Source organism: Streptomyces sp. NPDC088810 (genome assembly GCF_044750305.1).
Taxonomy (GTDB): domain Bacteria; phylum Actinomycetota; class Actinomycetes; order Streptomycetales; family Streptomycetaceae; genus Streptomyces.
Genome location: NZ_JBIVJQ010000013.1, coordinates 1 through 115,343 on the forward strand (window position 1 = coordinate 1; position 115,343 = coordinate 115,343).

Sequence of the window (115,343 nt, forward strand, 5' to 3'; positions counted from 1 at the left end):
TGATCGGCCGCAGCCATCTCCGTGAGTTCCACCGCCAGCGCGGCAACGTCGTGCGCCACTCTCAACTCCCAGGTCAGATCCATGCGTTGCGTCCGACCCCAAGCCTAGAGGAGCAAATCGGATGTAAAGATCATTCCGGAGAACGGTGACAGGCGCCTCGCCGCACCGGGATAATGGATCTACCCCCGGAGCCAGAGCCGGATTGCTGCGACGGTCACGGTGCCCTGGAAGACGTAGACACGCTTGTCGAACCTCGTGGCAACGGCCCGGAAGTTCTTGAGGGCGTTGATCGTGCGCTCGACTTCACTTCTGCGCTTGTAGATCGTTTTGTCGAAGCCGGCGGGCCGTCCGCCCTTGCTGCCGCGGCGTTGGCGGTTGGCCCGCTGGTTCTTCGGCTCGGGGATGGTGTGCTTGATCTGCCGTCTGCGCAGGTAGCGGCGGTTACGCAGGGAGGAATAGGCCTTGTCGCCGCCGAGGTGGTCCGGCCGGGTGCGGGGGCGTCCGCCGCCGGGCCGGCCGACACGGATTCGTTCCATGACGGGGATGAGCTGCGGGGCGTCGCCCCACTGGCCTGGGGTGATCAGCAGGGCCAGGGGGCGGCGCCCGCCTTCTCCGGCGAGGTGAATCTTGCAGGTGAGGCCGCCTCGCGAGCGTCCGAGCCCCTCATCGGGGCGGTGCTGTCGGGGCGTGCGTCTTTTCCCGGCACTCGCGGTAGTTTCTTGCTTGCTCCGGCGGCGTGCTGGTGGGCCCGGCAAGTGGTGGAGTCCACGCTCACCATGAACCAGTCGATGCGGCCATGGGCATCCGCGTCGGCCAGGACAGCCGCGTAGACCTTGTCGCACGTGCCATCCGCCGACCAGCGCCTGTGCCTCTCATACGCGGTCTTCCACTTGCCGAACCGCGCAGGCAGATCCCGCCACGGCACCCCAGTCCGGTTTCGGTACAGGATCCCGTTAATGATCCTGCGGTGGCTGGCCCAACGCCCACCGCGCTGCCCGGACATGGGCAGATGCGGCTTCAGCCGGGCCCATTCCTCGTTCGTGAGATCTCCCCGCCTCATGAGCATGCCAACGTGCCGGAGTGCGAGAAGTCACTTGATCCGCCGGACAGGCCCTAGTACTCCAGCCGTAGTTCGCGATCATGACGAGTCGCTGCTTATGGCCCGTAGACCAGATCCACGCCACCACTGGCCTCAATCAGCCAGGACAGCGAACCGCTGCCGAAGGGCCAGCCAGTGGTGGCCACCTGCACCCAGCCGCCCGACTCGTCGGTTCCTGCGTGCCACCACCACCAGCTGCGATCGTCTCCCATTCCTTCTTCGGTCGGGTCGAAGTAGTACAACCATCCTGAGAGCGTCCACGGTCCCTGATCGACGGCCGGTCTCTCCTCTGACGTCATCGCGCGCCATTGACGCAGCCACCCCTCCACGTCGAAGGGCTCGCCATGTTCTGGTTCCGCGGTCTCGAGTGCGCACCGCTGGATGAACCAGGCTGGCAGCAGCTGCGGCCAAAGCTCTTCTGCCGGCCAGTCAACCATCTGGGAGACGACGCACGTCAGTACCGCACGTGCGTTGTCGATGACCTGGGCCGGGTCCTGGGCAGTGAACCGGAGGCGCACCAGAAACGGCCGGGGCTCGTCGTCATCCTCGGCGCTCGGTCCAGATCGAAGGCGCCGCAGCTCGCCTGTCATGATTTCCACGGTGAGGAAGTATGCACCGGCACCGACCTCGCGACATCCCGATATCGGCCCTGCTCAGCGGACACGAAGCTCTATGGCTGGACAGTTGCATGCCGTCGGTAGTGGCAGGCTCGGGCACGGGCTTGGTGTCGGCGTCGCCAGTGTGACCAGCGCAGGCGGTGTGCGAGGTCGTGGAATGGGCTGCTCAGGGCCGCGTTCAGGTGTTGGATCTCGTTGCCGGTCAAGGCGATCAGGCCGTTGAGGGCGGGCCGTTCGCGGCGTTCGGTGGCTGCGGTGACGGCAATGAAGGCGTGGGCGAGCATTGCGAGCGTGACCCAGCGGTGCCAGGAGGTCCAGCGGCGAACCTGGTGCTCGTCCAGGCCGGTCAGGCCCTTGCTGGCCTGGAACGTCTCCTCGATCGTCCAGCGCCGTCCGGCCACCCGTACCAGTTTAGACAGTGCCACCGGCCGGGGTGAGAAGCAGCGGTAGAAGGCCGTTCGCCGGTGCGGCGGTTGCGGCGGACCAGCAGGCACCAGTGGCCGGGCCGACCGGCGGGGTCGTGGATGTCGACCTGTGCCCAGTCGTAGTACCGCTCACCCTTCGCGCCCGCTCCGGCCGACAGTCGCTGCCAGGTCCGCTTCGGGATCCGCGCGGTCAGGGTCTTCGCCTGGAACTTCTCAGCGTGCGTGGTGATCGGGTGGGTGCTGGAGACGGCCAGGACGTAGCCGGTCCGGCGGTGTTCAAGGGCGGTCCGCAGGTGCGGGTTGTCGCCGTAGACCTCGTCGCCCGCGACCCAGCGAGCGGGGGTTCCCGCGTCCAGGGCCCGCTCAACCATGCGGGCGGCGAGTTGGGGCTTGGAGGCGAAGGCCAGGTCGTCCGGGATGCCCGCGCTCCGGCAGCGGTCCGGGTCCTCGGTCCACGAGCGTGGCACGTACAGGGCTCGGTCGATGGCTGCGTGTCCGCGGGCGGCGGAGTAGACGAGATAGACGGCGACCTGGGCGTTCTCGATGCAGCCGGCAGTGCCGGTGTACTGGCGCTGGACGCCGACGGTCGCCGTGCCCTTCTTCAGGTCGCCCGTCTCGTCGACCACGAGTACCGCCTGGTCGTCGGCGAGGTGCTCGATCACGTAGGCGCGTATGTCGTCGCGGATCGCGTCGGCGTCCCATTTCGCGCGGTGCAGCAGGTGTTGCATGCCGTCCGGAGTGGCATCGCCCGCGTGCTCGGCCAGGGTCCAGCAGTTCTTCCGCGGCAGGTCCGACAGCAGCCCAAGCACCAACGCCGTTGCGCGACGTCGGGGTTCGACCCGAGCGAACCGGCCCGCCACGCGGCCCATCAGTTGGTCGAACATTGTCCGCCACCGGGCAGGCACTACGCTGTGCCCCGCGGCCACCGCCTGATCTTCGTTTGTCCACACAACTCACGATGATCAACGGTGGCCGCAGCCATCTCTACGCCAGCCCTGACCAGCAAGATCACGACCTACGGCTGGAGTATTAGGGTGGTGCGGGAGCGAGGCGGCAACGGCCCCGGTGGTGGCCGGCTGTGGTGTCTTCCGCTGGCCGAGCGGGTGCTGCTGGTGGCCGTTTACTACCGAACGAACCTCACCATGCGCCACCTCGCGCCCGCTCTTCGGCTGCTCACCTGCCACCGTCTGCCGGGTCATCCAGCGCCTGCGGCCCTTGCTTGCGCTGGAGCCGGCGCCCCGCCCGGTGGCGGGCGTCGACCGGTTATGGATCGTGGACGGCACTTTGATCCCGGTCCGTGACCGTAAGGCCGCAGCCTCCTCACGCAACTACCGGTTCTCGGCGAATGTGCAGGTCATCATCGATGCCGACACCCGCCTGATGGTGGCCTCGGCCCGGCCGGCGCCTGGGAACAAGGCAGACGCACATGTGTGGCGCGAGTCGGACCTGCCGGCCGTGGCGGCGGGCACGACGGTGATCGCGCACGGCGCCTACCTGGGCACCGGGCTGATCGTCCCGCACCGCAGACGAGCCGGACGTCCTCTCCTGCGTGGCCAGGAGGAAGACAACGCCGAACACCGGCGGGTGCGGGCCCACATCGAGCAAACTTTCGGCCGGATGAAGAACTGGAACATCCTCCGCGACTGCCGCCAGCGGGGCGACGGCCTCCACCACGCCGTCCAGGCCGTAGCCACCATGCACAACCTCGCCATGGCAGGGTGAAACAGCAGGCTAGCCATCACCCAGACATGCCCGCCACCAAGCCTTCCGCGACACCCTTTAGCTCTGGCCGCGGCCATCTGGCGCAACCACAAGACCGGCCAGCCGGTCACTCCTAGCCTGACCGCATTCGATCACCGAATGCATCGAACTTGATCGTCTAGCTGTTGTTACGGCCCTCCGGGTCCCCCCGTCTACAGGCGGACGACCGGAAGGTCTCCACTACACCGCGTGGAAGCGCTTCGTCACGTTGAGCCAACGGAGAACCTCTCGGCGCTGTCAGTGTCGGCTGTTAGCTTCATGCGGTTCGTGTCGACCCCGAGCGTCGATCACTCAAGAAGGAGGTCTACTTGACCAGGTTAGGAAGGACAGGCGTAAGCAGACGGACGGTGGTGGGAGGCTGCGCGGCGGCGCTGCTGGCCATTGCTTCCGGTACTGCGTACGCGGCGGACAACCTGCCGCCGAGGCAACCGCTGGTCCAGGATCTCCAGTCACAAGGCGAGGCCTGCGCCACCGGCGCCGACACGCCATACGTGTCGGCGCCGCCCAGGCTCAGTGCCCTGCTGTACGACCCGGAGGAGGACAACCAGCCCTCCGAGTTCAGCCCGGTGCAGGGCGAGTTCGAAGCCTGGTTGACGGACCCGGCCGGGGCGCAGCAACGCCGTACCTACACGACCACCACCTTGTCGTCGGGCTCGCGGCATTACTGGACGTTGCCGGACGACACACCCGCGAACACGGTCATCTCCTGGCATGTCCGCGCAAACGACGGCCAGGCGAAGTCCGCATGGAGCGATGACGGCGACGGCTCGGTCTGCTCGTTCGTGTACGACGACGCCAACCCTGAGAAGGCGGCGATCAGTTCTTCCGAATACCCCAGCGCCGAGGACGTGTTCTGGGTGGATGGGGTCGGCGTCTACGGGCACTTCACCGTGGACTCGCCCTCCGACGACGTGGTGTCGTACAGGTACAGCTTCCTGGGCGGCCCTTATGGCACCGTGTTCACCGAGCGGCCGGGCGCTGCCGTGACCATCCCGTACTTGCCGCTGACGTCAGGGCCCAAGCAGCTGACGGTCCGCGCGATCGACCGGTCGGGCCGCAGCAGCGGAGAGTCGCAGTACGGTTTCAATGTGAAGTCCGGGCGTCCCCCTGTCGCCCGCTGGAAGCTGGACGATCCGGTAGGCTCCCGCACGGCCTCGGCCGAGACGGGTGCCCCCGCCCGGGCCGGCACCGGAGTTACCTTCGGCGGCCCGGCCCCCGCAGGGACAGGGATCACCGCCACAGTGCGCCTCGACGGCAGCGGCCACGGCTTCCTCACCCCGGACGCCGCGGTCACCGACACCAGCCAGTCCTTCGCGGTCAGCGCATGGGCGCGCCCCGCGCAGACCGGCCGGGCCATGACCGTCGCCAGCCAGGACGCGGACGTGCGGCCCGGCTTCACCCTCGGGCTGCGCACCCCGGGCAGTAGGCCCGCCTGGTCGTTCACGATCGGGGGCGCGACGGTGTCCGGCGGCGCGCCCGAGACCGGAGAGTGGGCCCATCTGCTGGGGCTGTACGACGCCGAGACGGGTCGCGCACACCTGTACGTCAACGGTCATGAGGTCGGCAGCGCGGCCGAGGCGACTCCCGCCGGGACGTCCGGCGCGTTCCAGATCGGACGGGCGCAGGGTGCCACCGGGTACCGCGACCGGTGGCAGGGCGATATCAGTGACGTACAGGTACACGATCGGGTCGTCGTACCGGGCGAGGCGGCCGAGTTGGCGCAGCGAAAGCCGAAGTCACTTGGCCACTGGTCGCTGGAGACCGAGACGGACGGCGCGAGCCCGGAGCAGTCGGACGGCGCGCCGCTGCGGCTCGGCGCGGGAGCCTCGATCCACCGTGACTCCGGCAACGCCTGTCTCCCGGATATCGACCCCGACTGCACCTACGGGCCGCCGACCCTCGTCGGCGAGGGGCATCTGCACCTGGACGGCAAATCCGGACACGCCGCTGCCGAGGGACCCGTCGTGGACACCGGGGACAGTTTCACCCTCGGTGTCGTCGTACGCCTCGCAGACTCCGAACCGGCCCACCCGATGACCGTGCTGTCGCAGGCCGGCGAACACACGGACGCGTTCAAGGTGCGTTACGAGCCGTCCACGCACGCCTGGCAGCTGGTGCTGCCGGAGAAGGACGAGGCCGGAGCCCACGAGACGGTGGTGTCCCAGATCGTGGGCGCGGACGGTGGCGAGGGGCTGGGCCACCGTCTCGCCGTGACCTACGACGACGGAACCGACACGATCAGGCTCTATCTCGACGGTGAGACGAACGCCGAGGCGACCGCGAACCTCCCCAACGGCTGGCACAGCACCGGTGCCCTCCAGATCGGTCGGGGCAGAGTCGGTGACGGCTGGGGCGAGTACCTCCACGGTGACGTGGACGAGGTCCAGGCCTACTCCGGTGCACTGCGGGACGCGGACGTGCTGGGCCTCGGCTGGGGGACGGATCCCTGCCTGTGCTGAGCCGTCCGTGCTGAGCCTGGGCCCTCTGGCTCCCGACGGCCCGCCGAACCCTTGGTTCCGGCGGGCCGTCGGCTCGGCGGTGCCGGACGAGGCGCTGGCCTCCCGCCCGGCCGCAGCTCCTCATGACCCGCCGGATGCGTGCCCGTGTGTTGCCGTGCACCGCTTCGCCGGACGGGCGAGCGCGGCCGACGCCGATACGCCTGCCTTCGATTTCGTCGGCGCCGTCAGCGGCCGGGAACGTCTCGGACGGTGACGACCAGGAACTCGTGCTGCTCCAACTCGATGTCGCCGACGACTTCGCAGCGACAGCGCCTCGACGGCCGCCCAGGAGGCGGACCGGCTGCGCTGATCGACCAGATCCACTACATCCTGCCCAACACGAAGGTGCTGGTCGGCGATCCCGGCCCGTCAAGACGCAGGCCACTAACGGGGACTCTTCCTACCTCGCGCGGTCGAGCGCGGTCATCGCCACAGCCCGCCGCGCGGGCCAGCGGGTCCGACAGGTCCCCATCGTCTTTCCCCACGACGCCAGCTTCGTGGAGATTACGCAGGGTGCCGACGGCGTGCCCAACAACAGCGGCTACCGGGCCATCGCCGAAGCGACCCTCGCACAGCTGCCCGCGGACACCAGCCTGGGCGGCGAACTAGTGGTAGAGGAACAGGGCCGGCTCGCGTTCGAGCGGCTTCAGCAGCGCCTCGGGGCGGTCACGGGGCAGGCGCGGGGCTGGGGTGGCTGAGGCGGAGCGCCAATGGCCGGCGCACTGCGTGGTCGTCGACCTGGTGCACGCCGGCGAGGACCTGACCGGTTGGCCGTACGAGCGGTGGTACGTGGCGCTGGAGTCGCTGTTCGCCGACCACGGTCTGGAGGCACCGCTGACGCTGTGCCCGTCTACGACCGACCCAGCCGTAGCGCGAGGGTGGCTGGAGCGGACGACGGCCGGGCTGGAGGGGCTGGGCTTCAAGCGGCGGGACGAGCCGTACCGGCCGCGCGTTGAGTCCGGTCGTCGGCGCGCAGCAGGCCGCTCAGGATCCGTGCCGTGGTCTCGAGCGTTTCTTCCGGATCAGGCGAGCCAGGTTCGGTCGGCAGAGCCCTGCTGGCTGACGCTGACAAGATCCGTGCTTCAGCTTCTGGGGTCGTCACCCTGTCCGATAAGCACGTTGCATGCGGTGGGGGTGCGGGTCCCGAGCCGGGCCAGGATGTCCTGCGGTGCCTCGGCGGCCCACTCACCGATCGAGGGAACGGTCCGCGGTCCGAACCATCCCCTCCCGCCGGTCATCGATCACATGGAGTGAGCCCCTGCAGAAGGTTGATCAGGGCGCTGAGGCCGTGGGGTTCACGCCGGCTCTCAGCCGATGCGCGTTCCCGTGCCGCTGACCCGGACGCGCGGGTCACCTCTGTGCAGGGTGACCGTGAGCTCGCCGGGGCTGCCCAGGTCCTCGCCCTGGTGCAGGGTGAGCACGGCATCACCGGGGACCAGGCCGAGGTCACGGGCGTACGCCCCGAACGCGGCGGCCGCGGCGCCCGTCGCCGGGTCCTCGACAACGCCGCCGACGGGGAACGGGTTTCGGACGTGGAAGACGGTGGCCGATTCCCGCCACACCAACTGGAGCGTGGTCAGGTCCAGGCGGTGCATCAGGGCTTCGAGGCGCGCGAAGTCGTACGCGAGATCGGCCAGGCGCTCGCGCGTCGTAGCCGCGAGAACGAGATGGCGGGCGCCGGCGAACGCCACCCGGGGCGGGAAAGCCGGGTCGAGATCGGCGGCCGGCCAGCCGAGCGCGGCGAGCGCTTCCGTGAGGTCGGCGTCGGCGATCTCCTCGATGCGCGGCTCGACACTGGTGAGGGTGGCCCTGACCGTCCCGCCGTCCTCGGCCACCTCCACCGGCACGGTGCCGGCGCGCGTGGCGAACACCAGCTTCCCGGGGCCCGTCCGTTCGGCGAGCGCGACGGCGGTCGCGATGGTGGCGTGCCCGCAGAAGGGCACCTCCGCCTTGGGGCTGAAGTAGCGGATGCTGTACGCCCGCCCCTCCTGGCCGCCGAGCCCCTCCGGGGGCGCGGTCAGGAACGCGGACTCCGAGTATCCGAGGTCGGCGGCGATGGCCAGCATGTCGCTGTCGTCCAGGGCTGTGGCGTCCAGGACAACGCCGGCGGGGTTTCCGCCGTCGGGGACGCTGGAGAAGGCGGTGTATCGCAATACCTCGGGCCGGGGCGCATTCGTCGTCATGCACGCGGCAACGATGGCCGACCCGCGGGTATTTCCCGGGGACAGCCGAATCCCGGGAGTCGCCATAGCTTGTCGAACACGAGCCGTCGCTGATGCGGAGCCGGTGGCAAGCCGGTGGGTGGACGAACCGATCATCGGGCGCGCGCGGCGACGCAGCGAACGGGGCCCGGAGCGGATCGTTCAGCCAGGACGGCCGCAGGGGCACAGGTCCCCACAGGCGCCGAATTCTCGCCCCATCCGATCCGGTGGGATCGTCGCGTTCGGTACGACATGCCGGCGCTCCTCTGGCAGCCTGTCGACGAATGCATGACGAGGAGAGCGGGGGCAGGGATGGATGAGGTAGTCCTCGACGTGGCCCGGGGGATCCGGCCGTATCTTCCGGGCCTGGTCGGAGAGGACGCGCCGCGGTTGGACCTGCGGATCGTCGCACTGCTCGACCGGGCACGGGACGGTGTGGACGTCGGCGAGGCCGTCCTGGAACTGCTCGGCGAATCGCCGGCGACGCTCGCATGGGCGGCGTCCGTGCTGGAGGACGAGCGGCATCTGCCTCCGGACCTTCAGCACAGAGCCGTGCGCTCGGGGGACAAGACGGGATACTCCCCGCTGGCCAATCCGCACGGCGGCGATCCCGTGGACGCCCAGCGGTACCTCTGTCCCGAGGACGGCGCCTACGCGTGGTGGCGGGCGTCGGTAGGCCAAGAGATACCCGAGTGTCCCGATCACCCGGGAGTCAGGCTGGTGGCGAGTTGAAGGCGCACTGAGCATGGGGACGTTCTGGTCGGGGGTGGGCGGCAAACTCGCCGAGCGATGGGCCGCGGTCGCGTTGCCGGCCGTACTGTTCTGGCTGGGTGGGCTGCTCGCCTGGACACTCGCCCGAGGCGGGCCCCACGCGTGGGAGGCACCCGCACACTGGCTCGGACGGCAACCCGCCGGTGGGCAGGCGGTGGTGCTGCTCGCGCTGCTCTGCGCCGTCGGCGCTTCCGGAGTCGTCGTCGACCGGTTGACCGGGCCCGTCCTCGCACTGCTGGAGGGCTATTGGCCCGCGCCGCTGCGGCCGGTCCGCCGACGGCTGGTCCGGCGGGCGTCGGGCAGGGCGCGCGCTGCCGGGGACGAGTTCCAGGCACTCGCCGAGGCGATCCACGACGGCAGCGCGACACCCGAACAGCGCGAACGCTACGCGTCCGTCGACAAACGCCTGCGCCGCCTGCCCACCGGGCCACGCCTGCTGCCCACGCGGATCGGCAACGTCCTGCGGGCCGCGGAGACCCGCCCCATCGACAAGTACGGGCTGGACGCGGTGGTGGTCTGGCCCTGTCTGTGGCTGCTGCTCCCCGACACCGCACGGGCCGAACTGACCGCCGCTCGCAGGTCCTTGGACACCTCCGTCGGCGCCTGCGTGTGGGGACTGCTCTTCCTCTGCTTCACCCCATGGACACCGTGGGCGCTGCCCGCCGGGCTCGCCGTCGCCCTCTCGGCGGCGTTCGTATGGGTTCCGGCCAGAGCCGAGGTCTTCGCCGACCTGCTGGAGGCCTCCTTCGACCTGCACCGGGGCGCGCTGTACGCCCAGTTGCGCTGGCCACTGCCGGCGAATCCCGCCGAGGAGCGCGTCACGGGACGCAAAATCACGACGTACCTCCTGCGCGGACTCGACGGGACGAGTCCGACGTTCACCGGTACCGAGCCCCCGAACCCGCCGGCACCCTGAAGGTCAGGAGGACCCACGAGGATGACGGAGAACGACCCGGCCGACCGGCTCGCCGCCCTCGTCGGCGCCGACACCCTCGACGAGGCGGAGCAACTGATACGTCGGCACGGCGAGTTGACCGACGACGCGAGCATGGACCTGCTGCGGGAGTGGGAGGAGCGGGCGGTCGACGCCCAGGACCGGCAGACCGCCGACGTCCTCTCCTTCCACGCGCGGCTGCTGCACCGCTGCCGTGTCGTCGGCGTGGCCGAGACCTTCGGGGAAATCCGGGGACACCCCGCGGGAGTCACCGACACCTGGGAGACCGCCCTCGCCGCCACTGCCGCCTTCGAGGACGGCGGTGGCGGTACCGAACGGGCACATGCCGAGGAGGCATGGCGGCGCGTCCTGGAGCTGGTGCCGTACGAAGCCGACCGCGTCTCCCCGCAGGCACGCACGGCTGCCCTGGACGGACTGGCCCGTCTGCTGTTCTCCCGTCTGATGACGGACACCGACCCGGACGGGCCCACGCTCGACGAGGTGGTGGCGCTGTGGCGGCAGGCCGTCCGTGAGGCCGCCGATCCCGCGGAGGCCGCCGGCTACCGCACCAACCTGGGCGCGGCCCTGGCACGCCGCTACGAGCTGAACGGCGACCTCCACGATCTGGCGGAGGCGGCCGAGGCCTTCACCGCCGCCTCGCGGACCCCCTCGGCCGAGGCTCTCACCCGGGCCGGCGCGTTCACCGGGCTGGGAAACGTGCTGATCGCCCTGTTCGAGGCCAAGCAGACCTCTGCCGACGCGGACGCCGCGGTGCACGCCCTGCAACAGGCCGTGGACCTCGTTCCCGAGGACGACCCGGCGCGGGCCGAGTTCGTCAACAACCTTGGCCTCGGCCTGCTCAACCGCTACGAGGCAGCCGGCGCGTTCGAGGACCTCGACCGCGCGGTGGCGGCCCTGGAGGGCGTGGTAGGCGCGTTCGACGAGGACGCCCCACAACGGCCCGGCGCACTGGCCAACCTCGCCAACGCCCGCCTCCAGGCCTACGAGAGCGGCGCCGACGCGGCCGACCTGGAGCGCGCCGTCGACGCCGTGGAGCAGGCGCTGGCCCACCGGGAACTCACCCCCGCCGAACGGCCGGGATGTCTCAACACCTACGCGGGCTGCCTGCTCGCCCGGCACACCCGCAGCGGCGACCTCGACGACCTCGACCTGGCGGTCGACGCCGGCGAACAGGCGGTCGAGGCCACCCCTGCCACCGCACCCGAGCGGGCCATCTACCTGGACACGCTGGCCTCGGCCCGACGGGAACGCTTCCTGCGCACCGGCGACCCCACGGAGCTGCGCCGTGCCGTCGAGCACGCCGAGCAGGCGGTAGGAATGACCGGCGCCGACGCCACCGAACGAGCCCGCCGCCTGGCAACGCTCGCCGGCTGCCTCGCGACCACACACGACGGGGAACGCGTCCGGCCGGACCTGCTGGACACCATCGTGGCCCGCTCCCAGGAGGCGTTCGACCTCACCCCGGACCACTCCCCGCAGTGGTGGCTCCACGCAAGCAACCTGGCCGCCGGTCTGCTCGACCGCTACGAGACGCGCCGGGACCCGGCAGACCTCGACCGCGCATGTCACCACTACGAACAGGCGATCGCCGCGGTCCGGCCGCGCAGCCCCGAGCTGGCCGCCCTCTCGTACAACCTGGCGGTCGGCCTCCGGTTGCGCCACGACCGCGGCTCCCACGACCGGGACCTGCGCCGGGCCGTAGAGGCGCTGCGCCGCGCCGCCCGGATCGGACTCGTCCACAGCCCCCAGGCCGCACTGCTCGCCGCCTGTACCCTGGGGGACTGGACTGCCGAACGGGAGGCGTGGGACGAGGCCGCCTGCGCGTACGCCATCGGACTGAAGGCCATGCACCGGCTGGTGCGTGCGCAGACCACCCGCGCCCAGCGCGAGAGCTGGCTGCGCGTGGCACAGCGGCTTCCGGCCCGAGCGGCCTTCGCCATGGTCAGTGCCGGGCGGGCGCCCCAGGCCGCTACCTGCTTCGAACACGGCCGGGCGCTGGTCCTCTCCGAAGTCCTGGAACGCGAACGCGTCGACCTGTCCCGTCTGCGCGCCCAAGGACACGAAGACCTCGCCGACCGCTACCGGCTGGCCGCGCAACGCGTCACCGTCCTCGAACGAGCCGCTCCCGGCGACGCGCGCCACCCGTTCACCGGGCCGGCAGCACCCCGCAGACGGGACGCCCACGACGCGGCGCGGAAGGAACTGGACCAGGCGATCACCGCGATCCGTGCGACCGGTGAGTTCTCCGGCTTCCTGCGGAGTACGGACGCCCACCCTCCGGCCCGGCCCCCGGACGGCCCGGCCGTGGTCTACCTGGTGCCCGCACCGGCCGGCGGCCAGGCCATCATCATCGGCGATGATCTCCGCACGGTCCCTCTGCCGTCGCTCACGGAGGCCGCCGTCGCGTCCAGGGCCGGCGACTTCCTGGCCGCCCACGCCACGCGCTCGGCGTCGGCCGCCGTGTGGGAAACCTGCCTGGACGACGTCACGCGATGGCTCTGGGACGCGGCCATGGCACCCGTGCTGACGGCACTCGACGGGCACGGCCACGCCGTTCTCGTGGCCGCCGGCGAACTGAACCTGCTGCCGCTGCACGCCGCCTGGCGGCCCGCGTCCACGGCGAGCGGCCGCTGGTACGCCCTGGACCAGATGCTCCTCACCTACGCTCCCAACGCGCGAGCCCTCGACGTGGCCCGCCGACTCGCGGCCGAGGCCGATCCGACGAGCTTGCTGATGGTCGACGCCGTCGGATCCCGGCCGACCGCGGATCTCCCCACGATCAGCCACGAGGTGAACGCGGCCCTCGGCTGCTTCCGCCACCACCGGCGGCTGACCGGCCCCGACTGCTCCGTGCCCGACGTCCTGGCCGCGATGACGGAGCATCACGTCCTGCACTTCGCCTGCCACGGCCTCGCCCGCCTCGATCATCCGCTCGACAGTGCACTACTCCTGGCACAGGGCGAACTGACCCTGCGTGACGTGCTTGAACAACGCCTCACGTCGGTAAGGGTCGCCGTGCTGTCCGCCTGCGAAAGCGCGCTGTCGGGCACCGTCCTGCCTGACGAGGCCGTGGGACTGCCGACCGGTCTGAGCGAGGCCGGCGCAGCGGGTGTGGTCGGCAGCCTGTGGCGTGTACCCGATATCACCACCACCCTCCTCGTCTCCCGCTTCTACCAGAGCTGGCGGCAGGAGGGACTGGAGCCAGCGCAGGCGTTGCGCCGGGCCCAGATCTGGGTGCGCGACAGCACGAACGGCGACAAGGCGCAACGCTTCCCGGACATTCCCGAGGTGACCAGGCCGGGGCTGCCCGCACTGCACCGCCGCTTCTGGCAGAAGGCCCGGCCCCACACCGGCCCCGCCCACTGGGCCGCCTTCACCTACACCGGCATGTGAACGGCGGGCGCCCCGCGGCCCGGCTCACTCCCCCACGTACACGAACGCGGCCCAGCAGGACGGCGAACGGTGCGCCCGCGCCCGCTCCCACAGGGACTTGGCTCCGGCCGGCACATGGTCGCCGCTCAGTTCCCCGATACCGGGCCACATGTCGCGCTTCGCGCCGTTCGGCGTGTCGCGCACCCACTGCTGCGCCCGCCGCAGCGCTTCCGGCGGATCCAGCCCGTCCGAGCGCCACAACGCGTAGAAGCGGGCCATCAGCACCATCGTGCTCAGGTCGGAGACCGCCCACAGCGATCCGACGACACCCGCCGCACCGGCCTGGAGCAGCCCGGTGGGCAGGCTCACGACCTCGTCGGGCAGATCGACGCCGGGCACAGCGGTCTCGCAGGCCGACAGGACGGCCAGCCGGGCGTCGAGCGGGCTGCCCCTCAGCAGGTCGCGAAGGGTCAGCGGCTCGTCGCCGGCGAGCAGGAGCCCGCTGGCCAAGGGCTGGTCGACCTTGGCGAAACCATGGCAGGCGAAGTGGAGTACGGGATAGTCGCCGAGCGCGTCCCGGACGGCCGTCAAAGTGGCCCGGTCCCCGCCGAGACTGCGGGTGCGGGTGAAGTGGCCGAGGGCCTCCCGCACCTCACGGTCGGCGGCCGGCAGCGGCCGCGCGGACACCGGATGGGGGTCCCCCACCGCCAACAGCCCCTCCTGGCCGGCCGTGGCGGCCCGCTCCGCCGCAGCGACGCGGGCACGCGCGTTGGGGACGCTGGTCAGCAGCAGATCGTCGAGTGCGTACCGGCGCCCGGTCGGTGCCGACGCGTCCTCGCGCCAGGCGGCGTGCAGCGGGACCAGGCCGAGCAGGCCCGCGGGCACCAACGCCGCCCGGCCGGCGGGCGCCAGGGCCGCGACGACGGGCTCCATGACCGCGTCCCAGAGCCATCGCGTGACCTCGTCCAGACAGTTCTCCCAGGCGATGGGATCGCTCGCTCGCTCACCGTACGCCCTCAGATACGACTCCACCCGGGCGCGCAGCGACTCCTCGGTCAGCGACGGCAACCAGCGCACCCCGACGTGGTCACCGGTGACGAGCAGGGCGAATCCGGTCCGTTCCGCCGCCGCCAGGTAGACGAGCGGGGTCGTCGCGGCCGCCCGGATGTCGTCGAAGCGCGGCGGGTCGAGGAACCTCTCGTAGCCGTCGACCCGCCGGATCGCCGTGATGGCGGCCTCCAGTTCGGCTCGGGCGGCCCGCAGCGCGTCGGTGATATCGGGGTCATGAGCCGGCACGTGGTGCGCCGGGGCCGGGCCTGACCCGCCTGCCGAAGCGAGCGTCTGGCGCTCCAGTGCTGCCAGGGCCGCACTGCCACGCCGGTAGCGTTCGACGAGGTCCGCATGACCGGTGGCGCTGAGCTGTTCCAGACCGACCCGGCCACGTTCAAGCGCCTCGGAGAGGAGCAGGGCCCGGCCACGTTCGAGCGCCACCGCCGCCCCGGTCGCGTCACCGGACCTTGCCAGCGCGTGGGCGGCGGCGACCGCCAGTCCCTGCGTGTCACGCAGCCGCGACTCCTTCGTCGCGCGGGTGAGCTGCGCCCGGAACAACTGCTCCATCGCCCGCAAGCCGTAGCCGTACGCTTCCGCCGCCTCGCCCCAGGCTTCCCGCCGGGCGGCCCACCTGCCCCACGCCCCGCTGTCGGCGCGGGCGAGGTCCGGACACATGACCAGCCCGGCGGTCACAGCCCGGCGGAACAGCGCTCGCGCCTCGTCCCGGTCGGCGGCGTGGCCCACCACGTCGATCTCGTACCGGCAGGTCAGCACACGCGCCAGACTGCTGGGGAGGAACAGCCGGCCGTGCACGCTGCCCTGGTCCGCCTCGATGCCCCCGCGCAACAGTGTCGCGGCCTCGTCGAGAACGGCGGGGTCGCCCGCGCTCAGGAAGCCGTCCAGCAGCGCGTGAGCCAGGAGGTTGGTGGCGTTGGGATAGGACGCCGACGACGGTGGGACGAAGTCCAGTGCCTTGCGGGCCAGCCCGATCGCTTCCTGGAGGTCCGCACCGTCACCGGTGTGCCGATGACGGTCGAGGAGGGCGACGGCGAGACCGCCGAGAGCCACGGGGAGAGCCTCGTCGGAGGAGTCGTCGTCGAGTGCCTCCCGCCACTGCGCGATCGCCTCGTCCAGGTCGGGCAGCGCGCCGCTGCGGGTGTACAGCTGGCGCAGCGCGACACCGAGGCCCGTCAGGTGCACCCATCGGCCGGGAGCGCCGGGTGGTGAGAGGGCAAGGCCGGCGCGAGCCACTTCGACGGACCGGGCGAGATCGGCGAGGTCGCCGTCGCGGAAGTAGCGGTCGCGCATGACCATGCTGAGCGCGCTCAACGCCGCATCCCGGAAGCCCGCCCCGGGCGGGCAGAGCGCCACGGCCTGCTCGATGAGCGCGACGCTTTCGGTGAGGTCCTCAGGCCGTTGTGCCAGGTCGTAGCGGGCGTTCAGCGCGTGGCCCAACCGAAACAGGGACCGCGCGCGATCCGGGGCCGTGGCGGGGGTGAGGGCCAGGGCCTGGCGGGCGGCCTCGATGGCGTGGTCGAGATCGGCCGGCCGGCTGGCGGCCTCATAACGGCCCTGCAGCGTGGAGGACAGCTCTCCGAGCACAGCGGCGCGGGCGGGGGACGGGTCCGGCGTGTGGTCGAGCGCCTCGCGGCCACGGGCGATGGCGTCGTCCAGGTCGGCGAGGTCGCCCAGTCGTTCGTACCGAACGGACAGCGCTGCGGACAGTTTGCACAGCACCGTGAGCCGGCCGGCGGCGTCGGGCGGGGTCAGCTCCTCGGCCGACCGCAGTGCCGCCAGGCCGGCCTCCAGGTCACGCGGGTCGTCGTCGGCGAAGTACCGAGCCTGCCGGTAGTTGCTCAGCCGCAGGAGGAACGCCGGACGTAGCGGTGAGTCGGGCGGGAGGAGGGCGGTGGCCCGGTCGGCCAGTGCGATCGCCTCGTCCAGGTCTTCTCGGTCACCACTCTCCACGTGTCGCTGGTAGAGGCCCTCGGCGAGCGTGGTCAGACAGTCGGCGACAAGGGGGGACCCTGGCGACAGCACAGCCGCGGCCTGCCGGTGCGCGTCCATGGCCTGGTCGCGGGCCCGCGGATCCCGGACCCGGTCGTGGTAGCTCCACAAGGCGTTGCCGAGCAGGGCGAGGGCCTCTCCCCGCCATCCCGAGGACGCGTCGGCGGACCGTGCCGTCTCCTCGGCGTGGCGCAGCGCGAGCCGGAGGGTGTCGCCGTGGCCGGTCCGCCCGTACTCGGACAGCAGCCACGCACCGACGGCCACGCGCTCCCACCCCGGATCGCACCGCATCGCACCGTTCGGCACGTCCACCACGAAGTGCTCGCCGTGTTCACCGTGCTCGCCGTCCTTGTGGTCCCCATCGTCCTCGTCGCTGTCGTCGTTCTCGTCGTTCTGGTCCTCTTCGTCGGCCTGCGACAGACGTACCTCTCGGACGCATCGCGCCAGCCGGGGAAGATCGACCACGCTGTCGACCGGGAAGATGCCGTGCAGGTGGTTGAGCAGGCGGCGGAGGATGTCGATCGCGCGGCGCAGCTCGGCGTCCGTACCGGTCGCCAGCAGAAGGAGGGTCCGCTCCGTCTCCACCGCGATGATCCGCGGCCCCGGGTCGCCGGTGAAGATGTCGAGGGCCTGCCGGAAGGCGGCGCGCGCGTGCGAGGCGTTCTCCTCCCCGTCGCCGGGCACCCGCTCCATGTGCGCCCTCGCCACGTCGTTCATCGTGATGGCCCACAGGATCGGCCGGGCGGTCCTCGACTGCCGGGACAGGGACGCCTGGAACGCGTCGAGCGCGTCCTCGACGTTCTGGGCGCGATCACCCGTGTGGTCGTCGAGCAGGGCGTCACCGAGCATCGCCTGCAGCGAGCGCCAGACCTTCGGCGCGCTGTCCGGCGAGGCCGACTCCAGGGCACGCCGGATGCGCGCGATATGCCCGGGCGGGTCGTCGGCGGCCGTCTGCGCTTGGGACAAAGGGGCAAGAGCAGCCTGCAGTTCGGACGAGATCTCGTCGCCGCTCATCTCGGCGATCGCGGCCTCGACGCCGGTGTGGCGCGCCAGCACCAGAAGGTCGAGGTACTGGCCGTAGAGGCGCGTCCCGGCGGGATCTCCCTCCTTACTCAGCCGTTCGGCCAGGTACTCGAGAAGTTCCACACCGGTGTCACTCAGCAGTTCGGGGTGCTGGTCGAACGCGCGCCGGACGTCGTCCCAGTCTCGGGCGAACGTCAGTTTCCGTATCGCGTCGCCCAACTCGTCCCAGGCTGGATCGACCGGTTTCCCGCTGTGAGCGGCCGCGGAACCGTGGCGAAGAGGCACCAACTCAGCGTACAAGTGCCATCGCGGACCGTTCAGGGCTTTGCGTTGCTCGGCGCCTGGAGCCCGACGCTCCGGGACCGGGAGGAAGCGGAGCCAACGGCCGTGCGCGGAAATCGGTAGCGGTGCGGTGCCCGGCCGTGCCAACCGCTGGTGAGGCTGCGCAACCGATGGTCGCAGGAATGCGTGTTTTGCTATCGGTTCAGAGGCAGGGGACGTTGTGGGCTGAAGGACTGTCGGGATGGACGAGAGAGGGGCGGACGTGTCGCAAAGCTGGAAGATCACGGTCATGGTGGCCGCGGTGGCGGGCATCGTGTCGACACCGTTGCTCTGGCTGCTGGACAGCCCGGACACCGGACAACTGGTCGGCGCCTCAGTCCAGGCCGCTACCGGCATCGCCGCCCTGGCCTGGGCACTGCTGCAACGTCCGCCCGTGCCGGCCCCACCCCCGGGACCGTCGGACGTCGCGGTCGACACGGGGAATGCCGAGGGAACCGGCGGCGGTACGGCCCACACAGGTGTGCGGCGCCCCGGCGCTGCGGGAACCGGGACAGCTAAAGCCGAGCGCACCGGAAACGCCACCGCCGATGGCCCCGGAAGCAGCGCCGGCACGGGCGTGGACTACACCTGAACACGAGAGGCTCGCGATGAAGCGGCGAAAGCGCAAGCCCGCGCCCCAGGATGGTCGGGATCCCGGGATCCGGGTCGCGGACACCGGTGACGCACAGGCCACCGGCAGCGCCACAGCGGTCACCGGCTATCGAGGGCCGTCCATGGGCGGCAGCCCTCCCGCGGCAAGCCCCGTCTCGGTAACCCGGACGGGGAATGCGAACGCAGCTCCTGGCAGCGTAGCGGTGACCGGGTACGTTGCCGGGGACGTCACCGTCAAGTTCCGTGCGGCGCCGCGGACTCGGGCACCCTGGCCGCACCAGGTCGGCGTCATCCCCCGCGAGGCAGCGGCCTTCCAGGAACGGGACGAGGTCGAGCAGCTACGGGCCGCGGTGACCGGCGGCGGCACGGCGGTGCTGTGCCAGGTGCTGCGCGGCACCGGTGGGGTCGGAAAGACCCAACTCGCCGCTCACTACGCCCGGCAGGCATGGCACACGGGAGAGCTTGACGTACTGGTATGGGTCAACGCCGGCAGCCGGCCCGCGATCATCTCCACCTACGCCCAGGCCGCTGAAGAGCTACTTGCCGCCGAACCCGGTGACCCCGAGCGATCCGCACAGGCGTTCCGGAGATGGCTGGAGCCCAGTCCGCCGGGCTCCGGACCGGTCTGCCGGTGGCTGGTCGTCCTGGACGACGTCGCCGACCCCGCCGACCTGACCGGCCTCTGGCCCGCGAAGAACCCGCACGGTCGCACGGTGGTCACCACGCGCCGCCGCGACGTCGCCGTGCCCGGACAGCGGATCGATCTCGGAGTGTTCACACCCGAGGAGGCAGCCGCCTACCTGAGCGGGTTTCTCGCCGAACACGGGCGGCACGACGACCCCAGCGGGGTCCAGGCACTGGCCCAGGACCTCGGCTATCTGCCGCTGGCCCTGTCACAGGCCGCTGCCTACATCGTCGATGCCGACGTCCCCATCGACTGCCCCGGGTGCACCCACACCCACTGCACCAGCTACCGCCGCCGCCTCACCGCCCGCACCACCAAGCTCGGCAGCGTGCTGCCGGAAGCCAGCACCCTGCCGGACGACCAGACCACGACCTTAACCACCACGTGGTCGCTGTCCATCGAGCGCGCAGATTCCCTCCGCCCCGTCGGCCTGGCCCGCCCAGCACTCCAACTCGCCGCCATGCTGGACGGCAACGGCATCCCCCAGGACATTCTGGCCGGCCTGCCTGCTCGTCGCTATCTCGCCCAGTACCGCACCCAGGCCACCTCTGACCAGGGTCGCAGCAGCGACGTGTCGGACCAGGACGTCAGGGACGCTCTCCGGGCCCTGCACCGCCTCAACCTCATCGACCACTCCCCCGATGTCCCCCACCAGGCCATACGCGTCCACCAGCTCATCCAACGTGCCACTCGGGACACCCTGACCTCTCAGACGTTTGACGAGACCGCCCGTGTCGCCGCCGACGCCCTCGCCGAGGCCTGGCCGGTGACAGCCCACGCCAAACCTCTCGGACAGGTCCTGCGTGCCAACGCCGATGCGCTGACCCATCACGCTCAGGACGCGCTGTGCTCCGCTGACGAAGCCCATGCGGTGCTCCTTCAGGCCGGCAACAGCCTGGGACACGCCGGCCAGGTCACCGCGGCCGTCACCCACTTCCAGAACCTGACCCGTACCGTCCTGGGACCCGACCACCCCGACAGCCTCGCCGCCCGCAAGAACCTTGCCCACTGGCTGGGCAAGGGCGGGGATGAAACCGGCGCCGCGGCCGTCATCGAGCAACTCCTGCCCGACATGGTGCGCACGTGGGGCCCCGACGACCCCGACACCCTCGCCACCCGTGGCGACCTCGCCAGCTGGCGAGGCATCGCGGGCGACGCAGCGGGCGCCGTGGCCGCCTACGAAGAGCTCATGCCCGACCTGGTGCGGTTGCTGGGTCCCGACCATCCCCATACCCTCGCCGCCCGCGGCAACCTCGCCAGGAATCGAGGCATGGCGGGGGATGCGGTCGGCGCCGCCGCAGACTTCGCCCAACTCCTTGCCGACCGGACCCGGGTCCAGGGACCGGATCACCGGGGCACTCTGGCCACCCGGCGCGAGCTGGCCCGCTCGTTGGGGCAGGCAGAGGACGCTGCCCTTGCCGCGGAGGCCTGCGAACAGCTGACACATCTGCTGGCTGACTGCGTACGTGTGCTGGGGGCGGACCACCCCGACACCCTCGCCACCCGGAGGTACCTCGCCAACTCGCGGGGTGCGGCGGGTGATGCAGCCGGTGCCGTGGCCGCCTACGAAGAACTCATGCCCGACCTCGTTCGCGTGTTGGGGACGAACCACCCCGACACCCTCGCCACCCGTGGCGACCTCGCCGGCTGGCGAGGCCAGGCGGGTGACGCGGCGGGCGCCGTGGCCGCCTACAAGGAGCTCCTTCCCGACGTGGTTCAAGCGTTGGGAGCGGACCACCAGGGCACCCTGACCGCCCGCAACGGCCTCGCCTATCTTGCCGGTGAGGCAGGCGATGCGGCTGGTGCCGTGGCTGCCTACGACAAGCTCTTGCCCGACCTGGTACGGGTACTGGGAACCGATCACCCCACCACTCTCATTGCCCGCGGGAACCTCGCCCACTGGCGAGGCAGGGCGGGGGACGCAGCCGGCGCCGCAGCAGACTTCGCACGACTCGTCGCTGATCTGGTACGGGTGCTGGGGCGGCGCCACCCCCGCACCCGTGCCGCCCGCGACGGCGTCGCCCACTGGCGAGGCCAGGCGAAGACCGAGGTCTCTCGCCTCTTCCGGAAGGGGATCTGACCGGTGGGCCGGGTGCCGTTCCCGTTGGGCACGAGCAGCACGTCGAGCGGCGAATGATCCTCGACGGTATGGTCGGACAGTACGCGCATGCCCTTGTTGCAGCGCATGGGGCCCGGCCGTTCGGCGATCAGTACGGTGGTGTCCTGCTGTTCGTGGATCATGGCGGAGGCGGCCGGCGCAATGCCGACGTCCCTACGGGAAGGGCGCCGCAGCGTCTTTGCGGCACCGAAGCCGGAGTGGTGGGCGATGGTCTCGATGGGATCGCCGCCTTCGACTGCGGCTTCGGCGGCCGCCGGAGGGAGGCGTGCGTGCGCCTGCTTGCCGGTGGTGAACCGTGCCACCCCCGGACGGTGACCACCCTCACCGGCACCTACCGGCGCCGCTCGCGGGGAGTTTCAGTGCTCTGCCGTGAAGCCCGCCACCGCGTCGGAACCCTGTGAGGCATCAGGTGGCGTCAGGGCGTGACCGTCGGGCGCGGGGGTGTGCTCGGCGTAGAGAGAGGCCGCTTGCGTGAAGGTCGCCCCGCTGCCGTCATGGGCTTGTTCCTGGCTCCGTTCCGGTTGCGCCGCCGGTGCCGCTGCGTCCTGGTCCGGTCGCTGTTCCTGCGTACCTTGGCCGGTGTGGTGGGTGCTGGTGGCTGCGTGCTGGTCGGCGGTGCTGCTGGTGTGCATGTGGTCGGTGGTGAAGGAGGCACCTGCCGGCGGCCCGGACGCCGCCGGACTGTCGTCGATGCCTGCCGGGCCGGCGACACCGGGGAAGTGGAGGTGAAACTCCCCGCCTGTGAACGTGGCTCCGGAGAGGTCGCCGATGCCCGGGGCAATGACATCGTTGCTCTTGATGTCCTTGGTGAAGGTGCTTGTGCTCAGGTCCTGTGGAGAGGTGACCGGGAGGACGGGGTGCCAGTTGCCGGCTCTGTCGGCCCAGACACCATCGCCCAGGGTGACCTGGCCGACAGGGTCGGGTGGGGCCGCAGGAGGCGCAGGAGGAGGCGCCTCGGCGTCGCGGTGAGGGACGGACGGGATACCGGCATCGGGTCCCGGGCCTGCGTCGGGGGGACCCTGAGCGTCGGGGGTGTGATCGGCCGGTGCGGTCGCGTCGTCTTCGTCGGGTGCGCGCAGGTAGCGCAGGATGTCGGTGGCGGCCGCGTGTTCCCGGGCGTCCGCACCGAACGCAGCACCACAGCCGTTGACGTACAGATCTCCCGGGTCCATGGCTCCGAAGTGCGGTGCGACGGGAAGGCCGATCGCGTGGGCGGCGTTGTGGCCGAGCTGGAGCACTTCTTCTGCGTACCCGAGGATGGTCGCTCCGCCGGCGCCGACGCCGACACCGTGACCCGTGCCGTCGGCGGACAGCCACTCGAAGGGCCCGGCAAAGGCCAGTTCGGCGCTGGCGAAGAAATGGGCCACCTTGTCGTTCCACATCGGATTGACGGTCTCGGGGGTGAGCCGACCGCTGATCAGGTCCGCGGGGAAGGTCACCTCGTGGTCGCCGAAGGCGAAGGTGGGCAGGGCCGCGTGCCGGGCGGCGGCGTGCTCGGCCGACTCCCCCGGCAGACTGCTCAAGGTGGCCGCCTCGCGGGCACATCTGAGCGCAAGCCCCGTGTCGCCACCGGCGAGTTGCTGAGCCTGCTGCCAGTAGGAGACGAACATCGCCCGGTGCGCGTCGACCGTGGGGGTCTGTTCGGAGGGCGGCTGAGCGGCGAGGTAATCGCTCAGACGAGCGACAATCTCAGCTTTGGTCATATTTCTAGATTAGGGCGGCGGACGGCTGTAGCGTAGGTCGCGTGACGCCTGAGGGTGATTTTTTCGCACAGGCCAGGAATCTTTTTCAAGCTGGCAGGACGGCCGAGGCAACGGACCTTCTCGAACGAGCAGTCGAAACTCGTCCCAATGATCTCGCCTGCCGTTACGCGCTTGCCGTGTGCCTCAATGAGGAAAAAGCATGGAAGCGAGCCGAAACGCACCTGCGGATGGTCATCGAGGCAGAACCACACCACTACCTCGCTTCCTACGAGTTGGGGAAGGCCCTGCAGGGGCAGCGCCGTCTCGGTGAAGCCGCTCAGGCCTATCGCCGGTGTCTGCTTCATGGCGAAGCCGGCGACGCCCGGCGGCGTCTGAAGGAATGTGAGACCAGCGGGGCGCAGCCGGTCCGCGGCGACCTTGCGGTACCCGAGGATCTGGAGCGTCTCGCCGCGCTCGCCGTCCTCGACGCGGACCGGTACGTGCCGCCCCCGGCATCGTTGCCGACCCTGGCCGACGACTTGGACGAGCGCGGCAGCGCCCCCGTCGGGGACCTCGTGTGGTCGAGCCGCACGCAGTTGCGGGCCGGGGTGCCGGCCGCCGTGTTCGCCACGGCACTGGCCCTGGCCATCCCCGCCCTACTCGGCCGGAACTGGCTGTACCTGCCCTTGGGCGCGTACGCGGTGACGGCATGGGCGGCCGCGTTCCTCATCTCCCGGGCAAGCCGATTCGACTTCTACGAACGACGGCTCGACGTCGCCCAGGGAATTGTCCCCCGCTCCAAGCAAAGCATCTGGTACGCCTCGATCACACAGGTGAACTACTCCCGCGGCCTTCTCTCCTACCTGACCCACACCGCCTCGCTCGACATCCACTACATGGTCGGCTCGGACCACAAGTCGGCCACTTTGGCCGCTCTCGGAAATCCTGCACGGATCGACCGCCTCTACCGTGAACTCCAGGGGCCGGTGGTGCGTGAACGCCGCGCAATGAAGAAGATTCTCTTCTAAGGAACTCGTGTGCGACAGTTCAACCGGATCAGTCTCGGGATCGTCGCGGCCGCCGTCGCTTTTCTACTCATGCAGCGCTTCGGTCCCGGCGATTGGTCATTCCTGCCGCTGCCCGGTCCTCTGCAGCGGCCGAATCCCGTGGAGGTGAGGGCCGAAGGCGACCCCCCATGGACGGTCGAGGGCCACGGCGTCCGCTTCGAGGTCGTGTCCACCACGCGCGCCTCCAGCAACTGGATGGGCGAGACCAGAACGTCGATCAGGGTCGTCTCCTACGTGACACGCACCCGAGGCGCCGACTTCAAGGCCATGAGCTACCGCTTCAGCGACCAGGCCACCGGCACCGCGCTGGAGTCCGTCCCCTTCCAGGGTGGAGGCGACGGGGATCCGCCGCCCCACCAGCGAAGCCGGCTGGAGAGCGTGGTCTGGGACGTCTCCCCGCGCACCACCCGACTGACGATCACCCTGCACGACTTCTACTGGCCCGACGCCCGCAACCTCGTCCTGCGCGACGTACGCGTCCCCGCCTCATGACCGTCAGCCAGCGAGAAGCGGGAGCGGAAGTCGCGCACCGGCACCCGCTCCCCCGGCCTCCGGGATCCCCGGGCCACCAATCGGCCCGATCCGGACACGAACACCGAGCACCTGCCCGGCACTGCCCGCCACCCGACAGACGAACCATCCTGAGCTGGACGATGCTCTGGGGCCGCTACGACGCCGCGGGCCGCCTTCTGCACACCGGCCGCGGCACCACGCTGTCCCAGCATGTCGGCCGCGCCCTGACCGACATGCCGGCCCAGCACCCTCTACGGGCGTTCGGCGAGCAATTCCGCGAGGCAGTCGGCGAATTGGGTGAGCCGGTCCAGCCGTGGTCCGCCGCGGGCGATGCGAAAACCGTGGCGACGGCCCCAGAACGCAGCCTGGACGGCAACTGCGCCCACCGCGGTCAGCGCCGAACCCTCAGTTGCGCCTGCTTGAGGGAAGGTCTGTCTCATTTAAGGCGCCCCGAGCCGCCGAAATGAAATTGCCGAGGCGCTCGGAGACCGTGGTCACCTCGACGGCGTGACGCTCCACGAATGTGACGTTGCGATCCGGGGCACCCGAGGATTCGCGCCAGGCGAGAAGCGTCGTATGCATCGAGTGGAGCCCTAGGTGGACGCTGTGGGCGGCGTGCTCTACTGACTCGGGTCCCTCGACTGCGAGGCTGGCCCAAGCTGCCTGCACCAGCGCCAACCGATCTTGCGCTATCTGGAGCCGTCGATCACCTTCCGCCAAATCCGGAGCATCGCCAACCAGCGCTCGTGCAGCCATCTTCAGAGCGCTGCGAGACTCGTTGGCCGGGGCTAGAAAGGCGCTGTACGCGTCTCGCCGCAGTTGTCTGCGCCACTGGGAGTGCTCGACTCTGGCTTGCCCCTCCAACTGCCGCCGAGTCGAGGCACTGGAGATCGTCGACGCCACAACCGTGCCGACAACGCCTACCGTTGCACCCAGTAACGCCGCAAGTCCCTGGTCCATGCGGGGGATTATCCATCCGGACGACCACACACGGTCACCGGTAGGGCGTGTTCCATGGAGAGCTGGCGGCAGTTGCACAGGCGCGCCAACCAGTCAAGGCTGACGGGCGTTGTCGCGAAGCCAGGCCATGACCTGGTCGGCGTGCTTGTCCGGCGGGAAGACCGGGTAGAAGACGTGCTCGATCAGGTTGTCCTTGATGATCAGCGTGAGCCGCTTGTACAGCGTCAGGCCGCCAGTGGTGAATGTGGGAAGGCTTAGTGCCCGGGCCAAACCCCGTGTGGGGTCGGACAGCATCCGGAACGGCAGGCGGAGCCGCTCGGTGACCTCACGTTGGTAGTCGCTGTCCTGGCTGGACAGGCCGTACACCCGGGTCGCGCCGGCCGCGATCAGGTCCTGGTGGTGGTCGCGGAAGCCGCATGCCTCGGCGGTGCAGCCACGGGCACCGGGGATGGAGTCCCAGCCCTCGGGCAGATCGGTGCCGGGGCGGCCTGTCAGCGGGTAGATGTAGAGCACCGTGCGACCTGCACCCAGCGCCTCAAGACTGATCGTGGTGCCATCGGTGGCATGGAGTTCCAGCTGCGGCATTCTCGCACCGCGCAGGTGGGCAGCAGCGCCGTCGTCCTCGGGAACGGACAGGTCGGCAGGCAGGCTCGTGTAGTCGGTCATCGGTACGTCTCCTGTGGCCGGTGAGAAGCGGCTGTTGCGGTGAGCGGCCTCATGCAGGTGCGCCACCAGCACCGCCCGGCGGGCGGTGAGGCCCTCGATCCGGTGCGTGAGCTCAGCAATGGCGTCCCGGTACCCGGCCAGCGCAGCCGGGCAGTCGTCCGCGTGCCGTGCCCCTGGGCCAGGCATTCCAAGAACGGCCGTGTCGCCTCGACAGGGATGCCGAGGCGACACAGCGCCCGGATCTCCTGCGTGAGCCGTACGTCGTTCTCGTCGTAGTCCCGATAGCCGTTGGCCACGCCAGCTCACCTATCCGCATGCCTCTCACCTAGAAGAACGCTAAAGCTTGCCCTTGAGGGTGAGGTCAAGCGCTCTGCGGGAATGCCTGCACGCCCCGCCGGCGCACACAACCGCCGCTGGTTCAGGCTTTCTTACTGCTCTTACGAAGTCCGCACGGTCGAGGCGATGGCTGCGCTCATCGACACCATCCGGCCGTGATCGTTCTCAGCACTTATGACAGGCGGCCTCCCTACGATGTCGCCATGATGATCTCTGGACAGGGACAGCCACTGATACGTGTCCTCTACACGAGTCTCGATATGACCTGCGGGATGCGACTCGTCCGCGTCCTGTGCGTCTTTACGTGTGGGAGCCGAGCCGCCCACAGCCTGCGCCTGCTCCGCTGGTCGTCGTCTCTCACGGCACCGGAGGTTCGGGCAGCACCATGGAGTGGCTGGTACGACCGCTGCACGAGGCGGGCTTCCGGGTCGTTGCACTTGATCACCACGGCAACAACCACGTCGACGGCTACCAGCCGGAGGGCTTTCTCCATATCTGGGAACGGCCCCGGGACGTCTCCTTCGCCCTCGACGCCCTCGCCCGGGAACAGCTGCTTGGTCCGGTCGGCGTGGCGGGTTTCTCCCTCGGCGGTTACACGGCGGCGGCCCTCGCCGGGGCCCGTGTCGATCCGCAGACCCTGTGGGCTGTACTGACGGGAGCGGTCCCTCTGCCGGAGATTCCCGAGTTCCCCGGTGCGCTGGAGGCGCTGCGGAAGAAGTATCCACTGGAGGAGTCGTCACGCAGTGCTCTGGATGCTGCCGCAGCAGACCTCTCGGATCCCCGAGTGCGGGCGGTCTTCCAGGTGGCCCCCGGCGGGGGTGGTCTCGTGACCTCGGAAAGCCTGGCAAGCGTGCGGGTGCCTGTGGGCGTCCGCTGGGGTGGAGCAGACACGGTCAACCCTTACGACGTGGACATCAGGCCGTACCTGGAGCACATCCCCACGGCGACTGGCTGCTCGGTCGGCTCCCATGTCCGCCACGACGACTTCTTCGCCCCGGAACCCGCCGACCCGACTGCCCGCGTTCGCGTCGGCAGGGAGGCGGCCGCATTCTTCCAACAGCACCTGGGCTGACCCTTCGGCGGACACGGCTTCTGTTGTGTGGCGGCCTCCAGCGAGAAGTCCCCACGAGTCCCCACGAGTCCTCACGCACGGCCACCTCCGCCGTCACTCACCGGCGGTGTCCCGGGGCCCGAATCGCATAGTGCCGGTCAGGCCACAGCCGGGTCCTGGGCGCGGACGGCATCGTCATGCGTAGTGCTCTGGAGATACGGGTACGGAAGCGGCTGAGTGTGTGGAAGGCATCGCCGGGGCGGCAGGAGCGGGTGCCCCCGAAGCGATCAGCGCCCTCGCGTGTGAGCCCTGAACGCCTACCAGCGCGGTCGGCTGGGACGGACGACGCAGTGCGAGCGGCGGGCGGAGCAGGCCCCGAGCCCAGAGCGGGGCGGACACCCGCCGCCCCGGGCGCGGGCCGTCCTCCGTCCCGCTATTGCCCGCCGCCCGCGCCCGCGACCAGCCGTGAGGCGGCGTTTTCCAGCAGGGCGTCCAGGACGACCGGGTAGGCGCTGTGGAGCATGCGGGCGGCCAAGAGGCGGGCTGTCGCGGCGATGTTCGGGTAGGACTCGGCGGGCAGCCGGGCGTAGGTGGAGGTCCACATCTCCTCGTCCCTCGTCCGGGCCTCCTCCGTCAGGACGAGTGCTCCGGCGTCGAGGGCGGCGAAGGCCAGGCTCAGGTCGATGAAGGCGTGGTAAAGGCGGACGGCGGCGGGGTCCGGGAAGCCGGCCGAGCGCAGGATGCCGAGGATCATCTCGTCGACCGCGATCTCCCGCGGCCGGCCGGTGACCCGGCTCGCGGTCAGCGCAGCGGCCTGCGGGTGGGCGAGGTACGAGGCGTGGATGGCCAGCCCGAGGGACCGCAGGTCGGCCCGCCACTCCCCGGTGGCGGACCAATTGTCCCGAGCCCGTCCCATCAGCTCCTCACCGATGGCCCGGGTCAGGTCGTCCATGCCCGAGAAGTACCGGTAGAGCGTGCTGGGATCGGCGCCGAGAGCGGTGCCCAGGCGACGGGCGGTGAGGCCGGCGGTGCCGTGCTCGCGCAGCACCCGCAGCGCGGTCTCCACGATCAGCTTCTCCGACAGCACGGTGCCCTGCCGGGTCGGCCGGCGCCTGCGCCGCGCCGACTCCGGCACCACCTGCTTGGCCATGCGGACCACGCCCTCTCCACCGCCGCGACGGCGACTCTTATGCCAACACAGTTGACCTTACATTGCGCCATCCCGTTGCATCAGGGCATCCCCAGGGCCCGTGCCCTTCACAGAAAGGTGTCTGACATGCGTGTACTCCTGGTGGGCGCGGGCGGTGTCGGCACAGCCGTCACCCGGATCGCGGCCCGTCGCGGCTTCCTGACCCACATGATCGTGGCCGACTACGACCTGCACCGGGCCGAGGCGGCCGTCGCCGCGCTGAAGGAGCACGGCGACCGGTTCAGCGCCCGGCGCCTGGACGCCTCCGACGAGGAGGGAGTGCGCCGGCTGCTCACCGAGGAGCGCTGCGACGTTCTGCTCAACGCGACCGACCCCCGGTTCGTGATGCACCTGTTCCGCGCGGCACTCGCGGCGGGCACGCACTACCTGGACATGGCGATGTCCCTGTCCGCCCCGCACGCCGAACGCCCGTACGAGGAGTGCGGAGTCAAGCTCGGCGACGGCCAGTTCGAGCTGGCCGAGCAGTGGGCGGACGCCGGTCGTCTGGCCCTGGTCGGGATGGGCGTGGAACCCGGCCTGTCCGACGTCTTCGCCCGGTACGCCGCGGACGAACTCTTCGACGAGATAGCGGAGATCGGTGTGCGTGACGGAGCCGATCTGACCGTGGAGGGATACGGCTTCGCCCCCTCCTTCAGTATCTGGACCACCATCGAGGAGTGCCTGAACCCCCCGGTGGTCTACGAGAAGGACCGTGGCTGGTTCACCACCGCGCCGTTCAGCGAGCCCGAAGTCTTCGACTTCCCGGAGGGCATCGGCCGGGTCGAGTGCGTGAACGTGGAACACGAGGAGGTGCTGCTGATCCCCCGCTGGGTGGACGCCCGCCGGGTGACCTTCAAGTACGGCCTGGGCGACGACTTCATCGCCAAGCTGAAGACCCTGCACGAGTTGGGCCTCGACTCCACCGCCAAGGTGCTCGTCCAGGGCGAGGACGGGCCCGTCAGGGTGTCCCCGCGCGACGTCGTCGCCGCGTGCCTGCCCGATCCGGCCGGCCTCGGCGAGCGGATGACGGGGAAGACCTGTGCGGGCACCTGGGTGAAGGGCACGAAGGACGGCGCTCCACGCGAGGTGTACCTCTACCACGTGGTCGACAACCAGTGGTCCATGCGCGAGTACGGCTCCCAGGCAGTGGTCTGGCAGACCGCCGTCAACCCCGTCGTCGCTCTCGAACTGCTCGCCACCGGCGTCTGGACGGGCAGCGGTGTCCTCGGTCCCGAGGCCTTCCCGCCCCGCCCCTTCCTGGACCTGCTCACCGAGTACGGCTCTCCCTGGGGCCTGCGCGAGCAGGGCTGACACCTAGCAGGCACCGTGCCCCGATGACCGCGCCAGGACCACTACCGGGGCTACCGGGCCGGCCAGATGGTGGGGGCTCGGCCCGCCAGCCGGGTGACTGGTGCTGTGACCGCGTAGGTTCGCCGGGTTGGTGGTCGTGGCGATTGCATGTGCGGTGACGTCCGTTCGAGCTGGAGGCGCGGTGGCTGAGCCTGTCCGTGTGCGCAGAACGATCGACCAGGAGGGGCAGAAGCTCCAGTAGATCGTGCGCCGGGGCAGCACGGGTTCGGTGCGCTACCGGCGCGGCGATGATGCTGCTGGCCAGGCGCTGGGCGTCAACCACCGCAGCAAGGGCACGGCCAACACCCTGGACGCGCTGAAGTCGATCCGCGCAGCCTGTTCCGTCGGCGCCCCGGTCCACATCGTCCTGGACAACCTGTCCGCCCGCACAGGTCAGGACCCTCGCCGCTGGGCGAAGACAACCAAGGTCGAACTGTGTTTCACTCACCCGGACCCACGCTTCCTGGGCCAACCCGGTCGGGGCCCACTTCGGCCCGCTGCGACAGTGCACCCTGGCCAACTCCCACCAGCGCAGCATCCCCCGCCCAGACTCAGGTCCTGCACCGCTACCTGCGCCGGCGCAACGCCCACGCCCGCCATCTTGACGTCCTCGCCGCTCAACGCAGGGAGCGCGCCCGCATTCGCAGCGAGAAGGGCAGTCCGCTGGGGCGGACGCCCCCTCGCAAGCGCAGCCTGAACTCGACTTACCCTCGCCTCACCTCCGCCAGAACAGGTGGTGTGTCACGCCGCTCGGGCTGGGCACGACTTCCAGGTGGAACCGGTCGAGCAGCTCATCGGGAGACTCCCAAAGACGTAGTCCGGACCCGAGCTTCACCGGCGAGACCACCACATGCATGGTGTCGACGAGGCCGGCGTCGAGGAACTGCCGGATGGTGGTGACCCCGCCGCCGAGTCGGACGTCCTGGCCTTGCGCCGCTTCCCGCGCACGTTCGAGGACCGTGGCCGGGTCGCCGTCGACGAAGTGGAACGTGGTGTCGGAGAGCGTGAACGACGGACGTTCGTGGTGAGTCATGACGAACACCGGAGTGCGGAACGGGGGCTCCTCCCCCCACCAGCCGCGCCACTCATGGTCCTGCCAGGACCCGCGCTGGGGGCCGAACTTGTTGCGGCCCATGATCTCGGCACCGATGTTGCGTGCGAAGTCCCGCGTGAAGTAGTCGTCGAGGCCACGGCTCCCGCCGGGATCCGTGCGCATGGGCCAGCTCGCCGTGGCTCCGGCCCAGGCGAACAGCCTCTCGGGATGGTCGTGGCCGAACGGCCGCTCGAGACTCTGGTGCTCACCGGCACCGATTCCATCACTCGAGACATTGAAGTTCATGACTCTCAGCAGCTGATCCACGTCTGTCCTCGTCAGGTCCTGTCGCGTCATCGTGCGGCGAGGCGCCGCACATCATGACGTCGAACGGGACGTGGCCGGATCGACAACGGCCCACAACTCTTTTTTCCAAAGGCGCGTCAGGAAGCGGCCCACGGCGGTCTGGCCGTGGCGGACGCGGTGGCCGCCCGCGACCACTCACAAGCATCGCAAGCGTGCGTGCGGCGGCGTGTCCGATGTTCATGGGGAAGGACAGCGGCCGTGGGACGGCGGACCTTGTCTTCGCATGCACCGGTCGAGGGACTGGCCTCGATCACCGCCTGGTGGCCAGCCAGAGGGTCACCGCCGCGGTGACGGTGAGTCCGGCGTTGAGTGCGATCCGGCGGTCCTTCCTCGCCGGTCAGGTGGACGGCGATCGCGCCGGTCTGCAGGAGTACGAAGCCGATGGCCGCGGCCGGCGCCAGCGAGGGAGCGATGCCGGTGAGCGGCGGCAGGATCAGGCCGGTCGCGCCGAGTATTTCGACCGCTCCCTGCGCCCTGAGGGCAGGCAGCGGTATGCGGTCGACCCAGGTCATCATCGGTCGGAGTTGATCGCGGCTGCGGATCGCCTTCAACGTGCCTGCGCAGAAGTAGAACAGCGCGAGGATTCCCGCGACGATCCAGTAGGCGGTGTTCATCGTTTCCGTTCATGGGCCACCGGTTCATGGCGGCCCGTCGATTGCGTCGCTTGCCAGAACGCTCGTACCGGCAGCGGTGCGCAGCACGACCCAACGACAGCCCGGGCCGGTCAGAGCGGCACCACTTGGCCGTCGCCTTCAGCCACCTTGCCCTGCGCCGTACGGCGTCGACCCGTGACGGTACGCGGCTGTCGCGATCTCGATGAAGGACCGGATCAACGGGGGTCGCGCCGACGACCGCCCGGCCCCAGCCCTTGGCGTGGCGGTCGGCCGATACGGGGAGGCCCGGTCTGGGGCGACTGACGTGAGGGCGTCGACGGGAACCGGCCGACCGTGCCGGCGGGCGTCGAGACGGATCAGGGGCGGCGCGTCCGTCGCGCGGAGCGGTCAGCGCGTCGGGCTCGCTACGAGCCGCGCTCGCCCGGTCGTACGCCGCCAGCACCGCCCGGTGCTCCCTCAACACGGCGGGCGTGGTGTCCGGCCCGTTGACCTCGAACTCCAGGGCGGCCGCCTCTTCCCCGAAGGAGGTCACCGACTCCTTGACCAGGGCGGGCAGTTCCGCGGTCACCAGAACGTCCCGGTGCTCTTCCCGCTCCCCGCCAGAAGGTGCGAAGGTGCGCTTCCAGCGATTCACGGCGACGCCACAACGGGTGCAGCCCGCCGCTCCTCAGGCCGAGCAGGAAAACCACCATGCAGCCGATCGCGCCCGCATCCTCACACAGGCGTCCCGTCCGGTGCTTTCCGGTCACGGACTGCTTTTGCGACTGGTGACACCCTCCTCACCGGTACACAGGGGAGTTACTCGCGGGCTTGAGCGTTCACTGTGGAGTGCGCGTCGGCGCGATCCGTGCCCAGGCGCGCGAGCAGGCGCAGGCCGTCCTCGGCGGGGCTGCCGGGGGCCGCGGACAGCACCACCAACTCCCTGTCCGATTCATCCGGTAGCGCGAAGTTCTCCTGGTGCAGTTCGAGCAGCCCCACCAGCGGGTGCCGGTACGCCTTGCGTCCATGGGTGCGGGCGCGCACGTCCGCGCGGGCCCAGAGGCGGCGGAAGCGCTCGCTGCCCATTGACAGCTCACCGATGAGCGAGGCGAGGCGGGGGTCGTCGGGGTATTTGCCGGCGGCCAGGCGCAGGTGTCCGACCACGTCGACCGTGCATGTCTCCCAGTCGGCGTACAGGCCGCGCTCGGCCTCCTCGAGGAAGATGTGCCGGGCGATGTTCAGGCCCGGCATCGGCCGGCCGAAGAGAAGCCCGGCGAGGCGGTTCCCGGCGAGTACGTCCAGGCGGTGGTCCATGATCAGCGCGGGGGCGTCGGCGACCAGGGCGAGGACCCGCAGCAGCTCCGGCCGGACCCGCCCGCCCGGCGCCTTCGCCCGGCGGCGGCGCTGCCGGGCGAGCCGGTCCAGGTGCCCGCGTTCGGTCTCGTCGAGGCCGAGGACCCCGGCGAGCGCGTCGAGGACCTGCTCGGAGGGCTGGGTCGCGCGGCCCTGCTCCAGCCGTACGTAGTAGTCGACGCTGACTCCGGACAGGTGCGCTACCTCTTCGCGACGCAGCCCTTCGACCCGGCGGCGGCTGTCGGTGGGAATTCCGACGGCTGCCGGGTCGACCCGGGCACGCCGAGTCCGCAGGAAGCCCGCAAGATCGTCCATGCCCTCAGTATGGCCTCGGTGGTGCCTGTGAGGGTGGCCCTGCTGTTACCAGGAAGTCCCGTCCGGTGGAAGAGGCGGCCCTGAACGCCGGGCGCCGTGGCGTCCAGGATCGAAGGCATCCGATCCGAAGGAGTTCCCGTGAAAACGCTGATCGTCTACGCCCACCCGGAGCCGAAGTCGCTCAACGGCTCGCTGAAGGACCTCGCGGTGTCCACACTGGAGAGTGCGGGGCACGAGGTACGGGTGAGCGATCTGTACGCGATGGGCTGGAAGGCGGTCGTGGACGCCGCGGACTACGGCCCCGCCGCCTCAGATCCGTTGCAGGTCGCGCGGGATTCGGGCCGGGCCTTCGACACCGGGACGCTCACCCCCGACGTCCTGGTCGAGCAGGAGAAGCTGCTGTGGGCCGACACGATCGTCTTCCAGTTCCCGCTGTGGTGGTACTCGATGCCCGCGATCCTCAAGGGCTGGGTGGACCGGGTGTTCACCTTCCACTTCGCATACGGCGTCGGGGAGCACAGCGACACCAAGTACGGCGACCGCTTCGGCGAAGGTACGCTCGCGGGCAGGAAGGCGCTGCTGTCGGTGACCGTCGGCGGCCCGGAGTCGCACTACTCCGCTCGCGGGATCAACGGCCCCATCGACGACCTGCTGTTCCCGATCCATCATGGCATCCTCTACTACCCGGGCATCGAGGTGCTGCCCCCCTTCGTGCTGCACGGCACCGACCGGATGACCGACGAGGACTACGCGGACGCCGCCAAGGCCTGGGAGCAGCGCCTGCTCACCCTGGAGTCGACCGAGCCGATCCCGTTCCGGCGGCAGAACTTCGGCGACTACGAGATTCCCTCGCTGCGCCTGAAGGAGGGGCTGGAGACCGCGGGCCGCACGGGTTTCGGGCTGCACGTGCGGGGCTGACCGCCGGCGATGAACACGAGGAGCCGGGGCGCGCACCGATTCCGGTCCGAGGGCGGCAGCGACCGACGCGGCCATGCCTTCCAGTGAGCCGGTCGGGGGTCCACCAGTCGGTGGACCCCAAGTTCAACCGGTCGCTGCTGTCGGCGCCACGACCCCGGCGAAGAGCATGGATGTCATGAAGAATCTTCCCGTACGCATGGCTCGTTGGAGCGCCACCCACCCGTGGCGGGGCATCGTCGGCTGGTTCGTGTTCGTCGTCCTGTGCCTCGGTGTCGGCGTCTCGGTGGGCACCAACGCGGCGACCACCGAGGACTTCCGCATCGGAGAGGCTGGACGCGGCGAGACGATCGCCGCGGAGGGCGGGTTACAGCAGCGCCCCGTCGAGCACGTCCTGATCACCGCGAAGCCGGGCACCGGAAGGCTCGACGTCGCCGCGGCCGACTCGGCCGCCGCCGACGTCGCCGCCCGGATGGGCAAGCTGCCCGAGGTGCTCTCGGTCGCCGACCCGGTGCGCAGCGCGGGAGGTACGGCGGTGCGGGTCACCGTCACCATGAAGGGCCCGGAGCTGGAGGGCAAGAAGCACGTCGACCCGCTGATCGAGCAGACCGCGGCCGTGCAGAGAGCCAAGCCCGGGCTGCGCGTCGAGGAGACCGGGTCGCCGTCCATCAGCAAGGGCGTCGACAAGCTGCGCGGCGACGACCTCTCGCGCACCGAGGTGATCGCCCTGCCGGTCACCCTCATCACCCTGTTGCTGGTCTTCAGCTCCGTGGCGATGGCCCTCGTTCCGGTGCTGCTCGCACTGTCCTCGATCGTCGCGGCCGTCGGCCTGTCGATGGTGGCCTCGCACGTCTTCCCCGACGCGGGTGTCGGCACCAACGTCATCCTGCTCATCGGACTCGCGGTCGGCGTCGACTACACCCTCTTCTACCTCAAGCGTGAACGTGAGGAGCGGGCGCGCGCCGACGGCAGAATGACCCCGCGGGCCGTCGTCGAACTCGCCGCCGCCACATCCGGACGGGCCGTCGTCCTCTCCGGTCTCGCCGTCGCCGTCTCCAGCGCCACCCTCTACCTCGCCGACGACGTCATCTTCTCGTCCATCGCCACCGGCGCGATCGTCGTCACCCTCGTCGCCATCGTCAGCTCCCTGACCGTGCTGCCCGCCGTCCTCGCCGCACTGGGCATGCGTGCCGAGCGCCGGGCCGAGCGCCGGGCGGCCCGCGGGCTCGCGCCGAAGAAGCAGAAGCGGCACAGGACCGGCCCCGGCCGGCTGACCGCCGCCGTGCTGCGCCCCGTCGCCAAGCACCCCGTCGCCACGCTCACCGTCACCGTTGTCGGGCTGCTCGCCCTCGCCGCCCCGGTCCTCGGCCTCAAGCTCACCGACATGGGCCGCGAGACGCACTCCCGCTCCATCGTCGCCATGCAGGTCTACGACCGGCTGAACTCGGCCTATCCGGAGCTGAAGTCCATGCACCAGGTCGTCGTCCGCGCCGACGCCGACCGCTCGCCCGAGGTGACGGCCGCGCTGCGCGAACTCGCTTCCGACGTCGAGGACGACCCGCGTCTGAGCGGCACCTCCAAGCTGACCACGTCGCCCGACAAGCGGATCAGCATGCTCCAGCTACAGGTCCCGCACTACGTCAGCAGCGACGAGGCCCAGACCTCGCTCACGGACATCCGCGACACGTACGTCCCGGAGACCGTCGGCCGGGTGCGGGGTGCCGAGACCGCGGTGACCGGTGACGTCGCCCGCTACACCGACTACCCGACCCACCAGGAACAGAAGCTGCCCCTCATCATCGGGGCACTGCTCCTGGTCACCTTCGCCATGACCGTCCACGCGTTCCGCTCCGTGGTCCTCGGCCTCGTCGGCATCGTCCTCAACCTCCTTTCCGCCGCCGCCTCGCTCGGCATCCTCGTCATGGTCTTCCAGCACACCTGGGCCGAAGGCATGGTCGACTTCGACTCCACCGGGTCGATCGGCTCCCGCGTGCCGCTGTTCCTCTTCGTGATCCTGTTCGGCCTGTCGATGGACTACCAGGTCTTCGTGATCAGCCGGATCCGGGAGGCCGCCTTGCGCGGAGTCCCGACCCGCAAGGCCGTGATCGAGGGCATCGGCAGCTCGGCGGGCGTGGTGACCAGCGCCGCCGTCGTCATGGTCACGGTGTTCGCCAGCTTCGCGGCCCTGCACCTGATCGAGATGAAGCAGATCGGCTTCAGCCTCGCGGTCGCCGTCCTCCTGGACGCCTTCGTCATCCGGATGCTGGTCCTGCCGTCCCTGATGCTCCTGCTCGGCGAGGCCAACTGGTGGCCCTCCCGCGGAGTGCGCCGTGCCCGCCGTAGCACCGGACAGGCCCCCGCATCCTGGAATCGGTAGGCTGACGGGATCGACGCCGGATCCTCAACTCCCCTACGAACGAGGTGAATCAGCGTGAGTCAGTGGCAGCAGCCGGGTGACCGGCTCACCCAGGACCATGTCCTTCGCTGGAACCTGGCAGGGTGGATCCTGTTCGGTCTGCTGCCGCCGGCCGTCGCCGTGCTCGACGCGTCGCCGGCCCGGAGGTACTGGCTGCTCGGCCTGCTCGCCCTGATCGCTCTGTGCCACACGGTCGTTCTCAACCGGCCGGACCATCCCCTCCTGCGTCCTCGTCGCTACCTCGGCGTCCTGGCGCTCGTCCTGGGCGCGGCGTCCTACCTCCTGGACGGCGGGGCCGCCTTCTACGTGGTGTCCCTGCCGCAGTTCTGGCTCTTCACCCGCGTCCCGCGGGACGCGATCACGCTCAGCGGAGCCGCCGCGGCCTTCACCATGTTCGGCGGCACGCTCGGCCAGGGCTGGAGCCCTCAGTTCCTCACGGGCAACGTGGTGTTCACCGTGGTCGCCTATGCCGCCGGGGTGGGTCTGGGGCTGTGGGTGCACCGCTTCGTCGGCCGGAGCAACGAGCGGCAGGAGCGACTGACCGCGGACCTCGCCGTGGCTCAGAAGGAGTTGGCTGTCGCCTATCAGCAGCACGGAGCGGCTGAGGAGCGCGAACGGCTCGCCCGGGAGATCCACGACACCCTCGCCCAGGGCTTCGCCTCCATCGTGGTGCTCGCGGAGGCGGCCCGCGCCGCCAGTGTCACCGACCCCGTACGCTGCGCCGAGCACCTCACCTCCATCGAGCAGACCGCGCGAGAGAACCTGGCCGAGGCCCGGGTGCTCGTCGGGTCCGCCCCCGAGAGCGGTGTCGCGGCCGGCTCGCTGGCCACCACCCTGCGCAGGACCCTGGACCGATTCGTCCAGGACACCGGCCTCACCGTCACCGCAGAACTGCCCGACATGGACCTGGAGCAGCGCACCCGCGTCGCCCTGCTGCGCTGTACGCAGGAGTCCCTCGCCAACGTGCGCAAACACTCGGGCGCCTCCGCGGTCAGCGTCGTCCTCACCGGACTCGCGGGCCGTGTCGAGCTGGAGATCACCGACGACGGCTGCGGCTTCGTCGTCGAGGAGTCCCGTGGTTTCGGTCTGGACGGCATGCGCCGCCGGCTGGCCGAACTCGACGGCGAACTCGCCGTCACCAGCTCGCTCGGGGACGGCACCCGTGTCCTCGCCAGCCTTCCCACACACAGTCAGGACTGACCATGACCGACACCGCGTACGACCGGGTCCGGGTGGTCGTGGTCGACGACCACGCCGTGATGCGCGCCGGAGTCATCGCCCTGCTGGCCGACGAGCCCGCCATAGAGATCGTCGGTGAGGCGAGTGACGGCCGCGCGGGCGTCGACCTCGTCGAGCGGCTCGCCCCCGACGTGGCCCTCCTCGACCTGCGCATGCCGGTGCTCGACGGCGTGGCCGCCACCACCGAGATCGTCGCCCTGCCGACGGCCACCCGGGTGCTGATCCTCACCACGTACGACACGGACGTCGAGATCGAACGAGCCGTTGAGGCCGGCGCCGTCGGCTACCTCCTCAAGGACACCACCCGCGAGCAGCTCGCCGACGCCATCCGCTCGGCGGCGCGCGGTGAGACGGTCCTCGCGCCCAAGGTCGCGGAGCGCCTCGTGGCCCGGATGCGCCGTCCCGAGCCGGTCGTGCTCACCGCCCGCGAGCGGGACGTGCTGCATGCGGTCGCCGACGGCCTGTCCAACGCCGAGATCGGCCGTCGTCTGGTCATCGGCGAGGCCACGGTGAAGACGCACCTCCTGCGGGTCTTCGCCAAACTCGACGTCAGCGACCGCACTCGCGCCGTCGTCGTCGCCCTGGAACGCGGACTCCTCCCGCGCTCCTGAGGCCCGGGCGCACCGCAACGCGCCGATCTCCTGGAACTGGCCGTCCCCGCTCCCACGAGTCAGCCGATGACGACGCACCACGGACGCGGCGACGGCGGGGGCAACTGGTCCAGTCCGCCGCCGGGCGCCCTGCACAGGAGTGGACCGCCGAATGAGCGGCGATTGGTCTAGTCCCTTTTTGGTCCAGACCATTGACCCGACCTCTGGCGGTCGCCAATCCGGTAGTCGGCAACTCCCTGTCTCCTCAGGGACATCGGCCACCCCTTCACACACCGGGACTGACATGAGACTCGTGCGTTCCTTCCGCGCAGCCCTGGCCGCGCTCCTGCACGCCGTACTGGAACGGCGACACGAACATGCCGATCGCCGCCTCGACCTTCGGCGCCGACATCAAGACGATCCAGAGCAACGGCGGCGACGTCATCCCCTCGTTCGGGGGTTACACGGCCGACACCACCGGCACCGAGATCGCCGACAGCTGCACCGACGTGCAGCAGATCGCCGCCGCGTACGAGAAGGTCATCACCACCTACGACATCTCGCGGCTCGACATGGACATCGAGGTCGACTCGCTCGACAACACCGCAGCCATTGACCGCCGCAACAAGGCCGTCAAGCTGGTCGAGGACTGGGCCGCGGCCAACGGGCGCAAGGTGGAGATCTCCTACACCCTGCCGACCACCACGCACGGCCTCGGGGACACGGGCGAAGCGCTCCTGCGCAACGCGGTCGCCAACGGCACCCGGGTCGACGTCGTGAACCTCATGACGTTCGACTACTACGACAACCAGGCCCACGACATGGCGAAGGACACCCAGACCGCCGCCCAAGGCCTGCACGACCTGCTCGCGCAGCTGTACCCGGGCAAGAGCGCGGCCCAGTTGTGGAACACGGTCGGCGTCACCGACATGCCGGGCGTCGACGACTTCGGCAAGGCGGAGACCTTCACCCTGGCCAATGCCCGCACCGTGTACGACTGGGCGGTCGCCAAGGGCATCAACACCCTGTCCTTCTGGGCACTGCAGCGGGACAACGGTGGCTGCCCGGGCGGTGCCGCCGCGGACAACTGCTCCGGCATCCAGCAGAACACGTGGGACTTCACGCACGTCTTCGCGCCGTTCACCGGTGGCGGCCCCACCACGCCGTCGAACGACTTCTCCGTCGCGCTCAGCCCGACATCCGGCTCCGTGACGGCCGGCCAGTCCGCCACGGCCACCGTGAAGACGGCCGTGACCGCGGGCGACGCCCAGAACGTGAAACTCAGCGTCAGCGGGGCTGCGGCGGGCGTGACCGCCTCGCTCAGCCCGACGTCCGTCACCACGGGCGGCACCTCCACCCTCACCCTGGCCACCACCTCGGCCGCGGCTTCGGGCACCTACACCGTCACCGTGACCGGCGCGGGCACCTCGGGCAGCCACTCGGCCACCTACTCCCTGACCGTCACCGGCGGCTCTGGCAGCCAGTGCACCGCCGCCCCCTGGGCCAAGGACAAGGTCTACACCGGCGGCCAGCAGGTCTCGTACAAGAGTCACACCTGGAAGGCCAAGTGGTGGACGACGGGCGAGGAGCCCGGCACCACCGGCGAGTGGGGCGTCTGGCAGGACCTCGGCGCCTGCTGAACCACCGCCGGTGTCGTCGGTCTGGCGGTGGTGCGTCGCCATGAGCCGGCTGACGAGCCGTGGGCCGTGACCGAGCCGGTGCCGGCTCCGCCGTGCAAGGGCAGGACGGTGCGGGATCGCCGCCGGGTGGCCGACAGGATCCTGTGGAAGCCGTCCCAGCGCCGCCTGGCGGACCTGCCCGAGCGGTACGGCCGTGGAGGACGGTCCACGAGCGCTTCCCTGACCGCCGGAAGCGTCGCCGACTGCGCCTATTTCGAGCAGGTCACGGCCCGCATACGCATCGAGCGGTGCGGGCCCGGCCGGCTCCGGACCCGGGCCGAGGGAGCCGCCGGCTTCGCGCACCACGGCTCTCCGGCCGGTGCGCTTGCCCTCGCGTGCGCCCTGCACACCGTCCACCGTGGGCCAGTCGTGCCCGGGCCCCGTCTGCCAGCGCAGGACGGGGCCCGAAGTAGGGCAACTGCGTGGCGGGCGGCGGGCGCAGCGGTGCGCTACGGTGTGGGCCCGGCGGAGCGCTGTTCCCATCGGTCCCAGTGGAGGACGTGCTCGCGGGGGACCCTGCGGGCCGGTTTGAAGTCGGTGCCGATGGTGTAGGCCAGCGGAACGAAGGCGGCCAGCATGATGTCGTCGTACGGAACGCCGAGCACCTCGGCCAACTCCCGCTCCAGCGGTCCCTGCGCTGTCGTCCAGGTGGTGCCCAGGCCGCGCGCCCGGGCGGCCAGCATGAAGCTCCACACCGCCGGCAGGATCGAGCCCCACACCCCCGCTTGCACGGTCACCGGGGCGTGGTCGGTGCGTCCTTCCACCCCGGGGATGACGAAGGCGGGCACCCGGTGGATGTTCTCGGCCAGGTGGCGCAGGCCGTCGAAGACACGCTCGGTGGAGCCGGCGTGGTAGTTCATGCGCCACGCGTCGCGTTCGGTCAGGGGATGACCGGTGGCCAGTGGCAGGGCGCGCAGGAAGATGTCCGCCACGGCCCGCCGCTGGGCGTCTTCGGTGACGACGATGAAGTGCCAGCGCTGCCGGTTGCGGCCGGTCGGCGCCTGCGTGGCCAGGTCCACGCACTCCTCGATCAGGGAACGCGGGACCGGGCGGTCCAGGTCAAGGCGTTTCCGCACGGCGCGGGTGGTCGACAGGAGTTGGTCGGGAGTCAGGTCCAGGGTCACGGCCGCTTCCTCTGTTTCGGATGTACGGGATCGGTGGACGTCGCGGGGTGGTCGGTCAAGCGGGGCCGGTGCTTCGGCGCCTCGGGTGGGCACCGCGCAGGCGGAAGTGAGCCAGGGCGGCACCGACGAGGGAGGAGCAGCCAGCCGTCGGAAACGTGGCCTGGTAGCCATTGGTGCCGGGCGCGCTGGTGGCCATGAATGAGGCTGGCACGGCGACGTGGATGCCCGCCCCGATATGGACTGCGGAGGTGATGCAGCCCGGACGCCAGGCCCTGCTGGTCATTGGGGAGAGCACTGACGGCCGCGATGCTGGGACCGGGAAGGGACAGGCCGTCGCCCACGCCGTGCATCACCAGCGCCGGCAGCAGCGCACCGGCGTAGCCAGCATCCGCGCCGGCCCGCAGGAACAGGAGGTGTCCCCCGGCGACCTGGACCAGCATCCCCACAGCCGCGGTCCGGCCCGGCCCCACCGGCCGGTCAGCCGTCCGACGAGTTCGGCGGTCACCATGATGGTCACACCCATGGGGCGATGCCCAGACAGGTCGTCAGTGCGCCGTAGCCGCGGACCGGCAGCGCGTCCGATGGCGGGCAGGGCGACCCCCATAAGCGACAGGTCCATCGAGTTCAGGAGCACCGCGGTGCAGAGCGACACCAGGGTTGATCGCCTGCGGCCGTCGAGCTTCACCATGCCGGATCTCCATCTCTACACAGACCATCTGTGAACAGATGATTGGCGAGCATACAAATCTGATGGGTTGTTGGCAAACAATCGGAGGGCAGATGAATTTTGGTAAGGTTGACGAGTGACCGACCACCGCACACGCAAAGGAGGTGGGCATGCCGCCCAAGACCGCAAACCGCGAGGCCGGCTACTTTCCGACGCTTGCCGCGGAGCGCCTGGACATTGCGCTGTGCCGAGCCTCGACCGTCGTCGCCCGCGCCGCAGAGGCCCGGGCGCACGAGTCCGGGATCGGCGTCGGGCAGCATCTGGTGCTGAAGATGCTCGCCGAGGTCGGCCCCAGCTCGCAGCGGGTCCTGAGTGACCAACTGCGCATCGACCGCAGCGTCATGGTCGGCATCTGCGACGGTTTGGAGCAGGCGGGGCACGTACGGCGCGAACGCGACGCGGGCGATCGCCGCGCCTACGCCGTCACGATCACCGAATCAGGCCGCCGGCTCCTCGCCCGCGCCGAGGACGCGGTACCCGAGTTCCTCGACGACACCTTCACGGACCTCACCCCGGCCGAACGCGAGCAACTCTCCGCACTGCTCGCCAAACTCCTGCGGCTCCACCCCTGACGGAGCTCGACGACCCCGCCAGCCGTCGAGGGTCACCGCTACCTCGTGGACGGCGGCGGTCTGGTCGGGCATGAGGGCGGCGACGGCGGTACGGATGACGCCCCGGCTGACGTGGTGCGTGCGGGCCAGGGCGGCGATGGGCTGGCCGCCGCCCGGGTAGGCGGCGCGCACGGCGGCGGCTCTCGCGGCCGGTGTGCTGGGCTGCTTTCAGAGCCCGCGGGAACAATCCTTTCGGCATCGGCCCCTCATAGAGCGGCTCCGGTGCTCTTCGCGCCCACGGGGTGGCTCGGCGAAGCCGTAGTCGAGAAGCTCGATGCCGTCGGTCGTCCCCGCGCCACGCTCAGACGATCCGCAGCAAGCGGCCCAGCTGGAGCCGGGCCAGGCTCGGCCCAGGGGGCGGACGGCTCGCTACTTGGCGCCGACGATGACGAGTCCTGCCCAGGCCGCCGGGGTGGCGTACACGGCCGGGTGCGTGTGCCGGACGGATCGCTTGGCTTGGGTGAGGGCATCGGCGGGTCCGTGGCCGGTTCTGAGGAACTCGTAGAACCGGCGTACCAGACGACTCGTGGGTGTGTCGACGACCGGCCAGGACGTCAGCACCACCGTCTCCGCTCCGGCGACCAGGAGCGCCCGGCTCATGCCGACGAGGCCCTCGCCCGCGCGGATGGGCCCGAGGCCGCTCTGGCAGGCCGAGCACACCACGACCTCGGCCGACAGGCGCAGCCTGAACATCTCGTAGACCTGCAGAAGCGTCTCGGCCTCACCTTCCCGTGATGCGCCCCGCGCAGCCGGCGGGTCGTCGGGCGCGACCAGGAGACCGGAGTACAGCGGCTCGTGATCGTTCAGGAAGGCGTGCGTGGCGAAGTGGACGTAACGGTGACCGGGGACGGTCGCCGCGATGCGGCTCTTGGTGACGTCAGGGCCCGTCCAGCTCGATCCCGCGGCTCCGAACGAGGCGGCCACCCGGCGCACCTCGGTCTGTGCCGCCGGAAGTGTGGAGGACGGCGAGCGGTCGGTGTAAGCCGTGACCGGATCGGCGAAGCCGACGAACTGGCTTTCGCCCCAGGAGGAGGGCTCCCGTCGCGTCTGTCGCCGCAGCTCGGTGAAGACGGTGGAGGACGGACAGTAGCTGACCACGTACTCGTCCACGACGAGTCGTCCCGAAGACAGTGGGAGCAACTCGAACGGCAGGTAGGCCAGTTGCCCGCCGGGTACGACGGACAGACGGCCCACGTCCTTCCACAACTCTTGGGGCACCGGTTCCAGGAGCAGCCGGGCGAGCTGCCGTTGGGCGGCCTGGGCATCTGGTCCCCCGCGGCCTCCCTGCCGGTAGTCCCCGACCCCCGCCTGGACGAGCGTCGCGATGCGATCGGGATGCTCGGGCAACTCGCGGAGTGTGACGGCGTCTCGTCGTACCGCCCACACCAAGGCGCGTGTTCCGGTGAGCAGGTAGGTCAGCATGAGTTCGTTCGGTCGCAACTGCGCCTGCACCGTCTCGAGTGCGGCCGGGGTTGGTGCACGCAGCCTGGCGTAGGCGGGGATCAGAGTGCGTGCCTCGGCTCGCAGGCGGTCCAGTTCCTCCGCCTGAGTGTGTTCGACGGCGGCCAGTCGCTGCCTGGCCTCCTCGTCGCGCTCCAGCTCGGCCCGGGAGCGATGGGCGAAGGTTGCGGCCAGGCGGTCGGCCGCCTCCTGCTCGCGGCGCAGGATTTCGCGCTGGTGGTCGTCCGACGGATGGAGTTCGAGAAGGCGTTCGGCGAAGAGGTCGAGCAGCACGCGCGCACGGAAGCGCTCGGCGACGAGGAAGGCCTGTTCGTGGTCACCGGGCGCGGCCCGGTCGTACAGCCAGTCGACCAGGTCCGTGAACACGACCTCGTGTTGTGCCAGGACGAGCTCCCTCGCCCGGTCCAGTCCGGCCCGGGAGCGCAGTGACTCGGCCACCTCCATGGCCCTGGTCAGTTCCTCCACGGCTGCGTCGCTCCGGCCTTGGGCGTGGAGTACCTGGGCCAGACTGTGGGAGGACAATGCCATGTTGAGGGAGTCCTCACCGGACTTCCGCTCCAGGGTGAGGGCCTGCAGCAGGTGGTCGTACGCCTCGTCGAGCTCCCCCTGTGCGAGCAGGATCGAACCGATGTTGCCCAGATCGCGGGCGACACCGGCCGATTCCGGTGCGATCGCCCGCTCCAGTTCGAGCGCTCTGCGGTACCAGCGCAGGGCTCCGGCCGTGTCGCCGCGAAGATGGAGCACCCCGCCGAGATTGGTCAGGCACGCCGCCATCTCCGGCGAGCGCGGGGCGACCTCGGCCAGCAGCCGGCGTGCCCGCCGGTAGTAGCGCAAGGCGCTGTCCAGTGCTCCGGCATCGCGGTGGACGCCCGCGATGTTGATGAGGTCCCGTGCCACGTCTCTGGAACGGGGGCTGATCCGGCTGTCGATGCGCAGCGCGTGCTCGTACTCGGCGAGTGCCCGCTGCGATTCACCCAGCACGTGGTGGGCGAACCCCAGATTGTTGTGATACCTGGCCGCGTCCGCCGAATCGCCCGCCAGGCGTTCGATCGTGTCGAGAGCCTGGCGGTAGTGATCCACCGCGTCCGCCAGGTGCCCGCTGTCCAGGTGGCACCCCGCGATGTTGCTGAGCACGCTGGCACGGCGCAAGGTCAGGGATTCGTCGCCGGGCGGCAGCAGGGAGAGGGCTTCCCGGAAGCGGGCGAGACCGGCCGCTGCTTCGCCACGGCCGCGCAGCACCATGCCGATGTTGTTGATCGTGACGGCCAGGTCGGCGGGTGGGACGCCGGACCGGGTCTCGATCCGGTGAGCGCGTTCGTAGGCCGACAGGGCGCCGTCGAGGTCGCCGGTCTGGCGGCTGACCACGCCGAGGTTTCCGAGATCGCGGGCCACGGCCGGGTCGTCTCCGGCGGCTTCGTCCTCCGCCAGGGCCTGCAGGAAGCGGGCCTTGGCCTCGGCGTATTCACCCGCCTGGAAGGCGGCCACACCGAGACCGGCATACAGCCGGGCCGCCGTGATGCCGCCTCGCTCGCCCGCCGGAGGGCACAGCGCCGCCCTGCCTGCCGGGCCGAGACCGTCGTACATCTCGAGCGCGGCCCGGAACATGGCGATCGCCTCTTCCGGGCGGCCTTCGCGGAGGTGTTGGTCGCCCTGTACGGCCAGCGCCCGGACAGTCGTCGCCCGCGCTCCGTCCGGGTCCGTTGTCGTATCCATCCCTGGTGGTGCCGCCTCACGGACCGGTGTGCACGAAGGGGGCCCATCGGCTGGGGTTCTCCGGGAACCGGTGCCGCAGGCTCTGGACGGCTCCGTGCAGTGCTCGGGCGGAGGTGTCGGGCCGGAATCCTCCGTCGGAAGAGGACCGGTGGTGGAAGTCCTTGACCAGCCTGCCCATCACGGGGTCGGGGACGGACCACAGTGTGCCGATCACATGGCGGTACCCGTCCAGGTGCATCGCGTTGACGAGGTTGATGCCTTCGTCGCCCGCGCCGAGGGCGGTCTTGCAGGCCGACGGGAATGCGAACTCCGCGTCGTCGTCCCGCAGCACCCCGCACAGGTTGGACAGGACGAGCCCCTGGTCCCGGCTTTCAGCGGGGGCTGCCGCCGCGGCCGCACGCAGCAGGTCGGCGGCCTCGGCGAGGTCCCCTTCCGTGTCCTGGATCCTGGCGGCCCGGCGCGCCAGATGGACGTGGTCCGTCACGACCGGCACGACCGGCCCCGCGTAGGTGGCGATCTCGTCGCGCAGGGCGGCCGGTACGAGTGGGGGTGCGATGCGCTCGAGCCCGGCGAAGAGCGCTGAGGCCCGCTCATGATCGGTGTGCCGGAATACGGCCGGCAGCAGGCGGCAGCGGTACCAGTGCAGCCGGCCGAGGGTGTGGGCGGTTTCGACGTCGCAGCAGTAGTCCGCGGCGGTTCCCGTCTCGTCGACGGCCATGGCCAGGAGCTTGACGGCGTCGAGCAGCGCCTCCTGCTCGAGGACGCACATCACGTCACCCTGGTCGGCCTTCCGCAGCCGGTCACCGAGAGAGTGCAGCAGACGATCGCGCAACGCGGTCTCCTGAGTCGGCCTCAGCTCCGCTTCCCCCCTGGAAGCTCGCAAGCACGAGCCACTCTATGACCGGAGCGCCCGCTTTGTCAGTGGCCACATGGGCATGAACCAGGCATGCGCTGGAAACGATAGGCGAGGCGCGCGCCCGCGTCCGGGGGGGCGGAGGGGGAACGATGACAGAGGCACGGACGACGGTTGCGAGGACGAGGGTGACGCCCTCGCGGCGCCGGCAGCCGGGTGCGGACCACGTATGGCGGATCCTCGAGAACGTCCGGGAGTGGACCAAGCACGCCGAGGCCAAGGCGGCGACAACCCTGGCGGCAGCCGCTGCTCTCGGTGGTGTCCTCTACACCCTGGTGACCGGCGCCGGTGATCGCTCCGCCTGGTTCGCCGCCGCTGCGGCGCTGTGCGCGCTGTGCACCCTGGCGGCCGGGCTGACCGCGGGAATGGCCCTGTGGCCTCGGTCGCGGCTGCGTGGCTCCGGCGCACCCGACAGCCCGCTGCACTACGACCACATAGCGCGGCGGTACCCAGGGGCCAGTGCCGCCTACCGCGCCAGGCTGACGGGCCTCCTCCAGGACGAGGAAGCGCTCGTCACCGCGATCGCCGACCAGATCTGGGCCAACGCGCTCGTGGCGCGCCGCAAGTACAGCTGGGTGAGCCGGAGTGTCGCGCTTCTGCTGATCGCCCTGGCGGCCATCGCCGTCGCCGCGACACTGAGGGCGACTCACACGTGAGGACCGCCGCCGACTCCGGGAGCGGCCCGGGGCACACCGTGAGCCCGCTCCCGCCGAGAGGGTCTGCTCGACATGAACCGAGCGATGTCGTTGGGGCTACAGTGAGCGGACGCGCGCGTGGCTGAGGGGGAATGCATGTCGGGTGTCGCTCCGATCGACGGCGAAACTCGTGACGACGCCGTCGACGTCCTCGATGACCTGCTCCAATGGCAGCTGACCGCGGAGCGCTGGGAGCGAGTCGAGGCGCTCGTTCGTTCACTCGACCAGGCCCTCGCCGCGGGAGACGGCGACGCGCTGCGCGCCGCCACGGCCGAACTGGAGCTGGCCGGCCCCGTCCGCATCACCAGGATCGGCACCAAGTCGCTGATCCCGGTGCCGGAGAAGACCCGTGACCGGGCCAACCGCCTGGTGCACACCCTCGGCAACCGGCCGCGGGAACCCCGGCTCGACGGTCCCACGGACGACGCGGGAGGCGACGGTGGCACGGTCCGCACCCGCACCCGCTGACCAGGAACTCGTCGTCCACGTCTACGCCCCGACCGACGGACCGTACGCCAAGCGGGCCTACGCGCAGATCCACGGCATCTGGGACGGGTGCCGGGACAAGCTGGCCATGGTCAACCGGATCCCGGAAACCGGCCTGCCGACCCTCCTGCCGCCCGAGGCCGGACTGCTGTCCCCGGGCCGGCCCGCGGCGGCGATCGAGGACCGCACGGGGCACTACCAGGCCATCGTTCGGCGCGAGCACGACGTGGTGAACCTGTCGATGGCGTTCTCCGCCCCGGCCGATACGCCGTCCCGGCCCCGCACCGGGTCCGTGACCCCGCCCGGGTGGATCGAGTTCGACCGGTGGTGGGACGAGTTGGCCGCGGGCGGCACCGACGCGCTGCTCGGGGTCGTACGCATCTGCCAGGCGAAGTTCGCCGGCCATCCGGCCTCGCCGCTCGACACCACCGCGCACGCGGTACGGACGGTACTTCCCGGCGCCGACCACGCACCGTACTGGTGGCTGCGAGGCTGGACGACCGGGAACGGGTTCGCCGTATGGGAGGTGTCACCGGACGACGAAGGGGCCGGCCGGCGCGTCGTCGTCCTCGCGGCCGCCGAGCAGGATGCCCAGCTCAGTGCCTGGACCTGGAGCCAGGGCGATCCCGACATGCCGCCGCTGGCCCGCTACCTGATGCACGCCGCGAAACTGCGCTACCAGGCCCGGGTACGCAGCGACAGCGAACAGCTCAGCCGCCTCGTCGAGCGCGTGGACGACCTCGCGTCGCGCACGCGCAATGTACTGGAGCGACCGGCGGACGGCTTCCCCACCCTTTCCCGGCTGCGGCTCGCCGAGGCCGACCTGACACTCGCAGCGACCGACGTGCGCAGTATGCGGCGTACCGTGGACATCGCCGTGGCCAACATGACGACCTCGCTCCCCGAGCCGTTTCCCGCCGACCGGCGGCTCGCCGAGTCGCTGGCCCATCAACTCGCGGACGACGCCGAGTACTTGGACGCCGCACGCGAAAAGGCGCAGCAGATCGGCCGCCTGGCCCGACTGGAACTCGTGGACGGTGGGCGCACACGGCCCCCATCCGAGGTCACCCCCGGCGCGGAGCTCCCGGGTGCGACCGGGCTGCCGCTCGCCACGCGCCACTGCGCACCGGAGCAGCGGATCAGCCTGCGCATGGGCTTCGCGGTCGACGTGGAGCGGTACAGCAGCCGTACCTCTCCCGCGAAGGACAGCGTGCAACAGCGACTGGCCGCTCTGGTCCGGGAGGTGCTTGACGACCTGGGACACCGCCTCGAGGAAACCAGTCACCAGCCGACCGGCGACGGGATGAACGTGTTCCTGCCGGCCGGCGCGGAGCTGCACCGGGCCCTCCCCCGGATGATCCGCTCGTGGCAGGAACGCCTCGCCGCCGACAACGACCGGTTCAGCGACCGGATGCGGCTGCGCCTTGCCACGGTCGTGGGGCCGATCCGGACGTCCGCGCTCGGCTTCTCGGGGTCCACCATCGTGGAGATCAGTCGGCTGCTGAACAGCTCGGTGCTGCGCGACGCCCTGACGGGCCACCCCGAGGCCGACTTCGCCGTTCTGGTCTCCGACCAGTTGTACGAGTACGTCGTAGGCGAGGGGTATCCGGGGCTGGACGCGCATCGGTTCGAACGGCTGCCGGTCGAGGCCAAGGAATACCGGGGGCACGCCTGGCTGTGGCTCCCGGAACCGACGGGCTGACCCCGAGAGCCAGGCCGGCTCCACTCGGTGAAGCGCCGGTGCGTGGGCGGTCTGGGAGACGAACGGACAGCGATTTTCACAGCCGCCGCGGCGTGCGCATGGCGAACTCGGGCGGATGGACGCCGCGTTCAGCCCACCTCTCGGAGCGTCACCACTTCCTTGGTGGCTCCCTGGCTTTCGACCCGGACGGCTCGTACCCATCAACCCACGGCGGCTCCTCGGCTCAGGTCACCAGAGCTTCCTGCAGATCACCGGCATCCGCCGCAGCGGCGCTGTGCGCCCACGGGGCAGGGGCTGTGCGCTCCAGGGCTACGGCGGAACGGCCGACGGCCATAGCGTTTCGCAGGAAGGACATGCGGCTGGACACCTGATCCGGCGCTGCTCTGAAAGGCGAAATCTGTGACAAGGAAACTTTGGGCCGCGTTACTTTCCCTGGCGGTGGCCATGGGTCTCGTAGCGGGGCTCGGCTCGACGGCCTCGGCAGCCAACTACCAGATCGTCGACTACAACATCTCCGACATCACCGCCGGGGGCCAGGACCATGCCCTCGCGTACTACCACGTCATCGACGCCATCCACCGGCTCAGCTACGGAGAGCCCACGGAAGAACGCGCCATCACGCAGACCACGGAGGAGCGGGGCCGGCTCATACAGGTCCGGATTCGCGATACCGGGGGCAATGACCTCGTCTCCATCTACCTGTGGGCCAACAACCTGTACGTGGCGGGCTTCTACGCCGCGCGCGGCGGCGGGCACTACGTCTTCAACGACGGTCGTGAAGCCGAGTTCCGGCAGGCGCTGGGCATCGGCAGCGCGACTTCCCTCGGGCAGTCCGGTAATTACTCCACCCTGCCGACCGGGAACAGCCGGCAGAGCCTGACGATCAACCCGCAGGCCATTTACGGCGCGGCATCCACCCTCGGGTACTCACGCGGATACAACGACAGTGTGGGCCGTGCCCTCGTCATCATGATCCAGGCGTTCTCCGAAGCAGCCCGCTTCGGTCCGATCTTCGACCTCGTCTACAACAACATCTACCACCCCGGGAACTCGCGGCAGCTGGGCGCCGACTACGCGGGGCTGGAGAACCAGTGGGGCGCACTCTCCCAGTTCGCCCGCAACCTGCGCAACGGCTACGACGCGTCCATCAACATCCTCGGCGCGATCGTCAGGTCCTTCGACCAATTGCGGCAGCGCCTGTCGTTCGTGGAGCTGAACGGGTCCATCGCCATGCTCTAAGCACCTGCCGCTGGGGTCGGGTCGCAAGGCATAGCGACCTCTGCTCAGCGCCGGTGAGCAGGTCCTGGTGCGTGCGGCTGCGAGTCGTAGGAGAGCGGCGATGCGGAGCATCGGCGACCCTCGACCACGCTGCGGACACGTGCCAGGCCCCTGCCTGCGGCACGACCCGAACATCCGCAGCTCACCATGCCTGCTCGGTCGTGGGCCGGGGGCCCGCCTCCACGGCGCGCCTCACGCCGCTCCCGCCACGAGAAGGCGGTGGGAAGCGGGGGCGGGACGTGGGGAACACCTCGGAACTGAGGCGGCCGATGTCTCTTGCACGCGCGTCGGCGGAGCTGCACGCCTCCGGCCACAGGATGCCCGGCACACTTCAGGGCATGGGGTCGGCCCCGCAGGCACGCGTGCGGCGACGATGGCACAGCAGACCTCCGTGGTGTGCTCGATGACGCCGGGCGACTCGGCCCCGGGCCCACGGCGAGAGGCCGTAGCCGTCGGCAAGGCCCTGGCGCCCCAATCCGCCATGTGCGACCACGATGTCCGCGCTCGCCTCGTGTTCGCACCGCGTACCGAGCCTGCGCCGGAACGCGGGGTCTCTTCCAGGCCCAAGAGGCCGGTCTCATCGAGGACCAGCTGCGCCAGATCGCCGCCGAAGCCCTCGACGAGGTCTACTTCCGCGACAACGGCCGCCGTGCCCACGGCCTCGAAGTGGAACTCACCGACCTCCTCGACCTCGAATTCGAACTGTAGCGCGGGCTGGCACGGCGACGCGCCGGGCGGTGAGTGGCAGTGATGACGGTGATGAGGATGATGCGGTACCCCACGGCCCAGCGCTGCGTCACAGCCGCGCGGTGCGGATGTCGGCGACAGCCGCAACCCCACCGGCTGTCATCCCTTCGGCCGGCAGTCCGCCACGGGCGGAGCGCGTGATCGGCGCAGCCGTTCGCCAAGCCAGGGTCTGTTCTCCATGACCGACCACCATCTGTATGGCACCAGCACTCACACCGCCGACGAGCTGGCCCGGCTCGTCGGTGACCGTCTCGGCCTGGTCTTCACCGAGCGCAACAGCGACTACCGCGGCACCTACTACCTCGCAGACACCCGCGACAGCCGGATCGAAATCCAGCCCAACCCGAATCCCCGGCGAAGACGGCGGCGAAGACGACCTCTACGACCCTGACCATCCCACGGACCAGGCACTCCTGCTGACCACCACCCCGGCGCCCGACCCCACCCTCCAGGCCCGTCTGCGCACCGTCGAAGAACTCCACCACCTCCAGTCTTTCAGCGGCTGCTGACCCTGGACCAACGGCTTGAGGGCACTGCGGCCCGGCCGGGGGTGGTGCCCGAGACAATCGTCGTCGGCCTGGGCAAAGTCCGCGCCCCGGGCGAGTGCGATGCGGCCCGGCTCCCTATACGCCAATGTCCAATGCGCCAATGCCCAGGCAGACCGGGAGCTGAACGGTGACGACGCAGTTTTCGTTGTCCCTGTGAACGCCTGATGGGCTAGTCATAGCCACGCTGGCCGTCGCGGGTAGGGTGAGCGGCGCCCCTGCAGTGGACGCAGCTGTCGCCGCCCCTGCCGCAAGAGCAAAGGCCAAGACAGCACCAACTGTGACTGTTCGCAGAACGCCGTTCTTCGATCGCTCAATCTGAGTGTGCATGGGACTAGCGTGCACACCGCTGCGTGACATATCACCTTGAGTGCAGCACTCGGAGCAGCCGCCGACAAGCGCATCCCCTCCCGTGCCGTCTCGGATGCTCGCCGGACTCGAAGTCCGCACCCCGGCGTACCGCGGCCCCGGCCGGGCCTGGGAGACGCCCGGCGGCCGTGCCAGTGGAGTCGGTCGGCGAGGCGCTCGGGAGGCACCAACACGGGGCGGGGCGCGCGGGCGGGTGCGCGCCGGTCTGTGCATGGCGTGCGCGGGGAGGCTGGCGGAGTGCGACGTAGAACACGATCCTCTGAATACACAGGGGGTGTGCGCTCAGTCCCTCAGGCGGGTGACAGCGTGTGTCTCAGGCTTGGTTGCGAGATCGTCAGCAGTGGCCGTATTCAGTCCTTGGCCGGTAGGCACTCGCCCGGCAGGTCCCAGGAGGCCATGGCCCTCTACACGGGGCCGGGTCGAGCAGGCCGGTCCCTCGCGTGATGGTGTGTTCACACCAGTCGCACAGCACCGTCGCAAGGGCACCTGCGGCCTCAAGGACCCCCGCCGCGTCTTGGGCGGCTTCGAGCCAGTGGGGTTCCGTGACTGCTACGGGCGCGGGCTGTCCAGTAGGCACCCCGGCTCTTCCACACACCCTCCCGGCAGCCTCATGCAGTCCAGCAAGTGAACCATCACTGCAGCTGCTGAACGCCCTGGGCAGGGCGTCGAGAGGCTTGGCGAGTCAGCGCCGGGCTCAGACGAAGATGGCGACGAGGTGCAGTGCGGCCTGGCAGGCGATGGCGAGCTTGTTCCTTCGCACGGCCACGGGCTCAACCGTGCGAACGTCGATGCCGTGCACACCGGTGACTGCTGGGCAGCAGCCGAAAGCGGCCGGTGCCGCCCGATGACACGGCAGCAGGCGTTGGAGGCGCTGCAACAGCAGGTGCCCGCGTCCACTGCCGACCGGACACGGCCCTCGGTATCCTCGACTAGTAGCTGTCGTAGCTGGGCTTACCGTTCGGCCGGTAGACGCCGACGATGGTGCCGCCCTTCGTGGTCGAGACGCTGACCGGCTCCAGCGCAGTGGGGATCGCTCCGTCGGCGAACAGCCGCTTGCCGGTGCCGATGATCACCGGATGGATGGTCAGCCGGTACTCGTCGACGAGGCCGTGCCGCATGAGGGTCTGGGCGAGGTCGCCACTGCCGACGACGTTGATGTTGCCTCCGTCGGACGCTTTCAGCTTGCGTACGGCATCGACGGTGTCGCCCTCCAGCAGTGTGGAGTTCTGCCACTCGACGGACGTCAGGGTCCGAGACGCCACGTACTTGTGCATGCTGTTCATCCGATGGGTGAACGGGTTGCCGGGATCGGCGGTCGGCCAGTACGACGCGAAGATCTCGTACGTCTTGCGGCCGAGCAGCATCGCGTCGGACTGCTCGTACCACCCGGCGATGGCCGCGCCGACCTCGTCGTCGGACACCGGCTTCTGCCAGCCGCCGTGCTCGAAGCCGCTCTCAGCGTCCTCGTCCGGACCGCCCGGCGCCTGCATGACGCCGTCCAGCGTCAGGAACGTGCAAACAATGATCTCGCGCATGGTGCGCTCCTTTCGTCGACGGGTAGACCGCGCAACCGCCGGAAACTCATCGGCGGGACTTCCGCGGCGCCGGGCTGCAGTGACTGGCTGCCGGGCGACTGCTCCCTGCTCGACGGGGCTGCCGGTGGTCGACGTGGAAGGCATCACGCCATGACGTCGTCCTTGCCGGAGCCGATGCTGAGCGTGGCCGTGGACAGCCCCGCCCTGCCCTCCAGGTGGGCCGCCGGGTGCAGTTCCCCGTGCCACTCGCCCTCGCCGCACCCGTCCGGGCCCCGCCGCGCGGCGCCGGCGCGAGCTGGGGCCGGCGCTGCCCCCCCCGGTGGGCCGGAGCATCCGTGGACGGGCCAGTCAGGCGTCACCGACCGGCCGGTCACGGCGGCTCCCGATCAGCCCGACGTCGCCGAGGTGACCAACCAGCGACTCGTCGAATCGCAGCGGACAGTCACGCACTGACGTCAATTTGTTGTGACACCCCTGCGGCTTCAGACCGGCAACTGCTGATCAAACCGGCAGACAGTCGCTGCTGCTGAACGTGAACAAAGCCAACCTCCGCTCCAGGCCCTGCCGCACGGGCCTCCGCGTGAAGGTGTCCGGCGCGCGCACGGCGTCCTCGAGTCACCTGGGACAGGAATGGTCCCGCAACGTGGTCCTACGGGCCGCAGATAGTCCCGGGCGAGCAGCACATCGTCCGGCGCCGGGCCAGCACACAGGACATCCTCGTCATCTGTGGCGAATGATCCACTTGGTTCGTACCCGACCCTGCGTGGGACTCCTGACGTAGGCAGAAAAGCCCCGCAGAGAGGATGAGTACGTATGACCTTGCAGCACGCTGCCTCCGGCGAGAGCCGCGACTTGGAGATCTACCGGATGCCCGGCCGTGAGCCTGTCCAAGTGCCCAGGTATGAGCTGCCGCACGGCGAGAGAGAACCGGACGCCGCCTACAGGTCGTGCCCGACGAGCTGAATCTCGCCGGTACCGCTCCTCAGAACCTGGTGACGTTCGCCGAACCCGAGGCCCGGCGGCTGAGCCGAGTGCGCCGAGGAGAACAGGCTCAACAAGGAGGAGAATCCGGAAACCGCGGAACTCGACCCCCGGTGCGCGCCCGTCCCTGACCGGGATGACGAGGCCGGTGGCCTCGCGCACAGCGCGGAATCCAAGAGCCCCCACGCCCCGGCCGCCACTGACGACAGAGCACGAACCGCCGGCCCGGCACGAGCCCGGAAGGGCCGGCCGACCCCTCTGGAGGAATGCCGTGTGCCGTCTTTTCGGCCTCAGCAGCGCCCCGCGCCCTACCCACGCCACCTTCTGGCTCCTGGACGCCCCCGACAGCCTCAGCCGGCAGAGCCACCGCGACCCCGACGGCACCGGCCTCGGCCGCTTCACCGCCGACGGCATCCCGCGCATCGACAAGGCTCCCATCGCCGCCTACCGCGACCGCGCCTTCGCCGAGGAGGCCCGCGAGGTCGAGTCGGCAACCTTCATCGCCCACGTGCGCTTCGCCTCCACCGGAAGCCTGGACGTCCGCAACACCCATCCCTTCGAGCAGGACGGGCGGCTCTTCGCCCACAACGGGGTCATCGAGGGCCTGGACAAGCTCGACGACCACCTGGGCGAGGACCGGTCACTTGTGAAGGGTGACACCGACTCCGAGCGGTTCTTCGCCCTGATCACACGGGAGACCCGGCGGCACGGCGGTGACGTCACCGAGGGCATCCGGCACGCCGCCCACTGGATCGCCGGCAACCTGCCCGTCTACGCCCTTAACCTGATCCTCATCACACCCGAGGAACTGTGGGCGCTGCGCTATCCGAACACCCATGACCTGTACGTCCTCCAGCGCCGGGCGGGCGGCCAGCACGGCAGCCGGCACCTCGACCACAGCGGCACCCACGGTCGCATGCGCATCCACTCATCGCACCTTGCCGAGCACCCCGCCGTCGTCGTCGCCAGCGAGCGTATGGACGACAACCCGCACTGGCGCGAGATGGAGCCCGGCGAACTGCTCCACGTCCGCCCCGACCTCCGCCTCACCCGCCAGATCGTCCTTCCCGATCCTCCAGCGCACCAGCTCACCCTCGACGACCTGCACCCCGACGCGGCCGCCTCCCAGAAAACTGCCTGAGGGTGCCCGCACCGCGGCTAGGGACCCGGCCGGCCACCGGGCTGCCGCTGCGCTCAGCGCGACCTCGCCGTACTGGACTGGAGGAGTCTGAGGGCATCCCTCCCACCTGCGAGACGGCTCCCAGCGCCGGCTCCTTTCTGACCGCCCCTGGAGCACCACGGGCGGGGTACACAGGCGGCGAAGCCGGCCCGGGAAGCAGGATGCGCAGAGTGGCCCAGACGATCATGAGCGATGCGGTCGATCGCCGTACCGGCGCCCGGCCCCGGCATTTGGGAGACCGTGGCTTAGGATCGCCTGCATGGCCCTGATCATCAGTGACGTCGATCGGTTCCAGGCCGCCAGGCCCCGGCTGGAGGCCATCGCCTACCGGTTGCTCGGCTCGGCGAGCGAGGCCGAGGACGCCGTGCAGGAGACGTTCCTGCGCTGGCAGGCGGCCGACGTCGAGCGGATCGAGGTGCCCGAGGCCTGGCTGACCAAGGTCCTCACCAATCTCTGCCTGAACCAGCTCACTTCGGCACGCGCCCGGCGTGAGACGTACGTGGGCAGGTGGCTGCCCGAGCCGCTGCTGGCCGGGGACCCGATGCTCGGGCCGGCCGACACGGCCGAGCAGCGCGAGTCGGTGTCGTACGCCGTCCTGGTCCTGCTGGAGCGCCTGTCCCCCAACGAGCGGGCGGTGTACGTGCTGCGGGAGGCCTTCGACTACCCGCACCGGGAGATCGCCGAGATGCTCGACATCACCGAGGCCGCCAGCCAGCAGATCCTCCACCGGGCCAAGAAGCACGTCGCCGACGGCAGGGCGCGCACCGAGATCGACGAGGCTGCCGCCCGCAGGATCGTCGAGGAGTTCCTGGTCGCGGCGACGAGCGGCCGGACCGAGCCTCTCGTGCGTCTCCTCACACAGGACGCCGTCTCGGTCGGCGACGGCGGCGGGAAGGTCCCGGCCCGCGCGAAGGCGTTCGAGGGAGCGCTCGCGGTCGCCAAGTTCCTGCGCGGCCTGTTCAAGCCCAGCGACGCCAAGCGGGCCTACGTCGGCGGCGCGCCGGAGATCTATGCCGCGACTGCCAATGGTGAACCCGCCATCGTGGCGGTTGTGGACGGCCGGGTCGTCGGGATCACCTGCCTTGAGGTGACCGAGCAGGGGATCGTCGCGCTGCGCAGCCAGGTCAACCCGGACAAGCTGGTTCGCGCGAGCGAGCAGTGGGCCGCTGCAGACCACGGGAACCCGCTGCACATCCTCTGATTCGGTGTGACGTGCTTCACATGCTGGTCCTGTCAGGAAACGTCGGGCTGTCCGGTTCGAGGAGTGAAACCGCGCCAGCAAGCGGCGGAACCTCGCAGACAGGAGCAGGCCCATGCAGCACCGCATCGTCGTCCTCGGAGCCGGCTACACCGGAGCCGTCGCCGCCGGCCGCCTCGCCAAGCGGCTGCACCGCGGCGACGTCACGATCACCCTCGTGAACCCCGAGCCCGACTTCGTAGAGCGCGTCCGGCTGCATCAGCTCGCGACCGGCCAGGACCTCAGGCCGCGGCCGTTCAGCGAGATGTTCGCGGGGACGGGCGTGGAGGTGAAGCTGGCGAGGGTCACGGCCGTGGACGTGGACCGCAAGACGGTGGCGATCACTGCCACCGACGGCCCGGAGCGGCAAGAGGTGGGCTACGACACCTTGGTCTACGCCCTCGGCAGTGGCTGGGACGCTGTGAGCGTGCCCGGCGCCGCCGAACACGCCCACGATGTCTCCAGCCGCCCTGGCGCCCTGCGCCTGCGCGACCGCCTGGCCGCACTGGGCGCCGGTCGGCCCGTGGTCGTGGTCGGCGGCGGCCTGACCGGCCTGGAGGCCGCGACCGAGATCGCCGAAGCCCGCCCGGACCTCAGCGTCGCCCTGGCCGTCCGCGGCACGCTCGGCGACTGGCTCTCGTCCAAGGGGCGCGCCCACCTGCGCAAGGTGGTGGACCGACTCGGCATCACGGTCCACGAACACACGGTCATCACCCGTGTGGAGGCAGACACCGTGACCACGGCCGACGGTCGGACGATCCCCGCCGAGGTCACGCTCTGGACCACCGGCTTCGCCGTCCACCCCATCGCCCAGGCCACCACGCTGGAGGTCACCGACCGCGGCCGGATCGTGGTCGACGCCACGATGCGCTCGGTCTCCCACGAGGACGTGTACGCCGTGGGCGACGCGGCCATGGCGATCGGCCCGGGCGGCAAGCCCCTGCGGATGTCCTGCGCCTCGGGCGTTCCCATGGCCTGGCAAGCCGCTGACGCCATCGCCGCCCGCCTCACCGGCGTCCAGGTTCCCCAGGTCTCCATCCGCTACTTCCAGCAGTGCATCTCCCTTGGCCGCAAGGACGGCCTGATTCAATTCGTCACCGCCGACGACCGAGCGGTGGAACGTGCCCTGACGGGCCGTTGGGCCGCTCTCTACAAGGAACTGATCTGCAAGAGCGCGGCCTGGGGCGTCACCCATCCGACCGCCGGCATGCCCTCCCGGCGCCGGCGGGTCACACAGCCACAGATCCCGGTCGACGCATCGGCCCGGGAGGCTGCCTGATACAGGCCCGGTCAGGGACGAACACATGATCCACCGCTTGCCGAGGACCGTCAGGCTGATGTTGCTCGTCCACCCGACGGATATCGGCGGTCATCCTCGGGTGCGCCCCAGCTAGTGCTGTGACCGGGAAGTTCACCGGGTTGAGTACGCTGAGCCCGGCTGCGTCGGAGGAGGTGGGCCGGCGTGACGCGGAGACCGTCGATGGATGAGGCCGTGGAACTGCTTGAGGACGAACTGGGGTCCCGGGCGTTTGCCGATCCGGTCGCTCAAGATGTCTGGCTCGCCTTCCTCCGTTTCGGCCGATGGCTGTTCCACGTTCCCGGACGGTGATCACCGGAGGAGATCTCGAAGTGCGGGCCAAGGGCTGACCGACCGGGCAGACTGGACAGCACTCCACGGACTCGAGCCGGCCGGGACCAGGGTGTACCAAGAGCAGGTGGTTACTCAGCCGCCGTCGTGGTGGCACGCCCTCCCCAAAAATGCCCATCTCGCTCCCGATGCGGGCCCGTTCACGTCGTTGGGCGGCGGGGACGTCGGGATGGCGGGCGTTGTCGTTGCGCCAGCGCAGGTAGGCGTGCAGGGCCCGGGTCTGGACGGTGTGGTTGGGGTGGTTGAGTTGGCCAGGGTGAACTGCCGCAGCGACCCGAAGTGAAACAGAGCTCGGCCTGTTCCGGGCCACCCACCTGCGGATTCGCCGGTTCAGCCGGACGGAGAGGTTGTCGAGGATCCCGTAGATCGGGGCGCCGTCAGGTCGGGGAGCGCTAATCGATCGCAGGACTGCCCAGGTGTGGTCGATGCCCTATCGGGTGGCGGCATCCCGCACGCCGGCATCGCGCCCGGCCCGGCCTCTCCCCCGCTGACGTTCCCCGCCTGACGTCGCCGCCGCACTGGCGGCGGCACGGCGCGGAGACCCCCGCCGACGCGTAACTGCTGAGCTGCACCCTGGCTTGGATCTCGGATGGAGTCGAAGAGTAGGCCGGTGGTCCCCGTGTCGGTTCTCAACTCGGCAGCGGCAGATCGACGGTGTAGTCCACCATGGGGCCGGATGTGTTGGCGGCGTACTCCGCGCGTGCTCGGAGATCCTCTTCACTGAGAGCGGGATGGACCGGGGCAGAGGCCGGTGCGGGCCAGAGCTGGATCAGGTGACGTTCCCCGTGGTCACCGATTCCCGGTTCCGGGTCGTCGGCGTGGCAGTACAGACGCAGGCGCACCCATTGGTCGTGGCCGAACAGAGGCACCACGGGGAGCGGGGGCTCGTCCTCCGGCCATGCATCGCTGACCTCGCCGGGATCGATGACGGCGAGGTGAAGGCTGTCCGTCTCGGCCCGGAGGCTGATCTCCTCTGCCGGCTCCCATTCGCCACGCGTCTCAGGAGCGGGCTGGCTGTCATGTATCTGGATGGCGAGCTGCAAAGGCCCGGTGTCGGTGGTCGTCAGGACTACGGCGGTGGCATCGTCGTTGGGACCGCAGCGCCAGCCATAGGGCATCTCGTCCGGGTAGTCGTCGTGCTCGGTGAAGCCGATGAGGTATCCGCTTTCGCCGAGGTCGACGGTGAAGTCTGCTTGGTGGACCAGCATGGACAACTCCCGATGTACACAGCGGAGGTGCTCCTCCCCGAGGCGGCCGGAGAGGAGCATCTTTGGTCTAGCACAGCACCTTCGCAGGTGGAGGCGAAGGGGTACTCGTAACGAAACCACTCACAGCCTGCGCAACAACGACACCCCATGCAGCGCCTCGTGACCGCCCCGAGCCGGTCCATCCGCCTCGCGGCCGCCCGCCGGCTGCATGGCCCCGGCACTGGGGCGGTACGAGGCAGCGGCGGCCGGTCCCCCGTCCGGCGGGACGGCCGAGCCCGGCGTACGGGACGACGGGGCGCCGGACCGCGCCGGGCACCGCAGACCGGGGCGGAGCAGCATCCGCGCCCCGGCCGACCCGTACCACCACGCCACGGACCGGTCGGTGACGTTTCCTTCGCCATCGGCTACGGCCCCTGGCAGGAACCCTCGGTCGGTTCGGCACCCCCGAGATCTCTCACGCAGGTGCGCACACCTACGAGCTGTACTTCATGGCCGGACACCCGAACGTCCCTTCCCCGCACTTCCGTTACAACCGTGACGGCGTGTACGAGCTGCTGTGTGATCTCAACAACGACGACTGGGTAGGAGCCGTCGACGTCCTCGGGAACAACGCTGGGCTGGTCACCACTGGAAGCCGACAAGCGGCGGCCCATGGAAATCTTGGGACAGCACTTCGGCCTGATCCCGCCTAAGGAAGCGATTCTCACTGGCACACTACCCGCCGCGATCATCGACACCTGACACCAGCGAGACCAGCCCCATCGCTCCACCTACCCCTGCACGTGCCCCGACCGAGCCGAGGTAGGCGCCTCACCGCCTGGGCGGGCAGCGCAGTACGGCGTGCGCTGCTGCCCGCCCGGGAGTTGTCGACCTGCGACCTCAATGGGCGACGACGTCTTCCAGTTGGTGGGCCAGGTCCGGGCTTGGCTATGGAATGGCTTGGCCGCCGAGCGTGTCGACGGCCGGGTCGTCGACGGCGTCCCTGACCGCTTCCCCTGGTACGGCGACGACATCGTCAGACAAGTCGAAGTGAACCGTCACACCTCCGGGCCCCAGGGCGGTGTCGAGGACCTCGTGAGCCCCGGGCGCGTACGGGTAGTTCCTCCTCCAGGACGGCGATCTGTTCCGCCCAGTACTTCGCACGGACGTGCGCTCTTCGCATCCAGCTCGCCGGGCACGTCACCCGGACGACCGCTCCGCACGGCTCGCCTCCGTGAAATCGGTGCTCGATCGCCCCGACCAGGCTTTCCCGAAGCGGAGCTACCTGGGTACCGGCCAGCCGTTCCCCGTGCGGTCACAACATCGTCATTCACCCTATGTGACGAGTCGCCGGTTAGGCGCTGTAGGGCGGGGCAGAGGGCCATGTGAAAGGCGGTGATTTTGTGGACGAGAGGATTCGCAGGTACTTCGTCCGTCTCTCGCTGGTCGGCTTGCTGACCGGAGCTGTGCTGGGCTTCGCCTCAGGTGGGCTCTTCGGTGCTTTGGTGGGCGCGGGAATCGGGTTCGCCCTGGCCGCCGGCAGCGTCCTGTACTGGGGTGAGCATGGTGGTGCGCGCCGCCATCCGCCGGCGGGTCAGGTGCCACCAGGTCATTCGGACGGCCGGCATCTCGGGACGGCTCGCCGCGTACCCAACCAGAGGACGGGCAGGTCGACTGGTTGGCCGTACCTCGAGTACTGACCTCGCGAGCGACTCGACCGGTTTCGCGTCGTCATTCCAGGCCTTCGGTGCTCTGTGCACGGTTATGAGGCCGGGACAGAGGCCAGAAGGCGGCACATGTGGGGTCCGCCCGGAGTACTGCGCTGGAGGCGCCAGTGGGACTGCAGAGTACGTAGTCCGGCGTAGCCGAGGATGGCTGGGAGATACCCCGCGTCCCGTTGCAGTACGACCGGGCATTCCTCGCCGGCGCGGTGGTGCTCAAGAAGTTGCTCACCACCGCCCGCCGGGGAGCGGACACCGGCCCTCGACAACAGTGCCCGGGCACCGGCCCCTGATCGTCGAGCCAGACCCACCCATGCAGTGTCCGCCGCGCCCACGTCCAACCGTGCGATGACGCAAAGTACGTTACTGCTCTGGCGGACCGGCGAGTCCTCAAGCAGACGTCCGTCGGCCGAAGCGTCAAGTTGCCGTCCGAGCGAACCCTCTACCGGTTGCGGGACAAGCTGACCCGGGACTCGCACACCTTCGGCTCCGCTACGACCCGCAGGTTCGGGCCCAAAGCGCCAGTGATGAGTTCGGCGAGAGCTGGGGTGTTCGCGCCAGGCGAGATGGTGCAGATCGACTCGCTACCTCACCGCAGGTGCCCTAGGGCGTGCATCGGAAGTGGATCAGGTCGTAGTGGCGAGTTCGACGAGGTGCCGGGCTGTGCCGGCAGGATCGATGATCTGATGGAGGTGTGCGCCGGGCAGGTGTGCCACGCGCCAGCCGCGTTCACGCGCCTCGACGGCAAGGTCGTCATACGGAGGACCGAACAGCAAGTAGGAACAGGGATGATCGTCCCATCCGTCGGGGACCGGGATGTGCTGCTCGTAGTAGGACAACGGCAGGGTCGGCTGCTCCTGAATGACTGTCTGCCGCATCATCGGATCAGAGAACATGGGTGCGACGTCTGCCTCGTCCCACCAGTCGGTCCAGCGCGGCAGCCTGCCCTTCACGGCCATCGGGCGGAGGAACTCCAGCAACTCGGGTGGGGCTACAGGGGTGGGTCCGGTTCGGGCCGGCAGCGCGGCATCGACGAAGACGGAGCTGGTCACCGGATGGTCGAGGCCCGAGCGAATCGCCGGGAGAAACAAGCCTGCGTTGCTGTGGGCCACCAGTGTGACGGGGCTGCCGGCCGGGACCTGCCGGAGGTCGTCGCGGACGGCGCTGACAATGCGGGGCCAGAAGGGCGGAGCACCGGCACCTACGGCCAGCAGCGACGGCACCCGTGCCTGGTATCCCGCCGCCGTCAGGTGTTCGGCCACAGGGTGCCAGGTCGAGGGGCCCACGGACGGACTGTGCACGAGAACGAAGACCGGCTGCATGTGACGATCCTGTCGCCCGTGCCATCAAAGCCGCGACTGTTTTGGCCGACAGCAGAACGCTGGGCTTCGAAGACGCTCACGCGCCGCCACAACACGGCCGTTGTACAACCATTCGTTGATGGCGGTGACAAGGACAGTGGCCTCGCAGCGGACCGCGAGCTTGTCATACCTCGTGGCCACGGCACGGTGCCGTTTGAGGCGATTGATGCCGCACTCGACCGCGTGCCGAGACTTGTAGCCCTGCGGGTCGAACTTCGGCGGCCGGCCGCCGTGCGAGCTGCGTTTCTTGCGGTTACGGGCCTGGTCGGCCTTGTCGGGGTTGGTGCAGCGGATCCCGCGCCGCAGCAGGTAGGCGCGGTTCCTGCGGGAGGCGTACGCCTTGTCGGCGCGCACCCGATCGGGCCGGGTGCGGGGCCTGCCCGGACCGACACGCGGGACACGGACCTTGTTCAGGACGGGCTCGCTGCGGGGAATCGCCCCGCTGCCCGGCCGTGATCACGATGGACGTGGGCTTCTGGCCCTGTTCGACGGCCGGGTGCAACTTGGTGGTCAGGCCGCCGCGCGAGCGCCCGAGCCCATGGTCGTCCGGCTCGACGGTGACGCCGCCGGGCGGCTCCTTCTGCAGCTCCCCCTTTTCCTCGCCCCGACGGCGTGGTGCTGCCATCGGTGGAACAGGTCGAGGCCCGGCCCCAGGGCCCGTACTCGGCGGGGAGGTCCCGCCGCGGGATGCCGGTGCGGACCCGGAACCGTATGCCGTCAATCAGCTGCCGCCTGGCCCACGTCGGCGGCCGTCCGGGCTTCGTGCCCTTCGGCAAACCGCGGTTCCAGCACCGCCCATTGCGCGTCCGTCAGGTCTGCACGTGCCACGAACCGAGATCATCTCACGCTCAAGATCCACTTTCGATACGCGCCCCAGGGACGTGATGGCTGCCTGTCCGCAGTACGGAAGTCAGTCCGCCCAGCCACAGGCGGGTGGTGAACAGGCCGTCGGGCCAGCAGTTCGGGATCCAGCAGGTGTCGGATCGTAGAAGTCCGTCCGACCGCCACGCGGAACCAGCGAACCGACCGCGGCCGTTACTCACGCGCTCAGTGCATTGAGTGTTCCAGTGCACCTCGGTGGTCGGAAACCCACTGATAGGCCGTCCGAACTTGCCTCACCGCCCCAGCGTCACGGAGCCGGGCCATGGCGACGTCGCCCGCATCAGCCTGGGACGCGATGCCCCGCCAGCACCGGTCCTGCCACCAGAGGATCGTGGACACGAGACGTTGCCGGTCCGACAACTCGTAGCTGTCAACGATCAGCCTCATGCGCCGGGCTACCTCCTCGACGTCCGTGACCGAAGGGCCCAGATCGAGGTACTGCCAGCAGACATGAGCGATGTCGTGGATCCGCGCGCCCGGCGCAGCAAGGTCCCAGTCGATGAATGCCGCCGGCCGGAGCTCGCCCCCGCACAGCTGATAGACCGTGTTCTTGGGCGACAGGTCGTTGTGACACACGACCTCTTGATCACCCGCCAGCGGGGTCCCGGCCGTCAGGTCGTGGAACTCACGCACGAGCCGGGCGACCATCACCAGACTCTCGTCGGATGAGACAGCAGCAGGTTGTCGCGACTCCCACGCCACGTGCCCCTCGAGGAAACTGAGGATTTCACGGCCCTCGTCGTCCACACCGAGATACCGCGGAGCACCACTCCAGCCACGGGCTTCAAGCAACCTCAGTAGATCACCCACGAACCTCGTGCGAGCCGAGGCTGGACGGCGCACCGTGTCCCCGACACGAATGACCGCATTGACGAAACCTCCAGGCAAGGGCGACTCAGGCATCCGTCTACCCTGCCCGATCGTCAGCTCGAACTGCCATTGACTCCGGCTCCAAGTTGGCGGAGGCTCAGTGCACCTGTCCCTTCCTCTGGGGCCGATACCGGCCGTCAAGACGAACGCCGTCGAGAAGTCGCACCAGCAGGGGGCGGCGCTGTGGGCCGCGCTTACGGCGGACGCTGCCCTTGGTGCGGACAGAGGAGGCTTTCGAGTCGACGGCCGAGAAGGTTCTGACGGAGGCCTGGCATCCGCTGCGGTCGCCCCGGGGGCGCCCGCAGCGGCCGGCCCGGCAGTGCCATGAGATCCCCGGGTCCGCTGGGGCGGGCCGTGAACCCTCGCGAAGGCGGGCCGACACGCCCCCGGTGCCCACCAGCTCCATGGCGAGGGCGGAGGGCCCGCTTGGCGGCGGCCTACACACCGGCGCGCGAAAACTACGACGCCGGCGCGGCCGGTACGCTCTGGCGGCGTCCGGTCACGCCCATGGCGAGGAACGCTCCGAGATACAGCGTGGCGACGACCAGGAGCAGCGCCTGATAGCCCGTCACCAGGGCCAGGTACTCCAGCGCGCCCCCGGTCAGCGCGCCCAGCAGGTTCGCGCCGAACGCGGCTGTCGGGTCCTGGGCGAGCGCGAGGCGGTCCGAGAAGATGAGGTTGGCGCAGAAGATGGGTGCGAAGGCCAGGACGATGGCGGCTGTGAGCCGTCCGGCGAAGGACAGCGAGAGCACGGCTTCCGGCGGGACGAGCCACGCCGCCGCGAGGGAGCCGAAGAGCATCAGCCGCAACACCAGCTGGTTGACCCGTTGCAGTCTGCGCCGGACCTCGACCGCCGCCAGGACGGCGAGCAGGACGCCGATGAAGACCAGGGCGTTGACCAGCCAGGTCGTACCGAAGTAGAGCGCGAATCCGATCACATTCTTCGTTTCGAGCAACAGGAAGGCTGCGCCCAGGAGAAACATGTCGGCGTAACGGAACGTGCTGCGGATGCGCACCCCCGTCAGGCGTACCGACAGCAGCGTGACCAGCAGGATCGCGCCCAGGGCGCCCAGGTAGAGCGTGGGGATGCCGCGGTGCAGCAGGTACGGGAAGGGGTGGTCGTCGCTCGCGGCTGCCGGGACCGGCCCGCTGGGCCGCCAGGGTTGCGCGCAGGACTGGTCGGCCTTCGTCATCCCGGCCACCAGCACGGCCGCGTTCTTTTGGAACAGTGTCATGCAGGGCGGGTGGCCGTAGACGTCGTCGAGGGTGCCGGCGAAGCGGTCGATCAGCCAGGGTTCGCGATAGTAGTTGTACATGGCGAACGCGCCGTTCGGCGTCAGATGATCACGCGCGGCCTGGAACGCCTCCCGGGTGAACAGGTAGCTTTCCAGGCGCAGGTTGCTCGCTCCGGCCACCAGCGTCAACGAGTCCGGCAGCGCGAGGACGACGAGGTCGTACCTGGTCTTCGTCCGTTCCAGGAACGCTCGTCCGTCGTCGATGTGGACGTGCACTCTGGGGTCGCTGTACGGCCGTGCGGAGTGCAGCTGCGCGCCGATCTGCTGGAGCCGGGGGTCGATCTCCACGGCGTCGACGCGTTCCGCTCCGTGTGCCAGCGCGACGGCGACGTCGTTGCCGTTTCCGGCCCCGATGATCAGCAGGCGCCCGTGCGGGTTGTGAGGCGTCTGGTCGTAGGCCTGCCGGTAGGGGGAGTCCTCGCGCATCAGCACCGGAAGTGGTGCGATGCTCTGATGGGGGACGCCGTTGGCGGAGACGAGGTAGCTCCGTGTGGTGCTCGACGAGCCTTTGAGCTGGATCTTGTAGTAGGGCGACCAGGAGATGCCGCTCGTCGCCGTCTCCAGGAACAGGGCGGCGACCATCGCCGTGAGGGGGATGCCGTAGCGGAGGGTGTTGCGCCGTCCGCCGAGGACCAGCAGGGCCGATGCGGCGAGGAGGCCCCACACGAGCGACGGGGCGCTCAGCCAGGACAGCAGGGCGAAGGACACCGAGCCGGAGATGCTTCCGAGCAGGTCGTAGCGGTACGCGTCGAGCGAGGGCAGCTGTCGGAAGAGATCGGCGGTGATCTTGCCGATTCCCGCCATGATGACGGCGGTCAGCAGAAAGATGGCCGGCAGGGTGACCCATTCGGGTAGGCCGGTGGTCTTCACGGTGGTGAAGTACAGGACCTCACCGCTGATCTGACGGACCTGCACCGGATACTCGCGCACCAGGATGACCAGCAGTGCGAGCGGGGCCGGGGCCCACCGTGTGAGCCACTGCCCGCGCGTGGCCGGGATCAGGAATCCGACGCCGATGCCGAGGAACGAACCCAGCAGAATGAAGTTCGAGAAGTAGCTGAGGTGGACGACGTTGGCCCCTGCCCACCTGATCAGCGCCAGCTCGACGAAGAGCATCGTCGTGCTGGCGAGCATGAGTCTCCAGCGCACCGATCTCGCACTTTGTCCGGGTTCCTCGTATTTCACACCCAGCGACAATGTCATCTTCGGGTCGGTGAGTCGAGACGCCCTGCCGGTCGTGCAGCGGCTGTGCGCCGCGAAGAGCCGACGACCGCACCGGCGACGTGCTCGCCGCCTGCATGGGCCGGGTCGGCTAGGGAAGCCCGACGACCCCTCGCCCCACCCCTTCGCCCGCCGGCAGGGAGACACGGCTCCTCTGGGGATGGTTAGTCCGTTCCGCGCGAGCGGGCAGCGGAGTCGGCAGCGGCGCGGTGCCACAGGAAGGCGTCCAGTCGGTCCGCGCGGGACAGGCGCCCGACCCTGAGAGGCCGGCCCAGGTGCTCTTGCACAGGGCACTGACCGGCGCCATGGACCGCCTCCAACGGTGGACAGGCGACCGGGTTCGTCGTCCTACCAGTCCCGGAATCCTCGAACCCGCGCGCTCCCGACCAGGACCACTTCAAGGCCGTGAACGGCACGATGGCCACGCGGCCCGCGACGCCGTCCTGGCCGCGACCGCCGCCCGGCTCACCGTATGGGCGGGCCCCGCGCGCGTCCGTCGGCCGGCCCGCCGCGTGCTTGGAGAAGCGCCTCGCGCAGCTGGTCCGCACGCTGCTCACCTCGGTCGACGCTGCGACTCCGCACGGGCTCGGCTCCCGCGACCTGACCGTGTTGCACCGAGCCGCCGACGCCGCCTCTACGACGGCAAGCTCCCGTCACGCCGCCATCGCCGCCGCCGTGCACACCGCGGTGCCGTCCATCAACGCCGCCGCGCCCGACGCCCGGGAACGGCTCTGTGGGGGCGAGCCGCATGAACACCGCGCCCCTCCCCCAAGGCAACCGGATTCACGGCGTCAGCGATCAGCAGCGGCATGCCACCTGCATCCTGACCGGCCACAAGGCATCAAGGATCGTCCCCGCACCTGGAGCTGGCGAGGCTGGATGCTCGTGCACGCGGGCAAGCGAATCGACCGGCCCGTCCTGCGCGTCCCGCTGATCGCCCGCACGAGCCGCGACCGTGAGCTGACCACCGGCGCCGTGCCCGGCATCGCACGCCTGGTCGACAGCCACCATGGACTTCGCACCTGGTCCTCGAGGCCGTCCAGGAGTTGCCGCTGCCCGTCCCCGCCGACGGACAGAGCAGGTGTTCGATCTGCTGCCCGACTTTCGGCCGTGACCCGCACGCGAGGCAAGAAGCCGCTGTTCGAGCCGGGACCGATCCCGGCTGCCGGCGCGCTTCTCGAATGGCACGACAGCCAGACAGGCCTACGCCGATGCGCTTCTACTACGGGGAGCCCGTGCACGAGGCGTGCGCTGAGGACTGGATCTTCGCGGAGCCGGTTGAGGCCCGCCTCGGCCGGTCCGCCCACGGCTCGACGAGACGCGCCGGCTCGGCTGTGGTCACCGGTCTGTCGGGGCGTTTTCGCTCTCGTCCCCGGAACCGCTGGCTGCCGTTTCCCCGTCCTGCCGTTCGGGGTGCCGGGGCGGCTGCTTCTCCCCGGGCTGTGCTTGTTCCTCCTCGAGGTGCTTGCGCACTTCCTCCGGCTTGTCCCCTACCTGTTCCATGGGATGCCTCCGGTTCCACGGGTGCGGCACCGCCCGCGAACAGACCGGCGACGCCGCCGTACGGCCAGCTTGACACATGCTGCTGACAGTGGCCCTTCAGGCGCAACGACCGAGCACGTGCTTCGCCCCGGCTACGACTACGACGAGGAGTGCTGCGTTCGGGTGGAACTGATCCTCGGCGGGCTGGGGAGGCCCTGTCGGCGTCCATGCTCGAGGACGGACCCGGTGCACGCTGATGTCGGGTCGCACCGCCAAGCGGGCCGACGAGGGCGGCCGGGGACAACAACTGAGTCGCATGCCGGGCAACCGACGGGTCGGTGAGGTGTAGGCGGGCCGGGTGGGTCTTCCCGGCCGCAGTGCGCAAGAGACTCAGGCCGCTCTCCTGAGGAAACCGCGCGTCAAGGGCGTCCAGTGCTTGCCTCGGTCGAGCGGGTGGCTGCCGGAGCAGGCTTCAACGGGCTGCGCCCTTCAGCTGGGAAGTCAGCCACGGTTGCAGCCAGCGCGCTCCTTCGGGCGTGAGATGGACGCCGTCGCTGCGCACTCGGACACCGTCTACCTGCCAGGTGAAAGCGCCCTTCGGGCACAGGCGACGGCCCAGGTCGAGGATTTCGACGCCGCGGCCCTTCGCCGCGGCGACTTGCCGGAGCATGCGGTTCCAGCGGTCGACGCGCTCGGGTCGGTTTCAGCACGCGGGCGCCGCGTGCTGCCGCGGTGTCGACCGCCCGGTCGAGTTGCGTCCGCAGGTACGCGTCGAACGTCTTCTCGCCGATGTGCGTCCAGGCGCCCGTCGTGCTCGCGGTCCATGGTTTCCCAGCGCCCGAAAAAACAGCACCACCACGTCCGGATCATGGTGGTCGACCGCCTGGCGCAGGTCGCTCTGCCACCGCTCGCACCGCCGGGAGACGTTGTGGAGGGTGCCGAAGTAGCGGTACGGGCTGCCCAGGGCCAGGCCGCAACCCTGCCGGGTGACGTCGTGGACGGCGACACCCGGACTGGGGGGCAAGTAGTGGATCAGGCTCCACGCGATGGAGTCACCCATGATCACAGTCGAGACGGCCCCACCCGCTGGGTGATCAGGGTCGGTGGGGCGGGACGGGACCGGTCCGGCGGAGCGGTTGCCCTGCGCGGGCCCGGTGGCGGTGTCCTCCTGTGCTGCGACACTCCACGCTGGCACCGCACCGCCCACCCCGCGCGCCGGGCGACTCGCGCTCGGCGGCGCCGCCTTCGAGCAAATCCCGGGCGGACGGGATGGCCTTCACATCCGGTGAGGAGGCGACGCCGGCACCGCCAGCGAGGCGGGCGCGTAGCTTCAAGGCAGAGGAACGTGCGAGGGGGCCCGGCTGATGCCGGGCCCCCTCTTTCGTAGCGGGGACAGGATTTGAACCTGCGACCTCTGGGTTATGAGCCCAGCGAGCTACCGAGCTGCTCCACCCCGCGTCGGTGGTGCCACTCTACACAGGGTCCCAGGCCAGCGGGAAATGTCAGCCGCGGACGATGTTCTACGCCTGCGGGCCCTTCTGGCTCTGGGTACGTCGAACGCGACCGTCTCGCCCCCGACCAGCTCGCGGTATCCGTTGGCGGAGAAGTCGGAGTAGGCAGGAGACTCCCCCGCACGATCACTCTGCTCACGTTCATCATCCGGCGCTCGCGCTTGCAGGCGCTTCGGGAGAGAACTGGGCCGTACAGCCGTAATCGCGATAGCAGGCAGGCGCGTGGTGATCGCACCGCTCACATGAGGGCCGCAAGATGCTCGATGTCCGTCATACCCCCGAGTGGTTCAGGGCTGGGGCGCGTACTCCACGTAGAGCGGGGTGGCCGTGACGAGGTGCACCTTGTCCTCTCCGCCGTTGCTGTGCAGGTGCGTCCGGGACGTGATGCGCGCGTAGCCGCGCATCCAGGCGGCGGTCTCTGGGACGAAGGCCTCGTCCAGCAGGCGCACGGTCATCCTCAGCCCCTCGGCGAAGTTGCGGTGCTGGTAGACGATGCGCAACGAGGTGCGGCCCAGCTCCTGCGACAGCTCGTCGTTGCGCAGGAGGCGGTCACTGAGGTCCGGCAGCAGCCGCTCCACCCTCTGGTCCTCCAGGCTGAAGCTCTGCCCGGCGAGCTGGTACAGGTAGGACGAGTCGGAGGCGACGTGGAACTCCTCCGGTTCGGTCCGGTCGAGTTCCGCCTGTACATCCAGCCGGACCGGTGAGACCCCCTCCATGCCGAGCAGGTGTTCGCGGGACCCGTGCAGCAGCAGCCGGACCGAGCCTCCCGTCGGGTAGTCCGGGGACCGTACTCCCGAGTCCAGGAAGAGGACGGCCGATCGGAAGTACTTGTCGTCCATCACCCGGTAGTTCAGGGGTGCCTCGAAGAAGGCCCAGGACCCCGCGCCCACTCTGTCGTCGGCGAACCATCCGACCGCGCGGTCCCCCCGCTCGAACTCGTCGATCACCTCGTCCACGGTGAGCGTCAGGGGCTCCGCGGCGGCTTCCCGGCTGGCCACCTTGGCTCGACCGAAGGGCGGGAACGCCAGTTCGCCCTCGAAACCGAGGCGGCGCCACCAGCGGGGCCGGCCGTCGCCGTTGGACTCGGTGAACTGCCTGAGCTTCCTCTTCGAGAGGTAGACGAACTCGCGCACCGGCTTCCCCCTGAGTCTGGGCGGTCGCGCGCGGCAGGCGGTCGCGCGCCGCTCCGATATATGCCCGGGGCGGACCGCCGCCACGCGACGCGTGCCGGTGCGCGGGTGTCCTGTGCCAACGAACCGGGGCCGAGCAGGACAGGGACCGCCGTGCCAGCCATACTTTCCGCGCGAACGATGAGTTCGAGCCGCGGATCGGGTCTGCCCTGGCATGACTCGCATCATGGCTGACATCTCGGTCTCTCTCGACGGCTTCGTCACCGGGCCCGACCCAGGCCCGGACAACGGTCTGGGCACCGGTGGTGAGGCCCTGCACACCTGGGCGTTTTCCGATGACCCCGACGACCGCCGATACCTGCACGAGGGGACCATCCGTACGGGTGCCGTCGTCCTCGGACGCCGACTCTTCGAGGTGGTCGACGGGCCGTACGGCTGGGACGACTCGTCCGGCTACGGCGCCGGCGAGGTCGGCAAGCCCGCTTTCGTCGTCGTGACGAGCTCGCCACCCAAGTCGGTGCGGCTCACGGACCTCGACTGGACGTTCGTCACCACCGGTCTGCCCGACGCCGTCACCGCCGCGCGCGAGCGTGCCGAGGCGGCGGCGTCGGGCAGCGGAACGGAGCTCGACGTCGTCCTCATGGGCGGCGGTGCAACGATCCGCTCGGCGCTCGACGCCGGGCTGGTCGACGTGCTGACGCTGCACCTCGCGCCTGTCGTGCTGGGCGCCGGGACGCCACTGTTCACCGGCGGGCCGCCGCGCACGCTGGTACAGCGGAGCGTGACCGCGACGTCGACCGCGACACACCTGACGTACGACGTCCTCTGACCAGGTCGTTACTCCACGTCAAGCCGAGCACGGCCGGACCGCGGAACCCACGGACCATGCGCGTCGGGATTGGCGTGGGGCCAGGAGGGCAAGCGCATCTCGGTACTGGTGGACGAGCTGCCGTTCGGGCGAAGGCCCGCAGGCGGTGGAGGGGTGAATGCGGGTGGTCGAGCGACCGACGGTGGCGTCGAGGCAGGGGTCCCCGTCGGTGGACAGCGGTGGTGTCCGGGTACCGCCGCTACGGCCCGGCGGCTACGACCCGGCGGACTACGCCGGGTCCGTGGTGCACAGCGCCGGCGAGGTCGGGGTGTCGTCTCAGCTCCTCATGACCGTGCTGCACAACGAGGCGTACAAGCCGCACCACCCGCTGCTTGAACGGCTGTGGCAGTGGTGGAAGCCCGAGGCGTCCTTCGGTGTGGCCAATATGCACCGTGCGACGTTCGAACGGGTTCGGCGGACGCACGGCCTGTCGGGGCGGTGGCAAGACCTCCGTGACGATCCCGGTTTCGCCATCCACGTGGCGGCTTTGCACCTGAAGGATCTCGACCGGTGCCTTCCTCCTCGGCACGTGCGCCGCTACAGCCGCGACGAACTCCTCGCCCTCGGCTACAACGCGGGCGAACGCAACATGAGGGCCTTCGCCCGCGGCGTTCCGCCGGGCCCCATGGCACGGTCGTACCTGCGCCGATTCCGGGCCCACCGGAGCCGTGCCGCCGAGGTCCTGGCGGCCTACGGCGAACCGCGCGACGCCGCGGCCGAGTGAGCGGTCAGGCTGCGTCACGCTGCCTGCATCCAGAGACCGAAGCGGGCCGTGTCCGCTTCGGGAGGTGGCCGTCACCGCTCGGCTGTCAGCACTGCTCCGCCGCCAGGGCGCAGAGCTGTGAACGGTTGGGCAGGCCGGTCTTGGCGATCAGACTGGCGACGTGTTTCTCGACGGTGCGCGGCGATATGAAGAGCCGGGCGGCGATGTCCTTGTTGCTGGGGCGGTCGGCCAACAACCGGAAGATCTCGTACTCGCGGACCGTCATGCCCTTCAGGCGCAGCTCCGGCGGAATCCGGTCGCTGCCGGTGCGGTGCTGGCGCACCGGCGCGCCGATCGCGCGCAGGAGGGTCCGGCAGGCGCCGACCACCGCGGTGGCGGAGGTCTCGCGGAAGTGGTGCTCGGCTTCCCGCAGCCATCTTTCCGGCTCGCCCCAGTTCAGCGCGTGGGCCTCCTCCGCGATCAGCCGCTGTCCGAGGTGGCGGGCGGTGGGGTAGGGCGCGCCAGCCTGCTGGGCGGCGAGTGCCACGCGTCCGGCTGCCTCGGGCCGGCCCTCCCGGCCGAGCAGGACGGCCTCGGCGAGGAGGACGAAGTGGTGGTTCCACCGCATCCGGCCGGCGGCGCTGGCGGCCAGCCGGTGGTGGTGACCGCGGTCGGCCCGGCCGTCCAGGAGGTCGAGCAGCAGACCGAGGCCGTGCCGTCCGCTCAGATGGAAGGTGGTCGGGTTCTCGGCCTCCAGCGCCTCCAGGTCGGCCATGGTCCGGGCCGCCTGGTCCCGGTTCTCCTCCAGGAGGGCGCAGAAGACCTGGGCCAGACCGAGGGCCAGCGGCTCCTCGGGTGAGCGGCTCCCGCCCCAGCGTCCGAAGTCGGTGAGGGCCTCCTCCATGGCGGCGCGGTCGCCCTGGTGGGCCGCCAGCACCGCGCGGGCCATCAGCAGGTAGCGGGACACCGACGTGAGTTTCAGGCGGGCCGCCATCGTCAGCGTCTCGTCGCCCAGCGCCCGGGCCTCGGTGAACCGGCCGCACAGTACGTCGTGCAGGGTGAGGATGCCGTCGATGCCGTAGACGACGGGGACCGCGCCGAGCCGCCGGGCCTCCGTGCGCGCCTCTTCGAGGGTGGCGGTGCTGCCGTCGTCCAGCCATCGGATGCCGCCGAGCCGGGTGAGCGCGTACATCCGCTGGAGGGACAGGCTGTGCCGCTCGGCGGTGCTCATCGCCTGTTCCAGGTAGGTACTGGCCTCCGCGAGGTCGCGTTCGCGGGCTACGACGCCGAGGAGCTCCCACGCCTGGCAGGCGACCAGGGGCAGGCCCTGCCGCTCGGCGGTGTCGAGGGCCGCGCGGGCCAGCCGCTCGGCCCGCTGGGTGCGGTCCCGTCCCGGCGTGTCGAGGCACAGGTAGGCCTCCACCACGTCGGTCAGCGCGGTGTGCGCCTCGTCGGGCGCCGTCGCCAGCAGTCCACGGGCCCGTTCGATCTGGTTGTTGCCGTCCGCCCACCGGCCCGCCATGTACGCCACGTGTGCGAGGCGGGTGTGCAGGGCCGCCAGCCGGGCCGCACCCAGGCCGGCTCCGACGAGTTCGCGCAGGCTGCCGGTGAGGCTGAGCGCGCGGGTCAGGTCCCCGGTCTCCGCGAGTGCGGGCAGCAGCGCCTCCAGGGCCTCGGCGCGGGCGGTGCAGTCGCCGCCTTCCGCCAGCAGCCGCTCGGCGCGGTCGAGCAACGCGACCGCGGATCCGACCGCACCGTCGGCGAGGGCGCGGCGCCCGGCCTCGGTGAACAGCCGGCCGGCCCGGACGGGGTCGCCGGCGGCGGCGCGCAGGGTCGCCGCAAGTGGGCACCAGTCGCCCGGCAGACCGGGGTTGAGGTTCTCGATCGCGTCTGCGGCCTGCTCGGACAGGGCGACCCGGGCGGTCGGGGTGAGCTGCGCGAGCAGTGCCTCGGCGGTCAGCGGGTGCTGGAAGGCGTACCAGTCGGGGGCGGGTTCGTCGGCCGCGACCAGCCGGGCCGCCACGCTCGCGTGCAGGTGGCTGAGCAGGCTCCGGTCGTCGACGCCGGTCATCGACTGGAGCACCGACAAGGGAAAGCGCCGCCCCAGTACGGCGGCGGCGCTGAGCAGTGTCCGCCCCTGCGGGCCGAGCTGGTCGATGCGGTGGATGGCGCCTTCCAGCAGCGCCCTGGGCATGTTGCGGCGGAGGTCGCCGACCACCCGCCAGGCGGCGCCCTCGCGGACGAGCGAGCCGCCGGCGACCGCACCCTGGAGAAGTTCCTCGACGAGGAACGGGATGCCCGCGCTGTCCTGCCACATCTGGACGAGCACTTCGGCGGGCATCAGGCCGGCCTCGGTGTCCAGGCAGGAGGCGATCATGCGGCCGACCTCGTCGGCGTCCAGCGGTGCCAGCCGGAACACCGTCGCGCTGCCGCGGCGCCCGGCGGACTCGGCGAGGCTCAGCGCCTCGCCGGGGTCGGACCGGAGGGTCGCCGCCAGCATGAGCGGCTGCTGTTCGAGGTTGTCCACCAGGTACTCGACGACGGCGAGGGTCTCGGTGTCGGCGTCGTGCAGGTCCTCCAGCACCAGCAGGCAGCCGCTGTCACGGCCGGCGTAGGCGAGTACCCGCAGGACCGCTTCCGCGAGCACCACCGTCGAGCCCTGGTCGGGGGCGCCGGTGCTCCAGCCCGGGATGAGCCGGCCGAGCACCGGCCGGTACGGTCCGAGGCTCGCCTCGTCCGGTGTCACCCCGCCGCGGGAGAGCGGCATCAGGGCCTCGGTGAGGGGCCGGAGCGGAACCATCGGTCCGATGGTGCTGCTCCGGCCCTTCAGGACCCGGACGCCGGCGTCCAGCGCCGATCCGATCAGCTCGGCGATCAGCCGCGACTTGCCGATTCCCCCCTCTCCGACCAGAAACGCCGTGCCTCCGCGTGACCGGTTCAGGTGCCGTAACGATTCGCCGAGCTCGGTGACTTCGGCCTCACGACCAATGAGATGAGCTGCCCGCAGACGCATACCTCCGGATAGTAGTCACTCGCTCACGAAGGTCACACACCTGCGACGGGCCGTGCGTGACGGTGGGTCACACGGTCAGGAGGGCACCGACACGGTGGTGATGGTGGCGGAGCCGAGGCCGACCACCACGCCGCTGCCGAGGGTCATTCCGGCCAGCGCCCGGGTCCGGGCGCACGCCCCGTTCCAGCGGACCAGCCGGATCTCGCCGGCCGGGTCGGTGACCGTCGCGGACGCGCCCGTGGTCTCGGCGTGGACGGTACCGTTCTGCAGGAAGCTGGACATGGGTCTTCCTTTCCATGGACTCGATCCGCTTGGGGATCGCTTTGTTGGTCGACTGTTCGTCTTTCCGAAAGGGTCCTCGTGGGGCCCGCGCGGGCGGGCACCGGATCGGCCGGGCGGTGCCGGGGCGCTCAGCTACCCGCCGCCGGGCGCGGGGTCGAGCAGCAGGACCGAGGGCACGGTGTCGGCGAAGCCCAGCCGGAGCAGGGCGTAGCCGATGCCCGACAGCCCGGTGAGCAGGCCGGGCGTCGGCACGCGCCCGGGTGTCCCGCAGCGGGGCCCCCAGGCGTGGAGCAGTCCGAGAGCCAGGCCGATCCGGCCGGTCAGGCTGCTTTGCGCCTCGGCGTTGCCGCGCGCGGCGAGGGCGGCCACCGCTTCCGCGATGCCCAGCTCGCCGTGGCAGAGGCTGAGGTCGGCCACCGGCGGGTGCTCGGTGAGCCGGCGGCTGGCGTCCCCGGCCGGGCCGTTCGCCCGCTGCGGACAGAGCCCGGCGTCGGCCGCCGCCAGTACGACGCCGCTCGTGCCGGAGCACCAGCCCGCGTCGAGCCGGTCCGCCGCCGCGAGGGCGGTGGTCAGTCTGGCCCGGCCGACCGCCTCGGCCCGCGTGCCCGGCGGGCCTTCGGCGAACCGGGCGTGCCGGGCGAGTGCCCAGCCGATCCCCGCCTCGCCGAAGGCGAAGCCGAAACTCTCCGGCGCCCCGTCGCCGAGCCGGCCGGCCGGCGCAAGCCCAAGTAACCGTTCGGCGATGCGGTCGGCGAGGTCGGCGGCCTGCGGCAGCCCGCGCTCGCGGTGCACCGCGTGCAGGGCGGCGAGCGCTCCGGCCAGGCCGGCCGACACGTCCAGCGGGGTGTCGTCGCCGAGCGCCGCCAGCGCCAAGGCGTCCAGCGCCGTCGGCAGGCACTCGGCGAGGTCGTCGGCGACCAGGGTGGCCACCCGTGCGAGGGCGTAGCAGACCCCGCCGAGGCCTTCGAAGCCGCCGGGGCCCACAGCCCGGCTCAGCGCCGGGTCGGCGGCCATCGCGGTGACGAGTTCGGGCACCGGGGCGAGCGCCGCCCGGGCCAGTTCGGTGTGGCGGGCGGAGCCGGTGAGCGCGCCGAGCTGGGCCAGGAAGAGGGCCACCCCGCTGTACCCCTGGGCCAGTCCGGCGCCCATGGGCAGCACCGTCCAGCGGTCGTCGACCGCCTCCAGGCCGATCCAGTTGACCCGCCCGTGCCCGTGGACGGCCCGGCCGGCGATCTCGTCGGCGATCCCGGAGGCGGCGGCCAGCAGCGCGGAGGGTTCCGGCAGGGCGGCGGGAGCCGGACGGGCCCGGCGGCTCACCCGGTGGTGGCGTCCGGCGGCGTCCGGCTCCGCGGATGCCAGGGTGGCCGAGATGATCCACTCCTGGGCGCGGCGGTCGACGGTGCTCATGGCGGCGAGCTTCGCCCGTGCGGAGGCGAGCCCGGAGGTCTCCAGGACGCCGTTGACCAAGCTCCCGTCCGAGGCGAGGACCGCCGGCGAGCCGGGACGGTGGAAGAAGACGGGGACGTCACCGTCCCACAGGTCGGCGATCTCGTACTCGATCAGGGCCTGGCGGGCCGGGTCGCCGTCCGAATCGGCCCACAGCACCGCGAACATGGCGTCCCGGTCCAGCCCGTCGCGCAGCACCTGCGGATGGGTCGCCTCCTCCAGGAGGGTGGCGTACAGCATCGTCGGGCGCAGCACGAGCCGGCCGACCGCGTCCGCGCCGGCGGCCAACGGCCCGGCGGGGCCGGACAGTTCGGCGCGGTGCCGGACGACGGCGTCGTACCCGGTGCGGAATCCCGCCAGCACCGCGGCCTGCCGGTCGGCGCTCCCGGGCCCGGCCGCGGCGCCGTACGGCCGGTTCAGCGCGCCGGTGAACGGCGCCGGGCGGCGCACCAGGCGCATCTCGTCCGTGCCGGCGTCCTCCCAGACCATCCGGGTGTTGGGGGACTGCCCGCCCGGTGCGCCGCCCAGCGCGGAGACGTCGACCGCGCCCACCTCGCCCATCAGGAGCTGCGGCAGCAGGCAGGTGCGGTGCACCGACGAGGCGTGCGCTCCGGCGGCCGGGTCCGGCAGGGTGGTCCCGCCCTCCCGCAGGACGGGGTGCAGCAGCGTCTCGACGTCGACGAGCACGGGCTGGTCACCGTGCGCGAGGACGTTCTCGTAGTGCAGGTCCACCCCTTCGAGGGTGTAGGCCAGAGCGATCAACGCGCCCTGCCGACGGTGGAACCGGTCGACCTCGGCCAGCGAACGGCACGTCCGGTGGTCGATGTACTCCAGCCACCCGTAGCCGTCCCCGGCCACCCAGCGCGGGGTGCGCAGCCCCAGGCTGGGTACTTTGCCGTCCAGCCAGCCGGCCATCCGGTCCAGCAGGGCGTGCTGGTCGACCGGTCGCGGCTTGTAGACCGCGCTGCCGCCGCCGGCGAACCGGAGCACCGCCACCGACCTGCCCCGCTGGTGCAGGTCCCCGAGTCCCAGCTCGACGGTGGTCAGCGGGCCCGGGTCCCGTCCGCCGAACAGTTCGCCGGTCAGGCGCCGCCGGTCGGCGGCGAGCCGCACCAGCAGCTCGGCGCCGGACCGGGCGGTGTGCCGGCAGGTCCGGGCCAGCAGTCGGGCGAGTACGGGGTATCCGGCGAACAAGCGGGCGAGACCGGTCCGGGTGCCCGTCCGGGCGGCGAAGTCGGCGAACCGGGCCGCTGCGGTGGGGCCGGACAGGTCGCCCGCGGTCCGCGCGGCGGCCAGCTCGACGACCAGGGTCCGGGCGGCCGCCTTGGTCAGCCGCCGGGTCAGCCAGTGCTCGTAGACCCCGGCGAACACCGCCACCTCGTCGGGCTCGGCGCCGCCCGCCCCGGCCTGTTCGACCAGCTCGGCGACGGCCGCCGTCACCAGGGGGCGCAGTACCGGTGCGAACACCGCCGCTCCGTCCGCCGGGTCGGCGGGGGCGGTCACCGCGGACCCGCCGACCGCCGCGGGTGTCTCGGGGGCCGCGGCGACCGCGTCTTCGACGAACACCGCCCACTGCGGCTTGGCGAGCCGGCCGGCCAGGCGGGCCGGAGGTTCGGCGGCGAGCGCCGCCGCCAGCCGGGTGTCGGCGCCCAGTCGGGCCAAGCGCACGGACTCGCAGGTCGACTCGAGAGGCGAGCGGGGGCGCAGCCCGGCGGCCGGGCCCGCCGGTGCCGCCGGCGGGTGCGGGGCCGACAGCCGTTCGCGCAGTGTCGCGGCCGGCGCCCACCAGGAGGACTTCGCCCCCGTGGTGGGACAGGCGGTGTCGGTTGTGGTCACGTCCGTCACCCTTCCAGCGGCGTCGCCCACCCGTACAGGGGAAGGGAACCCCCACATTCCGCGGCGGACTACCCACTCGACGCCACCGCCCAGCCCCCCATTCGCCCTGCCGGGCGGCCCGGCGGGAGCGGTGGGCGGCCGCGACGGCGCCGCCGCCGGGGCAGGCGGGCCCACGGCGGCAGGTGCCGTCCGGCGGCGCCCGGCCGTGTGCGGTCCGGTCGCCGGTGTACGGCCCGGGGGCGGCCCGGCGCGGTACGGGAATGCGGGTAATCGCGCCCCATGCGGCGCGGCGCACGGGTTGCCGAGACTCCTCGCCGAGAGGTTCGCCCCGCTCTGACCGAGGAGTACACATGGGCAATCCCCTGTCGCTGTGCATCGTGGCCCTGGACCCGCTGCTCGAAGCCGGCGCCGTCAGCGCCCTGTCCGGCAACCCGGACATCGCCCTGGTCCGGCCGGAGGAGAGGGCCGACGTGGCCGTGGTGATCGTCGACCGAGTGGGCCACCAGGAACTCGACCTCGTGGCCGCGACCGGCACCGGCCCGCACCGGCCCGCCGTCATCGTGATCGCCTCCGACCTGTCCCCGGCCGAAGCCGCGGACGCGATCAACGCCGGAGCCCGCGGTCTCCTGCGCCGGCACGAGCTCGACGCCGACCGGCTGGCGCGGACCGTGCGGACCGTGGCCGGCGGCGACTGCACCGTGCCGCCCGACCTGATCGACGGCCTCCTCGACCAGCGCACCGAGGTCGACGCGTATCCCGGCGTGCGGGGGCGGAGACCGGAGTGGGGCCTGGACGAACGGGAACGGGCCGTCCTGCGGATGGTGGCCGACGGCCGGGAGACCGATGAGATCGCCCAGGAACTCTGCTACTCCCCGCGGACGGTGACCACCGTCGTCCGCGACATCACCCAACGGTTCCGGCTGCGCAACCGTGCCCACGCGGTGGCCTACGCCCTACGGACGGGCCTGCTGTGACCGGCCTCGTCCTCGAAACGCCGCCCGAGACGGGGAGGGGCGACGGCGCGCCGCGCGTGCACCTCGGCCCGGCGGGCGGGGCGGCCCGCGACGCGGTGGCCGCCGGCCTGCTCCGGGCCGGCATCGAACTGGCTGACGGACGCTGCGACGGGGCCGTCCGGGTGGCCGTCGGGCGGACGCCCGGTGCGGCGCTCGACGGCTGGCCGGAACCGGGCGGCGGCCCCCTCCTGCTGGTCGCCGACACCTTCACCGCGGCGGGCGTGCGGCTGGCCGTGCGGTCCGGGGTGGTGGCCATGCTGCAGTCCGCCGAGGCCACCCCTGAACGCCTGCTCACCGCCGTCCACGCCGCCCGGTACGGCGAGGGCCGGATGTCCTACGACGTCCTGGTCCGCCTCCTCGACCGGGCGGGCGGCGACCCGGAACGCCTGCGCCCCGCCCAGGACTCGCCGCTGACGGCCCGGCAGAAGACGGTGCTCGCGCTGGTCGCCGAGGGGCACGGCAACGCCGCCATCGCCCGTGAACTCTCCTGCTCCCAGCACACCGTGAAGAACGTCATGTACGACCTGATGACCCGCCTCCAGGTCCGCAACCGAGCGCATGCGGTGGCGTACGGCGTCCGCACCGGGCTGATCTGACCCGGTCACGGCCCGACCAGAGACATTGACGCAGCAAAAGCGGCGACGGACGCTGCTGCTCCTTCCCTACTGCGCCGCCGCGCCCGAACGGCAAGCTCCGGACGTGCCCCGGCCACCCGAGGCGCGCGACGACCTACCCGACTTCCTTGGAGGTGAGCCGGTGGACCGCGGTGACGGCCGGACGACATCCTTCTCACAGCAACGGCTGTGGTTCCTCGACCAACTGCGACCCGGCACGGCGGACCACTTGCTCCCGCTGGCGCTGCGGCTGCGCGGCGGCCTCGACACCGAGGCCCTCGCCGCCGCCCTGAACGACGTGGCCGACCGGCACGAGGTGCTGCGCACCCGGTACGCAGCCGTCGACGGCGAACCGGTGGCCCACGTGGTCCCGCGGGTCGAGGTCCCGCTGGAGACGGTCGGGGCGCCCGGTGCCGACGCGGCCGGCATCGCCGCGATCCTCGACCGCGCGGTGCGCCGGCCGGTCGACCTGTCGACGGCGCCGCCGCTGCGGGCCACCCTGGTGCGGCTCGCGCCTTGTGACCACCTGCTGGTCGTCGTGGTGCACCACATCGCCTTCGACTTCTCCTCCTGGAACATCCTCACCCGCGACCTGGCCGCGGCCTACTGCGCCAGGACCACCGGCGTCCCCCACGGGCTGCCGGAGCTTCCCCTCCAGTACGCCGACCTCGCGGCGCGGCAGCGCGAACGGTCGGCCGGCCCCCGGCTCGCCCGCGGCCTCGACCACTGGCGTTCACGGCTGGCGGGCCTGCCACCGCTGGACCTGCCGACCGACCGGGCCCGCCCCGCCGAGTTCGACGGCACCGCCGCCGTGGCCCGCTGCACCCTCCCGGCCGATCTGGTGGCACAGGCCGACCGGCTGGCCCGGTCCCACCGCGCCACCCGGTTCATGGTGCTGCTCGCCGCCTTCCAGGCCCAACTGGGCCACTACAGCGGGCAGAACGACTTCGCAGTCGGCACCCCGGTCGCCGGCCGCGGCCACGCCGCCGCCAGGGATCTCATCGGCCCCTTCGTCAACACCGTCGTACTGCGCGCCGACCTGTCCGGCCGGCCGAGCTTCGGCGGGCTGGTGGACCGGGTCCGCAACGCGTCCCTGACCGACCTCACCCATGCCGACACCCCGTTCGAGCGCGTGGTCGGCGAGCTGGCCCCGCCCCGCGACCTCAGCCGCAACCCCCTCTTCCAGGTCTCCTTCCTGACCCTCGACGCCCAGGCCGAACCCCCCGACCTGCCCGGCCTGTCGGTCGAGGTGGTGCCCACCCCGGTCGCCGGGACACCGTTCGACCTGGCGCTCGACCTGCTCGGCCGCCCCGACGGGAGCCTCGGGCTGCGCCTGCAGTACGCCACCTCGCTGTTCACGCCCGGGACGGCCGCCCGCATCACCGAGGACTACGTCCGGCTCCTGCGCGAACTGCTCGCCGCCCCGGACGAGCCGCTGGCCCGCGCCGCCGCCGCACTCGAACCGCTGCCCGGCGGCGAGCGCCGCCGCCGGCTCGCGCTCGGCCGCGGCAGCGCCCGCGCCGTCCCCCCGCAGACCGTCACCGACCTGTTCGAGCAGAAGGCGCGCCGCACCCCGCACGCCACCGCCGTCCGCTCCCGCGACGGCGAGCTGAGCTACGCAGAACTCGACGAGCAGGCCGACACGCTGGCGCACCGGCTGCGCGCCCTAGGCGTCGGCCGCGGCACCCGGGTGGGTGTCCTGCTGGAGCGGGGCACCGGGCTCCTCGTCGCCCTGCTCGGCGTCCTCAAGGCGGACGCCGCCTACGTCCCGCTCGACCCCCTGCACCCCGCGCGGCATATCGGCCGGCTGATCGCGGGCACGGAGGCCGCCGTGGTCGTCACCACCGGCCCGCTGGCCGAGCGGGTGGCCGGCACGAAGGCGGCAACCCTCCTGCTCGACGGCACCCCGCCGCCGGCCGGCCCGGCGCACCGGCTCGACCGGACCACCGGCCCGCACGACCTCGCGTACGTCTTCCACACCTCCGGCTCGACCGGCACCCCCAAGGGCGTGCAGATCCCGCACAGCGCTCTGACCAACTTCCTGCACGCGATGGCGGCCCGGCTCAAGACGCGGCCGGGGGACACCGTCCTCGGCGTCACCACCGCCTCCTTCGACCCCTCGATGCTGGAGCTGTGCCTGCCACTGCTGACCGGCGCCCGGCTGCTGCTGGCCGACGCCGAACAGGCCCGCGACCCCGAGCGCCTGATCCGTCTGATCGGCGAGGCCCGCCCGGACCTGCTCCAGGCCACCCCGTCGATGCTGCGGATGCTGGCCGACACCGGCTGGACCCCCGGCCCCGGCCTCACCGTGCTGTCCGGCGGCGAGAAGCTGCACACCGACCTGGCCGCGACGCTCGCCGCCGGCGGCGCCCCGGTCCTGGACCTGTACGGGCCGACCGAGGCCACGATCTGGACCAGTGTGGCCCGGCACGGCGCCGACGGGCGGGTACGGCAGTGGGCCGCGGTGGACAACACCACCGTCCGGGTGCTCGACGACCGGCTGGAGCCGGTGGCCGAGGGCGTCACCGGGCACGTCTGCATCGGGGGCGACGGCCTCGCCTGGGGCTACCGGGGGCGGCCCGCCCAGACCGCCGCCGTCTTCCTCCCCGACCCGCACGCCACCGCACCCGGGGGCCGGCTGTACGCCACCGGCGACCTCGGCCGGCTCCGCCCGGACGGCTCGCTGGAGATCCTCGGCCGCAGCGACCACCAGGTGAAGATCCGCGGCCACCGGATCGAACCGGGAGAGATCGAGGCCGCGTTGCTCGCCCTCGACAGCGTCCGCGCCGCGGTGGTGCACCCGACGCCGGACGCCGACGGCGGCCAGCAGCTCACCGCGTACCTGGTCGCCGAGGACGCGGGGAACCCTCCCACGCCCGACGCCCTGCGCGCCGAACTGCTCGACTCCCTGCCCCACCACCTGGTCCCGGCCACGTTCGTCCTGCTGGACGCCATCCCGACCGCGGTCAGCGGGAAGGTCGACCGCCACGCGCTGCCCGTGCCCGCGCCGCAGGCGGCCGGCCCGGCCGCCGCTCCCCGCACCCCGCGGGAACGGTCCGTGGCCAGGGTCTGGGAGGAGGTCCTCGGCGCCACCGGGATCGGCGCCCACGACGACTTCTTCCTGCTCGGCGGACACTCGCTGCTCGCCACCCGGGTGTCCGTGCGCCTGCGCGCCGCCCTCGGGGTGGACGTCCCCGTACGGGCGCTGTTCGACCACCCCACCGTGGCCGCCCTCGCCACGGCCCTGGAGGGCTACCCGCTGCTGGCCGCGGACGGCCCCCTGCCGCGGCTGACCGCCCGCCCGCGCGGCGAGCGCACGACCGCCGGCCGCTGACCGAAACCGCCTCCTCGCCCAAGGACCGCCATGACCCTCGTTGCGACCACCGACACCTCCGTCTTCGAGAAGATCGAGTCCGAGGTGCGGATGTACTGCCGTACCTTCCCCGTGGTGTTCGAGCGTGCCAAGGGCGCGCTGCTGCACACCGACGACGGCCAGGCCTTCATCGACTTCTTCTGCGGCGCCGGCAGCCTGAACTACGGGCACAACCACGACGCCGTCAAGCAGCGGATCCTCGACTACCTCGCCGACGACGGCCTCATGCACGGCCTCGACATGCACACCGTCGCCAAGCGCGACTTCCTCACCCGCTTCACCGAGGTCGTGCTGCAGCCCCGCGGTCTCGACTTCAAGGTGCAGTTCACCGGCCCGACCGGGACCGACGCGGTGGAGGCCGCCCTCAAGCTGGCCCGCCGGGCGACCGGCCGTACCGGCTTGACGGCCTTCACCGGCGCCTACCACGGGATGTCGCGCGGTTCGCTGGAGGTGACCGGCAGCCGCCGTGCCCGCCGCGCGGGCGCGGTCGCCGGCGGGGACGTGACCTTCGTCCCCTTCGAGGACGGCCCGCTCGGCACGTTCGACTCGATCGGCCTGATCGAGCGGCTGTGGGCCGACCCGTCCTCCGGGACCGAACCGCCCGCGGCGGTCGTCGTCGAAGCGGTGCAGATGGAGGGCGGCGTCTATCCGGCGAGCCGTGAGTGGCTGCGCCGGCTGCGCGAGGTCACCGAACGGTACGGGGTGCTGCTGATCCTGGACGAGATCCAGACCGGCTGCGGCCGCACCGGCGCGTTCTTCGGCTTCGAGGACTCCGGGATCGTGCCGGACATCATCACCGTCTCCAAGTCCCTGAGCGGCTACGGGCTGCCGCTCTCGCTCACGCTGTTCCGCCGCGAGCTGGACCTGTGGCAGCCCGGCGAGCACACCGGCACGTTCCGCGGCAACCAGCTCGCCTTCGTCGCGGCCACCGCGGCGTGCGAACTGTGGCAGCAGGCCGACTTCCTGGCCGGCCTCCAGCGAGGTGAGGAGCGCCTCTCCCGGTTCCGGGCCGACGCGGCCGCGCTGGACCCCGGCCTCGTGCTGCGGGGCCGGGGCATGGTGCTCGGCGTCGACACCGCCCGGGCCGGCGGTGCGGAGCGGGCCGAGCGCGTCCAGCGCCACGCCTTCGCGCACGGCCTGATCGTCGAGCGCTGCGGCCGCCACGACGAGGTCCTCAAGGTGATGCCCCCGCTGACCATCGCGCCCGGCCTGCTCGACGAGGGGCTCGGCGTCCTGCTCGACGCCCTGCAAGCGAACTGACGGCCAGCCAACCGAGGAGGAACTCCAGATGCCTCGCCCCAACCGCCACCACCTGATCTCCGTGGACGACCTGACCGACCGGGAGCTGCGCTGGCTCGTGTACCGAGGCGCCCAGTACGCCGCCGGCGAGTGCGACGGCGCCCGACCGCTCGCCGACGCCGTGGTCGGCGTACTGTTCCGCAAGACGTCGACCCGCACCCGGACCGCGTTCTCGGCCGGAGCGCTCCGGCTCGGCGGGCGGCTGATCACCTACGGCCCCGGCGACCTCCAGGAGAACACCGGGGAGAGCTCCGAGGACACCGGCGACGTGCTCTCCCGCATGCTCGACGTGCTGGTGGCCCGTACCGCGGGCCGCACCGAGGAGCTGCGCGCCTACGCCGCCCAGCAGCGGATGGCCGTGGTCAACGCGATGAGCGCCGCCGAACACCCCACGCAGGCCCTCACCGACCTCACCACGATGCTCGGCCACTTCGGGCGGATCGAGGGGCTGCGGGTGCTGTACGCCGGCGAGGGCAACAACACCGCCTCGGCGCTCGCCCTGGCCCTCAGCCGGTTTGCCGGCACCGAGCTGCACCTGCGGACGCCGCCCGGCTACGGACTCGACCCGGCCTTCCTCGACCGGGCGGGCATCCACGCCAAGGGGTCGGGCGCGCTGGTCGAGGAACGGCACCACATGGCCGACCTGCCCGAGGTCGACATCGTCTACACCACGCGCTGGCAGACGACCGGCACGACCAAGCCCGACCCCGACTGGCGGCGCGTCTTCACCCCGTTCCAGGTGGACGCCGCCGTGATGGCGGCCTGCCCCGGCGCCGTCTTCATGCACGACCTGCCCGCGCACCGCGGCGACGAGGTGACCGGCGAGGTGCTGGACGGCCCCGCGAGCCTCGCGTTCCAGCAGGCCGAGAACAAGTACCACAGCGCCCGCGCCGTTCTGGAGTGGTGCCTCGGCGGCATCCCGGCAGAGCCGGCCTGACGACCGGTCCGCCACCGGCCCCGCGCACTTTTCCCAGGGAGGAAGCACAGCAATGTCCGACACCATACGCATGCCCGGCGGCGGGTGGCGCCTGTGGACGCACTTCGCGCTCCGCGGGCCCGGCTTCCCCGCCGCGGGGGTACTCCGGCTGGCCCCGGAGGGCCTGGCCTCGGCCGCGGACAAGTTCGCCCTCGGGGAGGTGCCGGCGGGGGCGGACTGGGAGGCGTTCGAGGAGGCCTTCTCCGCGGCCGCGGTGCGCACCGCGCGCGACCTCCAGGAGATCGCCGCCTCGGCGCCGTTCCGGGCCGCGGTCGCCTGGCAGAACCGGGCGGTGCTGCGCACCGGCATCAAGCCGTTCCTCGACTGGACGCCGTCCGCCGGAGGCCGCACCAGCATGCCCCGCCAGCGCGAGGAGCTGGTCGCCCACTACTGGCAGCGGTTCTGCGTCAAGAACGACACCATCGGCTTCTTCGGACCGGTCGGCTGGGGCACCTTCGACACCTCCCGGCGCGGCGTCGAGGTGCGCCCCGGCACCGGCCTGGTCGCCGAGTCCCGGGTCTACTTCTCCAGCTGGTCGATGGACGCCCTCGCCAAGGCGATCGACCGCGACCCGGCGGTGCGTGCCTGGACGCCGCCGCGCCAGGTCCCGTACGTCCGGGTGGTCGACGGCACGGTGCGTCTGCCCGGCCGCCCGCCGCAGCCCGCCCCCGAACCCGCGCTCACGGTCCTGCGCCTGTGCGACGGGCGCCGGACGCCCGCCGAGATCACCGGCCTGGCCGCCCGGGAGCTGGGTCGGGACCTGACGGCCCGGGAGGTGACCGAGGCCCTGGAATGGCTGGTCTCGCGCCGCCTGATCGGCTGGAAGCTGGAGGTGCCCGCCGGCACCTACCCCGAGCGGGAACTGCGCGCCCTGCTGGAACGCATCGGCGACCCGGCGGTACGGGAGCCCGCCCTGGCGAAGCTGGCCGTGCTGGAGACCGGCCGTGACCGGGTCGAGCGGGCCGGCACCGACGCCGAGGAGCTGACCGCCGCGCTCGCCGCCCTGGAAGCGGGCTTCGCCGAGATCACCGAGGTCTCCGCGGTCCGCGAGAAAGGGGCCCGGACCGCGCCCAACCGTGCCCTCGTGTACTCCGACTGCCGCCGGTCCGCCACGGCCACCGTGGGCACCGCCGTCCTGGAGCAGCTCGTGCCGCTGGAGCTGTGCCTGACCGCCGCCCGCTGGATGACCAACCGGTACGCCGAGGCCGTCGGGGCGCGCATCCACCAGGCCTACCTCGAACTGCGGGAGCGGCACCAGCAGGTCGACCTCGGCTCGCTCTGGTTCGCCTGCCTGCCCGCCCCGCACCCGGAGTCCTTCACCGACATCGAGCGCATCCAGGCCGAACTGCGCGAGCGCTGGGGGCGGATCATCGGCGCCCCGGCCGGTGCCCGGCGGGTCTCGCTCTCCAGCGCCGCCATCGCCGACCGGGTGCGCGAGGCGTTCCCCGAGGGCGGGCGCGGCTGGTCGCTCAGCAGGTACATCAGCCCCGACCTGATGATCGTCGCCGAGGACCTCGGCGCCGTCGAACGCGGCGAGTTCCAGCTGGTGATCGGCGAGCTGCACGTCGCCATGAACACCATCGGCCAGTCGCTCTTCGTCCACCAGCACCCCGACCGCGGGCAGCTGATCGAGGAGACCACCCGCGACTTCCCCGGCCCGCGGCTGCTGCCCATGCTGCCCAAGGAGCTGCCGCTCAAGTGGTCCGCCCGCAGCCGGCAGTCCCTGGAGCGCCCGGAGGACCACTACGTCGCACTCGCCGACCACAGCGCCGACCCGCACCGCCCGCGTACCGTCCGCTCCGGCGACGTGCGGGTGGAGGAGCGCGACGGCCGGCTCGCGGCCGTGCTGCCCGACGGTTCGGTCTTCGACCTGCTCGACGTGTTCTGCCACGCGCTCAGCAACCGCGTGATGGACCGCTTCACCCTGCGCCGGCACGGCGACCACTCGCCCCGGATCACCATCGACTCCACCGTCGTGGCGCGGGAGAGCTGGCGGTTCACCGGCTCCGCGCTGGCCTTCGCCGACGACAAGAGCGAGGCCCGGCGATTCGTCCGGGCCCGGCAATGGCGCGACACCCACGAACTGCCCCGCTTCGTCTTCGTGGTCTCCCCCACCGAACCACGCCCCTTCTTCGTCGACTTCGACAGCCCCGTCTACGTCAACATCCTCGCCAAGGCCGCCCGCCGACTCGCCCGCAAGGACCCCGACGCGAAACTCACCGTCACCGAAATGCTCCCCACCCCCGAACAGGCCTGGCTCACCGACGACCAGGGCCGGCGCTACACCTCCGAACTCCGCCTCGTCGCCGTCGACCGGAGCACCGCCCCCGGGGAGCCGGCATGACCGCCCCGGCACGGACGACCTTCGTCGAGGACATCCGCGCGCACGCCGACCGCGCGCCGCGCTCCCCCGCCCTGCTGACCGCCGACGGCCCGACCGGCTACGGCGAACTCGCCGCCCGGATCGACCGGCTCGCCGCCCATCTCCTCGCCCACGGCGTGGGACCGGAGCGGGTCTGCGCGGTGGCCCTGCCTCCCGGCGCCGACGCCGTGGTCGCGACCGCCGCGGTCGTCCGGGCCGGCGGGGCGTTCCTCACCCTCGACACGTCCCTGCCCGACCAGCGGCTCGCGGTGCTCGCCGCCGGCGGCGGCGCGGCCCACCTGCTCACCTGTGCCGCCCTCGCCGACCGTCTGGGACGGCTGGTCGACGCGCCCGCCGTTGTAGTCGACCGGCTCCCCGCCGGCGGCCCGCCGCCGGCCGGCTTCAGCACTCCCCAGCCGCGCTCGCTCGCCTACGTCAGCCACACCTCGGGCTCGACCGGCGCCCCTCATGCCGTCCTGATCGAGCACGGCGGTCTGGGCACGTACCTCAGCGCCGTCGTCCGCGACAACGCCCTCGGCCCCGGCACCGTCGCCCTCCAGCTCGCTCCGCCCGGCTACGACGCCTCCATCCGGGACACCTTCGCACCGCTCGCCGCGGGCGGGTGCGTCGTCCTCGTCGAACGCTCGCGACTGCTGCGCGCCGAGTCCTTCGCCGACACCGTCGCCGAGTACGGCGTCGACACCCTCCTCAGCACCACCCCGTCCTTCCTGAGCTTCCTCGCCCAGTCGCCGCGCGCGGCCGAGCGACTGCGCTCCCTGCGCCTGGTCTGCTCCAGCGGCGAGTCGCTGCGCCCCTTCCTCTCCGCCGGCGGCCGTGCCCTGGTCGGCGGCCGGCTGGTCAACCAGTACGGTCCCAGCGAGTGCACCATGACCTCCACCCGCTACGAGGTGCCGGCCGCCCCCGGCACCTCCGCCGACACCGTCGGCACCGCCATCGACGGCACCGTCGTACGGCTGCTCGACCCCCGGGGCCGCGAAGTCCCGGACGGGCGGACCGGCGAGGTGCACATCGGCGGTGCGGGCGTGGCCCGCGGCTACGGCGGGCAGCCCGCTGTGACGGCCGACCGGTTCCCGCCCGATCCGTACGGGCCGCCCGGCGCACGGCTGTACCGGACCGGCGACCTCGCCCGGCGCGCCCCCGACGGGACCCTCGAGTACCTCGGCCGGGCCGACCGCCAGATCAAGATCCGCGGCCACCGTGTGGACCCGGCCGAGATCGAGGGCGCGCTGCTCGCCCACCCCGAGGTCACCGGCGCCGTGGTGATCGCCGAGACCGACGACCGGGGCCGCACCTGGCTCGGCGCCCATGTCACCGGCCCGTTGGAGAGCACCACCGACGCCCAGCTGCGCGCGCACCTGGCCCGCACCCTGCCACCGCACATGATGCCCAGGCGGTTCACCCGGCTGGAGCGCCTGCCCGTCACCCACAGCGGCAAGGCCGACCGGCGGGCCCTGCGCGCCCCCGTGCCGGAGCCCGTGTCATGACGGCCGCGGACACCGGGATCGCACCGGCTGCCGTCCCGGCCGCCGCCGACCGGATCGCACCCCATGTGCGGCACACCCCGCTGCTGCGCCGCGACGTTCTGCCCGGACTGCTGGTCAAGGCCGAACACCTGCAGCACAGCGGGTCGTTCAAGCTCCGCGGCGCGGCCAACGCGATGCTCGCGCTCGGCGCCGACGAGGTGGTCGCCGGCTCCTCCGGCAACCACGGCATCGCGGTGGCCACCCTCGGCCGCACCCTCGGCGTCCGGGTCACGGTGGTGATGGCGGCGGGCGCGGCCGAGGCGAAGGAAGCGGCCATCCGGGCGCTCGGCGGCCGGGTCGTCCGGGTGCCCGGCGGGGTGGCCGACCGCGACCGGCACGCCAAGGACCTCGCCGCCCGCACCGGGGCCGCGCTGGTGCCCTCCTCCGACCACGAACTCGTGGTGGCCGGACAGGGCACCGTCGGTCTGGAGGTGTTGCGGAACGCCCCCGACCTCGACGCGATCTTCGTGCCGGTGGGCGGCGGCGGCCTGCTGGCCGGCGTCTGCCTCGCCGCCGCCCACCTGCGCAGCGCGGTCCGGATCATCGGTGTGGAACCCGACGGGGCCCGGCGCTACGCCCGCTCCCTCGCCGCCGGCCGCCCGGTCGAAGTGCCGCCCAGCGACTCGGTGGCGGACGGGCTGCGCGGCCAACGGCCCGGCGAGGTGATCCTCCCGATCGTCCGGCGCCGGGCCGACGAGCTGATCGGTGTCGGCGACCGGGCCGTGCTCCGCGCCATGGCCCTGCTGCACCGCGCCGGCATTCCGGCCGAGCCGAGCGGCGCCGTCGCCCTGGCCGGCGCCCTCCGGCTCGGGCCGCCCGGCCGCAGCGCCGTCGTCGTCTCCGGCGGCAACAGCGCCGCGGCCCTGGCCGCCGTCGGATCCGCGCACGCCGGCACCGGCCGCTGACCGGCCACGCCGCGCCATTGCATGCCTCTTGTTCATATCCACACCACTGAGAAGAAGGACGGACCATGAACGCCATCGACACCGCCGAACTCACCGGGCTGATCACCGGCTACTACCGCGAGACGCTCGGCGACGACACCCTCGACGCCACGAGCGACTTCTTCGAGGCGGGGGGCGACTCGCTCGCCGCCTTCCAGATCGTCCACCGTCTCCAGGAACTGCTCGACGCCGAGATCGCCGTCGCCCTGGTCTTCACCTATCCCTCCCCGGCCGAGCTGGCGGAGGTCGTCGTCGACGACCTGTCCCTCGCTCCCGCGTCGCTCTAGGGGGCACCGGGATGCACGAGGGATCCGTCTCTCTGAGCGGCCGCTGGCGGCTGTGGGACCAGGTCGCGGTGCGCGGCGCGGGGTTCCCGGCGGACGGGGTGCTCCGGCTCGCACCCGAGGGCCTGGCCGCGGCAGCGGACAAGTTCGGGCCGCGGGACGCCCTGTCCGGCGCGGCCTGGAAGGCCTTCGAGGCAGAGTTCACGCGGGCCGCCGTGCGGGCGGCCGGGAGCGCGCAGGAGATCGCCGCCTCCGGACCGTTCCGGGCGGCCGTCGCCTGGCAGAACCGGGGGGTGCTCGACTCGGCGATCCGACCGTTCCTCAACTGGTCGCCGGCGACCGCGGGCCGCACCTTCAAGCAGCGCCAGCGCGAAGAACTGGTAGCGCACTACTGGCAGCGGTTCTGCGTCAAGAACGACACCATCGGCTTCTTCGGACCGGTCGGCTGGGGTGCCTTCGACACCTCCCGGCCCGGCATGGCCGTCGAGCCGGGCACCGGGCTGACCGCGTCCTCGGAGGTGTTCTGGTCCAGTTGGTCGGTCGACGCCCTGGCCCGGGAGATCGACGCCGACCCGGCGGTGCGCCCCTGGACGGCACCCCGCCGGGTGCCGTTCGTACGGCTGGAGGAGAACGCCGTACGGCTTCCCGCCAGGCCGCCGCGACCGGTGCCGCCTCAGACGCTCCGGCTGCTGCGCCTGTGCGACGGCACCCGCTCCGTCCCTGCCCTCCAGCGGGAGCTCGGCCCGGAAACGGACGTGCCCGCCCTGCTCGACGAACTGGTCAGGCTGCGCTGGATCACCTGGCGGCTGGACGTACCCGCCGACATCCGGCCCGACCGCCGGCTGCGCGCCTGCCTGGAGCGGATCGGCGAGCCGACGCTGCGCGCCGCCGCCCTCGCCCGGATGGACGAACTGCAGAGCGCGGTGGAGGCCGTCCGGGCGGCGGCCGAGGACCCCGAGCGCCTGGTCGCGGCTCTCACCTCCGTCGAGCACACGTTCCAACGAGTGACCGACGCGGTCGCCAAACGCGAGAAGAGCGCCACGACGGCACCCGGCCGCGCCGTGGTCTACTCGGACAGCCGCCGCGCCGCCCGGGTGACGCTCGGCAGCCATGTGCTGGCCGCGCTCGCCCCGCTCGACCTGCTGATGTCCGCAGCCGCCTGGCTCTGCGCCGCCCTGGCCGCCCGGGTGACGGAGCGCGTCGCCGAGGTGTACGAGCGGCTGCGCGCGGACGCCGGGCCCGGACGGCCGGTGGACCTCGCCGCCTTCTGGTTCGCCTGCATGCCGGTCCTGCACGGAGCCGCGGCCGCAGACGCCGCCGGCCTCCAGGAGGAGTTCGAGCGCCGCTGGCAGCGGATCCTCCCGGCCTCGGCGGGGGTGCGCCGCGTCACGGTCGCCGGCGCGGACATCGCCGGCCGGGTGGCAGAGGCCTTCGGGCCGGCCACCGCGCCGGGCTGGACCGCGGCGCGGTACATCAGCCCGGACGTGATGATCGCCGCGGAGGACGCAGCCGCCGTCGAGCGCGGCGAGTTCCACCTCACCCTGGGCGAACTCCACCTGGCCGCCAACACGCTCGGGAACGAGCTGTTCGTCAACCAGCACCCCGACCCCCGCGAGCTGTTCGACCACACCGACCGGGACCACCCGGCGCCACGGCTCATGCCGCTGCTGCCGAAGGAGCACAAGTCCCGGCTCTCCGCCCGTATCCGGCACGCGCTGGTACGGCCGCGGGACTACCAGGTCGCCCTCCTCGACAACACGGCGGACCCGTACCGAGACCGCACCGTGCCGAGTGCCGACGCCGTGGTGGAGCACCGCGACGGCCGGCTCTGCGTGGTGCTCCCGGACGGCGCGGTGTTCCCGGCCGTGGAGGTGTTCGCCCATGTGCTCACCACGCTGGTGACCGACCGGTTCCGGCTTCTGCCGGAAGCCGACCACTCCCCCCGGGTCACCGTCGACCGGATGACGGTGGCGCGGGAGAGCTGGCGGTTCACCGGCTCCGCGCTGGCCTTCGCCGACGACAAGAGCGAGGCCCGGCGGTTCGTGCGGGCCCGGCAATGGCGCGACACCCACGAACTGCCCCGCTTCGTCTTCGTGGTCTCCCCCACCGAACCACGCCCCTTCTTCGTCGACTTCGACAGCCCCGTCTACGTCAACATCCTCGCCAAGGCCGCCCGCCGACTCGCCCGCAAGGACCCCGACGCGAAACTCACCGTCACCGAGATGCTCCCCACCCCCGAACAGGCCTGGCTCACCGACGACCAGGGCCGGCGCTACACCTCCGAACTCCGCCTCGTCGCCGTCACCGACTGAACCGTCCGACGGCACCTCACAACACCTCCCGCACCGCCGAACCGGGCCGGGCTCCGCATCAGGAGCCCGGCCCGGTCGCGTGCGGTGCGGTCCGGTGGACGCGACGACCGTGCGGTGAGGGCGCCGGCGGCACGGTTTGCTCGGACTCGCGCAGTCGAAACCGTCGGCGCGGTAGTCGGCAAGCGTCCGTGCTCGGCGTCGGCGGCCGGGACATACCGGCTGCACACGACGGGAGGGCGGGGGCGCTCTGCGCGCCCCCGCCCTCCCGGACGTCTCGCCCTCGCCGGTGTCAGCCCGTGCCCTCCGCGCTCCCGCCGCCGAGGATGCCCGTGACGGCCTCGGCGAGCCGGCCCAGGTGCGGCGGTCTCATGACGCCGAAGTGGTCACCGGTGATCCGGTGAAGCGTCACGTCCCCGGTGAGTTCGCGCCACCGGGCGAGGTAGTCGGGGAACGACTGCCCGGAGGCCACCTCGTGCTCGCCGTCCGCCAGTTCGTCGCTGGCGATCAGGTGCAGCCGGCCCGCGTACGGGCGGTGCCGGTAGGTCAGGCACATCTCCATGACCTCCCGCCACATCTTCGCGGAGGGCAGCCAGACCTCGCCGGCGCCGTGCTCCGGCAGCGTGATCCCCACTTCCGGGTCGACGTCGTCCACCAGGTGTTCGAGCAGTGCCAGGGCCTCCGCCCGCAGCACCGAGGTGTCCTGATCGGGCGGCGCCGCGGCCAGCTCGGTCAGCTTGGCCACGCAGCTCTCGATCAGCCAGTACTCCCGCCACAGCTCGATCCGCTCGTGGTTGTCCAGCCCCGGATCGAGCAGGATGAAGGTGACCTCCTCGCCCTCGGCGGTGAGCCGGTGCGCCATCTCGCTCGCAATGCCGCTGCCGCCGCACCAGCCGAACAGCCGGTACGGGCCGTGCGGTGCCGCCGCCCGCAGCTCGGCCAGGTAGCGCTCCGCCATCTGCTCCGTCGAGGGAACGGGGCCGTGCTCGGCCTGCAGGCCGGGCCACGCGAAGGCTGCGACCGGTTGGTCGGGGTCGAGGTATGGCACCAGCGGGCGGTACCAGTGGGCGCTGCCGCCCCCGGGGTGCACGCAGAACAGCGGCGGCCGACTGCCCTCGCGCCGCAGCCACACCAGTGACCGGGCCTCCGGTGCGCCGGCCTCGGCAGCCGCGGCGAGCCCGGCCACGGTGGGGCGCTCCAGGAACGAGCGGACGGTCAGTTCGATGCCGTGCCGCTCGCGCAGCAGGGCGATGATCCGGAGGATGGCCAGGGAGTGCCCGCCGAGGACGTGGAAGTCGTCGTCGGCGCCGACCCTCTCCACACCGAGCACCTCGCCCCAGACCTCGGCCACGGCCCGCTCGGCGGGTGTGCGCGGGGCGGTGTAGGCCGATGTCGCGGATGGTCCGGCGGGCTCGGGGAGCGCGGCCCGGTCGATCTTGCCGTTGGCGGTGAGCGGGAGGGCGGGCAGTTCCACCCAGGCGCCGGGCACCAGATAGTCGGGCACCCGCCGCCGGAGCTGCTCGCGCAGCGCCGTGACGTCCAGCGGGCCGTGCCCGGGTTCGAGGACGACATAGCCGGTCAGCCGCTTGTGGCCGTCCGGCCCCAGATGTACGGCGGCCGCCGCCGCCCGGACGGACGGGAGGTCGCCGAGCGCGGCCTCCACCTCGGCCGGCTCGACCCGGTGGCCGCGGATCTTCACCTGGCCGTCGCGCCGGCCGATGAAGGACAGCGTCCCGTCGGCGTCACGACGGGTGATGTCCCCGGTGCGGTACAGGCGTGCCCCGGGGACGGCCCCGGAGGGGTCCGGCACGAAGCGGTCCGCCGTCAGGTCGGGGCGGCCCAGGTAACCGCGGGCGAGTCCCGGGCCGCCGACCAGGAGTTCGCCCGGCACCCCGAACGGCACCGGGTCGAGGTCCTCGTCGACCACCAGCACCCGGGTGTCGGTGATCGGCGTGCCGATCGGCACGCCGCGGTCGGCGTCGGCCTCGGTCACCCCGCGCAGCGCGGTGCTGAAGGTGGTGCACTCGGTGGGGCCGTAGCCGTTGGTCAGCGCCACGCCGTGCGCCAGGGCGGTGCGCACGTGCGAGGGCGAGAGCGCGTCGCCGCCGGCGAGCACCTGCCGTACGTCGGCCAGCAGCTGCGGGCGGGTCTCCACGATGTGCTGAAACAGGCCGGCGGTGAGCCAGAGCAGCGTCACGCCGTGCCGGCGGACCACCTCGGCCAGTTCGTCGGCCGTGGTCGCCCCGGGCGGGCAGACGGCGAGCCGGGCGCCGTTGGCCAGCGCACCCCACACCTCCAGCGTGGACGCGTCGAAGGCGAGCGGCGCGTGCAGCAGCAGCACCTGGTCCGGGTCGAGGTCGGCGTAGTTCGCGTCGTGTACCAGCCGGACGATCCCCCGGTGCGTGACCTGCACGCCTTTGGGCCGGCCGGTGGAGCCCGAGGTGTAGGTGACGTACGCCAGGTTGTCGGGGACCGTCCCCGCCTCGACGGGGGTCTCGGGCAGTCCGTCGAGGACGGCCGACCCGGCGTGCAGGGCCACGCTGCGGACGCCGGCGAACCCGGCCAGCCGGGGGGTGTCCTGCGGGCGGCACAGGACCACCCCGGCACGGACGTCGTCCAGGATGTAGCCGATGCGCGCGTCCGGGTAGGCGGGGTCGAGCGGCACGTAGTACCCGCCGGCCTTGAGGACGGCGAGCATGGCCAGCACCGCCTCGACACCGCGGTCCAGGCAGAGCGCGACCGGCTTCTCCGGGCCGATGCCGAGCCCGCGCAGCAGGTGGGCCAGCTGGTTGGAGCGGGCGTCCAGTTCGCGGTAGGTCAGCCGCCGCCGCTCGTCCTCCAGCGCGGTCGCGTCGGGGCGGGCGCGGGCGGCGAGCAGCTCGGGCACGCAGACCTCGGGCAGCGGCCGGGTGGCGGCCGGCGTCCCGCTCGTCTGCTCCAGCCCGCGGGCGCGGAACTCGCGCGGGTCCGCGTCGGCGTCGTCGGCCATGGCGGTGAGGACGCCCAGGAAGGCGTCGCCGATGGCCGCCAGCCGCTCTTGGCCCGCCCAGCCGGGCCGGCACGTCATGCGCAGCTCGCCGGGGAAGGTCCACACGTCGAAGGTGAACTCGTTGGGGCTGTGGTCGTCGACCGTGCCGATGTCCGTGCGCTGCTCGTCGAGCACGTGGAAGTCCAGGTAGGCGAAGACCACCTCGACGAGGGGTTCGCCGCCGCCCCATGCGCGCTGCATGGCGGGCAGCGGGTAGCGCCGGTGCGGCCACAGGGCCACTTCCTCGGCGAACACCGAGCGCACCAGCTCGCGCCAGCTGGGCGCCCGCAGGTCGACGGCGAACGGCACCGTGTTGAGGTACATGCCGCGCACGCGGTCGCCGCCGGGCAGTTCGGGCCGGCCGTTGGTGACGGCGCCGGCGAGGAACCGGTGCTGGCCGCTGATCAGGCCGAGCACCTTCAGGTGGGCGGTGTACAGGACGCTCTTGAGCGAGGTCTGGGTCTCGGCGGCGAGCCGCCGCAGCCGTGGTTCCAGGTCCCTCCAGGGCAGCCGCACCTCGGGAGCCGGCGCGTCCGCCTCGGCGGGGGCGCTGTCGGCGGGCAGCCGGAGCCGTTCGTGGCCGGTGATCCGCTCCTGCCAGAACGCGCGGTCCGCCGACGAGGCCAGGGCCTGCTTCTCCAGCCGGACGAAGTCGGCGTAGCGGACCCGCGGCGGGGCCGCGGACGGGGTCGCGGTGCCGTGGGACAGCTCGCGGTAGGCGGCCCGCAGCTCGCCGATGACCGAGTGGTGGCTCCAGCCGTCCAGGATGGCGTGGCATTCGACGTGCGTCAGCAGCCACTCCCGGTCGCCGATCAGGTGGGCGTGGTAGCGCAGCAGCGGTGCGCGGCCGATGTCGAACGGGGTGCGCTGTGCCGCGGCGCGGAAGTCCCGCACCCGCGCCCGCTGCTCCTCGGACGGCAGTCCGCGCAGGTCGGTGACGCCCGTCTCCACCTCCAGGCCGGCCGCGGCGTGCACGAGCTGGAGCGGTTCGGAGTACCCGGTGAGGTCGAAGGAGGTGCGCAGGATCTCGTGCCGCTCGATCAGCAGCCGTACCGCGCCGGTGAACGCCTCGGCGGAGAACGGGCCGTCGTCCAGGATCTGAAAGGTGCTGACGTTCTGGTAGGTGTTGCGCTCGGGGTCGGCGAGCATCTCGTAGACCATGCCCACCTGGACCTGGCCCATGGGGTAGGCGTCGACCAGCCCCTCCGGGAGCCGGTCCCGGTCGCCCGGGGCCAGCAGCTCGAAGCGGCCGGCCAGGGTGGTCTCCTGCGGCTCTGCCGTCGGCCGGGCGGCCGCCACCGGGGCCAGCTCGGCGACGGTCTGCCGGGCGAAGACGTCCTGCACGGTGAGGGCCAGCCCCTGGTCGCGCAGTGCTCCGACGGCCCGGATGGCGCGCATGGAGTCCCCGCCGAGCTGGAAGAAGCCGTCGTGCACCCCGACCTTGTCGACGCCGAGGGCGGCGGCGAAGGCGTCCGCGAGGGTCCGCTCGATCTCCGTGCTCGGGGCGGTGTACGCACCGACCAGGCCGGAGCGGGTCCGGTCGGGTGCGGGCAGCGCCGCGCGGTCGGTCTTGCCGCTGGGCGTCAAGGGCAGCGTTTCCAGCAGGGTCCAGTGCACGGGCCGCATGTGGTCCGGCAGCCGCCCGCGCAGGTGTTCGCGGGCCGCCTCGACGTCGGCCGAGGGCGGCACCAGGTATCCCACGAGCTGCTCGTCGTGCACGGCGACCGCCGCGGCCGCGACACCGGGGGCCTCGGCCAGTACGGCCTCGATCTCGCCGAGTTCGACCCGCTGGCCGCGGATCTTCACCTGGTGGTCGAGCCGGCCGAGGTACTCGATCGCGCCGTCCGCGCGGTACCGGGCCAGGTCGCCGGTGCGGTACAGCCGCCCGCCGGGCTCGGTGGCGAAGGGGTCGGGCACGAAGCGGTCGGCGGTGAGCGCCGGGCGCTGCAGGTAGCCGCGGGCGAGCTGGACACCGCCGAGCAGGAGTTCGCCCGGCACCCCGATCGGCACCGGCCGCAGGGCGGCGTCCAGGATGTAGGCGCGGGTGTTGGCGATCGGGCGGCCGATGGTGACGGGGAGGCCCGGCTCGCACCGGGTCGCGGTGACGTCCACCGCCGCCTCGGTCGGCCCGTACAGGTTGTGCAGCGCGCAGCCGATCCGCTGATGCACGGCGGTGACCAGGTCGGCGGGGAGCGCCTCGCCGCTGCACACCATGCGGCGCAGCGAGGGCAGGGCCGGCAGCGGCTCGGCGAGGAAGGCCCGCAGCATCGACGGGACGAAGTGGACGGTGGTGATCGCCTCGGCGCCGATCAGGCCGGCCAGGTAGGCCGGGTCGCGGTGGCCGCCGGGGCGGGCGAGCACCATCGTCGCGCCGGTGATCAGCGGCCAGAAGAACTCCCACACCGAGACGTCGAAGCTGTAGGGCGTCTTCTGCAGCACCCGGTCGTCGGCGTCGAGCCCGTAGGCCTCCTGCATCCAGTGCAGCCGGTTGACGATGGCCCGGTGCTCGATGAGCACGCCCTTGGGGCGGCCGGTGGAGCCCGACGTGTAGATCAGGTATGCCGGGTGCTCGGGGGCCGCCGCGACGGCCGGGGCGGCGTGGGCGCTGCCGCGGGGCAGGTCGCCGGTGACGTCGACCAGGTGCGCCGCGCGGTCGCGCACCAGGGGGGCGAGTGCGGGGTCGGTGACCACGGCGCGGGCGCCGGAGTCCTCCAGCATGAAGGCGAGCCGGTCGGCCGGATAGTCCGGGTCGAGCGGCAGGTAGGCGCCGCCGGCCTTGAGCACCGCCAGCAGCGCCACCACGAGGTCGGTGCCGCGGTGCAGGCAGACGCCGACCACGGACTCGGGTCCGACGCCGAGAGTCCGCAGGTGGTGGGCGAGCAGGTCGGCCCGCTCGTTCAGGTCCCGGTAGCTGAGGGCGGCGCCCTCGAAGCGCACCGCGTCGGCGTCGGGGGTGCGGGCGGCCTGGGTCTCGAACAGCAGCGGGAGGGTGCCGGCCGGATAGGGCCGGCCGGTCGCGTTCCAGTCGACGAGCTGGCGGTCGCGCTCCGCCGCGGGCAGGATCTCCAGTTCGTCCACGGGGGTGTGGGGCGAGGCGACCGCGCTCTGCAGCAGGCGGGCGAACTGCGCGGCGAACCGTTCGGCCGTGGCCGCATCGAACAGCGCCGAGGCGTAGTTGACGCCGCCGGACAGCGAGCCGTCCGGCTGTTCGGCGAGGCCCACGGTGAGGTCGAACTTGGCGCTGCTCTCGCCGACCGGCAGCCGCTCGGCCGTCAGGGGGCCCATCGTCGCCGGCGTCGGCGAGCCGGCCGTGTCCTGCCACAGCAGCATGGAGGAGAACAGCGGCGTGCGGGACGGGTCCCGCTCCGGTGCCAGCTCCTCGACCAGCCGCTCGAAGGGGATCTCCTGGTGGGCGTAGGCGTCGAGGGCGCGTTCGCGGACCTGCCGCAGCAGGTGCGCGAACGACGGCGCCCCGGACAGGTCGACCCGCAGCACCAGCGTGTTGAGGAAGAGGCCGACCACGTCCTCGAGCTGTGAGCGGTCGCGCCCGGCCACCGGGAAGCCCACGGCGACGTCGTGCCGGCCGCTCCAGCGGCCGAGCAGGACGGCGTGCGCGGCCAGCAGGGCCATGAAGGGGGTGGCGCCGTGTTCCCGGGCGAGCGCCGTCAGCCGCCGGGCGGTATCGGCCGGCACGGCGAGCGGCGCCAGCCCGCCTGCCGAGTCGCGTACGGCGGGGCGGGGCCGGTCGGTGGGCAGTTCCAGGGGAGGCAGCCCCGCCAGCCGTTCGCGCCAGTGGTCCAGCGGGCGGCGCAGCGCAGCGCCGGAGAGCCGTTCGCGCTGCCAGAGCGCGAAGTCGGCGTACTGCACCGGTGGTTCCGGTGAGCGGGCCGGCCGGCCGGCGACCGCGTCCTCGTAGTGCTCTGCGAGTTCGCGGACCAGGATGTCCTCGGATCGCCCGTCGCAGGCGATGTGGTGGACGGTGAGCAGGAGGGTGTGCTCGTGCGGTGCCAGCCGGGCCAGCACGGCGGAGAACACCGGGCCCTCGGCGAGGTCGACGGGCCGGCGCGCGCCGGTGGCCAGGGCGGCGATCCGGGCGTCCGCGGCCGCCCGGTCGAGTGCGCCGAGGTCCTCCTCGTCGAGGGGGACGTTCCCCGGCTCGTCGACGATCTGGACGGGCTCGCCGTCGACCTCCGGGTAGCGGGTCCGCAGCACCTCGTGCCGGTGCTGGATTCCGTCCAGGGCGGTGCGCAGCGCGGCCCGGTCGAGGGGGCCGCGCAGCCGGAGCGCCACGGTCATCAGGTAGTCGGTACCGCCGGGCTGGAGCCGGTCGAGGATCCACAGGCGGCGCTGGGCGAAGGAGAGCGGGAGCGGGCCGCCGCGCGGCGCGCGGGCGATGCCCTCCGCCGGGGCGGGTGCGGCCCGCCCGGCGAGGCGCCGGCGGAGCAGTTCCTGCCTCAGTCGGACACGGTCCCTGGTGTCGGTCATCGCAGGCCTTCCTCGGCGAGCAGGCCCGCCACTTCTTGGTCGGAGAGCGCGGCGACGTCGGCCTCCACGGCCTCGGCCACCGCTTCGGAGAGCCGGGCCACGGTGGTGGCCTCGAACAGCAGGCGCAGCGGCAGTTCGACGGCGAACGTCTCGCGGAGCCGGGCCAGCACCCGGGTGGCCAGCAGTGAGTGGCCGCCGAGGGCGAAGAAGTCGTCCTGGGCACCGATCCGTTCCACGCCCAGGACCTCGGACCAGACCGCGGCGACGGCCTCCTCGACGGGGTCGCGCGGGGCCAGGTGCTCGCGGGCGGCGCCGGCCAGCGCGGCCGAGGCGTCCGGCAGGGCCTTGCGGTCGATCTTCTTGCTGGCCGTCAGCGGGAACGCGTCGAGCGGCACCCACACCGAGGGGATCATGTACTCGGGCAGGAGGGCGCCCAGGTGTCCGCGCAGCTCGGCCACGTCGGGTATCGGGCTGCCGGGGCGCGCCACCAGGTAGGCGGCGAGCCGGCGTTCGCCCGGGGCCGTCTGCGGGGCGGTGACGACCGCCTCCTGGAGGGCGGGGTGCCGGGCGAGCGCCGCCTCGATCTCGCCGAGTTCGATGCGCAGGCCGCGGACCTTGACCTGGTGGTCGATGCGGCCGAGGAACTCGATGGTGCCGTCCGGCCGGTGGCGGGTGAGGTCGCCGGTGCGGTAGAGGCGCCGGCCGGGCTCGGTCGCGAAGGGGTCGGGGACGAACCGCTCCGCGGTCAGGTCCGGCCGCCGGTGGTAGCCGCGGGCCAGCCGGACACCGCCGAGGTACAGCTCGCCGGGCACTCCGACCGGTACGGGCCGCAGGTCCGCGTCCAGGATGTAGGCCCGGGTGCCGGGGACGGGCCGGCCCAGCGGCAGGGCGCCGGCCGCGTCGCCCTCGGCGGGGGCCTCGGGGACGGGGTGCAGCAGGCAGGTGACGGTGGCCTCGGTCGGCCCGTAGTTGCACAGGAAGCGGGCGGGCAGGCCGGTTTCGGCCCAGCGCCGCGCGTCCAGGCCGGTGACCACGTCGCTGCCGACGTTCATCAGCTTCAGCGAGTCCAGCAGGGGCAGGTCGGGTGACTCCAGGACGGCCCGGTAGTAGGACGGGGTGATCTCCAGGACGGTGACGCCGTGTTCGGCGAGCCGGGCGGGCAGTTCGTCCGGGGTCCAGAACACCGGGTCGGCGACGACGACGGTGGCACCGGCCACCAGGGTCGCCGCGATCTGGTCCATCGCCACGTCGAAGGTGAGCGCGGACAGCAGTGCCACCCGCTCGCCGGGGGCGATCCCGTACTTGTCGGCGATCACCCGGCAGTGGTGGGCGTACGAGCGGTGCTCGATCATCACGCCCTTGGGGCGGCCGGTGGAGCCGGAGGTGTAGATGACGTAGGCGAGGTTGCCGGGCCGTACCGGGGCGGGCGCCGGGCCGCCGGGTGCGGTGGCTGTTGCGTCCTGGGCGTCCGCGTCGGCCAGGACCACCTGGTGGGTGCCGGTCAGCGGGCCGGCGAACGCGCGGGTGGTGACCACGAGTTCCGGTCCGGCGTCGGCGAGCATCAGCTCCAGCCGCTCGGCGGGGTGCCGGGGGTCGAACGGCACGTACACGCCGCCGGCCTTCAGCACGGCGAGGAGTACCACCACCGCCTCGACACCGCGTTCCAGGCAGGAGCCGACGACCGTCTCGGCGGTGACCCCGAGGGATCGCAGTCGGGCGGCGAACCGGTCGGACCGCGCGTCGAGTTCGGCGTAGCTGATCTGCTGGTCGCCGAAGACGACGGCGATCGCGTCCGGGGCCCGCCGGACCTGACGGGCGAACAGCTCCGGTACGCACAGTCCGTGTTCCTCGGCCGGGTCGAGCACGCCGGCCCGTTCGGACTCCGGGTCGGCCCAGGCGGTGAGGGCGCGGTGCCGCTCGTCCTCGGTGAGCATGCCGAGGTCGCCGATCCGCGCGCCGGGGGCGGCGGTGACGCTGCCGATCAGGGTCAGGTAGTGACCCGCCATCCGCTCGACGGTCTCCCGGTCGAAGAGCGCGGTCGCGTACTCGAACCAGCAGTACATGCGCCCGCCGCGCTCCTTGACGGTCACGGTGAGGTCGAACTTGGCGGTCTCCAGTCCGGCGCGGACCGGCTCCAGGGCGACCGTGCCGAGCCGGTCGGGGACGCCCGCCAGGTGCTGGTGCTCGAACATGATCTGGAACAGCGGGTTGCGGGAGAGGTCCCGCTCCGGCTGCAGTGCGTCGACCAGGTGCTCGAACGGTACGTCCTGGTGGGCGAAGGCGTCGAGCACCGTGCCGCGGACCTGCTCCAGCAGCTCGGTGAAGACCGGGTCGCCGCCGAGGTCGCTGCGGATCACCAGGTTGTTGGTGAAGAACCCGACCAGGTCCTCCGTCTCCTGACGGGTCCGTCCGGCGACCGGGGTCCCCACCGCGAGGTCGTCGCGGCCGGTCCAGCGCCGCAGCAGCACCTGGAAGGCGGCGAGCATCACCATGAACGGGGTCGCGCCGTGCCGGCCGGCCAGTTCGGCGACGGCCCGGGCCACCTCCGGCGCCACCTCGACGACGACGTTGTCGCCCCGGGCGTCGCGGACCGCCGTGCGGACCCGGTCGGTGGGCAGCTCGACGGGTGTGAGGCCGTCCAGGCGGTCGCGCCAGTAGGCGAGTTGGTGGTCCAGTCGGCCGGCCCGCTGCTGCTCGCGCTGCCACACCGCGAAGTCGGCGTAGTGGACCGGCTGCGGGGCGTGCGGAGACGGTTCGCCCGCCGCGAAGGCCCGGTAGGAGAGGTCCAGGTCGCGCAGGTAGACGTTGGTCGACCAGGCGTCGAAGGCGATGTGGTGCAGGGTGAGGACGAGGAGGTGCTCCTCGGGGGTGGTGCGGATCAGGGTCGCCCGCAGCGGGTGCCCGTGTTCAAGGTCGAACGGCCGGCGGGCCAGCTCGTCGACCAGGGTGCGGGCCCGGCGCTCGGCGTCGGTCCCGCCCGTCAGATCGGTCAGGGTGAAGTCCACCGGCCCGGCGGGGTCGATGACCTGGACGGGCTCGCCGCCCTCGGAGCGGTACCTGGTCCGCAGTACCTCGTGCCGTTCGGACAGCGCGTCCAGCGCGTGGCGCAGCGCCACGGTGTCGAGCGGTCCGGTCAGCCGCAGTGCCAGCGGGACGACGTACTCGTGCGTTCCGGGATCCAGCTGGTCAAGGAACCACATCCGCTGCTGGCCGAAGGAGAGCGGCAGCGGGCGGTCCCGGCCCGCCGGTCGGACGGCGTCCGGACCGGCGTCCGGGGCGGGTTCCGAGCCGGCGCCGGCGTCCGTGACCCGGGCGGCCAGCGCGGCGACCGTCCGGGCCTGGAACAGCTCGCCGACGGTCAGTTCGGTACCGAAGGCGCGCCGCAGCCGCAGCACGAGCTTGATGGCGAGCAGGGAGTGGCCGCCGAGCAGGAAGAAGTCGTCCTGCGCGCCGACCCGTTCGACGCCGAGGATCTCGGCCATCAGCTCGGCGACGGCCTCCTCCGCGGCGGTGCGCGGGGCCTCCCAGGCCCGGGCTGCGAGCTGGTCCGGTTCGGCGGCGGCAGGCAGCCGGCGGCGGTCCACCTTTCCGTTCGGTGTGAGCGGCAGCTCGGCGAGTTCGACGAATGCGGCCGGCAGCATCGCCTCCGGCAGCACGGCGGCCAGGTGGACGCGCAGCGCCTCCGGATCGAGCCGCTCCCCCGCCACGGGCACCGCGTACGCGGTCAGCCGGGAGTCGCCGGCGTCGGACCGGTGCGCGGCCACCACGGCGGCGGCCACCGACGGGTGGGCCGCCAGCAGGACCTCGATCTCGCCGGGTTCGATCCGCACCCCGCCGATCTTGACCTGGTCGTCGGCGCGTCCGACGTACTCCAGCGCGCCGTCCGCGCGGCGCCGCACCAGGTCTCCGGTGCGGTACCGGCGCGCGCCGGGCACGGGCGCGTCCGGGTCGGGGACGAACCGGTCTGCGGTGATGTCGCCCCGGCCCGCGTACCCGCGGGCGAGGCCGATGCCGCCGACGTACAGCTCACCGGTGACCCCGATGGGCACCTGCCGGCCGTCGGCGTCCACCACGTAGGTGCGCGCGTTGGGCAGCGGCAGGCCGATCGGCACCAGGTCGCCGGGGTCCGCCGGGTCGAAGCGCCAGGCGGTGGAGTCCACGGCGCACTCGGTGGGGCCATAGGTGTTGACCACCTCGGCGCCGAACGCGCGGCGCAGCCGGCCGGCCAGCTCGGCGGTCAGCGGCTCGCCCGCCGAGCACACGAGGCGCAGCGAGGCGCAGTCGGCCAGGGCCGGCTCCTCCAGCAGCAGCCGCAGCATCGAGGGCACGCCCTGCAGCACGGTCACCCGGTGGTCGACCACGGCACGGAGCATCACCGCCGGGTCGCGGTGGGCGTCCTGGGGGCCGGTCACCACCGCGGCCCCGCACACCAGCGGGGAGAGGAACTCCCACAGGGCGGCGTCGAACCCGATGGTGGTCTTCTGCAGCACCCGGTCGCCGGGCCCCAGGCCGAAGCGCTCCACCGACCAGAGCACGCGGTTGCGGATGGCGGCCTCCGGTACGACGACACCCTTGGGCCGGCCGGTCGAGCCGGAGGTGTACATCACGTACGCGGCCTGCGTGCCGGCCGCGCCCACCGGTTCCAGAGCCGGGGGCTCCTCGTCCTCCGGCGGCCGGACGGCGTCGAGCACGAGGGTGTTGGGGTGGGCCGGCAGCCGTCCGGACAGCGCCTGTTCGGTGACCAGCAGGGTCACTCCGGCGTCGGCGACCAGGTGGGCCAGCCGCTCCGCCGGGTGTTCCGGGGCCAGCGGCACGTACACCCCGCCGGCGGTGAGCACGGCGAGGACGGTGGTGACCAGGTCGGTCCCTCGGTGCAGCGCGACACCGACCGCGCTCTCCGGGCCGACGCCGCGCGAGCGCAGCACCCCGGCCAGGCGCCGCACCCGGTCGGCGAGGTCGGCGTAGCCGGTCTCCCGGGCGCCGGACACCACGGCCACCGCGTCCGGGGTGGCCAGGGCCTGGGCGAAGAACAGCTCGGCGAGCGACTGCCGCGGGCGCTCGGTCCCGGTGCGGTTCCAGCGCTCGAAGGCCGCCAGGTCCGCGTCGGGGACGGCCTCCAGCGCGTGCGCGGGGGTGTCCGGGTGCTCGGCGATGCCGGTGAGCAGCCGCAGCAGGCTCGCCGCCATCCGTTCGATCCGCGCGCGGTCGAACAGCGCGGTGGGGAAGATGAGCCGGGCCGCCATCGAGCCGTCGGGGAGTTCGGACAGGTGCAGCGACAGGTCGAAGGCGGAGTGGTCGGTGGCCGGCTCGACCTTCGCGACGTCGAGTCCGGGCAGCCGCAGGGGGCGGCGTTCGGCGTTGTGCAGCGCGAAGCCGACCTGGAACACCGGGTTGCGGGAGGGGTCCCGCTCGGGCGCGAGGTCGGCCACCACCCAGCCGAACGGCACGTCCTGGTGTTCGTAGGCGTCCAGGGTGGTCGCCCTGACCCGCGCCAGCAGGTCGAGGAACGAGCCGTGGCCGGACAGGTCGGTGCGCAGCACCACGGTGTTGAGGAACAGGCCGACCAGCGGCTCCAGTTCGACCTCGGTGCGGTCCGAGACCGACACGCCGACCGCCACGTCGGTCCGGCCGGACCAGCGCGCGAGGAGCAGCTGGAACGCGGCCAGGTGCACCATGAAGGGGGTCGCGCCCGCGTCCCGGCCGAGCACCGCCAGCCGCTCGGCCAGCTCCGCCGGCACCGTGAACGGGACGCTGTCCCCGGCGGGGTCCCAGTGCGCCGGGCGCCGGCGGTCGGCGGGCAGCTCCAGCGGCTCCAGGCCGGAAAGCCGCTCCCGCCAGTAGCCGCGCCGCTGCTCGGCCCGCGCGGGGGCGGCCGCCCAGGTGTCGCGCTGCCACTGTGCGAAGTCCGCGTACTGCACCGCCACCGGTTCGAGCGGCGACGGCCGGCCGGCCGCGAACGCGGTGTACAGCTCGTGCAGTTCCCCGGCCAGGACGCCCCAGGACCAGCCGTCGAAGGCGATGTGGTGGACCGTCACCAGCAGGGCGGCGTCGTCCTCGGCGAACCGGACCAGGGTCAGCCGCCAGGGTGCCTGGTCGCGGAGGTCGATCGGCGTGCGCAGCTCTGCCGCGTGGAGTTCGCGCACGCGTGCCTCGCGGTCCGCCGGCGCCGTGCCGGTCAGGTCCGCCCGGGCGAGCCGGACGGGGCCGGGCTCGTCCACGAACTGCGCGCCGGCGCCCGCGGCGGTGCCGTAGCGGGTGCGCAGCACCTCGTGCCGCGCGGAGATCTCGGTGAACGCCGCCTGAAGCGCCCGCGGGTCGAGCGGGCCACGGATGCGGAACGCCTCGCACATCAGGTACTCGGTGGAGGCGCCGGAGCGGAGCTGGTCCAGGAACCACAGCTGTTCCTGGGCGTACGAGAGGGGCAGGCCGCTGTCACCGGCGGACATCGGTCACCTCCGCGGACGAGGCGGACTGCTGCACGGCCGCCGAGTAGGGTTCGGCCATCGCCACGGCGATCCGGCGGGGCCCGGTGAACGGCTCGCGGGCGTGCGCCGACAGCATGTTGTCGACGAGGAGCACGTCGTCGCGCTGCCAGTCGAAGCGGCGCTGCTCGGCGCGGTAACAGGACCGCAGGTGTGCGACGACGTCGTCCGGGATCGGCCGGCCGTCGCCGTAGTAGGTGTTGGTCGGCAGCTGCGCGTCGTCGTACATCTCCCGCAGTGCGCCGCACACCTCCTCGGCCAGCGTGGTCACGTGGAAGAAGGTGAGGTGGTTGAACCAGACCGTTTCCCCCGTCACCGGGTGGCGGTGTACCGCCCGGCGGCGCGCGCGGGTCCGCAGGCCGTCCGCGGTCCACTCGGTCCGGACGCCGTTGCGGGCGCAGTACGCCTCGACCTCGCCGCGGTCGCCCGTGTTGAAGGCCTGCTGCCACGGCACGCCGAAGCCGTCGGAGAAGTTGCGTACGACCATCCAGCCCCGGGCGGCGAACTCCTCCCGGACGGCAGGGTCGATCGCCTCGTACACCCGGCGGGTGTCGGCGAGCGGCGTGGCGCCCAGGGTGTCCGGCGGCTGCACGCAGTGGAAGAACAAGGTCAGCGGCCAGTCCGCCTGGTAGGAGTTCTCGTTGTGGAGGAAGATCTCCTCGTTCGGCGGATAGTCGGTCGAGGTGTACACCTGCCCCTTGATGGTGCTGCGCGGGGAGGACCGCTCCGCGTAGGGCAGCGGCGCGCCGGACACCGCCCGCACTGCGGCCTCGAAGCCGTCCACGCCGCCGACGTGGAAACCGCGCAGCAGCACCGCGCCGTGTTCGAGCAGCCGGGCCCGGACGAACGGTCGGGCGTCCGACAGGTATGCGGACAGGGGCGTACCGGGGGACTCGGCCGACAGCGTCAAGGGGAGGGCGCAGCTCGCGTCGCGCTCCCGGGGGCGGCCGGCCGGCGCGGTCCGGATGGAGGGGTTCGCAGTCATGCGCCTCAGCGTCGCCGCCGGGCCGTCGCCGCTCCGAGAGAACAACCGGCAGTCACATCGGCAGCGTCGGCGCCGCGGGGACTGCGCCTCCTTCTCTGTGGGCGCGGGGCGCGGTTGCGGCAGGCTCTCCGGCGCCGCCACCGGTCACGTGAGGTTCGTGACGCGGCAGTTCACCCGAGGGAGGGCCCGCCGTGGCCGAGGAAGACACCGACGAGCGTACGTACCGCGTCGTCCTCAACGACGAGGAGCAGTACTCCGTGTGGCTCGCCGACCGCGAGCTGCCGCTCGGCTGGCACGCCGAGGGCACCGAAGGCACCCGGGCCGAGTGCCTGGCCCACATCGGCACTGTCTGGACCGACATGCGACCGCTCAGTCTGCGCCGGCAGATGGAGCAGGCGTCGCGCGACTAGCGTCCGGCCCGGGCCGGACTTGGAGTGTGACAGATGACGAGCCCCGACACGAGGGCGCCGGCGGACCCGCGGCCGCCGGATCCGCCGGACGCGGCCGCCACCGATCCGGTGGTGCCGCTGCATCGCAACCGCGACTTCCTGCTGCTGTGGGGCGGCTCGGCGGTCTCCCTGCTCGGGTCGACGGCCACCACGATCGCCTACCCGCTGCTGGTCCTGGCCCTCACCGGCTCGCCGTTCGCCGCCGGACTGGCCGGATTCGTGGCGCTGCTGCCCGCACTGCTCCTCCAGCTGCCGGCCGGCGCCCTGGTGGACCGCTGGCCGCGCCGGCGGCTGATGATCTGGTGCGACGCGCTGCGCGCGCTGGGCGCGGTGACCGTCGCGGTCGCTTCCGCCCTCGGCGTCCTGGGCCTGCCGCTGGTGCTGGCCGTGGGCTTCGCCGAGGGCGCGCTCACGGTGTTCCACGGGCTCGCCGCGCACGCGGCCGTCCCGAACGTCGTGCCCCGCAGCCAGCTTTCGCTGGCGCTGTCTCGCAACGAGGCGCGGGGGCGGGCCGCCGTGATGCTCGGGACGCCGCTGGGCGGTGTGCTGTTCGGTCTCGGCCGGGCCGTCCCGTTCCTGGCCGACGCGCTCAGCTACCTGGTCTCGCTGACCGGACTGCTGTTCATCCGCAAGGAGTTCGAGGCCGGGCGGCCCGAGCGCGCCGGCAGCATGGGCGAACAGGTCCGCGAGGGTCTGAGGTGGCTGTGGCGTCAGCCCTTCCTGCGCACCACCACCCTGCTGGTGGCCGGCAGCAACCTGATGTTCCGGGCACTGTTCCTGGTCACCATCGTGCTGGCCGGCGACCTCGGCGCCTCCTCGGCGGGGGTGGGCCTGATGGTGGGCGTCGCGGGGGGCGGGGGGGTCCTCGGCTCGCTGGCGGCGCCGTGGTTCGCCCGCCGGATCGGACTGGGCGCCCTGGTGATCGGGGCGAACTGGGCGTGGGCGGTGCTGATGGCCGTGATCGCCCTCAGCCGCGACCCCTTCTCGCTCGCCGCCGCCTACGCCGCGATGTGGTTCGTCGGACCGCTGTGGAACGTGGCGCTCGGCAGCTACCAACTGGACATCACCCCGGACCGGTTGCGTGGCCGGGTGCTCGCGGCGATGAGCACGCTGTCCAACGGGGTGCTGCCGATCGGCTCGCTGCTCGGCGGCCTGCTGCTCGACTCGGCCGGCGCGCGCACCGCCGCGCTGGCCCTGGCGGGCTGGATGGTGCTGATCGCCGGCGCCGCCTCCCTCGCCCGCTCCGTACGCGCCACGCCCGGCCCGCCGGCGCGGTGAGCCGCCGGGCCCCGGCCCGGCCGCCCCCCACTCCCCCGGCGCGCCCGGCAGGACGGCGGCCGCCGCACCACCCCTCGATCCAGTGCTGACAGGAGGAACCAGCGTGTTCCGCACCATGCTCGGGCCGTGCCCCGATCCGACGGGACGAGGCCACCATGCCGGAACCTGACGACGGGCCCGCCGGCGTTCTCGGCACGATCGGCGGCACCCCGCTGGTCGAACTCGCCAAGCTCGCTCCGGGGCGGCACTTCACCACCTACGCCAAGCTGGAGGCCTTCAACCCCGGCGGCAGCATGAAGGACCGCTCGGCCCTGGAGATGCTGCGCGAGCTGATCCGGCGCGGCACCCTCGTGCCCGGCCGCTCGGTGGTCGTCGAATCGAGCTCAGGCAACCTCGGCATCGGACTCGCCCAGATCTGCGCCTACTACGGGCTGCGGTTCATCTGCGTGGTGGACCCCCGCACCAACCGGCAGAACATCGCCGTCATGCGGGCACTCGGCGCGGAGGTCGAGGTGGTGCGCGAGTGCGACCCGGTGACCGGCGAGTACCTGCCCGTCCGGATCCGCCGCATCAACGCGCTGGTCGACCGGATCCCCGGCGCCTACTGGCCCAACCAGTACGCCAACCCGCTCAACCCCCAGGCGCACCGGCAGACGATGCGCGAGATCGTGGAGACGGTGCCGGGCGGGATCGACTACCTGTTCTGCGCGACGGGTTCGTGCGGCACCCTGCGCGGCTGCGCGGAGTACGTCCGCGACCGGCGCCTGCCGGTGACCGTGGTCGCGGTGGACGCCAGGGGGAGCGCCATCTTCGGCGACGTGCCGACGCCCCGGCTGATCCCGGGCCACGGCGCGGCCGTACGGCCGGCGCTCTACCGCGACGGGCTCGCCGACGAGGTCGTCCACGTGACGGATCTCGACTGCGTGGTGGGCTGCCGGCGGCTCGCCGCCCGGGAGGCCGTCCTCGCGGGCGGCTCCTCCGGGGCCCTGGTGGCGGCGGTCGACCAGCTGGCCGACCGCATCCCGGCGGGCGCGCGCTGCGCGATCGTGCTGCCCGACCGCGGGGAGCGCTACCTCGACACGATCTACGACGACGAATGGGTCGCCCGTCACTTCGGCGACGTGTCCCACCTGTGGAAGGAGCCGAAGGCGGCGATGAAGGGGGCATCATGCTGATCCTGGGAGCCGCAGAGGTCCACCAGGTCCTCGACGACGCCGAGGCCGAGGTCGTCGCGGCGGTGCGCCGCGCTTACCTGCTGCACGACGGGGGCGGGACGGCCCTGCCGCACTCGGTCTTCCTCCGCTTTCCCGACGACCCGCGCAACCGGATCGTCGGGCTGCCCGCCTACCTCGGCGAGGACGAGCCGGTGGCGGGCATCAAGTGGATCGCCTCCTTCCCCGGCAACACCGCGCGCGGCCTGGAACGGGCCTCCGCCGTGATGATCCTCAACTCCATGGCCACCGGGCAGCCGGAGGTGCTGCTGGAGGGTTCGGTGATCTCGGCCCGGCGTACCGCGGCGAGCGCCGCCCTCGCGGCGGTGACGCTGGGCTCGTCCGTCCCCGAGACCGGCGTCTCCCTGATCGGCTGCGGCGTGATCGGCTTCGAGATCCTCGCCTACCTCAGGGCCGTCCTGCCCGACCTCGCCGCGGTCACCGTGTACGACCTCGACGGCGCCCGGGCGGAGGCCCTCGCCGCCCGCTGCCAGGAGCACTGGCCCGACCTGAAGACCGAGGTCGCCGTCAGCGTCCAGGAGGCGCTCTGCGCCCACCGGCTGGTCTGCCTGGCGACCACCGCCACCGCCCCGCACCTGAACACCGACGCCTGCCGGCGCGGCACCCTGGTCCTTCACGTGTCGCTGCGCGACCTGACGCCGGGAAGCATCCTGACCGCCGTCAACGTGGTCGACGACGCGGACCACGTGTGCCGCGAGTCGACCTCCCTGCACCTGGCCGAACAGCTCTGCGGCAGCCGGGAATTCATCGCCACCTCGATCGGTTCCGTGCTGAACTCCGGAAAGCCCTTCCGCCGCGCCGAGGACCGCGTCACCGTGTTCTCCCCGTTCGGCCTGGGCTCCCTCGACCTCGCCCTCGCCGACCTCGTCCGCCGCCGGGCCGCATCCCTGGACCTGGGCACCCGGGTACCGGACTTCCTGCCGGCCGCCGCCGGCGCGGCGGTGGGCTGACCGGCGGGGGCGTGGCACTGGCCCGGGTTGCCGGTCGCGTTGGTATGGGTTGGGCCGGCTGGATGCGAGGGGGGTATCTGATCCGGCACCGGAGCACTAGGAGAGCCAGGTCCTTCCCTCGTCGGTCGCGTCGCGGGCGACGGCGCGGGCCGTGGGGCCCCGGGAGGACCGGCGGACGGGCAGCTCGTGCCCGGGGCGCGTGCGCGCCACGACCGGGTCGCGCGGGGGGCGGCCCGGTCGGTCCGGTCCGGTCCGGTCGGTCCGGTCCGGTCGGTCCGGTCCGGTCGGTCCGGTGCTCCGGCGCGCGCCAGGTGGGAGCGTGCGGGCCCTCACCGTCCACCGCGTCGTCCGGATGTGGGGCCTGGCCGTGCGGTCGGCGAGCGGGAACTCCCTGAGCAGAGCCAGGCGGAGGAACCTCAGCAGCGGGCCGGGCAGCGCGTCACCGACCTGTCCCGGCGGCTTCGAGCCACCGACGCGATGTCGCTCCCGAGGCGACGCAACCTAACGCAGCGTGATCAACCCGGCCGTCCTGCCGACGAGTTCCGCATCCTCCCCTGCACGCGGACCCCCCAAAAAAACAGGGTGCACGCCCCTTGACGGCCGATACCTACCGGTCAGTACGCTCACGCCACCCCGCAACGACCCCCATGTCCTCCCCCTGTGGCTGACGGCGGACCGGCTCCTCGGCCCGCCCCCGCCACGCGCGCAGATACGGCTCCCGCAACCCGGGAAGCGCCGTGCGCGCTGCCCCTCAGACGCACCGTCGAGCGCCATTTTCCGACCCGCACTCCGTGAGGCCCCTCCGTGAAGAGACCCCTCGTGTCCGCGGCCGTCGCCGCGGCCACTGCCCTTCTCGCCGTGCAGGCGTCAGGTCCCGCCCAGGCTTCCAGCAGCTCCTCCTTCCGCTCCACCAGCAATCCCATCCTTTTCGTGCACGGCTACTACCTGAAGAACCTCGCGGGGACCTCCAAGGTCGACGCCTGGGTGTCACTGGGAGGGCCGAACCACGGGACCGACAGTGCCAACAGCTGCTTCGACACGTCCTGCACCGAGATGCGCATCGGCTCGAACTTCCTCGCCGCACTCGACTCCGGTGACGAGACCCCGGGCTCACCCCGTTATGCGACCTGGTGGTCGCCCTGCGACA

Annotated in this window: 68 protein-coding genes, 1 tRNA gene and 11 pseudogenes (1 of these 80 running past the window's edge); 48 read left to right on the forward strand and 32 right to left on the reverse strand. The window is 71.7% G+C overall.

Translation table 11 applies throughout. The features are described 5' to 3' along the window. Nucleotides 1-179: 179 nt before the first annotated feature. The 3 genes and pseudogenes from ACIP4Y_RS32160 to ACIP4Y_RS32170 all read right to left on the reverse strand — a co-directional run bounded on the left by ACIP4Y_RS32160 (nt 180) and on the right by ACIP4Y_RS32170 (nt 3,010). Nucleotides 180-1,060, reverse strand: a protein-coding gene (locus tag ACIP4Y_RS32160; RefSeq protein ID WP_401399559.1) for an IS5 family transposase whose coding sequence is annotated in 2 segments (ribosomal slippage) — nt 180-700 and nt 700-1,060 — 882 coding nt in all. Because the reading frame shifts where the segments join, the coding sequence is not laid out codon by codon here. 95 nt (nt 1,061-1,155) lie between these two features. Further along, complete coding sequence (locus tag ACIP4Y_RS32165) at nt 1,156-1,689, reverse strand: hypothetical protein (protein ID WP_401399230.1); 534 nt, start codon at nt 1,687-1,689, stop codon at nt 1,156-1,158. An 80-nt stretch (nt 1,690-1,769) separates the two neighbouring features. After that, a pseudogene (locus ACIP4Y_RS32170) lies at nt 1,770-3,010 on the reverse strand (IS701 family transposase). A 111-nt stretch (nt 3,011-3,121) separates the two neighbouring features. Between ACIP4Y_RS32170 and ACIP4Y_RS32175 the strand changes: the two are divergent. From ACIP4Y_RS32175 to ACIP4Y_RS32185, 3 genes and pseudogenes are all read left to right on the forward strand, one after another. Continuing rightward, nucleotides 3,122-3,863 (forward strand): annotated as a pseudogene (locus ACIP4Y_RS32175) (transposase family protein). 386 nt (nt 3,864-4,249) lie between these two features. Next, nucleotides 4,250-6,361, forward strand: coding sequence for a LamG-like jellyroll fold domain-containing protein (locus ACIP4Y_RS32180; RefSeq protein WP_401399232.1), 2,112 nt, complete (start codon nt 4,250-4,252; stop codon nt 6,359-6,361). 536 nt (nt 6,362-6,897) lie between these two features. Next, the gene (locus tag ACIP4Y_RS32185) at nt 6,898-7,098 is read left to right on the forward strand and encodes a hypothetical protein (protein WP_401399234.1); all 201 of its coding nucleotides are present in this window, start codon (nt 6,898-6,900) and stop codon (nt 7,096-7,098) included. Nucleotides 7,099-7,707: 609 nt separating this feature from the next. On the opposite strand, the gene ACIP4Y_RS32190 is transcribed toward ACIP4Y_RS32185, so the two are convergent. Further along, nucleotides 7,708-8,583, reverse strand: a complete 876-nt coding sequence (locus ACIP4Y_RS32190; RefSeq protein WP_401399236.1) for a PhzF family phenazine biosynthesis protein — start codon at nt 8,581-8,583, stop codon at nt 7,708-7,710. Between the two features lie 330 nt (nt 8,584-8,913). Here ACIP4Y_RS32190 and ACIP4Y_RS32195 point away from each other — a divergent pair, with 330 nt between their 5' ends. Genes ACIP4Y_RS32195 through ACIP4Y_RS32205 form a run of 3 tightly spaced genes read left to right on the forward strand, consistent with a single transcriptional unit; the run spans nt 8,914 to nt 13,720 of the window. Continuing rightward, complete coding sequence (locus tag ACIP4Y_RS32195) at nt 8,914-9,333, forward strand: hypothetical protein (RefSeq protein ID WP_401399240.1); 420 nt, start codon at nt 8,914-8,916, stop codon at nt 9,331-9,333. A gap of 13 nt (nt 9,334-9,346) precedes the next feature. Then, the gene (locus ACIP4Y_RS32200; RefSeq protein ID WP_401399242.1) at nt 9,347-10,288 is read left to right on the forward strand and encodes a hypothetical protein; all 942 of its coding nucleotides are present in this window, start codon (nt 9,347-9,349) and stop codon (nt 10,286-10,288) included. A gap of 21 nt (nt 10,289-10,309) precedes the next feature. Further along, entirely contained in the window at nt 10,310-13,720 is a 3,411-nt protein-coding gene (locus tag ACIP4Y_RS32205; RefSeq protein ID WP_401399244.1) for a CHAT domain-containing protein, read from the forward strand. A 24-nt stretch (nt 13,721-13,744) separates the two neighbouring features. On the opposite strand, the gene ACIP4Y_RS32210 is transcribed toward ACIP4Y_RS32205, so the two are convergent. Next, nucleotides 13,745-17,998 (reverse strand): CHAT domain-containing protein, encoded by a 4,254-nt coding sequence (locus tag ACIP4Y_RS32210; RefSeq protein ID WP_401399245.1) that lies wholly within the window; start codon nt 17,996-17,998, stop codon nt 13,745-13,747. A gap of 304 nt (nt 17,999-18,302) precedes the next feature. Between ACIP4Y_RS32210 and ACIP4Y_RS32215 the strand changes: the two genes are divergently transcribed. The 3 genes from ACIP4Y_RS32215 to ACIP4Y_RS32225 all read left to right on the forward strand — a co-directional run bounded on the left by ACIP4Y_RS32215 (nt 18,303) and on the right by ACIP4Y_RS32225 (nt 21,917). After that, nucleotides 18,303-18,692: a hypothetical protein gene (locus ACIP4Y_RS32215; protein WP_401399247.1), complete on the forward strand. Its 390-nt coding sequence runs from the start codon at nt 18,303-18,305 to the stop codon at nt 18,690-18,692. Between the two features lie 223 nt (nt 18,693-18,915). Next, a complete protein-coding gene (gene fxsT / locus ACIP4Y_RS32220; RefSeq protein WP_401399561.1) occupies nt 18,916-21,477 on the forward strand; it encodes an FxSxx-COOH system tetratricopeptide repeat protein in 2,562 nt (853 codons plus the stop codon). A 68-nt stretch (nt 21,478-21,545) separates the two neighbouring features. Then, nucleotides 21,546-21,917 (forward strand): hypothetical protein, encoded by a 372-nt coding sequence (locus tag ACIP4Y_RS32225; protein ID WP_401399249.1) that lies wholly within the window; start codon nt 21,546-21,548, stop codon nt 21,915-21,917. Here ACIP4Y_RS32225 and ACIP4Y_RS32230 read toward each other — a convergent pair. Then, nucleotides 21,873-23,219: a hypothetical protein gene (locus ACIP4Y_RS32230; protein ID WP_401399250.1), complete on the reverse strand. Its 1,347-nt coding sequence runs from the start codon at nt 23,217-23,219 to the stop codon at nt 21,873-21,875. The genes ACIP4Y_RS32225 and ACIP4Y_RS32230 overlap by 45 nt on opposite strands. A 41-nt stretch (nt 23,220-23,260) precedes the next feature. Between ACIP4Y_RS32230 and ACIP4Y_RS32235 the strand changes: the two genes are divergently transcribed. Both ACIP4Y_RS32235 and ACIP4Y_RS32240 read left to right on the forward strand, forming a co-directional pair. After that, nucleotides 23,261-24,226, forward strand: coding sequence for a tetratricopeptide repeat protein (locus ACIP4Y_RS32235; RefSeq protein WP_401399251.1), 966 nt, complete (start codon nt 23,261-23,263; stop codon nt 24,224-24,226). A gap of 144 nt (nt 24,227-24,370) precedes the next feature. Further along, nucleotides 24,371-24,757, forward strand: a complete 387-nt coding sequence (locus tag ACIP4Y_RS32240) for a hypothetical protein (protein WP_401399252.1) — start codon at nt 24,371-24,373, stop codon at nt 24,755-24,757. Nucleotides 24,758-25,029: 272 nt separating this feature from the next. On the opposite strand, the pseudogene ACIP4Y_RS32245 reads toward ACIP4Y_RS32240, so the two are convergent. Next, nucleotides 25,030-25,152 (reverse strand): annotated as a pseudogene (locus tag ACIP4Y_RS32245) (kinase); the annotation flags it as partial. Between the two features lie 679 nt (nt 25,153-25,831). Next, nucleotides 25,832-26,404: a peroxiredoxin gene (locus ACIP4Y_RS32250; RefSeq protein WP_401399253.1), complete on the reverse strand. Its 573-nt coding sequence runs from the start codon at nt 26,402-26,404 to the stop codon at nt 25,832-25,834. Nucleotides 26,405-27,125: 721 nt separating this feature from the next. On the opposite strand from ACIP4Y_RS32250, the gene ACIP4Y_RS32255 reads away from it, so the two are divergent. Then, complete coding sequence (locus ACIP4Y_RS32255) at nt 27,126-27,812, forward strand: alpha/beta hydrolase family protein (RefSeq protein WP_401399255.1); 687 nt, start codon at nt 27,126-27,128, stop codon at nt 27,810-27,812. A 412-nt stretch (nt 27,813-28,224) separates the two neighbouring features. On the opposite strand, the gene ACIP4Y_RS32260 is transcribed toward ACIP4Y_RS32255, so the two are convergent. Further along, a complete protein-coding gene (locus ACIP4Y_RS32260; RefSeq protein WP_401399257.1) occupies nt 28,225-28,941 on the reverse strand; it encodes a TetR/AcrR family transcriptional regulator in 717 nt (238 codons plus the stop codon). 126 nt (nt 28,942-29,067) lie between these two features. On the opposite strand from ACIP4Y_RS32260, the gene ACIP4Y_RS32265 reads away from it, so the two are divergent. Both ACIP4Y_RS32265 and ACIP4Y_RS32270 read left to right on the forward strand, forming a co-directional pair. After that, nucleotides 29,068-30,291 (forward strand): saccharopine dehydrogenase family protein, encoded by a 1,224-nt coding sequence (locus tag ACIP4Y_RS32265; protein ID WP_401399259.1) that lies wholly within the window; start codon nt 29,068-29,070, stop codon nt 30,289-30,291. 274 nt (nt 30,292-30,565) lie between these two features. Beyond that, a pseudogene (locus ACIP4Y_RS32270) lies at nt 30,566-31,027 on the forward strand (hypothetical protein); the annotation flags it as partial. A gap of 18 nt (nt 31,028-31,045) precedes the next feature. Here the strand turns inward: ACIP4Y_RS32270 and ACIP4Y_RS32275 are convergent. The 3 genes and pseudogenes from ACIP4Y_RS32275 to ACIP4Y_RS32285 form a co-directional block, all read right to left on the reverse strand. Next, nucleotides 31,046-31,690 carry a dihydrofolate reductase family protein gene (locus ACIP4Y_RS32275; RefSeq protein WP_401399261.1) on the reverse strand — a complete coding sequence of 215 codons (645 nt, stop codon included), beginning with the start codon at nt 31,688-31,690 and terminating at the stop codon, nt 31,046-31,048. 289 nt (nt 31,691-31,979) lie between these two features. After that, nucleotides 31,980-32,343, reverse strand: a pseudogene (locus ACIP4Y_RS32280) (DoxX family protein). A gap of 798 nt (nt 32,344-33,141) precedes the next feature. Further along, complete coding sequence (locus ACIP4Y_RS32285; RefSeq protein WP_401399263.1) at nt 33,142-33,990, reverse strand: helix-turn-helix transcriptional regulator; 849 nt, start codon at nt 33,988-33,990, stop codon at nt 33,142-33,144. A 138-nt stretch (nt 33,991-34,128) separates the two neighbouring features. On the opposite strand from ACIP4Y_RS32285, the gene ACIP4Y_RS32290 reads away from it, so the two are divergent. From ACIP4Y_RS32290 to ACIP4Y_RS32315, 6 genes and pseudogenes are all read left to right on the forward strand, one after another. Continuing rightward, on the forward strand, nt 34,129-34,908 hold the full coding sequence (locus ACIP4Y_RS32290) for an NAD(P)H-dependent oxidoreductase (protein WP_401399265.1): 780 nt from the start codon (nt 34,129-34,131) through the stop codon (nt 34,906-34,908). A gap of 175 nt (nt 34,909-35,083) precedes the next feature. Then, nucleotides 35,084-37,282: an MMPL family transporter gene (locus tag ACIP4Y_RS32295; RefSeq protein WP_401399266.1), complete on the forward strand. Its 2,199-nt coding sequence runs from the start codon at nt 35,084-35,086 to the stop codon at nt 37,280-37,282. Between the two features lie 54 nt (nt 37,283-37,336). Further along, complete coding sequence (locus ACIP4Y_RS32300; protein WP_401399268.1) at nt 37,337-38,521, forward strand: sensor histidine kinase; 1,185 nt, start codon at nt 37,337-37,339, stop codon at nt 38,519-38,521. Nucleotides 38,522-38,523: 2 nt separating this feature from the next. After that, on the forward strand, nt 38,524-39,171 hold the full coding sequence (locus tag ACIP4Y_RS32305; protein ID WP_401399270.1) for a response regulator: 648 nt from the start codon (nt 38,524-38,526) through the stop codon (nt 39,169-39,171). 323 nt (nt 39,172-39,494) lie between these two features. After that, nucleotides 39,495-40,790 (forward strand): annotated as a pseudogene (locus tag ACIP4Y_RS32310) (chitinase); the annotation flags it as partial. 21 nt (nt 40,791-40,811) lie between these two features. Then, nucleotides 40,812-41,120: pseudogene (locus ACIP4Y_RS32315) on the forward strand (hypothetical protein); the annotation flags it as partial. A gap of 158 nt (nt 41,121-41,278) precedes the next feature. On the opposite strand, the gene ACIP4Y_RS32320 reads toward ACIP4Y_RS32315, so the two are convergent. Then, the gene (locus ACIP4Y_RS32320; RefSeq protein WP_401399272.1) at nt 41,279-41,953 is read right to left on the reverse strand and encodes a nitroreductase family protein; all 675 of its coding nucleotides are present in this window, start codon (nt 41,951-41,953) and stop codon (nt 41,279-41,281) included. Nucleotides 41,954-42,302: 349 nt separating this feature from the next. After that, on the reverse strand, nt 42,303-42,641 hold the full coding sequence (locus tag ACIP4Y_RS32325; RefSeq protein WP_401399274.1) for a hypothetical protein: 339 nt from the start codon (nt 42,639-42,641) through the stop codon (nt 42,303-42,305). Between the two features lie 149 nt (nt 42,642-42,790). Here ACIP4Y_RS32325 and ACIP4Y_RS32330 point away from each other — a divergent pair, with 149 nt between their 5' ends. Further along, entirely contained in the window at nt 42,791-43,252 is a 462-nt protein-coding gene (locus ACIP4Y_RS32330) for a MarR family winged helix-turn-helix transcriptional regulator (RefSeq protein ID WP_401399275.1), read from the forward strand. Nucleotides 43,253-43,660: 408 nt separating this feature from the next. On the opposite strand, the gene ACIP4Y_RS32335 is transcribed toward ACIP4Y_RS32330, so the two are convergent. Then, nucleotides 43,661-46,465 (reverse strand): CHAT domain-containing protein, encoded by a 2,805-nt coding sequence (locus ACIP4Y_RS32335; protein WP_401399277.1) that lies wholly within the window; start codon nt 46,463-46,465, stop codon nt 43,661-43,663. 16 nt (nt 46,466-46,481) lie between these two features. Further along, nucleotides 46,482-47,297, reverse strand: a complete 816-nt coding sequence (locus ACIP4Y_RS32340) for a CHAT domain-containing protein (RefSeq protein WP_401399279.1) — start codon at nt 47,295-47,297, stop codon at nt 46,482-46,484. 209 nt (nt 47,298-47,506) lie between these two features. On the opposite strand from ACIP4Y_RS32340, the gene ACIP4Y_RS32345 reads away from it, so the two are divergent. From ACIP4Y_RS32345 to ACIP4Y_RS32375, 7 genes and pseudogenes are all read left to right on the forward strand, one after another. Then, entirely contained in the window at nt 47,507-48,034 is a 528-nt protein-coding gene (locus ACIP4Y_RS32345) for a Pycsar system effector family protein (RefSeq protein ID WP_401399280.1), read from the forward strand. Nucleotides 48,035-48,169: 135 nt separating this feature from the next. Continuing rightward, nucleotides 48,170-48,541 carry a CATRA system-associated protein gene (locus ACIP4Y_RS32350; protein WP_401399282.1) on the forward strand — a complete coding sequence of 124 codons (372 nt, stop codon included), beginning with the start codon at nt 48,170-48,172 and terminating at the stop codon, nt 48,539-48,541. Further along, complete coding sequence (locus tag ACIP4Y_RS32355; RefSeq protein ID WP_401399283.1) at nt 48,513-50,261, forward strand: CATRA conflict system CASPASE/TPR repeat-associated protein; 1,749 nt, start codon at nt 48,513-48,515, stop codon at nt 50,259-50,261. The genes ACIP4Y_RS32350 and ACIP4Y_RS32355 overlap by 29 nt, the downstream gene beginning before the upstream one ends. A 444-nt stretch (nt 50,262-50,705) precedes the next feature. Beyond that, on the forward strand, nt 50,706-51,500 hold the full coding sequence (locus tag ACIP4Y_RS32360; RefSeq protein ID WP_401399285.1) for a ribosome-inactivating family protein: 795 nt from the start codon (nt 50,706-50,708) through the stop codon (nt 51,498-51,500). Nucleotides 51,501-52,091: 591 nt separating this feature from the next. Next, nucleotides 52,092-52,247 (forward strand): annotated as a pseudogene (locus ACIP4Y_RS32365) (XRE family transcriptional regulator); the annotation flags it as partial. Between the two features lie 217 nt (nt 52,248-52,464). Beyond that, nucleotides 52,465-52,677 carry a hypothetical protein gene (locus tag ACIP4Y_RS32370; protein ID WP_401399286.1) on the forward strand — a complete coding sequence of 71 codons (213 nt, stop codon included), beginning with the start codon at nt 52,465-52,467 and terminating at the stop codon, nt 52,675-52,677. Nucleotides 52,678-53,993: 1,316 nt separating this feature from the next. Then, the gene (locus tag ACIP4Y_RS32375; RefSeq protein WP_401399563.1) at nt 53,994-54,209 is read left to right on the forward strand and encodes a DUF6233 domain-containing protein; all 216 of its coding nucleotides are present in this window, start codon (nt 53,994-53,996) and stop codon (nt 54,207-54,209) included. Here the strand turns inward: ACIP4Y_RS32375 and ACIP4Y_RS32380 are convergent. Beyond that, a complete protein-coding gene (locus tag ACIP4Y_RS32380) occupies nt 54,130-54,735 on the reverse strand; it encodes a dihydrofolate reductase family protein (protein ID WP_401399288.1) in 606 nt (201 codons plus the stop codon). The genes ACIP4Y_RS32375 and ACIP4Y_RS32380 overlap by 80 nt on opposite strands. A gap of 1,252 nt (nt 54,736-55,987) precedes the next feature. On the opposite strand from ACIP4Y_RS32380, the gene ACIP4Y_RS32385 reads away from it, so the two are divergent. The 3 genes from ACIP4Y_RS32385 to ACIP4Y_RS32395 all read left to right on the forward strand — a co-directional run bounded on the left by ACIP4Y_RS32385 (nt 55,988) and on the right by ACIP4Y_RS32395 (nt 59,412). Continuing rightward, nucleotides 55,988-56,857 carry a class II glutamine amidotransferase gene (locus ACIP4Y_RS32385; protein WP_401399290.1) on the forward strand — a complete coding sequence of 290 codons (870 nt, stop codon included), beginning with the start codon at nt 55,988-55,990 and terminating at the stop codon, nt 56,855-56,857. Between the two features lie 298 nt (nt 56,858-57,155). After that, nucleotides 57,156-58,097: an RNA polymerase sigma-70 factor gene (locus tag ACIP4Y_RS32390; RefSeq protein WP_401399292.1), complete on the forward strand. Its 942-nt coding sequence runs from the start codon at nt 57,156-57,158 to the stop codon at nt 58,095-58,097. A gap of 112 nt (nt 58,098-58,209) precedes the next feature. Then, a complete protein-coding gene (locus ACIP4Y_RS32395; RefSeq protein ID WP_401399294.1) occupies nt 58,210-59,412 on the forward strand; it encodes an NAD(P)/FAD-dependent oxidoreductase in 1,203 nt (400 codons plus the stop codon). Nucleotides 59,413-59,852: 440 nt separating this feature from the next. Here the strand turns inward: ACIP4Y_RS32395 and ACIP4Y_RS32400 are convergent. The 9 genes and pseudogenes from ACIP4Y_RS32400 to ACIP4Y_RS32440 all read right to left on the reverse strand — a co-directional run. Continuing rightward, nucleotides 59,853-60,211: pseudogene (locus ACIP4Y_RS32400) on the reverse strand (IS630 family transposase); the annotation flags it as partial. Between the two features lie 199 nt (nt 60,212-60,410). Then, nucleotides 60,411-60,989 (reverse strand): hypothetical protein, encoded by a 579-nt coding sequence (locus ACIP4Y_RS32405; RefSeq protein WP_401399295.1) that lies wholly within the window; start codon nt 60,987-60,989, stop codon nt 60,411-60,413. 2,326 nt (nt 60,990-63,315) lie between these two features. Beyond that, nucleotides 63,316-64,011 (reverse strand): alpha/beta hydrolase, encoded by a 696-nt coding sequence (locus ACIP4Y_RS32410; protein WP_401399297.1) that lies wholly within the window; start codon nt 64,009-64,011, stop codon nt 63,316-63,318. 105 nt (nt 64,012-64,116) lie between these two features. Next, nucleotides 64,117-64,878: pseudogene (locus ACIP4Y_RS32415) on the reverse strand (IS5 family transposase); the annotation flags it as partial. A 219-nt stretch (nt 64,879-65,097) separates the two neighbouring features. Beyond that, nucleotides 65,098-65,679 (reverse strand): phosphotransferase, encoded by a 582-nt coding sequence (locus tag ACIP4Y_RS32420; RefSeq protein ID WP_401399299.1) that lies wholly within the window; start codon nt 65,677-65,679, stop codon nt 65,098-65,100. 581 nt (nt 65,680-66,260) lie between these two features. Beyond that, on the reverse strand, nt 66,261-68,231 hold the full coding sequence (locus tag ACIP4Y_RS32425; RefSeq protein WP_401399300.1) for a spermidine synthase: 1,971 nt from the start codon (nt 68,229-68,231) through the stop codon (nt 66,261-66,263). 2,041 nt (nt 68,232-70,272) lie between these two features. Next, nucleotides 70,273-70,482, reverse strand: a pseudogene (locus ACIP4Y_RS32430) (SGNH hydrolase domain-containing protein); the annotation flags it as partial. A gap of 702 nt (nt 70,483-71,184) precedes the next feature. After that, nucleotides 71,185-71,258: transfer RNA gene (locus tag ACIP4Y_RS32435), tRNA-Met, on the reverse strand. 340 nt (nt 71,259-71,598) lie between these two features. Beyond that, entirely contained in the window at nt 71,599-72,444 is an 846-nt protein-coding gene (locus ACIP4Y_RS32440) for an SAVMC3_10250 family protein (protein WP_401399302.1), read from the reverse strand. Between the two features lie 211 nt (nt 72,445-72,655). Here ACIP4Y_RS32440 and ACIP4Y_RS32445 point away from each other — a divergent pair, with 211 nt between their 5' ends. Next, entirely contained in the window at nt 72,656-73,270 is a 615-nt protein-coding gene (locus ACIP4Y_RS32445; protein WP_401399304.1) for a dihydrofolate reductase family protein, read from the forward strand. Between the two features lie 208 nt (nt 73,271-73,478). After that, the gene (locus ACIP4Y_RS32450; protein WP_401399306.1) at nt 73,479-74,033 is read left to right on the forward strand and encodes a lytic transglycosylase domain-containing protein; all 555 of its coding nucleotides are present in this window, start codon (nt 73,479-73,481) and stop codon (nt 74,031-74,033) included. Between the two features lie 85 nt (nt 74,034-74,118). Here the strand turns inward: ACIP4Y_RS32450 and ACIP4Y_RS32455 are convergent, their stop codons facing one another. The 3 genes from ACIP4Y_RS32455 to ACIP4Y_RS32465 all read right to left on the reverse strand — a co-directional run bounded on the left by ACIP4Y_RS32455 (nt 74,119) and on the right by ACIP4Y_RS32465 (nt 80,589). Beyond that, complete coding sequence (locus ACIP4Y_RS32455) at nt 74,119-77,025, reverse strand: AAA family ATPase (RefSeq protein ID WP_401399308.1); 2,907 nt, start codon at nt 77,023-77,025, stop codon at nt 74,119-74,121. 75 nt (nt 77,026-77,100) lie between these two features. Next, nucleotides 77,101-77,307, reverse strand: coding sequence for a hypothetical protein (locus ACIP4Y_RS32460; RefSeq protein ID WP_358647215.1), 207 nt, complete (start codon nt 77,305-77,307; stop codon nt 77,101-77,103). Between the two features lie 132 nt (nt 77,308-77,439). Next, nucleotides 77,440-80,589, reverse strand: a complete 3,150-nt coding sequence (locus tag ACIP4Y_RS32465; protein WP_401399310.1) for a type 2 lanthipeptide synthetase LanM family protein — start codon at nt 80,587-80,589, stop codon at nt 77,440-77,442. 350 nt (nt 80,590-80,939) lie between these two features. Between ACIP4Y_RS32465 and ACIP4Y_RS32470 the strand changes: the two genes are divergently transcribed. From ACIP4Y_RS32470 to ACIP4Y_RS32515, 10 genes are all read left to right on the forward strand, one after another. Then, the gene (locus tag ACIP4Y_RS32470) at nt 80,940-81,563 is read left to right on the forward strand and encodes a LuxR C-terminal-related transcriptional regulator (protein WP_401399311.1); all 624 of its coding nucleotides are present in this window, start codon (nt 80,940-80,942) and stop codon (nt 81,561-81,563) included. After that, a complete protein-coding gene (locus ACIP4Y_RS32475; RefSeq protein WP_401399312.1) occupies nt 81,560-82,198 on the forward strand; it encodes a LuxR family transcriptional regulator in 639 nt (212 codons plus the stop codon). Before ACIP4Y_RS32470 ends, ACIP4Y_RS32475 begins: the two co-directional genes overlap by 4 nt. A 160-nt stretch (nt 82,199-82,358) precedes the next feature. After that, on the forward strand, nt 82,359-85,550 hold the full coding sequence (locus tag ACIP4Y_RS32480; protein WP_401399314.1) for an amino acid adenylation domain-containing protein: 3,192 nt from the start codon (nt 82,359-82,361) through the stop codon (nt 85,548-85,550). 30 nt (nt 85,551-85,580) lie between these two features. Further along, on the forward strand, nt 85,581-86,849 hold the full coding sequence (locus tag ACIP4Y_RS32485) for a diaminobutyrate--2-oxoglutarate transaminase (protein ID WP_401399316.1): 1,269 nt from the start codon (nt 85,581-85,583) through the stop codon (nt 86,847-86,849). Between the two features lie 28 nt (nt 86,850-86,877). Then, the gene (locus tag ACIP4Y_RS32490; protein ID WP_401399318.1) at nt 86,878-87,825 is read left to right on the forward strand and encodes an ornithine carbamoyltransferase; all 948 of its coding nucleotides are present in this window, start codon (nt 86,878-86,880) and stop codon (nt 87,823-87,825) included. A 52-nt stretch (nt 87,826-87,877) separates the two neighbouring features. Next, complete coding sequence (locus ACIP4Y_RS32495) at nt 87,878-90,208, forward strand: lantibiotic dehydratase (RefSeq protein WP_401399319.1); 2,331 nt, start codon at nt 87,878-87,880, stop codon at nt 90,206-90,208. Next, nucleotides 90,205-91,731, forward strand: a complete 1,527-nt coding sequence (locus ACIP4Y_RS32500; protein WP_401399321.1) for an amino acid adenylation domain-containing protein — start codon at nt 90,205-90,207, stop codon at nt 91,729-91,731. The genes ACIP4Y_RS32495 and ACIP4Y_RS32500 overlap by 4 nt, the downstream gene beginning before the upstream one ends. Next, nucleotides 91,728-92,675 carry a pyridoxal-phosphate dependent enzyme gene (locus ACIP4Y_RS32505; RefSeq protein ID WP_401399323.1) on the forward strand — a complete coding sequence of 316 codons (948 nt, stop codon included), beginning with the start codon at nt 91,728-91,730 and terminating at the stop codon, nt 92,673-92,675. Before ACIP4Y_RS32500 ends, ACIP4Y_RS32505 begins: the two co-directional genes overlap by 4 nt. Nucleotides 92,676-92,740: 65 nt before the next feature. Continuing rightward, nucleotides 92,741-93,001 (forward strand): acyl carrier protein, encoded by a 261-nt coding sequence (locus tag ACIP4Y_RS32510; protein WP_358642619.1) that lies wholly within the window; start codon nt 92,741-92,743, stop codon nt 92,999-93,001. 11 nt (nt 93,002-93,012) lie between these two features. Further along, nucleotides 93,013-95,310: a lantibiotic dehydratase gene (locus ACIP4Y_RS32515; RefSeq protein WP_401399325.1), complete on the forward strand. Its 2,298-nt coding sequence runs from the start codon at nt 93,013-93,015 to the stop codon at nt 95,308-95,310. A gap of 289 nt (nt 95,311-95,599) precedes the next feature. Here ACIP4Y_RS32515 and ACIP4Y_RS32520 read toward each other — a convergent pair whose 3' ends face one another. From ACIP4Y_RS32520 to ACIP4Y_RS32530, 3 genes are read right to left on the reverse strand one after another with little or no spacing between them, the layout of a single operon-like run. After that, nucleotides 95,600-102,820 (reverse strand): amino acid adenylation domain-containing protein, encoded by a 7,221-nt coding sequence (locus ACIP4Y_RS32520; protein ID WP_401399327.1) that lies wholly within the window; start codon nt 102,818-102,820, stop codon nt 95,600-95,602. After that, nucleotides 102,817-109,266, reverse strand: a complete 6,450-nt coding sequence (locus tag ACIP4Y_RS32525; protein WP_401399328.1) for an amino acid adenylation domain-containing protein — start codon at nt 109,264-109,266, stop codon at nt 102,817-102,819. The genes ACIP4Y_RS32520 and ACIP4Y_RS32525 overlap by 4 nt, the downstream gene beginning before the upstream one ends. Beyond that, nucleotides 109,253-110,287: a TauD/TfdA family dioxygenase gene (locus tag ACIP4Y_RS32530; RefSeq protein WP_401399330.1), complete on the reverse strand. Its 1,035-nt coding sequence runs from the start codon at nt 110,285-110,287 to the stop codon at nt 109,253-109,255. Before ACIP4Y_RS32530 ends, ACIP4Y_RS32525 begins: the two co-directional genes overlap by 14 nt. Before the next feature lie 191 nt (nt 110,288-110,478). Here ACIP4Y_RS32530 and ACIP4Y_RS32535 point away from each other — a divergent pair, with 191 nt between their 5' ends. The 5 genes from ACIP4Y_RS32535 to ACIP4Y_RS32555 all read left to right on the forward strand — a co-directional run. Beyond that, the gene (locus ACIP4Y_RS32535; protein ID WP_358642629.1) at nt 110,479-110,697 is read left to right on the forward strand and encodes an MbtH family protein; all 219 of its coding nucleotides are present in this window, start codon (nt 110,479-110,481) and stop codon (nt 110,695-110,697) included. A gap of 33 nt (nt 110,698-110,730) precedes the next feature. Beyond that, nucleotides 110,731-112,014 (forward strand): MFS transporter, encoded by a 1,284-nt coding sequence (locus ACIP4Y_RS32540; RefSeq protein WP_401399332.1) that lies wholly within the window; start codon nt 110,731-110,733, stop codon nt 112,012-112,014. 155 nt (nt 112,015-112,169) lie between these two features. Further along, nucleotides 112,170-113,189 carry a 2,3-diaminopropionate biosynthesis protein SbnA gene (gene sbnA, locus ACIP4Y_RS32545; RefSeq protein ID WP_401399334.1) on the forward strand — a complete coding sequence of 340 codons (1,020 nt, stop codon included), beginning with the start codon at nt 112,170-112,172 and terminating at the stop codon, nt 113,187-113,189. Beyond that, on the forward strand, nt 113,183-114,196 hold the full coding sequence (gene sbnB, locus ACIP4Y_RS32550) for a 2,3-diaminopropionate biosynthesis protein SbnB (RefSeq protein ID WP_401399336.1): 1,014 nt from the start codon (nt 113,183-113,185) through the stop codon (nt 114,194-114,196). The genes sbnA and sbnB overlap by 7 nt, the downstream gene beginning before the upstream one ends. A gap of 804 nt (nt 114,197-115,000) precedes the next feature. Next, nucleotides 115,001-115,343: the 5' portion of a hypothetical protein gene (locus ACIP4Y_RS32555; RefSeq protein ID WP_401399338.1), read on the forward strand. Its footprint extends 131 nt past the window's final position; 343 of the gene's 474 nt are visible here — the first part of the coding sequence; it begins with the start codon at nt 115,001-115,003; its stop codon lies off the right edge, out of view.

Excerpts from the sequence above, each read along its gene's own strand:
- ACIP4Y_RS32165 (WP_401399230.1), bottom strand. The coding sequence starts at position 1,689 with ATGACAGGCGAGCTGCGGCGCCTTCGATCTGGACCGAGCGCCGAGGAT.
- ACIP4Y_RS32190 (WP_401399236.1), bottom strand. The coding sequence starts at position 8,583 with ATGACGACGAATGCGCCCCGGCCCGAGGTATTGCGATACACCGCCTTC.
- ACIP4Y_RS32195 (WP_401399240.1), top strand. The coding sequence starts at position 8,914 with ATGGATGAGGTAGTCCTCGACGTGGCCCGGGGGATCCGGCCGTATCTT.
- ACIP4Y_RS32200 (WP_401399242.1), top strand. The coding sequence starts at position 9,347 with ATGGGGACGTTCTGGTCGGGGGTGGGCGGCAAACTCGCCGAGCGATGG.
- ACIP4Y_RS32205 (WP_401399244.1), top strand. The coding sequence starts at position 10,310 with ATGACGGAGAACGACCCGGCCGACCGGCTCGCCGCCCTCGTCGGCGCC.
- ACIP4Y_RS32215 (WP_401399247.1), top strand. The coding sequence starts at position 18,303 with ATGGACGAGAGAGGGGCGGACGTGTCGCAAAGCTGGAAGATCACGGTC.
- ACIP4Y_RS32225 (WP_401399249.1), top strand. The coding sequence starts at position 21,546 with ATGGTCGGACAGTACGCGCATGCCCTTGTTGCAGCGCATGGGGCCCGG.
- ACIP4Y_RS32230 (WP_401399250.1), bottom strand. The coding sequence starts at position 23,219 with ATGACCAAAGCTGAGATTGTCGCTCGTCTGAGCGATTACCTCGCCGCT.
- ACIP4Y_RS32250 (WP_401399253.1), bottom strand. The coding sequence starts at position 26,404 with ATGACCGACTACACGAGCCTGCCTGCCGACCTGTCCGTTCCCGAGGAC.
- ACIP4Y_RS32255 (WP_401399255.1), top strand. The coding sequence starts at position 27,126 with ATGGAGTGGCTGGTACGACCGCTGCACGAGGCGGGCTTCCGGGTCGTT.
- ACIP4Y_RS32260 (WP_401399257.1), bottom strand. The coding sequence starts at position 28,941 with ATGGCCAAGCAGGTGGTGCCGGAGTCGGCGCGGCGCAGGCGCCGGCCG.
- ACIP4Y_RS32265 (WP_401399259.1), top strand. The coding sequence starts at position 29,068 with ATGCGTGTACTCCTGGTGGGCGCGGGCGGTGTCGGCACAGCCGTCACC.
- ACIP4Y_RS32285 (WP_401399263.1), bottom strand. The coding sequence starts at position 33,990 with ATGGACGATCTTGCGGGCTTCCTGCGGACTCGGCGTGCCCGGGTCGAC.
- ACIP4Y_RS32295 (WP_401399266.1), top strand. The coding sequence starts at position 35,084 with ATGAAGAATCTTCCCGTACGCATGGCTCGTTGGAGCGCCACCCACCCG.
- ACIP4Y_RS32305 (WP_401399270.1), top strand. The coding sequence starts at position 38,524 with ATGACCGACACCGCGTACGACCGGGTCCGGGTGGTCGTGGTCGACGAC.
- ACIP4Y_RS32325 (WP_401399274.1), bottom strand. The coding sequence starts at position 42,641 with ATGGTGAAGCTCGACGGCCGCAGGCGATCAACCCTGGTGTCGCTCTGC.
- ACIP4Y_RS32330 (WP_401399275.1), top strand. The coding sequence starts at position 42,791 with ATGCCGCCCAAGACCGCAAACCGCGAGGCCGGCTACTTTCCGACGCTT.
- ACIP4Y_RS32335 (WP_401399277.1), bottom strand. The coding sequence starts at position 46,465 with ATGGATACGACAACGGACCCGGACGGAGCGCGGGCGACGACTGTCCGG.
- ACIP4Y_RS32350 (WP_401399282.1), top strand. The coding sequence starts at position 48,170 with ATGTCGGGTGTCGCTCCGATCGACGGCGAAACTCGTGACGACGCCGTC.
- ACIP4Y_RS32360 (WP_401399285.1), top strand. The coding sequence starts at position 50,706 with ATGGGTCTCGTAGCGGGGCTCGGCTCGACGGCCTCGGCAGCCAACTAC.
- ACIP4Y_RS32370 (WP_401399286.1), top strand. The coding sequence starts at position 52,465 with ATGACCGACCACCATCTGTATGGCACCAGCACTCACACCGCCGACGAG.
- ACIP4Y_RS32380 (WP_401399288.1), bottom strand. The coding sequence starts at position 54,735 with ATGCGCGAGATCATTGTTTGCACGTTCCTGACGCTGGACGGCGTCATG.
- ACIP4Y_RS32390 (WP_401399292.1), top strand. The coding sequence starts at position 57,156 with ATGGCCCTGATCATCAGTGACGTCGATCGGTTCCAGGCCGCCAGGCCC.
- ACIP4Y_RS32395 (WP_401399294.1), top strand. The coding sequence starts at position 58,210 with ATGCAGCACCGCATCGTCGTCCTCGGAGCCGGCTACACCGGAGCCGTC.
- ACIP4Y_RS32405 (WP_401399295.1), bottom strand. The coding sequence starts at position 60,989 with ATGCTGGTCCACCAAGCAGACTTCACCGTCGACCTCGGCGAAAGCGGA.
- ACIP4Y_RS32410 (WP_401399297.1), bottom strand. The coding sequence starts at position 64,011 with ATGCAGCCGGTCTTCGTTCTCGTGCACAGTCCGTCCGTGGGCCCCTCG.
- ACIP4Y_RS32425 (WP_401399300.1), bottom strand. The coding sequence starts at position 68,231 with ATGCTCGCCAGCACGACGATGCTCTTCGTCGAGCTGGCGCTGATCAGG.
- ACIP4Y_RS32445 (WP_401399304.1), top strand. The coding sequence starts at position 72,656 with ATGACTCGCATCATGGCTGACATCTCGGTCTCTCTCGACGGCTTCGTC.
- ACIP4Y_RS32455 (WP_401399308.1), bottom strand. The coding sequence starts at position 77,025 with ATGCGTCTGCGGGCAGCTCATCTCATTGGTCGTGAGGCCGAAGTCACC.
- ACIP4Y_RS32460 (WP_358647215.1), bottom strand. The coding sequence starts at position 77,307 with ATGTCCAGCTTCCTGCAGAACGGTACCGTCCACGCCGAGACCACGGGC.
- ACIP4Y_RS32470 (WP_401399311.1), top strand. The coding sequence starts at position 80,940 with ATGGGCAATCCCCTGTCGCTGTGCATCGTGGCCCTGGACCCGCTGCTC.
- ACIP4Y_RS32485 (WP_401399316.1), top strand. The coding sequence starts at position 85,581 with ATGACCCTCGTTGCGACCACCGACACCTCCGTCTTCGAGAAGATCGAG.
- ACIP4Y_RS32490 (WP_401399318.1), top strand. The coding sequence starts at position 86,878 with ATGCCTCGCCCCAACCGCCACCACCTGATCTCCGTGGACGACCTGACC.
- ACIP4Y_RS32495 (WP_401399319.1), top strand. The coding sequence starts at position 87,878 with ATGTCCGACACCATACGCATGCCCGGCGGCGGGTGGCGCCTGTGGACG.
- ACIP4Y_RS32500 (WP_401399321.1), top strand. The coding sequence starts at position 90,205 with ATGACCGCCCCGGCACGGACGACCTTCGTCGAGGACATCCGCGCGCAC.
- ACIP4Y_RS32505 (WP_401399323.1), top strand. The coding sequence starts at position 91,728 with ATGACGGCCGCGGACACCGGGATCGCACCGGCTGCCGTCCCGGCCGCC.
- ACIP4Y_RS32510 (WP_358642619.1), top strand. The coding sequence starts at position 92,741 with ATGAACGCCATCGACACCGCCGAACTCACCGGGCTGATCACCGGCTAC.
- ACIP4Y_RS32515 (WP_401399325.1), top strand. The coding sequence starts at position 93,013 with ATGCACGAGGGATCCGTCTCTCTGAGCGGCCGCTGGCGGCTGTGGGAC.
- ACIP4Y_RS32520 (WP_401399327.1), bottom strand. The coding sequence starts at position 102,820 with ATGACCGACACCAGGGACCGTGTCCGACTGAGGCAGGAACTGCTCCGC.
- ACIP4Y_RS32525 (WP_401399328.1), bottom strand. The coding sequence starts at position 109,266 with ATGTCCGCCGGTGACAGCGGCCTGCCCCTCTCGTACGCCCAGGAACAG.
- ACIP4Y_RS32530 (WP_401399330.1), bottom strand. The coding sequence starts at position 110,287 with ATGACTGCGAACCCCTCCATCCGGACCGCGCCGGCCGGCCGCCCCCGG.
- ACIP4Y_RS32540 (WP_401399332.1), top strand. The coding sequence starts at position 110,731 with ATGACGAGCCCCGACACGAGGGCGCCGGCGGACCCGCGGCCGCCGGAT.
- sbnA (WP_401399334.1), top strand. The coding sequence starts at position 112,170 with ATGCCGGAACCTGACGACGGGCCCGCCGGCGTTCTCGGCACGATCGGC.
- sbnB (WP_401399336.1), top strand. The coding sequence starts at position 113,183 with ATGCTGATCCTGGGAGCCGCAGAGGTCCACCAGGTCCTCGACGACGCC.